The sequence below is a fragment of the Winslowiella toletana genome (genome assembly GCF_032164335.1).
Taxonomy (GTDB): Bacteria; Pseudomonadota; Gammaproteobacteria; order Enterobacterales; family Enterobacteriaceae; genus Erwinia; species Erwinia toletana_A.
Genome location: NZ_CP134152.1, coordinates 2,414,961 through 2,530,303 on the forward strand (window position 1 = coordinate 2,414,961; position 115,343 = coordinate 2,530,303).

Below are 115,343 nucleotides of genomic sequence, written 5' to 3' on the forward strand. Positions count from 1 at the left end.
CTGCCTGCTTGATTATAAGTCTTTCTGGTGCGTTGGATTTCATTTGAATTGCAATGGTTTTAATATTAAAAAAATAGAGGGTTATGTTAAGGATTGGGATTATGGTTATAATGAAGTATTGAAGCTATGTGATTGTACTACCAATAAGTGTGATTGTGTTGATAATAAAATTGGATTTGCATTAATTTGAAACCTGCGTTGCGGCCCGTCTTTTTTTCTTCAGGTACGTTTTGAGTAAGGGATGGGTAAATACTCTCATGCTAACCGCCTTTGGCGGAATCTAGGGATTTATAGTATTGAATTGTCCTGTCAGCCTGTATATCCCTGTTAAACACCACCATCCCTGTGAGCCTTGATGTACCTAAGTGCATGATATTAAAATTATTTTTCTAATTTCAATATCTAACCCCTCTTTCTTAATAAGAGCTCGAAGCATATCAATAATATGATAAAACCCTTTATGCCTATCGCCTGTCTTAGAATTATAATCAGCAGCTGGGGCGGTGTCGAAATTCATGATATTGTAGTAATGCACGCTCCACGACGATTGATGAAAATTCGTTAATCATCACAATTTTAGCTGTTAACTGATGACAAAACAGCTAAAAGCTCAATATACTCGACTGACTTTTTAACCTATTTTATCAAAGGAGGATTGCTATGCTCACCAGTGAATTGTTTCTCTATTCACTCGTTTTTAGCGATCGTTTCTGCTCAGGCGTTACCAGCTGCGTGCTGCGATAACCTGTCTGAGCGAAGCTAACTAAATGACACTCTAAGAACTTCCCTCCGGCTTACCGGTTATCGTCAGCGATTTTGACGAAGGGCACTACCATGCCTGTAAAACTGGATAAACCAATGAGCACACTGCTTTCTGCACAATCTGTTGGCTACGACAACACCTTCGGTCCACTGCTGACTGATGTCTCTTTTAGCCTAAAAAAAGGCGACCGTATCGGTCTGATTGGCCACAACGGCTGTGGTAAAAGCACCCTGCTGAAAATCCTTAGCGGCGATCTCTCCGCGACACGCGGCAGCGTCACCTCTGCCAGCCAGTGCCTGATGGCAAGGGTTGAACAGTCTCTGCCTGACACACTGCATCATCGTCTCCTGGTGGATGCAGTACTGACTAACCTTCCACACTGTACGCAGCCCGTTGAGCACTGGCAGGCAGAAGTACTGCTGGCCTCGCTTGGCTTTGATGAAATTAGTTGGCAACTGACTGCGGGCACATTAAGCGGAGGTCAACATACCCGCCTGCTACTGGCTCGCGCGCTGATCCGTCAGCCCGACTTACTGCTGCTGGATGAACCCAGTAATCATCTCGATTTACCGACACTGTTATGGCTGGAACAGTTTCTGCAAAACTGGAGCGGCAGTTTTGTGCTGGTTTCCCATGACCGAAGCCTGCTGGATAACGTCACCAACTGCAGCTGGATTCTGCGTGATAAAACGCTGCAGTTTTTTCGTTTGCCTTGTACTGCGGCGCGATCGGCACTGGTTGAGAAAGATCGGGCTGACGCGCATCGTCACCTGGCTGAGCAAACAGAAATCGACCGGATAGCGAAAAGTGCCAAACGGCTGGCTATTTGGGGAAACCAGTACGATAACGAAAAACTGGCGCGTAAAGCGAAACAGATGGAAAAACAGGTCGAACGACTGAAAGATGATCAGACTCAGCTGACAAGCGGTAACCAGTGGCAGTTGCGTCTTAGCGGTTCAGCGCTGGCAGCCGATCGGGTGCTGGCACTGTCCGATCTCAAAATACGCCCGGCTGAAGATGCACCGGTGTTGTTCAGCATCGACTCGCTACAAGTCAAAAGCGGCGATCGTATTGCTCTGACAGGGCGTAACGGCTGTGGAAAATCGTCCCTGTTGCACTATTTATGGCAGGCATTTCATCATCCAGCAGGTACAGACGCCGCAGTGGTGTTTCATCCACGCGTGCATGTGGGCTATTACGATCAGAGTCTGCAGCAGCTGCGTGACAGCGACAGCCTGACGGATGCCCTGACTCGCTTTGCACCACTGACTGAAGATCAGCGCAAAATGGCACTCATTGCGGCTGGATTTCCTTACCTGCGTCATCAGCAACGGGTCAGCACCCTGAGCGGTGGTGAGCGCTCAAGACTGCTGTTTATTGGCCTGACGCTGGCGGAGTACTCGCTGTTATTACTGGATGAACCGACCAACCATCTGGATTTGGAAGGCAAAGAACAGCTGGCGCAAACGCTGAAAAACTTCAGCGGTGCAGTAATATTGGTTTCCCACGACCGCACGCTGATTGAAAAAAGCTGTAATCGTTTCTGGCTGATCGATAATCAACGTCTGGAGCAGTGGCAGGATCTGGAGCCGGTCTGTGCCATTCTTGCCGCGAGTTCGCCGCCTGCTGCGGTGACGCAAAAGCAGCATACCGCGTCAGCGATTAGCAATGAACAGTGTGAGCAGGAGCATTTATTGAGCAACCTGCTTGAGCTGGAAAGTAAACTGGCAGACGATCTGGCGCGTAAACCTAAGCATCAGAAACCTGAGCTGCAATATCAGTGGCGGCAACAAATTGACCGGATAAACGCCCTGCTCGATTTAGCCTGAGTTTCAGGCCGCAGGGATGCGGCCTGGATAATATTAATTAAGCGGCAACTTTCGTCTGTTATGTTATGGCAGACCCTACAAGAATCAGGTTTTACAAGGCAGCTGGCCTGCCGAATTTTAAAACCCGTATCTTAACCATGCAAAAAGTACGTTACCATTATTGTAAGTTCCCGGAATATAGGTGAACTGCAAATTGACATTCTTATAACCCGCCGAGAAAAGTGGAAATATAAAGGGTAGCGGCACGTAATTGGCAAAGTCATCCCTGGCCGTAATCCCTCCCGCCAGGCCAAGGCCAACTCGCGCATCCTTGTTTTGCGTTAAATACCACCCCTTTTCCCAGCCGTAACCCACTGCCGGTTGCCACTCACGGTGAGAATCCTGAAACACCATCGCAAACAGGCCATGCCAGTTACCTTCTTCGGTATAGCGTGAAATGCCGACCCCTCCGCCCCAGGGCATTTCGTTGTAATGATCCGTTTTGTCCGAATCATACATAAAACGGTTGTGCCAGCTCAGAAAGGGAATATAGACATCAGTATATTGTGGGTTATGCCAGGTTTCTGATACATCCTCTTTAAGATTTTGCCACCAGCCCGATGCCATATTGGCAAAGGTCGCTTTTTTAGTCGTTTGCTCAGCGGAAACCGTAAAGGTCAGGCAGAACAAAATGAGGAATAAATAAGAGGTTTTATTTGCCATCATCAATCCGTCAGCGTTAGGAGTTGCTGTTATCAGCATAGCCATATTTCATCATATCTGATGCGCTGTCGACCCTGCGACCGATCAATTATTGATGGACTGATAAAAAAAACCGGGAGACAGTCTCCCGGTTGCATACTCCGTATCGCTGTCTGTCAGACCTGACGATTTTTCCATACCGTCTGGATATTACAGAACTCATACAGGCCAAACTGCGACAGTTCACGACCATAGCCGCTTTTCTTCACGCCGCCAAAGGCCACGCGCGGATCGCTGGCGCTGTAACCATTAATAAATACGCCGCCGCACTCCAGGCGAGCCGCCAGCAGCTGCGCTTTATCTTCATCGCCGCTGTAAATGGTTGCAGCCAGACCGAAGTCACTGTCATTTGCCAGTTCAATGGCGTGATCGACATCGCGTGCTACGGTAATTGCCGCTACCGGACCAAACAGCTCCTGACGGAAAGCCGTCATTTGCGGCTGAACATTTGCCAGCACGGTTGGCGCGTAGTAGTTACCTTTACCTTCAAGCTTATGTCCACCCGCCAGCAGCGTGGCACCCTCTGCCAGCGTTGCTTCAACCTGATCGTGCAACTCGTCGCGCAGATCAAAACGTGCCATCGGACCGATATAATTACCCTCTTCATCCGGCGCGCCCGTTTTCAGCTGTTTCACCGCAGCGACAAACTTGTCGGTAAACTCTTCTGCAATTGGCTGCTCAAGAATAAAGCGTTTTGATGCCGCACAGACCTGGCCGCTATTTTGATAACGCCCAGCCACCGCTGCTTTCACCGCCTGATCGATATCGGCACCCTCCAGCACGATAAACGGATCGGACCCGCCCAGCTCCAGCACCGATTTTTTCAGTGCCGCACCGGCTTGTGCGCCAATTGCCTTACCGGCCCTCACGCTGCCGGTAAAGGTCACGGCCGCAATTTGTGGATGGTTAATCGCGTGGCTGACGCCCTCAGCCGTGGCGTTAATCACCGCGAACTCACCCTGCGACAAACCGGCGGCGATAAAAATGCGTTCAATCAGCTGTGCGCTGCCCATCACATTTGGCGCATGTTTCAGGATATAGCAATTACCGGCCAGCATAATCGGCACCGCACCACGCAGTACCTGCCACAGCGGGAAGTTCCATGGCATCACCGCCAGCACCGTACCCAGCGGACGAAACTCCATCACCGCCTGATTGTTTTCCACCTGAGTGGGCAGTGTCGCCAGCATTGCCGGGCCGTGCTCCGCATACCATTCGCAAAGGTTAGCGCTTTTGTTCACTTCGCCACGCGCCTGCAAAATCGGTTTGCCCATTTCGGCGCGGATCATTTGCGCCAGCTCTTCGCCGTGATCGCGCAGCGCCACCGCCAGATCGCGCAGCTTTGTACTCCGTTGCGCCACGCTAAGCTTGCTCCACTGCTTACCGGCCTGATGAGTGCGCTCAATCGCCCGATCGATTTGCGGCTCGCTGTCATACGGATAAGCATTCAGGGTTTCACCGGTGGCCGGATTCACGGAGATCGCATGAGTCTGGTAAGAAATGGTCATATAATCCTCAGCTTTATAGTGTCAATGCAATCAGCCTAACCTTGCAGCAGTGATAAAAAAACTGAATAATTCAGCAGTTGGTTTTCACTAAATGAGAAAGAGATGAACCTGTCCCAGTTAGAAATGTTTACTGCGGTGGCTGAAACCGGCAGTATTTCCGCCGCTGCAAAGCAGGTGCACCGCGTACCATCCAATGTCACTACCCGCATTCGCCAGCTGGAAACCGATCTTGGAGTGGAACTGTTTATCCGTGAAAGCCAGCGTCTGCGGTTATCGCCAGCTGGCCACAGTCTGTTGCAGTACAGCACACAAATTTTATCGCTGGTCAGAGAAGCCCGTCAGGCGGTGAGCGGTGAAGAGCCGCAGGGTACCTTTACCCTGGGCTCGCTGGAAAGCACCGCCGCGGTGCGCATCCCTGGCCTGCTGGCCGAATACAACCGTAATTATCCGCGCATTCTGCTGGATCTCACTACCGGCCCGTCCGGCACTATGCTGGATGGCGTGCTGGAAGGTAAGATCTCGGCGGCGTTTATTGATGGACCGGTGACCCATCCGGCAATTGAAGGTATTCCGGTGTTTGACGAAGAGATGGTGATTATCGGGCCAGCCAAGCAAAAACCGTTCACCCGCGCGCGCGAAGTCAGTGGCGTCAATATTTATGCTTTTCGCGCCAATTGCTCCTACCGGCGTCATTTTGAGAACTGGTTTCATGCCGACCAGGCCACGCCGGGCAAGATTTTCGAAATGGAGTCCTATCACGGCATGCTGGCCTGCGTCATTGCCGGTGCCGGATTGGCGATGCTGCCACGTAGCATGTTAAACAGCATGCCCGGCAATGAGCAGGTCGTTGTTTGTACCCCGGAAGAGCCGTGGCGCTGGCTGTCGACCTGGTTAATCTGGCGGCGCGGAGTGAAAACTCCTCAGCTGGAAGTGATGATTGATCTGCTGCCTGAGCGCAAATAATAAAAAGCCCGGCGTCGCCGGGCAAGATGATTACGCGTGTCGCGCCACCCAGGTCGGATACCGTCGGCAGCACAGCGGATAAGCAATGGCGGTCACCACCATACTGATTACCCAGGAGATATTCGCACCCGGCACCAGCCCGGACCAGGGGCCGGAGAAGAAAGCGTTCTCTACAAAGGGGATCTGCACCACGATACCCCCGGCATATACCAGCAGCGCCCGCGAGTTCAGTAAGCCATAACGCCCGCCGTCTGCACTGAAAATCGCGTCAGTATCGTACTGCTGTTTGTTAATCAGATAGAAGTCGATCAGGTTGATCATACACCATGGGATCAGCACTGAAATCAGCGCAAAAATCAGATTCAGAAACACTTCTACAAAGTTAGCGGAAGCGGCCAGCGCGATTGCCACCGACCCCACCAGCACCGACAGTGAAAACACTATCCTGACTCTGGCGTCAGGCTGCCAGTTGGGCAGGAAAGTCTGCACTGAGGTAATCAATGCCAGCACCGATCCGTATAAATTCATCGAGTTATGACAAATGATATTGATCAGAAACAGCACCATCAGTATCGGCCCCAGCCAGCCCGTTGCCTGCCGCACGGCCACCATTGCATCATTGGTGCCGCTGACCATATTGACCGCCACCATACCAAATACAAACGCCAGAATGGTGCCGCAACACGCGCCCAGCCAGGTGTAGAGAAAGGGCCTGGCGATCCCTTCCGAGGCCGAAAGATAACGGGAGTAGTCAGAGGTATAAGGAGAAAAGCTAAGTTGCCATACCGCGCCGATACAGAAGGTGGCAAACCAGCCGGCCAGCGTAAACGAACCACGGTGCAGGAAGTCTGCCGGTAGCGGCTGCGACAGCATCATCCACAGGCCGAGGATCATCGATCCCCCCATGATCCAGGCGCCAATTTTGTTGATTTTGTGAATGAAGTTATAGCCCACTACGCCAATGATCGTTGCCGCGATCGCGCCAATAATCGTCGCCGCCGGAATGTTCAGTGCCGGAAGCACGTTGTTAATTACCCTTCCCGACAGTGAAATATTAGAAATAAAGAAGCCGAGATAAATGACCGTGGCGAAGATAATCACCAGCAGCGAGCCGTAACGACCGAACTGCGCGCGGCTTTGAACCATCTGCGGAATACCGACCTGCGGGCCCTGTGCCGATGTCAGCGCCAGAAAAATGCCGCCAAACAGATGCCCGGCAATAATCGCACTGATTGCCGAGAGGATATCCAGATGAAAAGTATGGGTAGCCACCGCGCCGGTCACTACCGCGAGTGGCGCAATATTGGTACAAAACCACAGGGTAAACAGACTACGTGCATCCCCATGGCGTTCTTCTTCCGGCACATAATCGATCGACTTATCTTCTATTATTGCCGTCTGTTGTTGCTGAGAATTCATAGTTGCTCCGGGTGGAGTGAGTTTTTATTTTTGATAACTCCAGGAGTTGGCTGATACTGCGCTGGCGTAACGTTTCGTACCGTCATTGCCGGCATTGCATCGCAAAGGGGATATTGATGGGGAATCACTGCCAGGCAGCCAGACCGTTTTCGGTAGTGGTTAGCCAATACAGCCTCCACAACCCCTTCGCGGCCAAAGCCTGATTTCCATCGCCGCTACCAGTAGCGGGTGGTATCGCATCGGATTTCCTGCAATGTCAGTACTGACATTACCGAACCCGATAGTTTCTGAGTGACGCATTCTGCCTGCGCCGATGCGCCTGAGTCAACCTCAGTCGTCCGCGAGGCCTGTTCAGGCGGGTTAATTGTACAGTTTCCGGTCATTAGCCAGGCGATATCAGCTAAAGTGATTGTATTTTCACGCCCGCAGCGCCTGCACTGGCAGAGTTGGTATATGGGCCAGCAGCTGACGGGTATAGGCCGCTGTCGGCGTGCTGAATATCGACTGCACCTCGCCCTGCTCGACCACTTTGCCCTGCTGCATAATCACCACATAATCAGAAATCTGACGAACCACCGCCAGGTCGTGGGAAATAAACAGATAGCTGAGACCCTTTTCACGCTGTAAACGCTCCAGCAGCCGCAGGATCTGCGCCTGTACCGCCACGTCCAGCGCCGAGACCGGTTCATCAAGAATCAGCAGTTCCGGCGAAATCGCTAATGCGCGGGCAATGGCCACCCGCTGGCGTTGCCCACCGGACAGCGCCGATGGCCTTGCGGTCAGCAGCGTAGTGGAAAGCTCGACCGCCTCCAGCAATTCCGCCGCGCGTTCGCGCTGGCTGTGCTTATTGCCGATGTGAAATGCGCGCAGTGGTTCGGTAATAATCGCCTCCAGCGTCATTTTCGGATTCAGCGAGGCATAGGGATTTTGATAAACCACCTGAACCCGACGGCGAAAGTCAGATTTCTGAAAGCTCGACGCTGTGCTAAAACTGACGCCGTCAAAATTTACTGCGCCCTGATCGGGTTGTTCCAGGCCAAGCAGCATTCGCACCGTGGTTGACTTACCCGATCCTGACTCGCCGACCAGGCTGGTAGTTGCACCGCGATAAACCGGAAACGAGACGTCGTCAACTGCGCTAAAGCTCTCGCCACCCGGCAGAATAAACCGTCTGGAGAGCTTTTCCGCCAGCATAAACGGCTGCTTGTGCGGTTTTGGCTGACGATAAGGCACGCTTAAAAATGCCGGAGAAGCCTCCAGCAGCTGACGAGTATAGGGATGATGCGTCTGGCGCAATAACGATGCCGGAGTGCCACTTTCAACCAGCTGGCCTTCATGCATTACCAGCACGCGATCCGCCCGCTCCAGCGCCATATTCAGATCGTGCGTAATCAGTAACAGCGCGATTCCCTGCCGTTCAACCACCGCCGCCAGCGCATCCAGCACCTGTTTCTGCACGCTGACATCCAGCGCGCTGGTCGGTTCATCGGCGATAATTAACTTTGGATGGTGGCACATCGCCATCGCCAGCAGCACACGCTGCCGCATGCCGCCAGAAAGCTGATGCGGATAGCTGGCCAGCACGCGCTGGCTGTCATTCAGGCCTACCTCAGCCAGCAGCGCAGGCAGGCGTCCGGCAGCCTGATTTTTTGGCACGCCGTGCAGGGTGAATGCTTCCAGCATCTGCTTTTCCAGAGTCTGTATCGGATTAAACGCCAGCGCCGGATCCTGCGGCACAAAACCAATCTCCAGCCCACGCAGTTGCCGCCACTGGCGCTGACTGGCATTTTCCAGCGGCTGACCGGCAAAGTGAAGGGTGCCGCCACGTCGCAACGCCTGCTGGCTCAGTAGCCCTACCAGGGCTGAAGCCGTGGTGGATTTTCCCGATCCGGAGCCTCCCACTATCGCCACCACTTCGCCAGGATACAGCGCAAAACTAAGCGACTTTACTGCCTGCAAATAGCCGCCTTGCTGACGAGGATAATCAATGCTCAGTTGTTCAACCGCTAACAGAGGTTCAGTCATAGTTTCTCCGCAGAATCCTGAATAAATCCGGCTATCCGATTAGTTGCCAGCACCGACAGCACGATAATCATTCCCGGCAGCGTGGTGTACCACCAGGCTGCCGCAATGTAGTTACGCCCTTCGGCGATTAACAATCCCCATTCGGGCTGAGGCGGTGGCGCGCCAAAACCAAGAAAACTGAGCGCCGAGACGGATAACAGCGCAAATCCCAGCTCCAGCGCCGCCAGAGACAGCACCGGTGCCAGCGCATGCGGCAGAATATGACGCTGGATAATCGCCAGATGTCCGACGCCGCTGGCTCTCGCGGCCTCAACAAACAGATTGGTGCGGCTGCGCAACACTTCTCCGCGCGTCAGGCGCGCAAAAGTGGCAACCGAGGACAATCCAACCGCTACCGCAATGTTCAGCGTGCCAAAACCAAGCACGGTGATAATCGCCATCGCCAGTAATAAATTGGGTATCGCCATTAAGATATCGATAATTCGCATAAACAGGCTGTCGATGCGCCCGCCCGCATAGCCAGCCACTACACCGATCAGCGTGCCGACAAACAACGCAATCGCCACCGAGAACAGCGTGGCCTGTAACGTCAGCGCGGTGCCAAATACGCTGCGGCTGTAGATATCGCGCCCGAGATGGTCGGTACCGAACCAGTGCGCTGCTGACGGCGGCTGCAATGCCTGTAAGGCATCACCTGCCAGCGGATCCTGATGGCTGAATCCGCCGGGAAAAATGGCCCACAGCAGCACCATCAACAGCATGGCGGCGCTTAGCCACAGCGTCACCGCCAGCGGACGACGTGGGGCTTTCTCGATTAACACCAGACTCATGCGTTTTCTCCGGCGGCAATTCTCGGGTCAAGTAACGGATAAAGCGCATCAGTGATAAAATTGATCGCCACAAAAATCACCGCGGCGGTCAGCACCACGCCCTGAACCACCGGGATATCCTGTGCCGAGACGGCCCCTTCGGCCAGCCTTCCCAGCCCCTGACGTGAAAAAATGGTTTCGGTAATCACCGAACCGGCCAGCAGATTACCGAAAATCATGCCGGTCAGCGTCAGCAGCGGGATAGCGGCATTAGGTAACACGTGACGCCACAGCAGATGCGCGGTACCTGCGCCCTTCAGGCGAAGCGCATCAATAAACGGACGACGCCACACTTCCGAAAGTGAACGGTTCATCACCTGCGCAATCATCGCTGCGGTGGGAATAGTCAGCGCCAGCGTCGGTAATACCAGCGATTGCCAGCCTGCATTACCCATTGCCGGAAACCAGGCGTGGTTAAATGAGAACAGCTGTAACAGCAGTAATCCCAGCCAGAACATCGGCAAGGCAGCACCGAGTGATGGCAACGCCAGTAGCGCCGACTTGATGCGCCCGGATGGCAATACGCTGACGCTCGCCGCCAGCCCACCGCCGACAACCAGCGCACTGACCAGCGCGCTGCTGGCCAACAGCAACGTAGACGGCAGCGACTGCGCAATCAGATAAGTGACGTTGTCACCACTGACAATCGATCGCCCCAAATCGAGATGCAGCACCTTCCACAAGGCCAGCACGTACTGCTGCCAGACCGGCAGATCGAGATGATACTGCGCTCTGAGCGCCGCCAGCTGAGCAACATCGACCGTACTCTGTTCTCCCTGATTCAGCATGATAGTGATCGGGTCAGAGGGTAAAATATACAGAATCAGAAACGTCAGGCTCCAGGTCGCCCACAATACTGCAACGCCCTGCACAGCGCGCTGTAACAGTCGGGACAGTCGCTGGCGTGAGCGCCGGGTTACCAGAATGGAGGCGTCGGCCATGGCATTACTCCTTCGCTGAAAGCCAGGTGTCATACAGCTGAAAACGGGACGAAGCATCGAAATGGAAGCCGTGCACATTCTGACCGGTGGCAATTACCGTCGCCAGTTCAACCAGCGGAATCGCATTTCCTTCAGCTATCAGCAGGTCGGCAGCCCCGGTGACATATTTTTGCCGCGCGCTGCTGTCCAGCGTCTGACTGGACTGCAACAACAATCTGTCGACCTCCGATGGCTGGCGATGATTAACATTGCGGCCGCCGGCATCAAATACCGTGCGCAACACATCCGGATCGGAACGCGTCAGATTATAAAAATCGACCGGCAGACTGCCACTGGCCTGTCGCGCAACCACCTGGCTAATGGGGGCCTTCTCCAGCTGCAAGTCGATGCCGACTTTTTTCACCTGCTGCTGTACCAGCTCTATAAACGGCGCGTTTTGCCAGTAGCTGATGCGGAAACTCAGACGCTGGCCATCTTTACTGCGAAAACCGTCGGCATCTTTCTTCCAGCCGTTATCCTCCAGCAGTTTTTCCGCCGCTTGCGGATCGTATTTCAGCTCACTGCTGCGGTCCTGATACAGCGGCGTGGTTTTAGCCAGAACTGAGGTTGCCGATGCCTGATAGCGTGACAACACGGGTTTCAGCGCCGGGCGATCGATAGCCAGATTCAGCGCCTGACGCACCGGCAGCGAGGCCATCAGCGGCGTGGACTGATTAGGGAACAGACTGTAGACCAGCCCTGGATTAGTGCGGGCCAGCAGTTTGATATTTTTTGCCAGCAGCAGCGTTTCATCCTGCGGCGTAACCCCAACATTCACATCCAGCTGACCGGAAATCAGGCTGCCAAAACGCACGCCGCTTTCCGGGATCACCCGATATTCCACCGCGTCGAGATAGCTTTCTCCCTGATGCGCCGCCAGTGACGATGGCCACTGATAGCCATCGCGGCGCGTCAGCTCGACTTTCTGGTTATGCACAAATTGTTTCAGCACAAACGGGCCGCTGCCGACCAGTGAACCCTGACAGCGCGCTTCGGCACTCGCCGATACCGTTGCCGGAGAAAAGAACCCGAGGCTCATGGTCGAGGTTGCCTGCAAAAACTGTGCATTAGGCTGCTCAAAGATCACCACCACGGTGTGATCATCCGGAGTATCGATCTGTTTCAACCCTTTCAGATAGGTTGAAGCCAGTGATGAACGCGCTCCCAGCTTAACAATCGCCTCAAAATTTTCTTTAACCGACTGCGCGTTAAAGGCGCTGCCATCGCTGAAACTGACGCCATCACGCAGGGTAAAGGTAAAACGGCGGTTATCGTCCTCAATCTGCCATTTGGTCGCCAGCCACGGGACGATTTCACCGCTTTGGCTGTCCTGATCGGTCAGTGAATCCGTTAGCTGGCGGCCAATGTTCAGCGAGTTATTATTTCCCGCCTGTTGTGGATCGAGGCAGTTGGGATCGGTGTCGATAGCGATCAGCAACTTGCCACCCTGCTGAGGCGTTGACGGCGTCTGGCTTGCCGCCGTGCTGCTGCTCGCCGCCTGGTCACATCCCACCAGCGTGGCGGCAATAACCGCCGTCAGCAGGGCTTTGCGGTATTTATTTCGCTGAAGCATAATCGATCCTGAGTGGTTTATTTGGCGTAAAGCGCTGCAGCGGGCTGCTGCTGTGCATAGCGATTCGTTTTAAAGGGAATATTCAGGCGCTCGCGCAGCGTTGCCGCAGCAGAAGGCTGCCAGTAACCGCGTTTGGCAAGGATCGGCAACACAGTGCGGGTAATATCATCCAGCGCCTCGATCAGTACCGGCCCGGTAATGATAAAACCGGTGGCACCGCCCTGTTCAACCCAGCGAATGAAGGTCTCTGCAACCTGCTCCGCAGTGCCGAAAAACTCGCCGCGTGGCAGCGTGGTTTCATAAGCCACCTGGCGCAGGCTGAGCTGATGCTCTTTTGCCCGCTGCTTAATGCTGTCGGTTGTCGATCGGAAGGTGTTTTGCCCGAGATCGCCGAGATCCGGGAACGGACCGTCGAGCGGATACTGACTGAAATCGTGGTGATCAAAGAAACGTCCCAGATAGGCCAGCGCATCGTCCACCGACAGCAGTGAAAGCAGCTGCTGATATCTGGCTTCGGCCTCTTCCGGCGTTTTGCCGACAATCGGCGTGATGCCTGGAAAAATGCCTACCGGCTCACGGCCATGGCTCGCCACTTGCGCCTGTAATTTCTCGCTATATTCCCGCGCTTCAGCCAGCGTACGGGCATTGGTAAATACCGCATCAGCGGATTTTCCGGCGAGGGCGATGCCGGTATCCGAAGCGCCGGCCTGGAAGATAACCGGCTGTCCCTGCGGTGAGCGCTGAATATTCAGCGGCCCTTCTACAGAGAAAAACTCGCCCTGATGGTTGAGCTTGTGCAGCCTGGAGGCATCAAAAAATACGCCGCTGTCGCGGTCGCGAATAAAGGCATCATCTTCCCAGGAGTCCCACAGCCCCTGCACCACGTTAATGTACTCTTCGGCAATCTGATAACGCAGGCTATGGTCCGGATGCGGCTTGCCAAAGTTACGCGATGAGCCAGCCAGCGGAGAAGTGACCACATTCCAGCCCGCACGCCCTCCACTGATATTATCCAGCGTCGCCAGCTGTCGGGCGACGGTGAAAGGATCGCTGTAAGAGGTGGAGATCGTGCCTGCCAGCCCGATACGTTCAGTCACCGCCGCCAGCGCCGACAGCAATGCCACCGGTTCAAAACGATTAAGAAAATGCGGCAGAGATTTCTCATTAATATGCAGCCCGTCGGCAACAAACAAAAAATCAAACTGTGCTTGCTCGGCGCGCTGCGCCAGCTCGGAAAAATAGCGAAAATTTACGCTGGCGTCGGCCGGTGCCCGGCGGTGGCGCCAGGAATTCATATGGCTACCTGCGCCGTGCAGCATCAGGCCAAACTTAATATTATGGGTAGGTTTACTCATCACATCTCCTTATTACTTTATAACAGGAGAATTCCACAGATAAAGCCGCGGACTAAATATGAATATCGTCTTACTATTTTCGACGCAGGCATAACTTAGCGGGATCGTTAACCATCAGCGAAAGCAACAGCCACCAACCGGCTGAGCATTGAATCAAAACAGTATTTAGGCTGTGTTGCGCCAGCGTTTTGCCTGCCTTGCTATTGCACTCTGGCTTAAGGCGTGATGTTATTCAGCTATAAGCCTTCTCAGGATTACACACCGTGTCTCTTCAGTCGTCAGAGTGGTTCAGCCATAAAGGGTTAGAATGTTCACGGGTGAAAGCCGCTAACGACGCTTTTCCTCGCCATCTGCATGATGAGTATGTTATCAGCGCCAATCTCAGCGGTAGTGAGGAGATCTGGCTGGATGGCAAAACCGCCACCGTCCGTGCTGGCGACGTCACTGTGTATAATCCGGCAGCCGTTCAGGCGTCAAAATTTGGTCACGACAGCGTCGAGTTTGTCAGTATTCATCTGCCGCAGTCGCTGCTTAGCACGATTGTCAGCCAGCAGAATCTGCGCAGCAGCAATGCTGCACCGGTACTGTATGACGGCGTATTGAATAATCCTGAGCTTCATCAGGCCATCTGTCAGTTTGCGCTGACTGCCCGCCACAGCAATCATCAGCTACAGCAGCAAGATTTGATATTGTTATGCAGTAAGCTGCTGGACGATGATGAAGGATCTGGCAAAGCGGATCAGCAGGCGGTGAATAGGGTGAAAGCCTGGATGCAGGAGAATTTAGCCATGAAACCGCAGCTGGATGAGCTGGCTCAGGTCAGTGGCCTGAGTAAATATCATCTGGTTCGGCGCTTCAGCCAGCAGGTCGGAATGCCGCCGCTACAGTATCATATGCAGCTGCGCCTGCATCGCGCACGCGATATGCTGCGTCAAAACATTGCGCCACTTGATGCCGCGCTGCTGCTTGGTTTTTACGATCAAAGCCACTTTATTAACGCTTTTCGCAAAGTGATGGGGACCACGCCCCAGCACTATGCGCATCAGGTGGCATCAAAGCTGAACAAATTCCCGATAGCCTGACACAATCACGTAATAAGCAAACCAGGTAAAGATCAGCGCCGAGGCAATATACGAATAGCGCAGCAGTCGTGCCCCCAGCAGTTTTCCGCCAAAGCTGCCCACCAGACAAAGTATGCCGGTCCAGAAAACGCCGGCGAGAAAAAAACCGCTGAGAAACCAGGATGACGTCGCAGCACCGCTCTGCCCCATTCTGGCGATCAGCGCGCCTCCAACGGTAGCAAACCACAGGATTGCACTCGGCGATGACATCGCCAGCATCACGCCGCGCCCAAACTCTCGCAGTAGTGGACGAGCCGGCTGACTGCCGGCCAGCGGCATTTCATGCGCCTGTCGCCAGGCAGACAGCAGCATCTTTGCAGCAAACAGTGACAGCATCGCGCCACCGCCGATCCACAGCACCCAGCGTACCGCTTCGTACTGCAGCAGAATGGTCATACCGGCCAACGCCAGCAGTGCATAAATCAGGTCGCCAATACAGGTGCCCATCCCCAGCCAGAAACCGTGAAAGTAACCGCGCTGCATCGCCAGCGTAATCATCGCAATATTGGCGATACCGATATCCAGGCACAGCGACAGACTGAGTAAAAAACCATTAGAAAACGGCATCATAGCGTGATACCCCGGTAAATTTTGCTTAACATCCTTCTTCCCCAAACGTTGAACAGGCGTCTACTACAGCCGTTAACGCGCTGGCGGTATTGGAAAGAATTGCGCACTAAGGGCTTTTTGCCGTTATTGATCTTAACGACCGCCAACTGTCACCTGTACAGCAGCAAATGAATAGCATAGTATTTCAGCGATAATATCATTCTGGAGAGTGCAGTTTATGAGGAAAGTAATTTTTTCGGCGTTAATCGCCACATCTGCGTTATTTTTATCCGCCTGTTCACCGGATGAAGATAATAAGCTCAAAGTTGCAATTAATACCGGACCGGATGAGGCCATCTGGCAGGAGGTTCAGAAAGTCGCGAAAGATAATTATAACTTAGATCTGGAAGTTATTTCCTTTAATGATTATGTTCTGCCTAACGAAGCATTAAGAAATAAAGACGTCGATGCCAATGCTTTCCAGAGCCTGCCTTATCTGGAAGATCAGACCAAAGAGCGCGGCTATAAATTTGCTGTCGTCGGCAAAACCTTTATCTTCCCGATTGCTGCCTATTCACATAAAATAAAAAATATCAAAGAGTTACAAGATGGTGCAACGGTCACGATTTCCAACGAAGCGACCACACTTGGCCGCAGCTTATTGCTGTTACAGGCACAGGGATTAATTAAGCTTAAAGAGGGTGTGGGTTACCTGCCTACTACGCTGGATATTATTGAGAATCCGAAGAAGCTAAAACTGGTCGAGGTCGACACCCCGCAACTGACCCGTACGCTCGACGATCCAAATGTCTCATTGTCGATTATTAATACTAACTTCTCAGCCCAGGCCGGTTTATCTGCGGCACGTGATGGCTTATTTATGGAAGATGCCGCCTCACCTTATGTTAATGCGCTGGTGGCGCGTGAAGATAATAAAGACAGCGAGAAAGTGCAGAAACTGAAAGACGCTTTCCAGTCACAACAAGTCGCCGATAAAGCGCAGGAAGTGTATAAAGGCGACGCAATTAAAGCCTGGTAATTTGAATCACGGGGGCCGTTTACGGCTCCCGTCCGCTATCCCGCAGGGCCGAGAATTAACCGCATAACCTGATTAATTTCATCAATGGCCTCGTCGCGTGTCTGAAGCGGTGTACAGAACGTTAATGTATCCGCATATCCATTGATCAAAGCGCCCAACTGACGTGAGGCGCGCGCAGCATCAACCGGTCTAAATACGCCAAGGGTAATCCCGTCAAGGATCGCATTTTCCATCAGCCGATCCCAGGCCTTAATCAGCTCGGTAGTCAATTGTGAGTACTGCTGATCCTGCACCGCAAGCCGCCAGATATCCATATACAGCACCCATTTTGCATCCACGCTGACCGGTAAATACTGCGCGATAAGCCGATCGAGCGCCTGTTGCGGTGGCAGATTTTCCACTTCTCGCGCCATCTCATTCAGCTCGGCGTACATAAAGTGTGAACAGGCGGCAAGCCGCAGAGATTGCCAGTTTTTAAAATAATGATAAATATGGCTGCGGGATATGCCCAACAAATCAGTGAGTTCGCGGGTAGTGACGTTTTCCACCCCTTTCTCGGTAAACAATTTTATCGCCCCGTCCAGCAGAGCATCTCTGAGGTTTGCGGTCGTCTCACGCTTCAAACTTTCTCTCCTGCATTTACGTCGTGCGAGCCAGTTAAACCCGTATAAAAAGGTGCGGTCACTTTTTCTGCACCGGTTTCAGGCGCTAATCCAGCACGGCAATATCCTGACTGGCGCGATTAAGAATAGCGATAATTTTCTCCAGCGTCTGTTCACTGGCGCTTTCGCGATTGACCTTCTGGTCCAGCACCGCCTTAATATTATCCAGCGCTTGCTTCATTGCCGGATTTTTTCGCAACTCATGGCCGACGATCCGCGCCTTAATCCGCTGTTTAATCTGTTCTGACTGCGCGCTTTGCTCATTGAGCCAGAAGCGGCCATTGTCGGTGATGGCGATATCATTACGCCCCTGCTCACCGTGTATGACGTCAATAAAGTTCTGCTGCTGCAGCCAGTCGAGTGTCGGATAAATTACACCGGCGCTGGGCGTGTAGTGACCAAGCGTCAGCGACTCAATCTCTTTAATCAACTCATAACCATGGCTGGCATTACGGCTGAGAATATCCAGCACCACCAGCCGTAAGTCACCATGAGCAAAAAAACGCTGGCGGGGATGATGTGACATAGCAACTGACCTCTTCTGACTCGGCATACGCGAATGGCGGCTATTGTGCACGCCAGCGCTAAGATGATGAAAGCGCGATAAATGTAACTATCTGTAACCTGGTAAGCCGCCAATTAATGCCGAATTAATAATGCGTTTCGTTCTCATTTAACTCCTGCCGCAGCGCTGCCTGACAGGCAGCATAACAGCTATTTCAGATATATCGAAAACCAACTCATTGAAATATTATGTAACCTATATTTTCAAGTTAACACTACCTTTCGATATATCGTATTGTCCATTCCCCGAGCAACTAGCGCCAGGGTCACTTTCGAGGTCAAAGCGATGACAGCAGAACTCTCCGGCAGCAGGCAAAATCTGACTGCGCCAAATTATCCGCAGCGCGTACGCAATGAACTGCGTTTCAGAAACCTGACCGTGCTTAGCAGCGAGCGCATTGCCGGTTGCTTTCAGCGGCTGGTATTTGGCGGCGACGATCTGACAGGCTTTGTTTCAGCGGGCTTTGACGATCATATCAAGTTGTTTTTTCCACAGCCCGGCAGCTCTTTTGCCCCCCCCACCATCACCGCTGACGGCATTGTCTGGGAAAATGACATCCGCCCAGCTTCCCGTGATTACACGCCAATGTTTGATGCTGAACGCAATGAACTGACGCTCGATTTCTATCTGCATCAGTCAGGGGTTGCCAGTGACTGGGCGAGCCAGGCACGTCCGGGAGATCGGTTAACCGTTGGGGGACCGCGCGGTTCACTGGTGGTGCCGGAGGATTATCGCTGGCAGCTGTATGCCTGTGATGAGACCGGCATGCCCGCCCTGCTGCGTCGGCTGGAAGCGCTGAGCAAATTAACCGTCCCGGTTGAGGTGACAGCACTGATTTCAGTCAAGGACGCCGCCTGCAAAGACTATTTTTCGCATCTTCCGGCATTCAGTCCTGAATGGTTTATTGGCGATAATCAGCAGGCCGTTGCCCAGCGCCTGGCACAGCTGACACTGCCAGAAAATGATTATTACCTGTGGCTGACCGGTGAAGGTAAAACGGTTAAAGCCTGGAGTGAGATAGTTGAAAACCAGCAGGTTGACGAGCGACTGCTGCGTGCGGTGGCTTACTGGCACAGTAAATAAGACGTTAAACCTGAGTGAATGGGGGTTTTGGTGGCAAAAAAAAGCCTGGACGCATCCAGGCTTGGTATCGGTCAACTGACCAGGTTACTTCAGGCGATAAGCGACAACCGCATCACCACCTTTGGTTCCCAGCGAGCCGTGACCGCCAGCGGCAATCACCACATACTGCTGGTTATCCGCCCCCAGATAAGTGGAAGGCGTTGCCTGACCACCGGCCGGTAGCTCGGTTTCCCACAGCAGTTTGCCGTTATTGATATCATAAGCACGGAAGAAGTTATCCGCCGTTGCGCCATGGAACACCACGTCACCGGCGGTGACCAGAGGTCCACCGTGCGCCACCATTCCCATCGGGAAACCAATCGGGAAGCGACCCGGCAGGAAAGTCGTTTTCAGATTTTTCGTGGTACCCACGCGACGCAGCCATTCGGTTTTGCCGGTGGTTAAATCCACTCCCACCATGCGACCCCACGGCGGCGCGATACAAGGAATACCTAAGCCCGATGCCAGCTGCTGAATCTGAATAGCGTAGTCACCGTCAAAGTTCTCATTCCAGTAAGGCGTGCCTTCTTTGGTGAACAGGCGCTTATCCGCATTCTCCGGCGTACGTTTAATCAGATTATACTTGTAAGCCAGGCGCACCGGCGAGGCGATCAGAATCTGACGCTGCGGATCGACAGCCACTGAACCCCAGTTAAATACCCCGATATTACCCGGGAAGATAATCGACCCTTTTTCGGTGGCCGGTGTCCATGGGTTACCGTCATAACGCAAAGATTTAAACTCAATGCGGCAGGCCATCTGATCAAATGGCGTCAGACCCCACATCGATTTTTCACTCAGCGGCTCTGGAATAAAGTTCAGTTTAGATACCGGCTGAGTCGGCGAGAATTTCTCACCCGCTACGCCACCCTTGGTGGAGACATCAACCTGATTAATCGGATAGACCGGCTGGCCGGTAAGACGATTAAGCACAAACAGGTTGCCGGTTTTGGTCGGTAAAATCACTACCGGTTGTTTACTGCCCTGATAGTCAATATCCAGCAGTGACGGCTGAGACGGATTATCACGATCCCACAGGTCATGTTTTGATGACTGGAAACGCCATTTAAACGCACCGGTATTCAAATCCAGCGCGACCAGCGTATCGCGGAATTTCTCCGTGTTGCTGTCAGCGTCACGATTAATACCCAGTTCATCCGGTGAAGCATTACCAAATGGCACATACACCAGACCGTTTTTCAGATCAGCACTGAGTGTTGCCCAGGCAACCGGCGTGTCCTGCGGATAGTTTTCGCCATTGGCGATCGGCTGAGTATTTTCCGGGTTCGCCGGATCGAAATTCCACACCAGGCGACCTGAATTAACATCATAAGCACGGATTACACCAGATGGGTTACCGCTGTTAAAACCGTTATCCATAACCGATCCACCAACGATAACCAGATTACCGGCGACTAATGGCGCGGCAGTCTGCATCAAGGCATGTGGACGAATGGTTCCCATATTCGCCGCTAGATCGATAATGCCGTTGTTGCCAAAGTCAGCGCAAAGCTTGCCGGTATCAGCGTCCAGTGCGATTAATTTCGCATCAGTGGTCGCGTTGAAAATACGTTTGCGGCAAATGGCTGGAGTGCTGTCCGCCGCATTATTTTCAGCAGCCGGTGCCTGATAATAGCTGACGCCACGACAGGTCTGATGCTGTTGCAAATAAGAGCGATCTTTCGCTGGCTGATATTTCCATTTCAGCTCACCGGTTTCAGGATTCAGCGCATGCACTTCATTGTGTGGGGTACATAAATAAACGCTGTTATTTACTTTCAGCGGCGTGGCTTCGAAAGTGTATTCGGTTGCATCTTTGTCAGCGTCGCGAATATCACCGGTGTGGTATGTCCAGGCCACTTCCAGATTGTTAACATTTTCTTTAGTAATCTGGTTAAGCGGTGAGAAACGCTGTCCGTCAGTGCTGCCGCCGTAAGCTATCCAGTCTTTGCCCGCCACGTCATCTGTTGTGGTATTGCGCTTAGTGGTGATATCCCCCGCTTGCGGATAGGGATCGTAGAACATCATGCCGATCACCATCGCAATCACCACCACTACCGTAGTGCCGAGGAAAGGATGGAATTTGCGCGGTGGCGAGACCTTCGCCGCTTTATACAATGGGCGCACTACCCACGGCATCGCCAGCCAGACACCAATCAGGCCAATAATATCGCCGCGTGGGATCCACTGCCATTTATCAAAGCCCACCTCATAGACAGTCCACAGCAGGACAACCCACATTAATATGGCGTAAATTGATAAGGCGATTTTTTTATTTCTGAACAGGGTGATGGCCGTAGCCAGCAAGCCAATAGCCATAATGACATAGAACGGTGAGCCGCCAATCAGCAGCAGCTGTCCTCCCATGTAAAGCATAGCGATACCAACAATCGCTATAACGATACTCGTTAACTTGTTTAGCATGGTGATCTCTCAACGTGAACAAATGGGTAATAATTACCCTTACGAAAACTTACATTTAAGATACACAAATTTAACGAAATAAAAGCAGGAAAGATACACGATTTAATTTATGTATTTTTAGTGATTATTACGGACGGGGAATAAGTATTTTGTCGGATCAGTCATCTGCCTGAGGTGAAATTGCCAGTCACATCATTCGTCGTCGATGCCGTGCCGGTGGCGTTTCCGGCGGCTTCACCCCCCTGCTCCTTCAATGTGATCTGACAAGGGTTCGCGGCGGCAACCCGGTACTCAATCGAATCCAGACCATCTAAAACAACAATTAATTATCGTAAAATAATAATTAATTGTTGTTTTAGATGATTTGAAGCAGTAGGATTCTCTCGTTTTCAACTTACCTGGAATCGAGATAACTATGTCACCAGAACGGATTTCTAAACTTAGCCAACGTATGGCAACAATCACACTGTTGTTTCTTATTGTCATCATGGTGCTCAATGCCGCCGGATGGATTTTCCCTACCTTGATTTCACGCGAAGGTGGATATGGCTTTAGTTTTTCGCTAACGGCTAAATTTGTTAATGATACCGCAGTAAACCTGAGCTTATTCCCCGGCTGGCAAATCGCTGGCGCGGTTGTTCTGACCAGTATCCCGCTCCTGGCGCTTGCCTTTGGTCTATACCATTTGCGGATGCTGTTTCAGACCTATGCAAAACGCGCCTGGTTCTCAGCAACGGCTGGAGTGCATTTGGGGAAAACCGGTCGATCAATCGCTATCTGGACGTTGCTGAATCTTATCTGTGGTCCATTACTCAGTATTTGGGGAACTATGCGTGAGCCAGATGGGCAAAGACTGGTCACTTTTAGTTTTACTCCACAAGATGCTGTGTCTCTGTTTATTGCCGCCAGCGTGATGATCATTGCTCATATACTGAAGCAGGCAAGCGAACTGCATGAAGAAAATCAGCAATTTGTTTGAGGCCGTTAGAAAATGTCGATAATCGTGAATCTGGATGTCGTCCTGGCGAATCGTAAAGTCAGGTCCAAAGATTTAGCCTCGGCCACGGGTATTACCGGGCAAAATCTTTCATTAATTAAACAGGGAAAAATTAAAGGATTGCGCTTCTCCACGCTGAATGAAATTTGTCGCCATCTGGAGTGTCAGCCTGGTGATATATTAGTCTACTGCGAGGATGCTTTTATTAGCGATGATTCGGCGTGATATTTTCTGTATTAATATCAAGCTCTGATAGGTTTTTTTCCTGTTCTGTATGAGCCTGTTCCCCTGTGCTGCAGGGGAACATTAATAAGAGATCTGTTTCGCGTAAAATATTGACCGCCAGGCTGGCGATATGATTGATAGCAGCATCCCTTCATCAGACGCGTACCAGACTGTTGCCGCACTCTACTCAGCGTTAGACAACGCAGCCTCTACCAGACCATCCAGCCATTCCTGATGTCCGTTCAGCATCGGATTAGGACGGGTTAGCGCCATTGCCTTAGCCGGCTCACCATTCTGGGTTTCCTGTGTCAGAATTCGCACACGATGACCGGGCAAATCCTCCAGCAGCCAGGCATGATGTACATCCAGACGTTCTGCGCTATTTTCTTCACCCGCCCAGCCGTGCCACGCTATTCGGGCGGCTTGATCGGCCATTGGCGCAACGTACTCCACAACCTGAGCTTTAACCGGAAAGCCAAACGTGCTGAAGTAAAAGCGCACATTGTTTTCCAGTTCAGGGCCTTTGTTATCGTAGAAACGAATATCGGCAGCGTTTTTATAATACTGCGGCCAGCTAAAAGGTTGGCTAAGCAAAGGCCAGACCTCGCTCACGGTCAGACCTGAAATAATGACTTCATTAGAAACAAAATTGTCGGTAAAGCCCGGTAAATAACCCTCTGGCCAGTTAATTGCGTTCATTATCATCTCCTATTCAATAGCCATCTATTCTTGATTCAGGCCAGCGACTGAGTATCGTCACAATGCAACCTGATGAAGGTTATTATCGGCAGATTGAGATATAAGACAAATTATGAATTTATATATCTAATATAATAAAAATTATATCTCAGCGCTCACTTCCGTACACAGGGCGCGAATCCATTGATGAACAGGGTCGCGATGCGCACGCTCGTGCCAGGCCATACTTTTGGTAAAACCCGGAACCGTCAGTGGCGTTTCAAAGATGACTAACTGTGGATCGTGACAAGCCAGTCGACGCGGCACAACGGCAATCATATTCGTGGTAAGCAGAAGTTCCGGTAACACCAGAAAGCTGTTAACCGACATTCCCACCCGACGGCTACGACCGACTTTCGCCAGAGCTTCATCAGTCGCCCCCCAGAATCGCCCCTCGCCCGAGACCAGGATATGTTCCTGCATGCAGAACTGCTCCAGAGTAATGGATCCCGCTGCCGCCACCGGATGGCAGGCACGCATCATGCAGACATACTCTTCCTGATACAGCGCGCGGCTGTGCAGCTCGACCGGGGTGGTTGAGGGTGTCACCAGCGCCAGATCAACATCGCCACGCTCCAGCTGCTGAAACAGACCAGCGTTATCAACCGCACGTACCGCTACGCGAATATTGGGTGCGCGCTGTTTTAACGCGGCCATTAGCGGAACAATGACGGCTTTCAGCGCGTAGTCAGTGGCAACAATGGTATAGATTAGCTCCGCGCTTAACGGATTGAAATTTGCAGGCTTTAGCAAAATAGCGATTTCTGCGAGGATTTGTTTTACCGGACCAGCCAGCTCGATTGCACGCAACGTCGGCACCATACCGCGCTGAGTACGGACAAAAAGCGGATCGTTAAAATAGTCGCGCAGGCGGGTCAGCATACCGCTGACCGCAGGCTGAGTGAGTGCGAGGCGTTGAGCAGCCCGGGTAACGCTGCCTTCATCAATCAGAGCATCAAGGGCTTTAAGCAAATTCAGATCTAACGACCTGATATCGTTATTCATGATAAAACCTCAAGAAACCAGTAACGTTCTGATACTGACGACGCGTTAATATCAGCAATCACTATTACTCAGCATCCACCAGCGCTGTTGCTGCTGCGCCAGACGCTGACAATCATCTTTAAGCCCGCCTATAGTCAGCGATGCTATTGCCTGCTGCGTCAGGGGCGGCGCAAAACTCTGCTGATTCAGCCACAGTTCAGCACACTGCTCAAGCCGGTCCGGATGCAATACATGCAGACTTTCCGTCAGCTGCGCGCATTTTTCCGCGAAGTCTGAGACATCCAGTGTCGCAATAATCTGCGGCATCTGCGCAATAAATTGCCGGATGTGCGCGGTGATCGACGCAACATCATGAGTCGGTGATTGTACGGCAAACAGCAGGCCATGCTCACCGGCCAGCGACATAAATCGGCAGCTGACTACATAGCCAAGGTTTTTCTCAACGCGCAATTGTTGGAAGAAACGCGGTTCGAACAGCAGAGCCAGCATGCGCCATGCGGCCAGACAAGCTGCGGTCTGTTCGGCCAGCGGACAAAACAGCACCACCGCCGCCTCCTGACTGTCAGTCGGCAGATGATAACTGGCGCGATCCGGTAACGGCGACGGCACCGGAAGTTGTATTGAATTTAGTTCGCCGGGAAAACGCGTCAGCAAGCGGGAAACCGCCTGCGCGAGTGCAATATCACCGCCGTACAGTGCGGCACGCCACGACAGCGATGGCAGGCCATTCGCCACGGGTTGCCGCTCTGCTTCACCGCCAATCAACTGCGGCAACTGATTCAGCAAACAGCGCACCGCAATGTCTGAGCGCCACTGCTGTTGCTGGCGGCTGAACTGGCGCTCGCCCTGCGCCCGCAGGCTGGCAGGAATCGCCTGCAACTGTTTCAGCAGCGCGTCCAGCGTGTGCAGCAGCACCCGGTGGTTGCCGCTGAGCTGCAATAACCACTGCCCCTGACGCTGGCTAAAAACAAGGCTGCCACCGGCATGGGCACACTGCGCAATGATCGCGCGCAGACTGGCCTGTATAATATGCCCCCAGCGGTGCGGCAGCGTATTGCCCACTGCCGGGCTGAGCATCAGCACGCCGTTTTCCACGTCCGGATCGATATGGGGCAAACAACACTGCTGCGCCGGTAATAGCGGTAAGTTATCGTCATTTGCACGTGGATAAAATTGCCATACTGGCAGGTTGATATCTGCTTCTGCGTCAGGCCACTGGTTGGCCTTCAGCGACAACGTAAAGCCCTGCACTCTTTGCTGCTTAGCCTCTGTCTGCGGCACAACCCGCAGTCGGGTCATATTATCGGCGGTTAGCTGTGCCAATAAAGGCTGCCACTCTGACCAATCGCCCGGCGCGATCGGCGCAAAACCAAAGGCGCGCTCACGCAGCTGATCGACCGGCGACAGTCGGCAGAACTGTTGCTGCGCTAACGCCGCGTAATGTTGACGTTGCGGCTGAGTTATCGCCGTTAGCTGGCGCAGCCAGTGGCAAAACAGCGTTTCCACTCTGGCACAAAGCGAGGCATCCACGGTGGTGAGTTGAAACTCAATACTGACCACACTGCCATTCTCGCTGCGGTAAGGCATCAACAGCTGCGCATCATCACAATATCCCCGTTCACTGAGCGCTGCCAGCAAGCTGCCTGGCGCCTTATCCGTAACCAGCTGACGCAATAGCGTCAGTGACGGCGCGCCCGCTAACGGGAACGAAAAGCGCAATCGCGGCGTATCGACAAGCTGTAAGGTAAAGTGTCGGGCCGGTTGCAGCGCCAGCGCTTCAGGCAAAGCCGACACCGTGCCGCCAGCCGGAAACGGTGCGGCGTAGCGTTCGGCCAGGGCCGCCAGTTCACTGAGCGTCTGCGGCCCCTGGAGCCAAAGCGTCAGGTTCGCGCCGTGAAAATAGTGCTGATGATGGTCGCGCAGCGCCTGCTGCAAAGCCGCAGAGTCCGTGCCAAAGTGCGCAGCATCGCCAACGTGAAAGCGCTGAAGTGCCGCCGGTGCGTTAAATGCCTGGCTTAAAGCCGCCTCGCGCAGCGTCGATGCATCAGCAGACAACAGCTGATATTCGGCATCAATCACCGCCACTTCCTGCTGAATGGCGTCACGCGCAAACAGCGGTTGCGCCAGCATATCGGTTAATCGCGCCAGCCCCTGCTCCAGTTGCGTGGCGCGAATATCAAAAAACCAGGCGGTAGTGGTCGGCAGCGTGGTGGCATTGAGTCGGGCACCCTGCGCCTGCGCCCAGCTCATCAGCCGCGCCTCGCCCTGGTATCCGGTGCTGCCGGCAAATACCACATGCTCAAGCAGATGAGCCAGCCCAGGCCACTGCGCAGGTTCATGATGGCTGCCGGCCGCCAGTTGTATCAGGGCTGCGGCGCGCGTCGCCGCCGGATCGTGAATCAGTCTGACCCGTAATCCATTACTTAGCGTCAGCAACTGCTGCATCAGGATGGCTGACCGCGATAAATCAGCTGCGAATTAGCGCGGTTACGGAACTGTAACTCGCTGACCTGCATATTGGTACAATTGGCCTGTTCACGCGCCGCAAGGATTTTGCCGTGATGCGGTGATTTATCACAGACCGGATCGGTATTATCCGCATTGCCGGTCAGCATAAATGCCTGGCAGCGGCAGCCGCCAAAATCTTTCTCTTTTTCCGAACAGGATCGGCAAGGTTCCGGCATCCAGTCAAAGCCGCGATATTTATTAAAGCCGAAGGATTCATACCAGATATGCTGTAAAGAGTGATCCAGCACCGACGGGAATTCCACCGGTAACTGACGCGCGCTGTGACACGGCAGCGCCAGCCCTTCTGGCGTCACGCTGAGGAATATCGCGCCCCAGCCGCCCATACAGCCCTTTGGCCGCTCTTCATAATAGTCAGGCGTGACAAACAGCAGATTAGCCAGATTGCCTTTGCCGGCCATTTTTTCACGGTATTGATGCACCACCTCTTCGGCGCGGGCAATCTGCTCGCGGGTCGGCAACAGCCCTTCGCGATTCAGCTGCGCCCAGCCATAAAACTGACAGGTCGCCAGCTCGACATCATCGGCTTCCAGCTCAATACTCAGCTCAATAATCCGGTCGATCTGGTCGATATTATGGCGGTGCAGCACGAAATTCAGCACCATCGGATAGCCATGGGCTTTGACGGCTTTTGCCATCGCCAGCTTTTGCTCAAACGCTTTAGCCGAACCGGCCAGCGCAGCATTCAGCGTTTCATCGCTGGCCTGGAAACTGATCTGAATATGATCGAGCCCGGCATCAGCAAAGGCATCGATTTTCTTCTCGGTCAGGCCGATTCCGGAGGTGATGAGATTGGTATAGAAGCCAAGATCGCGTGCCGCACGAATCAGTTCCGGCAGATCCTTACGCACCAGCGGTTCGCCACCGGAAAAGCCCAGTTGCACCGCCCCCATCTCTCTGGCCTGCTCAAACACCTTGATCCACTGTGCGGTGGTCAGCTCCTGATCCTGTTTAGCAAAATCCAGCGGATTTGAGCAGTACGGGCACTGCAACGGGCAGCGGTAGGTCAGTTCCGCCAGCAACCACAGCGGCGGGTTGACCTGAGGTTTAAGCAGGTTCACGGAAAATTATCCACTTCTGTTCATAAGCCTGAGCGAAGAACTCGATCACGTCATCATCGACGCCACCGGCTTCCGGAAAACGGCCATTGAGTTCAGCAATGATCGCGGATAACGCGCGTTTGCCATCAACCAGCTGCAAAATGACTGCCGCGCTCTCATTCAGTTTTGCCATGCCTTCAGGATAAAGGATGACATGACAATCCTGCGTCGGTTCCCACTGTAGTCGATAACCGCGACGGAACAGAGGAAGTTGATCTGGGTTCATCTCAATCACAGCAGTCGTCCCCGATGCCATACCGCCTGCTGCGTCACGCTGTGATACGGCTGGCGGTTAAGTTCATAGGCCATGGTCATGGCATCCAGCATGCTCCACAGAATATCCAGTTTAAACTGTAAAATTTCCAGCATTCGCTGCTGCTTCTCTGCGGTGTTACAGTATTCCAGCGCCAGTTGCAGACCGTGCTCAACGTCACGGTTAGCCTGGCTCAGGCGGCCACGAAAGTAGTCATAGCCTTCGGCTTCGATCCACTGATAGTGCTGCGGCCAGCTGTCGAGACGCGACTGGTGAATTTGCGGAGCAAACAGCTCGGTCAACGAGCTACAGGCCGCCTCCTGCCACACTGCGCGACGGGCGAAGTTTACATAGGCATCAACGGCAAAGCGCACGCCTGGCAGCACCCGCTCTTCTGACAGCAGCACCTCGCGATCCAGTCCAACGGCTTCGCCGAGACGCAGCCAGGCTTCAATGCCGCCTTCACTGTCGCCATGTCCGTCGTGGTCGAGAATGCGCTGAACCCATTTCCGTCGGGTTTGCGGGTCCGGGCAGTTGGCCATAATCGCCGCGTCTTTCAGCGGAATACTGGTCTGATAGTAGAAGCGGTTGGCAACCCAGCCCTGGATCTGCTCGCGCGTCGCCTGACCGTTGTGCATCGCTATATGGTAAGGGTGATGGATATGATAATAAGCACCCTTGTCACGCAGCGCCTGCTCGAATTGCTGCGGCGTCATCACCTGCGCGGAATTATTTGCATTCATCGTGTTTCACCTAAAGTTCGATACGCATACCATCCCAGCTGACTTCAATGCCGTTTTCAGTCAGTGCCTGCCGTTCAGCAGAAGATTCATCAAGAATCGGGTTGGTATTATTAATATGGATAAGGATTTTGCGCTCGGCGGGTAGCGACGACAGCAGCGCCATCAGCCCCTGCTTTTCGGCCAGCGCCAGATGGCCCATATCCTTGCCGGTATTGCGTCCGACGCCGGTATCAGCCAGCTCGTTGTCGCGCCACAAAGTGCCATCAATCAGCAGGCAATCGGCGCGCTTCAGCCAGCCCAGTAGCGCATCATCAGGCTCACCGAGACCCGGCGCATACATCAGCGTCTTGCCGCTGCGGGTATCTTCAATAAATAGCGCAACATTGTGACCGGGCAGCGGCTTGCCGCGATACTCAGAGTACGGCGGCGCGTTACTCAATATCGGAATCGCGGTAAATTTCAGTGCCGGGCAAACCGCGACCGAAAACGGCTCATCCGGCTGCATTTTATGGTGCACCAGACCGCCATTCCAGTGTGAAAGCATGGTAAACACCGGAAAACCGGTGGTCAGATCCTGATGCACTTCTGGCGTACACCACACCTGATGCGGGCAGCCTTCGCGCAGATTGAGTAAGCCCGCACTGTGGTCAATCTGGCTGTCGGTCAGAATGATCGAACCTATCGCCGTGCCGCGCAGTACGCCATGTTTAATCAGTGAAGGCGTGGCGGCAATCTGGTGACAAATATCCGGCGAGGCGTTGCATAACACCCAGTCAACGCCGTCATCACTGATGGCAATGGAAGACTGAGTGCGTGCTGAAGTCTTCATGGTACCGTTGCGCACGCCCTGACAATTATTGCAGTTACAGTTCCACTGAGGGAACCCACCGCCCGCTGCGGAACCAAGAACATTAATCTGCATGTGTAACACCGGGGGAAATGAAAAGAAAAATGCCCACAGCATGCTGTGGGCATAAGGGATTAGCGGTTAGAGATATACAGCGTAACTTCTAAGCCCAGACGTAAATCAACAAATTTAGGTTTAGTCCACGTAGTCATCATTCACTCCTCTTGGTGTTCACAGTTTAAAGAGACTGCCGGATACTATTGCGGCAGTCAGAATGCTTATTGTCAAGTATCGGAAATTTCGCGGCGCAGATGTTGCGCCTGAAGCAGTACGATATCAACCCTGTAAGCAGCAGGGATATCACAGGCCGTGGTTTATTCACCCCAGCTTCTGTTTAATAGCGCTAACCAGTTACGCCAGGCGATTTTTTCCGTCAGTTCGCGACTGTATCCGGCGGCGTTCATCGCTTCGATCAGTCGCGGCAAACCGCTGACGTCGCCGAGCGCAGCCGGAACCGAGATACCATCGAAGTCAGATCCAAAGCCGACGCCCTCTTCACCCAGTTTATCCAACAGATAATCCAGATGCCGGACGATTTCGCCCAGCGCAGTATTGTTGTCCCGCTTGCCATCGGCACGCAGAAACGCGTTGCCAAAATTGACGCCGACAAAACCGTTACTCTCGGCAATTACCGCCAGTTGTTTATCCGTCAGGTTACGCGGCTGCGGGCAAAGCGCATGAACATTAGAATGGGTCGCGACCAGCGGGGCATCGCTGTACTGCGCCGTTTGCCAGAACGCCTTTTCATTCATATGCGAAAGATCGATCAGAATTTTTTTCTGATTACAGGCGCGTAACAGAGCCAGCCCGGCGTCAGTTAAGCCGTCACCGCTGTCCGGGGAGCCGGGAAAATCACCGGTGACGCCAACACCAAACCGGTTGGGTAAATTCCACAGCGGCCCGATACTGCGCAAACCGGCTTGATACAGCTCATCAAGCTGGCAAAGCGAGCCGTCCAGCGCGTCTGCCCCTTCAATATGCAGCACCATCGCCAGCACGCGCTGTTCAATACAGGATTTGATTTCACTGGCACTGCGGCAGATTTTCGCCCGACCGGCAGACTGGCTTTCAATGCGCTGTAACAGCGCGATTTGAGCATGAGTAATGGCTAACGCATCGTGTGGTTGCGGCGCAGCATTCGGTTTCAACTGCGGCATATAGGATGCGGGCGGGATAAACACCGCAAACAGTCCGCCAGCAAAACCGCCCTGCCGCATTCGCTTCAGGTCGAGATGCCCGTCAAGCGTATCGTCAAGGAACAGCGCCGCCGGATCGGCGGCGTCATTTAGCCATAAACGCAACAGCAGGTCGTTATGGCCATCGAAGATCGGAGTGACAGCTGGCATATCACTCCTGGCGTTAATTCGCTGATGCTGTTGGCTTTTATTATGGCAATCATTCATAGGCAGATGATACCCCAATCCCACTGCGATGAGGCGTAAAAAAGTGCTGCATTTGCGATAGAAGGCCTGTTTATCAGCAGGGCTATGGCTTGCCATGCAGATGCAATGGAATTTCAGTTGCCATCTCGCTAATGACCCTGCGCCAACTGTGAATAGTAATCGGGTAATCAGACCGGCAAAAAACGCGTGAAAGGCAAATCCGTAAAGCGTTAAGCGCGCGACCACCACAATTTTCTCTGGTAATCCGCCTGACAGCTAATAATCCAACAAATGTTAATTCCAGCAATGTTTATCACAATAGATTAGTTCTCTCTCATCCCGTCTCACCAGATGATGAATCCATCGCACAGACACTCTGATAATAAAGGAATTCATCATGCGCAGTCGTTTTTCGCTTAATGCCGTACAGCGCACGCTGGCATTAACCGCAATTTTTGCTTCATTCGCCGGGACCCAAACCGTTTACGCCGCAGACAGTGCTGCCGTGAAAGGCGGTACGCTGATCTATCTCGAGCAGCAGGCTCATACCAATCTCTATCCGCCAGCCGGCGGTTTTTATCCTAACGGCGGCATCCTCAATCAAATCACCGATAAACTGACCTGGCAAAACCCGGAGACGCTACAGGTTGAACCGTGGATCGCCGAAAGCTGGAGCACTAATGCCGATAAAACCGAATACACCTTCAAAATTCGTCCCGGCGTCACCTTCTCCGACGGCACGCCGCTGGATGCCAGTGCGGTAGCAAAAAACTTTGATACTTATGGCCTCGGCAATAAAGCACAGCGCCTGCCGGTCTCCGAAGTGATCAACAACTACGATCGCAGCGAAGTGATTGATCCGCAGACGGTTAAGTTCTATTTCAGCAAACCGTCACCGGGCTTTTTACAGGGCACCGCCACCATTGGTTCCGGGCTGGTTTCACTCAGCACCCTCGCGCGTAACTTTGATGAGCTGGGCGATGCGCGCCATATTATCGGCTCCGGCCCGTTTGTAGTGAAAAATGAAAAACTGGGTCGCGAAGTCGATCTGGTGGCGCGTAAAGATTACAACTGGGGGCCGAAAAGTAGCCGTCAGCAGGGTGCGGCCAACCTCGACGGCATCAAAATTATCGTCACACCCGAAGACAGCGTGCGGATTGGTGCGCTATTGGCCGGTCAGGCCGATGTGATTCGTCAGGTTCAGGCTTATGATGAAAAACAGGCCAGCGATCAGAACTTCCCGATTTACGCAGCGCCGACGCGCGGCATAAATGACAGTATTAGCTTCCGCCCGGATAACCCGCTGGTAGCCGATATCAAAGTGCGTCAGGCGCTGCTGCACGCTACTCACTCCCGTCAGGTAGTCGATACTCTGTTCTCAGCCAATTATCCGCAGGCCACCTCGGTAGTGGCGAAATCGGCAGCGGGTTACGTCGATCTGAGCGACAAACTGAAATATGACCCGACGCTGGCGCAACAGTTACTTGATGAAGCGGGCTGGAAACCCGGCAGCGATGGTATCCGTCAGAAAGATGGCCAGCGGCTGGCGCTGACGATTTATGAATCGCTGCCACAACCGCAAAATAAAGAAGTGCTGCAACTGATCGCGCAACAGTGGAAACAGGTTGGCGTCAGTCTGGCGGTGCGCGCGGGCGATGCTGGCAGCCGCACGCTGGATAATCTTGATCCGCTAAAAACCCCGCTGACGGTATCGGAAGTCGGACGTGCCGATCCGGATGTGATTAAAAGCCAGTTCTATCCGTCCAATCGCGATGCCCTGCTGCAGAAAGGCGGATCCAGTGACAAAGTCGCCAACTTCCGTGACGACAAGCTGAATCAGCTGCTGGTGGATATTTCGGCCGAAATCGATCCGCAGAAACGCCTGCAGCTGACGGGAGATGCCCAGCGCTATCTGCTGGATAACGCCTATGTGATTCCGGTGTTTGAAGAACCGCAGGTGTTTGCTGCCGCTCCGTGGCTAAAAGGCATCAGCTTTGAAGCGGTTGGCCGTCCGAGTTTCTACGGCACATGGCTTGAAAAGCACTAAGCCGGGGAGATGACGATGAAAAGCTATCTTAGCCAGCGAGTGGGACAGGCGCTGTTGGTGCTATGGGCGGCGTTTACTGTCTCTTTTGTGCTGTTACAGGTACTGCCTGGTGACGCCATTCTGATTAAATTTCAGAATCCGGATCTGGGCCTCAGTCCGGAGCAGATTGCCGATATGCGCCTCGCTTACGGTGCGGACAGCCCGCTGTGGCAGCAATATCTGCATACGCTGGTGGCGATGTTGCGCGGTGACTTTGGCTTCTCAGTCCAGGCTGGCGTGCCGGTCAGCGAACTGATTGCCAGTAATTTTCCCGATACCCTGCGCCTGGCGCTGCCGGGTTTCCTGCTGGCGGTGGTGATTGCCGTACTGTTGGCGTTTATCTCCAATCTGATCGGCTTTCGTTGGCTGAAGAATGCCTTACAGAGCCTGCCATCGCTGTTTATCTCAATTCCGACCTTCTGGCTGGGCATCGCGCTGATTCAATTGTTCTCATTTCAGTTGCGCTGGATTCCGGTGATTAACCCCGGCCCGTGGCAAGGACTGATTCTGCCGATTATCACTCTGGCGCTACCGATATCCGCCCCTCTGGCACAGATCCTGATCCGCAGCATCGATCAGGTGCAGACACAACCCTTTGTGGCGGTCGCCCGCGCCAAAGGAGCCAGTTACAGCCGTGTGTTATGGCGTCATGTGGCACTGAATGCGCTGCTGCCGGTATTGACCGTCGCCGGTCTGTTGCTCGGTGAGTTAATTGCCGGTGCGCTGATCACTGAAACAGTGTTTGGCCTCAGCGGTCTGGGTCAGCTGACCCAGCAGGCGGTTAATAACCAGGATGTCACGGTGCTTCAGGCGATTGTGATGATTTCGGCGTTCGGCTTTGTCACCATCAATCTGCTGGTCGATTTGCTGACCCCGCTGCTTGACCCACGGCTGCAAACTTATCGCGGAGCGACCTTATGAGCCTGATCGATCAACTGGTACGGCCGAAAGCCAGCCGCCCCGCTCCCCGCCGCGTTAGCGGTTACAAGGTACCGGCCGGAGCGCTGCTCGCCTGGCTGGTCATGCTGCTGGCAATGGCTGCTGCGATTGCGCCGGGGCTGTTTACCGATTACAGCGCAACCGAAGGTATTGCCGGCGCGCAACGTCTGGCACCGCAGGCCGGTCACTGGCTGGGTACTGACCAGCTGGGGCGCGATCTTTACGCGCGTATTGTCTGGGGCGCGTCCCACTCACTTTCTGCCGCAGTGGTTGCAGTGTCGCTTGGGCTGTTGGCTGGCACGCTGCTCGGGGTGCTGGCGGGTGCCACCGGCGGTAAAACTGAAGCGGCGGTCATGCGCATCATTGATGTGCTGCTGTCGATTCCTGGCCTGCTGCTGTCACTGAGCGTCATTATCCTGCTTGGCTTTGGCACGTTAAATGCCGCCATCGCCGTGGGGGTCACATCCATTGCTAATTTCGCCCGCCTGGCACGTGCCGAAGTGGTTAGGGTGCGGCACAGCGATTATGTCGAAGCGGCTTACGGCAGCGGCGGCACCTTCTGGAGCGTGCTCTGGCGTCATATTCTGCCCAACTCGCTGACCTCGGTTATCGCCTTTTCCGCCTTACAGTTTGGTAATGCGATTCTGGCGCTGTCGACCCTGAGCTTTCTCGGCTACGGCACGCCACCACCAACGCCGGAGTGGGGGCTGCTGATTGCCGAAGGACGTAACTATATTTCTACCGCCTGGTGGCTGACCACTTTCCCCGGCCTGGTGGTGGTCGCCATCGTACTGGCGGCTAACCGCATCAGCCGTCAATTTTCAGGAGCTCGCCGATGAACGATAATTCGCAGGTGCCACTGCTGGAACTGGAAAATCTGACGCTCAGTTATCTCAGCGGCGGCCAGTCGCGACCGGTGGTACACAATGTCTCTTTTCAGCTCAGAGCCGGTGAGATGCTGGCGCTGGTCGGCGAATCCGGCTCGGGCAAAACCACCACCGCGCAGGCGATTATTGGCCTGATGGCTGAAAACGGCGTGCGCGACGGCGGACGTATTTTGCTTAACGGCGTCGATATCAGCGGCTGGTCGCCGCGCCGACTCGATAGTCTGCGCGGCGCAACCATCAGTCTGATCCCACAGGATCCCGGCAGTTCTCCGAATCCGGTGAAAACCATTGGCGATCAGGTGGCAGAGATCCTGACGCTGCATCAGCGTCTGAGCCGCACCGAGCGCCAACAACGGGTCATTGCCCTGCTGACGCGCGTCGGCCTCAGCCATCCCGAGCAGCGCGCACGACAGTATCCGCATCAGTTATCCGGCGGAATGAAGCAGCGTGTGCTGATTGCCATCGCCATTGCTTTACAGCCAGCGTTGATAATTGCCGATGAACCGACCAGCGCGCTGGATGTGACGGTACAGAAACGCATTCTGGATTTGATCGACGAGTTGCGCCGGGAGTCTGGCACGGCGGTGCTGTTTGTTACTCATGACCTGGCGCTGGCAGCGCAGCGAGCCGACCGACTACTGGTGTTTCGCCACGGCGAAATCCAGGAACAGGGTGAGACTGCCACGGTGATTAAATCGCCGCAACATCCCTATACCCGCCAGTTGTTTGCCGATCTGCGTAGTCTGGCTCCACCCCAACCATTGACACGCCATGCCCGCTTTTCCTCACCGGCGATTGTGGTAAATCGGGTGAACAAAACCTTTCAACTGGGTAAAAATCCCCAGATAAAACTGGCGGCGCTGCAAAATATTTCCTTCAGCGTGGCGCGCGGCACAACCCATGCGCTGGTTGGCGAGTCAGGATCCGGCAAGACCACGCTGGCGCGTATTCTGCTCGGCTTTCAGCGTGCAGACAGCGGACAGCTGCTGATTGATGATATCGATACCCGTGAATTACGCGGTGAAGCACTGCGCCAGCTGCGGCAAAAGATTCAGCTGGTATATCAGAATCCGTTCGCCTCGCTCGATCCGTCACAAACCCTGTATGACATTATTGCCGAGCCGCTGCTTAACTTTGCGCCCCTGAGTAAAAGTGAACGTCGTCAGCGCGTCGAGGATGTCACGCTACGGGTCGCACTGCCGGTCGAGCTGCTGACGCGCAAACCCCATGAGCTGTCTGGTGGTCAGCGCCAGCGCGTGGCGATTGCCCGGGCGCTGATAGTGCAGCCGGATATTCTGGTGCTCGATGAAGCCACCTCCGCGCTCGACGTCACCGTGCAGGCGCAAATTCTCGGTCTGTTGCAGCAGCTGCAACAGCAACTCGGTCTGACCTATCTGTTTATTTCTCACGACCTCGCCACCGTGCGCCGCATCGCTCATAGCGTTACCGTGCTGCGCGCTGGCCAGGTAGTCGATCAGGGTACCGTTGAGGCGCTGTTCAGCCAGCCGTCCAGTGACTACACCCGTGAGCTGATTGACGCCATTCCTTACCTTGCAGCAGAACAAAAGGATTTCGCATGAGCCAGAAACGCCTCGGTTTTTTTACCCGTTTGCTGGATAAAACCGGACCACAGCAGCGCTACCGTCTGGCGCTGGAGCAGATACAACATGCCGAACGTTTCGGCTTTGATACCGCCTGGATTGCCCAGCACCATTTTCATGAAAATGAAGGTGGACTCCCTGCACCGCTGGTGTTTCTCGCTCACGTCGCGGCTCAAACCCGGCGCATCCGTCTGGGTACCGCGATAATTACCTTGCCGCTGGAGAATCCTCTGCGGGTAGCAGAAGACGCCGCGGTGCTGGATTTGCTGGCGGACGGACGGCTGGAAATTGGCCTCGGCTCCGGCGGTACTGCCAGCTCTTTTCTGCCATTCGGTCTCAGCATTGAGCAGCGCGCCGCCGCCTTTGCTGAACATTTGCAAGTACTGCACAACGCCTGGAGCGGCGAACTGCTCGGCCACGCCGATAATCGTCTCTATCCGCCCGCACCACAGCTGACATCGCGGGTGTGGATCGCCACTTTTTCGGCTGAGGGCGCGGCGCGTGCCGGTAAAGCTGGACATGGCCTGATGCTGTCCCGCACTCAGCCGCGTCCGGCCGGGCAGCCGGGCTTAGCGCTGGATGCGATACAAAATCCGATGATCGATGCCTATCTGACCGCGTTACCGGCAGGGATACCGCCACGCATTCTGGCATCGCGCACCGCTTTTGCCAGCGACAGCCGCCAGCAGGCGCGCCAGCTGGCACTGCCGGGATTACGTGAACAGGCACAGCAGTACCGCGCCGCCGGACATCAGCTAAAAGGCGAGACGCTGGAGCACTATATCGACGCCTTTGATGTGCATCTCGGGACGCCCGACGAGGTGCAAACCTCACTGCAAAATGACAGCGTATTGCGGCGCGCTACCGACATCTCTTTCCAGGTGCACTCTATCGATCCGCCACATCAGCATATCCTGCGCTCCATCGAACTGCTGGCGACTGAAGTTGCTCCGGCATCTGGCTGGACTGCCGCCCACTCAACGCTTAATCAGGGAACTCCCGCATGACACAGACTACAGATTTACTGGCGCAACTGGCTGATATTGATCCGGCGTCACCACTTGCCGCAGCCCGACAGCAACGTGATGCCGCAACGCGGCATAGCCAGGGCAGCTACCTGGCGCTGTTCAGCAACGGCAGTACTGATTTTCCGCTGCAGCAGCGTTTGGCTGTGGCGGCACAGGTTGCCAGCTGGCATCAGGAGGATCAGCTGGCCGCACACTACGCATCCCAAACGGCGAGTATCCCGCAGAACGCCGCTTACCAGCTGGCGCTGGATCATGCCCAACGACTGACTTTCCAGCCGGTCAGTGCCACTGCTGAACATTTGGTGATATTACAACAGGCGGGCTGGACGCCGGATGCCATTGTGACACTGTCACAGATTATCGCCTTTGTCAGCTTCCAAAGCAGGTTAGTACGCGGCTATCGACTGATTTCAGGTTACAGTGTCACAGATAGCCATACTGCGTTCAGCGCCGGAGAGTGGCACCACCAGCCGCAGACGCAAACCAGTAAAGCTGCCCCAGTGCGGTTTACCACCGCAGAGCTTGGCTGGGAGCCATGGATTGCCGCTAAACCGCTGGCGGAATATGATGCCGAACAGCAACAAACGCTGGCACGCTTTGGTCATACTGATTCTGACTATTTCCGCCTGCTCGGGCGCAATCTGCCGGTGCTGGAACAGCGTACCCTGACCGATAAAGGCATCTTTTATACCTCTGCCGGCTTGCCGCGTGCCGAACGCGAACTGGCAGCCGCCGTCGCCAGCAAAGTCAACGGTTGCATATTTTGTGCCTCGGTACATGCACGTAAAGCCGCCCAGTTATCTAAGCAGCCGGAAGCGGTTCAGCGTCTGCTGGATACGCCACCGGGCGGGCAGCTCAGTGCGCAGCAGTCGTCACGCTGGCAGGCAGAAATCGATTTTGCCGCCGCCATCTCCGCGACGCCTGCCAGTGCCAGCGCGCAACAGATTCAGCAGCTGCGTGCAGAAGGATTGAATGAACTGGAATTGCTCGATTTGTTGCAGTCTGCCGCGTTCTTTGCCTGGGCCAATCGTCTGATGCTGACGTTAGGCGAACCGTTTATTCCAGCGGAGCACAACCAATGACCTCATTAACTCCGGTGGTCGATCACGTGGTGATTACTGTCGGTGACCAGCTTGACGAGGCCAGCGCACTGTTTCGCCGTCTTGGCTTCCAGCTTAGTGAGCGCGGTCATCACTCGCTTGGCTCCAGTAATCATTTAGCCATTTTTGGCGAAAACTACCTTGAACTACTGGGTTATCAGCCGGAGCGCGGTAATCTGCGCGAAGATTTATGGCAGTCGCCGCGTGGCCTCAGCGGCCTGGTATGGAAAACCGATGATGCCGATGCGGTATATCAACATCTGCAACAGCAGCAACTGGCGGGCGATCCGCCTGCGGCATTTTTCCGGCCGGTCACCCTGCCGGACGGCAGTGAACATCAAGCGCGATTTCGCACTACCCGGTTACGTCACGATACGGTCGCAAATGGCCGCAGCTTTTTCTGCCAGCACCTGACGCCAGAAGCGGTATGGCAGCCCGCCTGGCAACAGCATCGCAATGCGGTAACGACTATCAGTGGCTTTATTATTGCGGCGGATAAACCGGCCGTTGCCGCCAGGGTGTATAGCCAGTTATTTGATACTGCCCAATTTATCAGCACCCAGGACGGCAGCATTGAGTTTCAGGCCGGTGTAACCCGCGTGCGCTTCACTGGCAGCGCTCAGGCGCGCGCGACGTTGGGGCCGTTACCAGATGACTACAATGGTACGCCACGTATGGCGGCGCTGGAATTTACCACCACTTCGCTGGATCAGGTCCGGCAGAGCCTGTTGGCTGGTGATATCCGTTTTAGTGAGCGGGAAAACACCCTTCGGGTGAGTGCTGAAGATGGCTTTAATCTGGCGCTGATTTTTAGCGTAAAGCCCTGATACTAAAAATAGACTTTGCATGACAGTGGCAGACGAAGGCCATTAGGCCTTCGTCTGTAAACGGCCAAACGATAACAATCCGGACCTGGCCCATCCGTTTATGACGACGAGATGCGTTCTACCGCTTGCTGCGGATTATCGGGACGTATTTTAAACCAGATGGCATACATTGCAGGCAGAAATACCAGCGTGATAATCGTGCCGCCAAACGTTCCGCCGATCAGGGTATAAGCCAGCGTTCCCCAAAAAACGGAGTGCGTAAGTGGGATAAAGGCCAGTATAGCGGCCAGCGCCGTGAGTAACACCGGTCTCGCCCGCTGGACCGTCGCCTCCACCACTGCATCGAATGGCGAAAGCCCTTGATGTTGGTTATGGTGGATCTGCCCTATCAGAATCAGCGTGTTTCGCATCAGAATACCCGATAGCGCAATCAGGCCCACCAGCGCATTAATGCCAAACGGCTGACTGAAGAGCAGTAGCGTCGGCACCACGCCTATCAGCCCCAATGGCGCGGTCAGGAATACCATCACCATCGCCGACATTGAACGGACCTGCAGGATAATGATCAATAACGTAATGGCAATCATGATGGGAAACAACGGAGCCATCGCCCTGGTCGCTTTTGCGGACTCTTCAATTGGGCCAGCCTGCTCAATGCGGTATTCAGCCGGAAGCGTATCGATGATCGGCTGCAATTCTTTCATCACTGCTGTGGAAACATCTGGCGGTTGCAAATTTTCGGCAATATCTCCCCGCACGGTAATGGTCGGGGTGCGATCGCGACGACGCAGAACCGGATCTTCCATTCGCACCTCGACATCCCCAACCTGCGATAATGGAATACGCTGGCCGGCAGAGCCCACTAACGTAAAGCCGGCTATTTTTGCAGGATCCAGCCGGATATCCCCGGCTGAGCGCCCCACAACCTGCACCGAACGGATGTTTTCACGTACAGAGGTAATCGGCGTTCCCGAAAGCAAAAACTGCAACTGCTGTGCGACTGCATTTGACGTCAGTCCCACCGCCTGCAACCGGTTCTGATCCAGCGTGAAATGCAGCGTCGGCACTCGGGAGCCCCAGTCTGAATTCACACTCCTCATCATCGGATTCAGCTGCATAACTGCCTCAACTTCGCCTGCAATCTCGCGCAGTTTGACTGGATCTGGCCCGTTAATACGATAAGCTACCGGATAGGGTGAATAAGGACCAAATACCAGCTGAGTCACACGGACACGTGCTTCGGGCGCCAGGCCGTCGGCTGCGGCTTCACGAAGCCGCAGCTTGAGAGCTTCACGTTCCTGCTGGCTGGCTGTAAGCACGACAACTTTGGCAAACGACGGATCGGGTAGCTCTGGCGCCATAGCCAGATAAAAACGTGGCGACCCCTGCCCAATATAGGACGTGACGATTTTTGCCTCTTTCTGTTTTTTCAGCCAGTTTTCGATTTTCGCCGTGGCAGCGCTGGTCTGCTCAATAGAGCTGCCATATGGCATCTGAACTTCAACCAACACTTCCGGCCGGTCGGAGGTGGGGAAAAATTGTTTTTTGACCAACCCCATGCCAAGAATGGCGACGGTAAACACGGCCAAAACGCTACCGGCCACTATCCATTTGTGCGCAATAACACGGGTCAGTAACTGACGAAAACGATTATAATTTCGTGTGTTATAGATGGCTGCATGCCCACCTTCAACCGGCTTTATGTCTGGCAACATTTTCACGCCGAGATAAGGTGTAAAGATCACCGCCACCACCCATGAGGCAATCAAAGCAATACCCACTATCCAAAACATGTTACTGGTGTACTCACCGGCAGTGGACTGTGCAAAGCCGTTAGGCATAAAGCCAACGGCTGTCACCAGAGTACCGGCCAACATCGGGGCGGCGGTATGACTCCAGGCATAGGCAGAGGCTTTGATACGGTCGTAGCCCTCTTCCATCTTCACCACCATCATTTCAATGGCAATGATCGCATCATCCACCAACAAGCCGAGCGCCAGGATCAGCGAGCCCAGAGTAATGCGGTCAAAGTTCTTACCGGAAGCCTCCATAACCACAAACACCACAGCCAGTGTCAACGGCACGGCAGCAGCAACCACCACGCCCACCCGCCAGCCCATGCTGATAAAGCAGACCACCATCACCACAAGCAATGCGACAATAAATTTAATCATAAACTCGTTAACGGCTGAGCTGATATTGACTGATTGATCGGTGATCTTGGTTAATGTCATCCCAAGAGGCATAGCCTCGTTAATTTTTATCGTCTCTGCATCCAGCGCTCTCCCCAAATCAAGACCGTTCCAGCCCTCACGCATCACGATACCCAGTAATAATGCAGGCTCCCCCTGGTTGCGAACCAGAAAGGTCGCAGGATCTTCGTAGCCGCGTTCAACCGTCGCCACATCTGACAATTTCACCGTCCTTCCCTGGGCTACAATTGGCGTTTCGCGGATCTTTTCCAGCTTATCGAATGCGCCATCCAGACGGATAAAGAGCTGCGGGCCGCGCGTATCAATGGAACCGGCAGGCGTAAGTACATTCTGACTGTTTAGTGCGGAGAAAATATCCTGAGGAGAGATTCCTGACGTCGCCAGCCGGTCATGTGAGAATGAGACAAAGATTCTCTCAGCCCGCTCTCCGATAATATTGACCTTCTTGACGCCCGGCACGTGCAGCATGCGCTGGCGCAGTGATTCGGCATCACGTACCAACAAGCGTTGTGGCTCGCCCTTTGCCTTCAGAGCAAATAGCGCGAAAGTAACATCGGAGAATTCGTCATTGATCATTGGCCCGATTACGCCTGCCGGCAGGCTTTTTGCCTCATCGCCAAGCTTCTTGCGCGCCTGGTAAAACTCCTCCTGCACCTGTGAAGGCGGCGTGCTGTCCTGCAATGACAGCATGGTAAAAGCCAGTCAGGGGCGCGTGAAGGTCTCGGTGCGATCGTACCACTTGAGCTCCTGCATCCGCTTTTCCAGCGGCTCGGCCACCTGATCCTGCATTTCCTGTGCAGTCGCGCCCGGCCAGGCTGTGATAATCGTCATCTGCTTAACGGTAAAGGGCGGATCTTCTGCTCGCCCTAGCTCGAAGAACGACAGAATACCGGCCACGGTAATCAGGATAATAAGGAATAAGGTGATTGAGCGCTCGCGGACGGCAAACGCTGAAAGATTAAACCGCCCGCCGCTCATGGCTGGCTCCCGACGACAGGGATATCGCCCGGCTCACTTAATCGGACCTGCTCACCGTCATGCAGTAAATGCGCGCCTAAAGCGACGATCTGCTCACCGGCTTTTAGGCGACCGGTCACCGTTGCCGAATCGTCGGTGAGACCAAGCACCTGTACAGGCCGCCACGACACTTTTTCAGGTTTTCCTGAAATGCTCCAGACACCCGGCCCTTTACCCGGATCATGTATGGCGGCTAAAGGGATCCGCAACATCTGATGGGAGATTTTTTCCTGCGGGATATGGAGCGTAACGGTTGAACCAAGCGGTGCGCTGGCAAGTGCACCCGCAAGCACGTATCGTGCCTCGAAGGTACGCGTCATAGGATCGGCCGAATCGGAAAGCAATCTGAGTCTGGCGGGAACGGACTGTTTTTCGAGGCCATATAAAGTGGCCTGGGCCTCACTGTCGACAGCCGGGCGCAGCGTCTCAGGCAAATGTACGATCGCTTCACGCTGCCCCGCCCGCGCCAGCCTGATAACCGGCTGACCGGCGCTAACCACCTGCCCAGGCTCGGCGAGCGTGTCCATCACCACGCCATCGGCATCAGCCAAAAGCACGGCATAGCCGGTCGCATTACGTGCTAGATCGGCCTGAGCCTGTGCTGCACTAAGATCCGCTTTGGCGGTAGCGGCAACGGCCTTGATCTGATCCCAGTAAGAAGCCGATATAACCCCTGTAGCGACCAATCCGCGATAACGAGCTTCGTCAGCGATTGCCTGACTGGCGCGGGCGCGGGCGGCAGTGACCACCTGCTGCTGGGCTTGAGCCTGCAAGCCAAGGTCAACCGGATCAAGACGCATCAAAGGTTGACCGCTTTTGACGCTCTGGCCCGCGTTCACCAGACGTTCAAGTATTTTGCCTTGCACCCGGAAACCCAGATCGCTCTGAACACGCGCGACGACCACACCGCTAAATGCGCGCGATGAATCGATGGCGTTCATCACGGTTACAACCCTGACCAAAGGAGGCTGACTACGCGGATCGTCGACGCCAGAAGAGTCGTCACACGCCACAAGGGTCAGAGACGACAGGCAAACGGCGAATATCACTGCTTGAGGCCTGAGCATGGATTACCTAACGATTAACAGGAGAGTAATCGCAGTTATATACTAGTGACCAATAATGTCAATAGTCACAACTCAGGGTGAGAGGCTTCTCAGTATTAATGATGAAAGCAGCACAGATGCAGAAGTTGCAGTCTCAAGATTATATTGCAGCTGAACAGGACTGATATAAGGTCGCATCACCAGATAGATCGCATCTACAGCTTCATCCATTGGCGTCTTACGCTCAAACTCTCCCGATTCTCGCCCTTCCTGAAGGATCTGCTGAATGAGCAAGCGCACTCGTTCAACATGGGCCTCTGCTGAGGGCCAATTGTCTCGCGCAGCGACTGCTGCGATGTCATAAAGCTTGCGATCGTGAAAGAACAAATCGCTGCCGGCTTCAGTCAGCGCTCTGAATAAGCGCCTCAATTTTACTGAGGCTGAAGGGGCGTCAACCATTGCAGAGTTGACAATATCCATAATCATTGCAAGCCGGTTGCTGCAGATCACCTCACCGATTGCCTGCTTGGAATCGAAAAACTTATAGATATAAGCCTTTGAAAAGCCGATCGCCTTAGCAAGATCGGAGACCGTGGTTTTCTCATAGCCAAAATGACTGAAGTGCTCTGTGGCGGCTTCAACGACCTGATCCCGGACACTGTGGTCCGATGGCCCGCGCTGGGGATGTAATTGTGTGTGCTTTGTCATTTCTTCAGCTTAACGTAACGGACTTTAATTAACAACGCGTGACCATATTGGGATTTAGTCATAGGTATAATTTAGTCATTACCCGGTATCTTTCCATTCCCGGGACTTGCTTGTCATGACGAGTTTCCTGGCATCAAAAGGAGATGAAATTATTATTTGGCATCTTGTTCGGCTTCCCGGTAGCGCAGTCAGGCGCCTGTTGATACTCTGGTATCAACTAAAACTTCATTGCGAGCCGAGTTTATGGTTTTTTCACCATTTATCGAATGCGATACTTTTATGCAGTGAAATTTTCGTTGTCTCCCACCGCGTCATCTCTTCCACGTTTCAGCAACAAGCTTTGCCACTCTGTTATCAGCTGTTCCTGCCGGTTTTGCATTTGTCGTAACTGCCGCAACAGAGACTGCTGCTGTAAGGTAAGATGCTGTTGCTTAGCGTGTATACCGGAAATTTTTTGCTTCTGCCTGTCTAATTCCCGGTGGGTTAAGCTACCCGACCAGCTCAACATTTTTTGTAGCAGCAGGCTTAGTTCGTTACTGCGGTTGATACAGATCTGTAGCGATTCAAGCGTCTGCTGAAATTGCTTTTTCAGTTCATCAAGACGGTAACATACCCTTCCCTCACGTCGCGGTTTTAGCGACCTTAAGCTGTATAATGACAACCCTGTTACCGATAAAACTAATTTACCTGTCGCTGCACGTCGTCGCATGATCAATCTCCTTGCTGATAATCAAGAGAGTCAATTCGTAACGGATATCATGCTAACTAATTATCCGCTATTGAACCGCCATATTGCGCTGTTCATGATTTAAATCCATCTTTATCCGTACCAGGTTAACATTCTATTTACTAAGTCTGCAAAACCGTAGAGTGAATTAGCGCCATTTGTCACTGAACAGGCAAAAGTAAATGTAAAGCCTGAGCGCGTAGAATAAACCAATTTATTTAACTGCTTTTAAGCTTTCGCGGTAATAAATAAGCTGATTAATATGGGAAAGGGAAAGTGATTGAGGGTAAATTGCTACACATAATAATAATTCGTTAGTTATCTATATTCTCTGGCAAATGTGCCAGTCTGTCCGAGACTGGCACCGTTTTTGTTACTGTTGACTATTAGCCGCGGTTACGCGCCAGACGCTATTGCCGGCGTCATCAGCAATAATTAAACCGCCCTGCTGATCCTGTGCCAGACCAACCGGCAACCCTCTGACTTGCTTTTCATCATCGGTAAGAAAACCGGTCACTACCGGTTTGGGCTGGCCGACAGGCATACCGTCTTTAAATTCCACCCAGTCAACCCGATATCCATTCAGCGGTTTCCGGTTCCAGCTGCCATGTTCGCTGATAAATGCTCCGCCGCGATATTCAGCAGGCAGATTATTGCCAGTGTAGAATAACAGACCAAGCGGAGCGACATGGGAGCTTAGCGCGTAATCCGGCTTGATGGCTTTTTCCACCAGATCCGGGCGTGGTGGCTGCGCGCGTTGATCAACATGCTGACCAAAATAGCTGTACGGCCAGCCATAGAAGCCGCCCTCCTGTACCGAAGTCAGGTAGTCCGGTACCAGATCGGCACCAATTTCATCTCGCTCATTGACGACCGCCCATAATTTGCCGGTCTCAGGCTCCCACTGCAAACCGGTAGGATTACGGATACCGCTGGCGTAAATCCGGCTGGCCCCGCTGGCCGTATCGACCTCCAGCACTGCGGCACGGCGATATTCTGCACCGATCCCGTTCTCCGCCACGTTACTGTTGGAGCCGACACCGACATACAGCTTGCTGCCGTCGGGGCTGGCGAGCAGCGCTTTTGTCCAGTGATGGTTTATCGGGCCGCCTGGCAATTCGGTCAGTTCCACACCCGGGTCGGTAATTTCAGTCTGGCCGCTTTGATAAGGAAATTTCATAATCGCGTCTGCATTGGCCACATACAGCGTATTACCGACCAGTTGCACGCCAAAAGGCGAGTGCAGATTTTTCAGCAGGACATGTTTTTCCCAGCCTTTGCCCTCACCACCGGTGTTACGCAATAAGGTAATGCGGTTGCCACCCGTCGCCCCTTTACCAGAAGACTTCTTAATAATGCCGGTAATCAATTCTTTAGGTTTGGTGGTAGGTTTTGACGGGCCATTGGCTTCAACGACCAGGATATCGTTATTTGGCAAAACATAGACCTGGCGCGGATAGAGTAAATCTTCAGCAATTTTCTCGATTTTTAGCCCCTGGGCTACTTTTGGCGTTTCACCCTGTTTCCAGTCAATTTTGTCAGGCACCTGCATCGGCGGCAGCAGGAAATTTTTTGCTTCCGGCAGCGTAGGATCGGGGCCAGTCTGTTGTTGCGGATCTATTTTTGCGCCGTCATCACAACCTACCAGCATTAACGGCACCGATAGCGCCATCAGCGAAAGAAAACGTGAAGTTCTCATTAAAACTCCTCCTTAAGCTGTGCGCTGGCGCAGAGCAAGTTGCAAATTAGCGATAAACAGCAGCAGTACCACTATTGTCGACAGGATAACGCCCGCAGGCACCACCGCCCAGGCATCGCGACTATGAACAAAGGCATTGATGATTGACACCACGACCGCCAGCGCCCAGAACCAGAAATGCAGTTTAAGCGCAGCGGGCTGTGGCATTGATGAACGTGGCCAGACATGAGTCAGGCTGATCAAGCGCGGAACAATGGCTATCACCAGACCAAAAGCAATCAGCCAGCTGGCTGCCTGCGTCCAGAAGATTTCATAGCTGTACAGATAAATGATATCGAATAGCCAGGCCGCCACAAAAAAGCCGAGCGGAATTGGGTTAAGCCATTCGTACAGCACTACCGCAAAGGTAGAGCGGGGAGGAACGCCGTTGGACTTCATTTACAGACTCCTTAGCTACCATCAGTGTTAACGGCCAACACGCGGCCGTATCCCGGAACTCTAAAATATTAGTAAATGTAATCAATTTAGACAGAAAGATATGACAATAAGTGGTTGAAAGCGGTAGATGGATTTGATTATCAGCCCCGGATAATGCAGGCTGAGGCGGGAAATTAATCAACAGGAGCAGTGAATGTTAACTCCGCGAATTGGTGTCGGCGTGCTGATTTTTCGCGACGGTAAGCTATTGTTAGGTCGCAGAAAAGGCAGCCACGGCGCCGACAGCTGGTCTGCACCTGGTGGTCACCTTGAGTTTGGTGAATCCATCGAGCAGTGCGCCCAGCGCGAAGTACAGGAAGAGACAGGTCTGAAGCTGGATAGTATCAGCATTGGCCCCTATACCAACGATATATTTGTCGAAGACAAGAAACATTACGTTACGCTGTTTGCGATTGCGCATCAGCCAGTGGGAGAGCCGAGGTTGCGTGAGCCGGAAAAATGTCGCGGCTGGCAGTGGTTTGCTGTTCATGCCTTACCCTCGCCGCTCTTTGTTCCCCTGCAAAATCTGCTGCAACAGCAGGGTCATGATTGCTTAATCCGACTGGCGCAGCAGCTTGATTGACCAAGCTATAAGCGCCCGGCTTCCATCTGGTCGACAGCATCTGGCGCTGACTGCGCATGAGAATAAAAAAATGGCAGATATCCGGCCCCCAGTGACGCACCGATCACCATGCTGTTCAGCACGCCTGAAAACGGCACGGCGTTAGCGGCAGAAAATGTCGTGGCAAACAGCGCAGATCGTGAAGCGATGGTATTGAGCAGCTGGTCAGTGGCGGTCTTCAAATTCAGCTCTTCAGCCTTACGAGAGGTCACGTTTAACTGCAGGGAGGGATTTTGCTGTTGCAGCGAATTTATGCAGCGATAGGTCATTTCATCAACTGCCTCCCCGGTGGTATTAACAATAGCTTTCCCCACCATATTTGCGGCTGTATGGCCAAGTAAAGGTTCCAGCGCGCGGGCTAACAATTCCATTCCTTCAGACACCAGCACCTGATTAACGGCATACGCTGCAGCTGATTTGCTGCAAACGTTCAGGCATATCGAAGGTTTGTTATTATCGCCCAGCCTGACGAAATACTGAATAGCGTCTCTTAGCGGCACATAGACAAACACCGCGGCCACTAACGCATTAGCAGCAGCCACCGCGCCACCGCTGGCCACTAAAGCCGAGCCGGCTCCGGTTATCAGCGCAATATTTGCCAGCCGGGCAGCCAGGCTGGCCCGGGTCTGTGTGCCCGCATGCAGGTCTCTGGCTATCCCCATTAGCTGAAGAGCAATTGGCGTGGCAATAGCGATACCTGCCAGCGCAATATTTGCCCCTGCGGGCGCATTGCGCAATAAAAATGGCAGGACGTTTTTAGCCATATATTCTCGCATTGCGGTAGGTATGCCGACGGATAACATATTGCGACTCAGCGCTTTACCCATATTTTTAGCATGCAGCTGTAGTGCATCGAGATTTTGTTTTGAATTGATTACGCACCCATAACCTTCACCGCATTGAAGCGATTGGTACTGTGATTGCGGGAGAGTAATAGTAACATCATTATTAATACTCCGCGGCCTCTCCTGCGGCAATGTGGAATTAAATGCAGCGGTGGTATCCAGCAGAAAAACTTGCGTTACCTGACTATTGTCACTTTTATTGCTATAACTTTTACTGTCCTCATCTGGCATATCAATAATAACACTTTTTGAGCTGGTAAAGTCGGAAGTTTTTATCCTCTCAATAGACGAATGAACCTCACCCAGTAGTGATAAATGACTGATATTAATGTCTTTAATCATAAGATCGCCCCGTTGATTGCGGGTGGCAATTAACGTCCCCTGGAACGAGTAACAGCGCGGCCTGATAGTGGGAGAAGCTTGCGATAACGGCGGTAAGTTTTCAGGAAGTGACGCGACGCGGCGTAAGTTTTGGATAAAAGAATCCACCTCATGATCCTCAGGATTTAACATTGCATGATTAACTGAGTAATCCAGATAATAACCGTCTGTTTTATCTGCTTGCATAACATGCCCTCCACCCTCTCAATAAATTGAAACGGAAAATTCCAGCTGAATTAATGATTTTTAAGCATAGAGGAGCAATTGATTCACACTTATATAAAGCGCTCATTAACTATTTTGATATCTATATGAAATACTTATATTAGAAAAAATATTTTGCTGTGCACCTGGCGAATTGTGCCAGCGAGCAATATGACTGTTCAGCCGTTAATCTGACAGCGCAGTATGTGATAGTTCCGCCCGCGGTCAGATAATCAGCAAATGTGACTGTTATAACACTCACCAGCAATTTATTTTAATCTTTTCACACCCGTCGCCAGGTAATAACTGCTTAATAGTTTACCGGCTGAATATTCATCGATATCGCCACCGCTGCCGCTCTTTTGCGCGCCGGAGCGCATAAAGCGCGCGCACTCAACCTCATTGCAGCTTATGACGAGTAAAAAATGATGTAGTTATGTTAATGCATTATTAATATCTGTATGGCATTTAGTGAATAATCACGCGTGGTAAGACTTTTCAATCTACGCCAATAAGGTTTACTATACGCACCATTATCGTTCCAAATGGTTCATTTGCCCCATTATAGTTAACCGCGCCGTGCTGTCGCAGTTTTTGGTTGCCTGTGCAAAAAATATCCGATTGTCGTTAGCAAATTTTCTATAAATGGACGTTAATTCAAGTACTGGTGGTACCAGGTGGCGATAATTTTCCCAAACTGTTAAGGCACTCATGCTGCGGATCTGTCGCAGCTTCATGGTGAGATAAATCATGTTAAATCAAAGCAGTAAACGTAGTACCGGGGTCTATCTGATGTGGGCGCTTGGCGCTCTCATGGGGATCATTGGTCTTGCCATTGGTATTGGTGGCGGCTGGCTGGTTTCATTAGGCGGAAGTCTTTACTTCCTGCTGATGGGCCTGGCAATGATCATTTCTGCCGTGCTGATCATTAAACTCAAACCTGCCGGTGCATGGCTGTACGCGCTGGCATTTGTGTTATCTGTCATCTGGGCAATATGGGACGCGGGCCTGAACTTCTGGCCACTGTTTTCCCGTCTGTTTATGTTCGGCGTGCTGGCTTTCCTGGTGGCGCTGGCCTATCCGTTCCTGAAAAAGCGTGCCGGACGTGAGGGTACGAAAACCGCAAGCTACAGCCTGGCTGGCCTGATGGCCGTCGCGCTGGTTGCCGGTTTCGGTTATACCTTTGTGCCTGCGCCGATTATCAGCGCCAGCGAAGATATTCCGGTTAAGCCTGTTGCGCCGGGTACCGAGCAGAAAAACTGGGAGCATTGGGGTAACACCACCCACGGTGACCGTTTTGCCGCACTGGATCAGATTAACAAATCCAACGTTAATCAGCTGGAAGTCGCGTGGATTGCCCATACCGGTGATATCCCACTGAGCAACGGTTCCGGTGCCGAAGACCAGAACACTCCGCTGCAGATTGGCGATAAACTGTTTGTTTGTACCGCTTATGGCAAAGTGCTGGCACTGAATGCTGATGACGGTAAACAGCTGTGGGCATTTGACCCGAAAGCGAAAGCGCCAAACTGGCAGCGCTGCCGTGGTCTTGGCTACTTCGCTAACAGCGAAGCCCAGCCAGCCACTACCGCCGCTGCGCAGGCTGACGTACAGCCATCTGCTGCTGCCGCTCAGGCTGCATCACAGCCGGCTGCCGCCAGCGGTGAAACACCTGACCAGCATCCCGCGACTGCGGCTGAAGCCACAACGTCGGATACTGGCGCATCACAGCCACAGGCTCCTGCCAGCAATATCAACGCTGCTGCGCCTGCTGTCTGTGAACGTCGTCTGTTCCTGCCAACTATCGATGCACGTCTGATCGCCATTAATGCTGACACCGGTGAAGCCTGTGCTGATTTCGGTGATAACGGCGTGGTTGATCTGAAAGTTGGTATGGGTGAAGTTAAAGATGGCTACTATCAGCAGACCTCTACCCCGCTGGTTGCCGGAAATCTGGTCATTGTCGGTGGTCGCGTCGCGGATAACTTCTCTACTGGCGAGCCTCCGGGTGTGGTTCGTGCCTACGATGTTCACAGCGGTGAGCTGGTATGGGCATGGGATCCGGGCAACCCGGCTGTCACCCGTCTGCCGCCAGAAGGGATGACTTATACCCGTGGTACGCCTAACGTCTGGTCTGCGATGGCCTATGACGCCAAGCTGAACCTGGTATATCTGCCAACCGGCAACGCCACCCCAGACTTCTTTGGTGGTGAGCGTACTGCAGAAGATGACAAGTACAGTTCATCTATTGTCGCGGTTGATGCTGCAACCGGTAAAGTCCGCTGGCATTTCCAGACTACCCATCATGACTTGTGGGACTTTGACCTGCCTTCACAGCCGCTGCTGTACGACCTGCCAGACGGTAAAGGTGGTACCACTCCGGTGCTGGTTCAGACCAGCAAGCAAGGCATGATCTTTATGCTCAACCGCGAAACCGGTGAGCCTGTAGCAAAAGTTGAAAACCGTGAAGTTCCACAGGGCAACACCCCTGGTGAGCGCTACTCAAAAACTCAGCCTTTCTCCGTCGGCATGCCGAACATTGGTAACCAGACGCTGAAAGAGTCAGATATGTGGGGCGCGACTCCGCTGGATCAGCTGCTGTGCCGTATCGAGTTTAAAGGTATGCGTCATGAGGGCGTCTTTACCCCACCAGGTTTAGATCGTTCCCTGCAGTTCCCAGGTTCACTGGGCGGCATGAACTGGGGCAGCGTGTCGGTTGATCCGAACAATGCCATTATGTTTGTTAACGACATGCGTCTGGGCCTGGCTAACTACCTGGTGCCACGCAGCCAGGTTCCAAGTGGTGCCAGCGGTATCGAAATGGGTATGGTTCCAATGGATGGCACCCCTTATGGTGCAGTGCGCGAGCGCTTCCTGTCTCCACTGGGCATTCCTTGCCAGAAACCACCATTTGGCACCATGTCAGCGGTTGACCTGAAAACCGGCAAAATCGCCTGGCAGGTTCCGGTTGGTACTGTGCAGGATACCGGTCCAATGGGTATCAAAATGCATATGCCAATGGAAATCGGTATGCCAACGCTTGGTGCGAGCCTGTCTACCCAATCCGGTCTGCTGTTCTTCGCCGGTACTCAGGACTACTACCTGCGTGCTTTCGATACTGCAAACGGTAAAGAGATCTGGAAAGCACGTCTGCCGGTTGGCAGCCAGTCTGGCCCAATGACCTATGTTTCACCGAAAACCGGTAAACAGTACATCATTATCAGCGCCGGTGGCGCGCGTCAGTCGCCAGATCGCGGTGACTACGTGATTGCCTACGCACTGCCAGAGCAGAAATAATCTCTCTGCATTACTGACCAAAGCCCCGACCTGTCGGGGCTTTTTTTATGCTCTGATAACTGCAGAAAACTGACTGAGCAAATGCTAAAAAAGCATTTATCAATTGGCACTATATTATTCCAGAAAAGCCGTTTTCATTTCCTCACTCTGTCGCCAGGATAATGGGATTCCGCCGTTTCAATCTGGTGCGGAAGTCATCCTTTTTCAGTCAGAGATCAGATAATGCATAAAAAATGGTTCACTAAAGCTTTGCCGGCCGCCGCAATTCTGCTGGCCCTTTCTACCACCAGTTACGCTGCATTTGCCGGGACAAAGCCTGAGACGGTTAATATTGGCTATCAGAAAGCGAATATCTTCGCCTTATTAAAGTATCGCGGCACTCTTGATGACAGTTTTAAGCAGCAGGGAATCAACGTGCGCTGGGTCGAGTTCCCGGCGGGGCCACAAATGCTGGAAGGTCTTAACGTTGGAAGTATTGATTTGGCCGCCACTGGCGATGCGCCCCCTACTTTTGCTCAGGCAGCGCAGGCTGATTTAGTCTATCTTGGCCACTCTCCGGCCAATCCTAAAACCGAAGCGATTGTGGTCGCGGCCGATTCGCCGATCAACAGTGTTGCCGATCTGAAAGGCAAAAAAGTCGCACTGAATAAAGGTTCGGATGTTAACTATTTGCTGATTGCAGCACTGGAGAACGCTGGCCTGAGCTACAAAGATATCACTCCGGTGTATTTGCCGCCGGCCGACGCCCGCGCCGCGTTTCAGCGCGGCGCGATTGATGCCTGGGTTATCTGGGATCCGTATCTGGCAGAAGTCGAAACCCATGCTAACGCCCGCCAGATAAAAAATGCTGAAGGCCTTGTCCCGCATTACACCTTTTATCTCGCCAGCCGCAAGTTTGCTGAGGGCCATCCTGAAACCGCGCAGAAAGTACTGAGTGAGCTGGCGACGCTTAGCGAATGGGCAAACCAGCATCAGGCTGATGCAGCGCAGATCCTCGCTAAATCAACCGGTCTGGACCCGGCTATCTGGAATAAGGCGCTGGCACGTATGCCTTATGGTGCCGAGCGCATGACGCCGGAAGTGTTTAAGCAGCAACAGGCGCTGGCCGATAAATTTACAGCGACTGGCCTGCTGCCAGTGAAAGTGGACGTCAGCAGCGCCAGGTGGTCACAGGATAAATAATCATTATCGCCATTTGGGGCAGCATTCTATTGAGAAGGGAGCCAAAATCGGCTCCCTTGCATTTCTCCTGACAATAACCCGGCGAAGAGTTATGGAATCAGTTTTTCCGCCCGGAGCTTATCAAACAGTTCAATAAAGGCATCGCGGGTACACTGATAACCGTTAAAACCGGCTTTACGGCTTTTACTGATATCGGTAATCACCTCCATCGGGCGACCGAGATCGGCATCGGTATGCCACCAGGAGGCCAGCTTATTCACATCGCTCTGCTTCAGTGAATACTGGCTGGCAATCTCCTGCCACTGGGCAGCGGCATCATTCATGCGCCCTTCCAGCGGTTGCATTTCGCCACTGAAAGGCACCGCTTCAATGCCAAAGTAATCGGCGATTTGCGTCCACATCCACTGCCAGCGGAACACGTCACCGTTCACTACGTTGAAATCTTCATTGTTAGCCTGCTCACTGGTGGCTGCCCACTGAAGCTGATCGGCCAGCAAACGCGCGTCGGTCATATCCGTCACGCCGTTCCACTGCACTGCCGAACCCGGGAAAATAAATGGCTGCCCGGTGTGTTTACACAGCGTGGCATACACTGCCAGCGTTTGTCCCATGTTCATCGCATTGCCGACCGCGTAACCAATGATGGTATGCGGGCGATGTACGCTCCAGCTGAACTGGTACTTTTTGGCCGCAGCAAAAACTTCGTCTTCCTGCGCATAATAGAAATTTTCTACCGGCTGACGCCCCTGCTCTTCACGGAACGGCGTCATCGGGACTTCGCCTTTGCCGTAGGCGTCAAACGGCCCAAGATAGTGCTTCAGGCCCGTGACCAGCGCCACATGACCGCCCTGCAACCGGCTGCCCAGCGCATCCAGCACGTGACGCACCATCGCGCCATTGACGCGGATATTCTGTTGCTCATTTTCCTGACGCGCCCAGACGCTGAAGAACACCTTATCAACCTCGATACCTTGTAACGCCTGCTGTACCGCCTGTTCTGAGGTTAAATCGGCGGTCAGTGCGATGCAGCCAGCCGGAACTGCGCTGTTACCGCGTGACAAACCATAGACCTGCCAGCCATCAGCCAGTAGCCTGGTCGCCAGCGCGCTACCCACAACACCGCTGACGCCGACAATCAATGCACGTGATTTCATTTGTTCTCTCCATCAGATTAAGACCTAAAGCTTAATATGGAATTTAATTCTCATCTAAGGTATATATTCATCAATTTAACGACAAAAATTCACTAATCATGATTTCCAGCGATCGTCTTAAAGGTATAACGCCGTTTGTGGTCAGCGTAGAAACCGGCAGCTTTACCGCTGCTGCCGAAAAGTTGCACCTGAGCAACTCCGCCGTCAGTAAAAGTATCGCCCGGCTGGAGGAGCGCTTAGGTTCACGGCTGTTTGACCGTACCACCCGCAGCCTGTCACTGACTGATGCCGGTCAGGCGTTCTATCAAACCTGTAGCCGGGTGCTGGATGAACTGGCGGAGGCCGAATCGGTGCTGGTCGCTCAGCGCAACCGTCCGGCGGGCCGCTTACGCCTTGCCCTGCCGCACTCCTTTGGCCGTTTACAGGTGGTGCCGCTACTGAACCGCTTTTGCCACCACTACCCGGATTTACAGCTGAACATCACCTTTACCGACCGCTTTGTTGATCTTATTGAAGAAGGCATTGATATTGCAGTTCGTATAGGTGGCCCGGGGGATTATCCCGCATCACTCGGCTATCACTATCTTGGCAGTGAACGGCTGATTTTTTGTGCCGCACCGAATTATCTGCAACAGCATGGCACACCGTTATCTGCGCAAGCGTTAACTGATCATCGCTGCATTGCTTACGCCCGACACGACGGCAGCACCACGCCATGGACCTTTCCTGCTGCAGACGGCCGCACGCTGACGCGCGAAATTGCTCACGCCATGGCGCTGGGCGATGGAGAGGCGCTGTTATCGGCGGTGGTCGCCGGGCTGGGCGTGACGCAAATAGCGACCTGGCTGGTGCGCAAGCAACTGGACAGTGGTGAACTGGTGCCGCTGCTGGAAACGTTGTCAGTTGAGGGTTTGCCACTGACGATTCTGTGGCCGCAAAAAAAACAGCTAACGCCAAAAGTCGATGCGTTACTGCAGGCTCTAAAGACGCTGACCATCAGTTAATCTCGCTCGACAGCGCAATTAGCGAATCTGTCTATGCTGCATTGTACGGATTTTTTCAACAGCGCCCTTTTGCAAGGCAAGGACGCTTGATCGAGTTTGGCTAAAAAGTCACCCCTTACTACGGGGGCAGGCCCGACGGTGAATGTGTTACAACGCAGGCAACATCATGGTACTGCGTGATGCTCCATCGCAGCCACCTGAAATGAGATAATTCTCACAAATTTCCTGCTGGCTTGATCAAGATTAATATGGTGTTTTCTAAGAAAAATACAATATTTAGTAATATCAACCTTGTCAGGTGAATCACTATGCATATCTTCATACGAACTGCTGCGCTGTGTCTGAGTTGCGTGTTTCTGGTAAGCACTGCCCAGTCCTCGCCTCTGCCCGCAGTGAAAGTTATCACCACCGAGATAAAGCATTCCGCCAAAGCGCTGCTGTATATGGGGCGTGTTGAAGCCATTCAGACGGTTGAGGTGTTAACCCGCGTTGAAGGGTTTATTGCCAGCCGCCACTTCACCGAAGGCCAGATGGTCGAAGCCGGGCAGTTATTATTTGAAATTGAACCGGCACAACACCATGCGGCGGTCGAGCAGGCGAAAGCCCGGGTGCAAAGCGCCGAGGCGGTGTTACGTAATACACAATTGCATCTCGGCCGGTTACAGCGTTTAACCGCCAGTAAAGCCATCAGTAAATCCGACGTCGACGCCGCAGAGGCCGAGCGCGATATCGCCCGCGCTAATCTTGCTCAGATGCAGGCTGAACTGAAAACGCAGCAACTGAACCTCAGTTATACCCGCATCACCGCGCCGATTTCCGGACGCATCGGCCATACACGCTTCAATACAGGCAGCCTGATCAATCCCGCCAGTGGTTCGCTGGTGACAGTGACGCAGCTGGATCCAATCCGCGTCAGGATTTCAGTCAACGAGCACGACTATATAACCGCGATGCAGCAGCCAGAGACGGCGAAAAGTTTTCGTTCGCAGCTGACGCTGGCCAACGGCCATCCTTATCCACAACCCGGCAAATTTGAGTCCGTCGATAATCATATCGATCCACAGACCGGCAGCGTGGCGGTCAGGCTGAACTTTGCCAATCCACAGCATCTGCTGTTACCCGGTGGCGTGGTCAATGTCGCGCTGGAAGCCGGCCAGCCACAAAACGCCATAACCATCCCGGTTGCGGCCCTTTCGCAGGACAAAGAGGGTTATTTCGTTTTGTTGGTTGATGAGGATAACCATGTGGCGCTGCGACGCGTCACGCCTGGCCGCCAGGTTGAACAGCACTATCAGGTGACTGCGGGTCTTGAGCCGGGCGAGCGAGTGATTGTTTCCGGTATTCAGCAAGTCAGGCCCGGTATGGTGGTGAACGCCACTGCCGCCAGCGAATAAGGCGATCACGATGCTACATTTTTTTGTCAGACGTCCCAAGTTTGCGATGGTTATCGCACTGATTATCAGCCTTGTTGGTTTACTGGCGCTGACGATTATTCCGGTAGAAAAGTTCCCTGAGATCACCCCACCGGTGGTCAGCGTCAGTGCGGTCTATCCAGGTGCCAGCGCCCGCGATGTCGCCGAAGCAGTCGGTTCACCAATTGAAAGCCAGATCAATGGCGTCAGCAATATGCTGTATATGGAGTCCAGCAGCAGTAATAACGGCAGCTACTCATTGACCATCACCTTCGCCAGTGGAACTGATCCGGATATGGCGGCGGTCGAGGTACAAAATCGCCTGTCGCAGGTCAGCGCCCAGTTACCCGCCGAAGTCATTAACAATGGCATCTCGGTGCGCAAAAGAGCCACCAATATTCTGCTGGGGCTCAGCGTTCAGTCACCTGGCGGCACTCACAACGCGATGTTTTTGAGTAATTACAGCAGCATTCGTCTGAAGGATGCGCTGGCAAGAATCGACGGCGTCGGTGATGTGCAGATTTTTGGTTCCCGCGACTACAGTATGCGCATCTGGCTGAATCCGTTACGGATGGAAGCGCTTAATGTCACCACCGATGAGATTATTGCGGCACTGCGTCAGCAAAATGTACAGGCTGCCGCCGGTCAAATCGGTGCTGCTCCCACGCCTGCCGATCAGCAAAAAACCCTGACCATCAGCGGCAGTGGGCGTCTTTCTACGCCGGAAGAGTTTGCCCGCATTGTGATTCGCAGTAATCAACACGGTGGCATGGTACGGCTGGGCGACGTCGCCAGCACTGAACTGGGAGCAGAAAGCTATCAGGTTAATGCCGCGATGAATAATACGCCCGGCGCATTTTTGATGATCTATCCAACGCCGGGTGCTAACGCGCTAAGCGTTGCCAGCGCAGTAAAAGCAGAAATGGCGCAGCAGGCACGGGCATTTCCGGATGATATGACCTTTGATATCAATTTCGATTCAACCGATTCGATCAGGGAAACCCTGCGCGAGATTATGCATTCGCTGGTTCTGACCTTACTGGTGGTACTGGCGGTGGTGTATCTGTTTATGCAGAGCCTGCGCGCGACCTTTATCGTGGCGTTGACCATTCCGGTATCGCTGCTCGGTACCGTGGCGGTACTGCTGCTGTTTGGCTACTCGATTAATATGCTCAGTTTATTTGCCATGATTCTGGCGCTGAATATCGTGGTCGATGACGCGATTGTGGTGGTAGAAAATGTTGAGCGCATTATGGTGGAAAACCCGCAGCTTGGGCCGTTTAAAGCCACCTGCGAGGCAATCACGCAAATCGCCGGGCCGGTAATCGCTACGACCATGGTATTACTGGCGGTATTTGTGCCGGTGGCGATGCTGCCGGGGATTACCGGCGAACTGTATCGTCAGTTTGCCGTCACGCTGGCTACCGCCATGGTGCTGTCCAGCGTGAATGCCCTGACGCTGACGCCAGCGCTTACCGCCACGCTGCTCAAGTATCGTCAACCGCCAACCAGCGGTCCCTTTGGTGCCTTTAATCGCCTGTTGCAAACCACTCGTGACGGTTATTTACGTGCCGTGACGCGCATAAATCGTTACAGTGTCACAACCATCTCCGCTCTGATACTGGCCGCGGGCGCGACCTGGCTTTGTTACAGCCTGTTGCCGGTCGGGTTTTTACCAGAAGAAGATCAGGGCTATATGTTTATAAATGTGCAGCTGCCGGATGGTGCCTCACTGGCTCGGACGCAAACGGTAATGGAGCAAATGTACCAAGCCGTCGCTGCCGATCCGGCGGTAGACGATGTGATTAAGATTACCGGCTTCAGTCTGCTCGGCGGTGGCAACGCAGCGAACGGCGGTTTTGGCATCGTGCAGTTAAAACCGTGGAATGAGCGCGAACCGATCGATGAGGTTCTGCCGCGCATTCAGCAACAGCTTGCCGCCAACCCTTCGGCGATGATGATGGCTTTTGTTCCTCCGGCTATTAACGGGCTGGGTAATGCTTCGGGCTTTGATTTACGCATTCAGGCACTTGACGGACAATCACAGCAGGAGCTGGCGCGCACCAGCCATGCGCTGATTATGGCGGCCAATCAGCAGCCGGAACTCAGCAGAGTATTCACAACGTTCAGCGCCAGCGTGCCGGAAATGAGTTTAACCGTCGATCGTGAACGCGCAGCGTTACTTAATGTGCCGGTAGATCGTATTTTTACCACCCTGCAAACCGCGCTGGGCGGTATTAACGTTGGCGATTTTACCCGCAGCAATCGGCTGTTTAAGGTGCAAGTACAAAATGAGATGACCTGGCGTCAGCGCAGCGAGCAAATTAATCAGTTATCGGTGCGCAGCGACAGCGGCGCGCTGGTCAGCCTGAGCCAACTGGTTACGTTAACCCCCTCAGTTGGTTCACCGTTTATCGCGCAATATAACCAGTTCCCGTCGGTGGCGGTGAGCGGTTCGGCAGTGGAAGGCGTCAGTTCAGGTCAGGCGATGGGCGTTATGGAGCAGCTGCTGGACAGCGAACTACCCGAGGGATACGGCTACAGCTGGAGCGGCATGTCCTTACAGGAGCTGCAAAACAGTGGCAAAGCGATAATGATTTATCTGGCGGCACTGGTCTTCGCTTATCTGTTCCTGGTCGCCCAGTATGAGAGCTGGACGATACCGGCGGCGGTGTTACTGTCGGTGCTGTTTGCCCTGATGGGTGCGGTAATGGGATTAAAGCTGGCAGGTTTAGCCAACGATATTTATGCGCAAATTGGCCTGGTGTTATTGATTGGCCTCGCGGCGAAAAATGCTATTCTGATTGTTGAATTTTCCCGTGATTTGCGGGAAAAAGGATTGTCGATTCAGCAGGCTGCGCAACAAGGGGCGCAACAGCGTTTCCGGGCGGTTATCATGACAGCGATTTCGTTTATTTTCGGCGTGTTACCGCTGGTGCTGGCCAGCGGTGCAGGCGCAGAAAGTCGGCAAATCATCGGTATCACGCTGTTTAGCGGAATGCTGGCCGCCACGGCAATTGGGCTGTTCTTTGTCCCGTCGTTGTATCTGCATATACAGCGCCTGCGTGAATGGAGCAAAACTAAAGGAGAGTAGCGGCGTGTTAAATTCATCGACGGATAAACTGGTCAGGGTATTGGCGATTATCACCATGCTGCTGGTGATTTTTGCCAGCCTGAAGGCCGCGTCGGCGCTGGTGGTGCCGCTGATATTATCGCTGTTTTTTGCCATTGTGCTTAATCCGTTGATCCGGCTGGCAGAGAGGATCCGCGTGCCGCGCGTGCTGGCGATTCTGCTACTGATGAGCTGTTTTGTGGTGATTATGCTGCTGCTGGTAGCAGCACTCAGCAGCACACTCAATGAATTTGCCCGCACCCTGCCGCAGTATCGCAGCATGTTAACCCAGCCGCTGCTGGATACCCGCGCCCTGCTGTTAACTATGGGCATTAACATCTCGCTTGATGAGATGATGCACTATATCGATCCGTCAATCGCCGTTCGGCTGGTGTCCGGTGCCGTGGGGTATTTTTCTAACGCCATGACTGCAATGTTCCTGCTGATTATGACGGTGGCGTTTATGCTGCTGGAGGTGCCGAGCCTGAAGCAGAAAGGTCCCCTGCTGTTTCCGGTGCCGTCCCGCGCCATGGCGGCCATTCGTCATGGCTTAAGAAGCGTCACCCACTATCTGGTCTTAAAAACCGTGATCAGCCTGATTACCGGCCTCACGGTCTGGCTGATGCTGTGGGCGATGGATATTAAATTTGCTTTTCTCTGGGGCACGCTGGCGTTTGCGCTAAATTATATTCCCAATATCGGCTCAATTATTGCGGCTATTCCGCCGATTATTCAGGCGTTGCTGTTTAATGGCCTCTATCCGGGGCTGGGAGTTATCGCTTTCTATCTGGCGATCAACCTGCTGTTCGGTAATATCCTCGAGCCGCGTCTGATGGGCAGAAGTTTAAATTTATCGACGCTGGTGGTGTTTATTTCGTTGTTGTTCTGGGGATGGCTACTCGGGCCAGTCGGGATGATCCTGTCGGTGCCGCTAACGGTGGTGGTTAAACTGCTGCTTGAGCAGCTCGACGACGGTAAAAAACTGGCGATTCTGCTGAGTGATAATCCACAGCAGCATTAACGTCCGACGCAGGGGTAATGGATTAGATCGTGCAGCCGCACATTGTGTTGGCTGGCGTTGCGATAGCTGTGCGGGCGATCGGCCTGAAAACGCAGCGCTTCGCCAGCCGCTAGCTGATGCCATACTCCGTCAACCATTAGCTCAAGTTGCCCTTCTATGACAATCACATGCTCGATTACTCCCAGCTCATGAGCTGAAGATTCACTGAGCGCGCCCGGCGCCATGTCGATAACAAACATATCGAAACCGAGCTGCTTATCAAATGGAAAAAGTGGCACCACGCGCATATCAGCATTGTCCTGGCTGAACACCGGCAAATCGGCGTAGCGCTGCACCACTGGCGGCAGTTGCCCGGCTGCGTTGCCGATAAATGCCGAAAATGCGACGTTAAATCCGGTGGCAATTTTCCACAATGTCGCCACCGTTGGGCTGGATTCACCTCGTTCAATTTGCCCCAGCATCGCCTTACTGACACCGGTCTGTTCTGCCGCCTGAGTCAGACTCCACTGGCGCAAATGCCGCAGCTGTTTGAGCGTGTCTGCCAGGTGCTGATTAAGTTGCTGCATCGCGTTCCCTCCGAAAATCGGCCCTGATTATAGCCGCTTGTACGTTATAACGCACGATGCTATTGTTGTGCGCTATAACGCACAAGCAGGAATTGACTATGCCCGCCACACCGTCGAAATCACTCTTTATCCCCGCGATTATTGCCGGTTTTGTCGCGGTACTGGTGGGCTATACCAGCTCTGCCGCCATCATTTTTCAGGCGGCAGAAGCCGCAGGCGCTTCAGTACTGCAAATTGGCGGCTGGCTGACTACGCTGGGTCTGGCGATGGGCATCACTTCACTTGGCCTGTCACTTTACTATCGCATGCCGGTACTGACGGCCTGGTCGACGCCCGGCGCCGCGCTACTGATCACCAGCCTGCCCGGCGTGACGCTAAATGAAGCGACAGGCATCTTTATCTTTGCTTCCGGGCTGATGCTACTCTGCGGCGTCACCGGCCTGTTCGCCCGGCTGATGAACACCATTCCACTGGCAATTTCTTCCGCCATGCTGGCAGGCATTTTACTGCGTTTCGGCCTTGATGCTTTCTCCTCGCTACAGGTCAATTTCGTTCTTAGCGGCAGTATGTGCCTGATCTGGCTGCTGGGACGCCGCTTTATGCCACGCTACGCGATTATGCTGACGCTACTGGCGGGCCTGGCAGTGGCACTGATGCAGGGCAATATCAATTTCCCGCAGCAGTCGCTGCACTTTGCCTGGCCGGAATTTACTGCTCCACAGTTTACTTTATCGACATTACTGGGAATCGGCGTGCCCTATTTTATGGTGACGATGGCTTCACAAAATGCACCAGGTATCGCGACGATGAAAGCCGCAGGCTATGCAGCCCCGGTTTCACCGCTGATAAGCTGGACCTCGTTAACCTCGCTGTTACTGGCACCTTTTGGCGGCTTTTCGGTGTGTATTGCCGCAATTACCGCCGCGATTTGCATGGGTGACGATGTGCATCCCGATCCGAAACGCCGCTATCTTGCCTCGGCCGCCGCCGGTGGTTTCTATCTGTTAGCCGGGATCTTCGGCGCGGCCATCGGTATGCTGTTCAGCGCCCTGCCGGAGGCATTAATTCATACCATCGCCGGACTGGCGCTGCTCGGCACGCTTTCCGGCAGCTTGCAACAGGCATTAAGCGACAGTCAACAGCGCGACGCGGCGCTTATCACCTTCTTGATTACCGCTTCTGGCGTAACGCTGCTCGGCGTCGGCGCGGCATTCTGGGGGTTGATCGGTGGCGTGCTGGCCCATATTGTTTTATCGCGGCCAAAACGCGCCCGCAGAATCCAGGTAGCAAGACGATAGTTCAGGTCGTCAGGTAACCAGAATAAGATTTCCATCACTTTATAAAAATAAGCGTTAATGCAATCTGATATCGCTGATTAATAAATGTTGGAAACAACCATGAAGAAAAAGCTTATTGCCGCAGCTACGTTGCTGATAACCGGCAATGTTTATGCTGTCACATCATCGCCGTTTCAACTCAATACCCAAGCGGATAATATTTCGCTCTCAACCTCGCTCGGATGGCTGGGCGGTAAATCAGAGGAACGAGTTTATGATCCAGCCAGCGGCAAAAAACTCAGCCAGCTGGACTGGAAAATCAATAATGTCGCCATCCTGAAAGGCGATATTTCATGGGATGCTTTTTCGTGGCTGACGCTGAATGCCCGCGGCTGGACTTCGCTGGCATCAGGTAGCAGCACGCTGGATGACTGGGACTGGCTGAAAGAAGGCCAGTCCGATCCCAGTGAACATTCGCATCATTCCAATACCCGGCTTAACTACGCCAATGAGTTCGATGTTAACCTGAAGGGCTGGCTGTTGCAGGACGACGATTACCGGCTGGGTGCAGTCGTCGGTTATCAACAAACGCGTTTTAGCTGGACCGCCTTCGGCGGCTCATACCGCTATGATAACGGTAACGATGTCGGTGAATTGCCGCGTGGTGAGCGGGTTATTGGCTATCAACAGCGCTTCTCAATGCCCTATATCGGTCTGGCTGGACAATATCGCGTGAATAATTTGGAAGTTAATGGGCTGCTGAAATACAGCCCGTGGGTGCAGGCTAACGATAATGATGAGCACTACGCGCGTGACCTGACATTTCGTGAAAAATCGAATAACTCTACTTTTTACGGTGCTTCAATGGACGTCGGATATTACGTAACGCCTAATGCCAAAGTGTTTACAGAGGTGAGTTATAACCATTATTCCGAAGGTAAAGGCGGTTCCCAAATGATCGACCACAGTGATAATAGTTACGATGAACAAGGCGGCGATGCCGCAGGAATAGCCAATAAAAACTACTCGATCAGCGCTGGCCTGGCGTACCGGTTTTGATGCAAGAGATTTGTTACCCCATGACTCTCGGGCGTTCGATTTAGTAGTGACTTATCATTTTGTGATGCCTTTATTAATATGATTTAATTGGTTTTTTTTCTGTTTTTATCCCGATCCCTATCCGCTATTAATAAATACTCTGATTAACAAGGGGGTATTTATGAACAGGAATATTGCAGGCTTTAACGGGCAGCGTCAGGATCCCGTCAGCGGAAACTCTCTGTTGGGCAATGGTTATCGTAGTTATAGTCCGCTGCTGATGCGCTTTACTGCACCCGACAGCTGGAGCCCATTCGGCATGGGCGGCGTTAATCCTTACGGCTATTGCGCGGGAGATCCTGTCAACCGCAGCGATCCATCCGGTCATTTTAGCTGGCAGGCAGCATTGGGCATTGGGATGGGGATTTTGGGCATTGTCGGAGCACTGTTTACCGGCGGAGGCTCATTAATAGCCGCCGGAAGTTTAGAGGCTGCCCTGGTCAGCACTTCCGCCACGACTCTGCTGACTGGCACCGCGAATCTGGTGGCAGATGTCAGCGGTATCGTCAGTATCACCAGCGCAGGCACCAATCCGCGCGCTGCTGCGGCGCTGGGGTGGCTCTCCTTTGCCAGCGGATTGTTAACTCTTGGCGCAGGCTTACTGGCGGGCGGGCCCCGCCTGTTATCCAGCGGTGCCGCTGACAGCGCGATGGTTTCTGAAACGCGCCATTTCGAGTTTACCTATTCAGAATCAGCCGAGAGGCTACTGGGCGCTGATAATGCAGGCAGCAGCAAACGACAATCCTGGGAACAAGCGCGTGCCTGGATTGATGATAAAAATAACTTTTTGCATTTCGAACAGAATTACTCGATGGGATCGCGAGACCTTCTTAACAGAGGTAATACGTTCAGTAATACCTTTGAAAGAACTAAATGGACGTTTCATCATAACTACAGAGAAATAAGAGACGTGCCCTATTATGCCAGCGATGTCACTCGATATCAGTATGAAACCATATCCAGAAAAAATAACTTTTTCGGTGAGCTACCGGAAGTGATTGAAAGAAATACCATGACTAATGAAACCACATTACAAATGACCGAGGGCAAATCAGGCCAGGAATTATTTGACGCTTTTTTCAGAACACCAAATGGTAAATCAACACGGCGTATTATGGATGATTTCGGCTTAACCGCTTACGCAGTTGAACGCCGTGTAAGAGCCGAGGATGATGATTCCGTCGATTTTATCGTCCGACTCAATCGGCTGAGTTAATGATGGAAAAATACCCACTTAGTCAGTCAACATAAAACTCAAAAATGCACTTCAAAAACCTGGCACGGCTGCCCCGCAGCCGTGCTGGCCCATGGTGGAGTAAATCGCCCGATGCCGCAGACAGTTGCCACTTTTAGTGCTTATTCCGGCGTTTGATCGGGCACTGACAGAATTAAAGTAATCACATTCCGGATAACACTTTATTTTCTGCCTCAGGCAGCGTCACAAAAGGGCCGTGGTACGTGGCAAAATCATTTTTACGCAGCGGAAATCTGGATGCGTTACTTGCGCTTGGGGAAAATGGCCAGCCGGTTTACGCTTCTGCACTTCAGCTGCGCGAAACATTACGTCTGAAAAAACAGTCAGATATCGCCAGTTGCCTGGCAATTCCGCAGCCTGATGAACGGGGCGAGCGCATTGACTGGTACGCGCCATTCTGTGGCAAAGTAAAGTCGTGGGTTGCCGCCAGCGACAGCGAGCGAGCGGCCGCCATTCAGCTACTGGACAGCTATCAGACAGCCGTTGATGAGATCGGTCAACAAGCGCAACGTTCGCAGAATCCGGCGATGCGGCTGTTTGGTATTCTGTTGAGCAAAGCTTTTCAGTTTCCCGACCAGAACACCATCTATCTGGTGGATGGTAAGCCGGTGATCACCTTCTGGGGCTTTGTCGATGTCGATAAAAAGCCGCGTGCCGATGCGCTTGATTGCCTGCGTGCCACGCTACAACTCACTCCACCTCCGCAACTGCCGGTTAATGCTCCCCCACTATCCGCTGTTTCGCTGCCCGCAGCAGAACCTGAACCGCTGATTGTTACACCGCCGCTTAAGCCGCGTCGGCTGTGGCGGCTTGCTGGCTGGTTATTGCTGCCGCTGATCATTGCGGCTGCGCTGGCCGGCTTATATTTTAGCGCCTTTCAGATCGTTCAAGAGCCGGTGATCAAAACGGCTAAACCCGCTGCTGAGCCGCCAGTCACACCGGTAACTGCACCGGTAACTGCACCAGTAGCGGTGACCGCTGCGTCAGCAGAGCCGGCCAGGCTGCCTGAAGCGCCGAAAATAACGAAACCCGCGCAGCCGCAGAGTGAGAAGCCACGTGATGCCGTGGCTGAAACGCCTGCACGACTGGCGACGGATGACGATCTGGTGATGCCTGCCGATGCGGTAAAACTTGGCTCCACTGACTTTTTGAACGGCAGCTGGCGCGTGACGCTGGAGGCGAACAATTTACCAACCGGTAAGCCATCGAGTCTGAAATACCAGATTAGCAAGGGTACTGGCAGCGCTCGCCTTATTCAGGGAGACGGCATCCGCTGCAAAGCCGATATCTCAGCTGGCTTAATGAGCTCGGGCAATCTGGTGATTAACAGCCGCTATACCGCCCGTTGCAGCGATGGTAGCCGCTATAAAATGCCGGAAATTGTCTGTAAAGCGGCCAGCGGTGCCGCTAGCTGCGAAGCACGCTATGGCACCGAAACGGTGTTCCCGATGACGATGAAACGCGAGACGAAGTGACCATGCTGGCAACCCTTATCGATTTTAAGCAAAAAGTGACGCTGATTCAGGATAGCGGTATCCAGTTTCTCGATTTCGCCATCAGGGCACAGCCGGATGCGGTAAAGGCAGGAAAATTTGTCCGCAAGACTGCTAACGGTCCACTGCTGTGGCTGGATCATGACAGCAATAACGGAAAATATCAGCTGCGTATGGCGGCAGGTGCTGCGCCGGAAGTGGTGAAACCGGAGTTCAGCTTTACGCTGGACCAGTCACTGATGCTGCTGGAAGATATCTGGCTACCGCTGCCGGTGCTGCGCTATACGCCGCCGCGCAATTTTCTCGGCGGCCCGGAAAACTGGGCGCGAGTGCGGATCAGTAAACTGGACTCGCCAGACCAGCAAGGCCATACCCATCGCGCCTCTCTGGCGTTTGACACCGGCACCACGGCGGCAGACGACGGCGCGCTGGCGCTGTGTAAAAGCGATGCTCAGAACGGCGTCAGCTTCGCTCTTGCCTGGCACAATGATGAGCTGGGTGAGTTCCTTGATCTTACCTGGATCGACGGCTGGTTACGCGAAGTGTTTACTCAACAAGCCGCGCAGCGTGAACATCGTCATGCGGTTAATGTAAAAATCGGCCTGAAGGAGTTTGAGTATCAGGCGCACTACCTTAACCTGCTGAATCTGCTCGGTAGCCAGCTGCAACTGAACGAGATTAAAATTCACACCGCCACGTTACAGCAGCCGGTGGTTAACGTGGATTTGATCCTTGATGTCGGTAATTCGCACACCTGCGGCATTTTGGTCGAGGATCATGCTGATGAGAGCAACGGTCTGAAACAAACCTATGAGTTGCAGCTGCGCGATCTGGCCAGGCCACAGCAAGTTTATAACGAGATGTTTGTCAGTCGGGTTGAATTTGCTCAGGCCAACTTCGGTAAAGCCAATTTCTCGCTGGAAAGCGGGCGTGAAAATGCCTTTGTCTGGCCTTCTCTGACGCGCGTTGGCCGCGAAGCCGATCGACTGGCGTTGCAGCGCCTCGGCACCGAGGGCACCAGCGGCATCTCCAGCCCACGCCGCTACTTGTGGGATGAAGAGAGCTGGTTGCCGGGCTGGCGTTTTAACCAACCCGCTAGCGAAGCGCCGGCTATAGCCAATCCACTCATGACTCTGCTCAATGATAACGGCCAACCGCTGTATACCCTGCCAGCCGATGAGCGCCTGCCGGTATTTTCAGCGCACTACAGCCGCAGCTCGCTGATGACATTTATGCTGAGCGAGCTGCTGGCACAGGCGCTGATGCAGATTAACAGCGCCGCACAGCGCATGAAAATGCCGCACAGCACCGCCCCGCGTCAGCTGCGTAATATTATCCTGACGCTCCCTTCCGCAATGCCAAAACCGGAGCGGGAGATATTTCGCCGCCGCATGGTTGAAGCAATTGCACTGGTGTGGAAAGCGATGGCCTGGCATCCGGCCGATGAACCCTTCTCCACTCAGCACGATAAAGCCAGCAGTCTGAAGCCGGTGCCGGAAGTACAGATGGAGTGGGATGAGGCGACCTGCGGTCAGATGGTTTATCTGTTCAATGAAACCCAGGTTAATTTTGCCGGACGCGCTGAAGATTTCTTTGCCAGTATGGCGCGGCCCGACCGCCCGCTGTCGGCTGACGAGCAGCCGGGTAAAACCCTGCGTATTGCCTCTATCGATATTGGCGGCGGCACCACCGATTTGGCGATTACACATTATGCGCTGGATGACGGTAGCGGCAACAATGTGAAAATTAATCCACGCCTGCTGTTCCGCGAAGGTTTCAAAGTGGCGGGTGATGATATTCTGCTGGATGTCATTCAGCTGTATGTGCTGCCGGCGCTGCAGCAGGCGCTGAAAAGCGCCGGTCTGCTTAATACTGAAGTGCTGATGGCCAGACTGTTCGCTCATGATGGCCGCACCGATGCACATTCCACGCTACGTCAGCAGCTGACCTTGCAGATTTTTATGCCGTTAGCCCGCACCATTCTGGAAAATTACGAGCGTTTTGACCCGCTCGACAGTAGCGCAGAAATCGATGCCACCTTTGCTGAAATGCTGGATCAGCCGCCGACCAGCAGGGTACTGGAGTATATCAATGGCGAACTGCAACGCGCGTTGGGCGGCGAGCCACTGTTCGATATCTTGCAGGTTCCGCTGATCGTTCAGCTGAATAAACTGCACGGTGAATTCTTATCCCACCGTTTGTCGATAGTGCAGACGCTGCGTTCAATGGCTGAAGTGGTATCACTCTACAGTTGCGACGTACTGCTGCTGACTGGCCGCCCGTCGCGCTTCCCAGGAATACAGGCGCTGTTTCGCCATCTGCAACCGTTACCCGGCAGCCGGATTTTATCGCTGGAAGGTTATCACACCAGCGACTGGTATCCGTTTAACAAGCTCGGTCGTATTGATAACCCGAAATCTACTGCCGCGGTCGGCGCGATGCTGTGCCTGCTGGCTCTGGATCTCAGGCTGTCCAGCTTCTGGTTCCGCGCCGGCGATTTTCAGCCCTACTCCACCATTCGCTATCTGGGTATGCTGGACGCCGATAACATGCTGAGTAACCACAATATTTATTACAGCGATATCGACCTTGACCGGCCAGGCTTTAGCCTCGACAACCTCACCAGCTTCCGTATCCGCGGCGGCTTATGCCTGGGCTTCCGCCAGTTGGATAGCCCTCGCTGGCCTGCCGCGCCACTCTACAGCCTGTCGATTACCGATCCCACTCTGGCACGTAAAGTGGCCGGTGACAGCGAGTTGCGTATCAGACTGCGGGTCGTTACCGGTGAAGATCCCCATAGCCCGGAGCGTTTTGAGATTGCTGACGCCCGCCTGGCTGACGGCAGCCGGATACCGCTGGAGCATTTACGCCTCAGTCTGAATACCTTATCAGCCAGCGGCAACAGCGCGGCACAATACTGGATCGACAGTGGGAGCGTGTTTAAAAAATGAAACTTATCACGCCAGAACAGCAGTCAGATCGGCTGATGGCCGTCAGCGAAGGTCTCAGCAACGCGCTGACGTGGCTGGATAACAGCCGCAGCAGCGCAATGCGCCTGGATATCGAAGCCACAAATCTGAAAACAAAATTACGCCGCTGCCGTCGGCAGGCCGATCGGCTGCACGCCACGGTCGCTGAGCGTACTACCCTTGCTTTTTACGGTCAGTCACAGGCAGGGAAAGCCTGGCTTATTTCATCACTGGTCGGTGATTCGCAACAGCGGCTGGTCAGCGGGATGGCGGGCAAAACGCTCGACTATTTCAGCCATATTAATCCTGGCAATCAGGATTGCGGGATTGTGATCCGCTTCAAACCTCAGACCAGAAGCGAAAATTCGCAGTGGCCCTGTGAACTGACGCTGTTCAGTGAAGCCGATATCACCTGCATGGTGCTGCGCTGCGGATTAGCGCAGCCTGCTACCCCGCCTGATGAAACACAGATGATGATGCAGTTGAGCAATTTGCAACGCCACCGTCAGCCGCAAGCGAGTGCGGGCATCACCAGCGATCAAATGGTATCGATTTACGATTTTATGCTGCGTCATGATGCTTTACGCCAGAAGCCATTGAGCAACGATTTCTGGCCAGCCGCCATTGAGTTAGCGCCCTGGCTGACCGTCGACGATCGTGCCCAACTTTTTGCGCTGCTGTGGAACGGAGATCGTGTTCTTACCGACCTGTGGCGACAGCTGGCCCACCGTCTGCAAAGCCTGGGCGGCTGCCGTAAAGTACTGGCACCGCTCAGCCTGCTTTCCGACGAAATGCAGTTACCGACAGAGGCGTTACTCAATCCGGCCAGCGCCGCCGCGTTAAATATGGCCGATGACAGCAATGTGCAGATCGTGCCCTGCCCGCATGGCCGCGCAGCAACCGCGCAGAATATCTCGCTGGCGGAGCTGGTGCTGCTCACCGCAGAGCTACACATACCGCTGAGTTTATCGCCGCGTGCAGCGCTGTCGGCAGCGGTTGATGTGCTGGATATTCCAGCGGAATATGAGCCGCAGGATGTAGCAATCCATCAGGATGCGCGACAGAAAAATCCACGGCTGGCCGATCTGATACAGGCGAAACGCGGTTACCTGTTGGAATATTACAGCGATCGTCAGGCGGTTAATCTGCTGGTAGTCTGCGGTGCCGCCAGCAGCCGTAATCAGGTTAAAACCGTCAGCAAAGCGCTGGAACACTGGGTTCGAACTACACAGGGTGAAAATACTCAACAGCGTAGCCCGCACCGACCAGGGCTGATCTGGGCGATCACCCGCTGGGATCGTCGTCATTTTCAGCACAATCATGATGAAGCAGTGCAAAGACGCATCGGCCATGCAGGTGATATGTGGGGTTCGATGCTGGTGCCTGATGACGCCGGCATGCAGCGCATGGCAAGCTGGCTGGAAACGGCCCTTCATTCTGAGGTGAAGACCTCGCGCCTCAGCCAACAGCTGGCAGAACTCCAACATGAAGTGGCGGACAATCTGTTGGCAAGCTGGCAATACCGCGACAGCGAGAATCAGCAGCCAGAGAAAAAACAGCACATCGCGGAAACGCTGTTAAAAGTGCTGCAAAGCCGAACCGGTCTGCACGGTGAACTGCTTGAACGACTGCAACCCTGCCGCGATGAGCTGCGTCGCCTGTGGCTGCGCCTGCCACAGGCGCAGGCTGACGCGCACGCCGCCAGTACCTTGAGCAACTTTAGCATTGGTGTTACCTTTGATCTGTTCAGTGAACAGTCGGATGCGGCACCACAGCTGTCGTTTACTGAAGCGGATCGGGATGGCCAATTTGCGCAAAACGTGCTGCGCTATTGGGTTAATCATCTGCGTAATCTGCCAGAAAACGCGTCGCTGCTGGCGCTGCTGAATATGGATAAAGCCACCCTACAACTGCTGGTTGAAGAGCTGATTATTGCCAGCTTTCGCCTGCGGGTTGGCGAATTATTACGCCAGGCTTTAACTGAGAGCGAAACGATAGCTGGCGACCATAACGCGAAAGCCGATCGCCAGGTGTTACGGGCGATGACGGTATTAGGTGATTTTGTCGCCTGGCTCGGCTTCCTGCAACAGAGTGAAGCGCAGCGCCCACAGAGCCGGATTAATCGCGGTGAGAAGATCTTTGCTCAGCCGACGATGCCAGCGGTGAGCTTTGGTGAGACGTTGCGCCTGACACGCCTTTCGGCAGTCCCTGCCAATAGCACAGCGGTTTATATTTATGACTGGCTGGTCGGGCTGAGTGCCCTGATTGTGCAAAACAGCGATGACTGCGCGGCAAGTGAATTAAAACCGGCACAGCGGCAGCAATTGCTGGAAATTGTGCAGTTAATTAACGGCTGAGTTACAGCCGGGGCGAAAAATCGCCCCGGCCTGTTATCAGAAGGTATATTTTACGCCAACCAGCGCGGTGTAATAGGTATTAGCAAGCCCGGCAACATCACCTTTCATCTGATGGGTTTGCCCACTGCTACGATCAATAATCTCGGTGCCGCCTTTTCCCTCTTGATAACGATTATAACTCAGCTCAGTATAGAGTTTAATATTCGGCAGGAGGTAATATCCGGCATCGACCAGCAGTGAATAATAACCCGATCGCTTACTGCTATCGCGAAAGGTTAGCTTGCGTAAATAGTGTTCGTCATTATCACTGGATTTCACCCAATTGCTGTATTTCAACAGCGCAGTAAGCTCGACACTACTGGCGCGGTATTGTCCGGCCAGACCAATATAGGGCGTGGTAAATTTCTGCTGATAACCGATTACAGGCCGGTTCTGTGGAAAGCTGCCGCTAACCAGACCATTGTAGTAACGATATGTACCCCCTGACGAAGTCCAGCTGAAGCGGGATTGCTGATAACCGATAATCGGCCCAAGACGATAACTTTCGCCTTTTAACAGCCAGCTTTTCAAATTCAAATCAAACTCATTGGCATAATTCAGTGAGGTATTGGGGTGCCATGAGTAGTGCGTGGGATCGGACTGCTGGCTGTCCATCCAGTCGCGATCCACCATATGTCCTTTGCCGGAGGTCAGCGTCGTCCAGCCGCCTGCGTTTGCGGTCAGCCACGGCAAAGCATCCCAGCTGATATCCGCTTTGATGATGGCGGCATTGTGAATTTTCCAGTCCAGCTGGCTGACTTTGTCACCTCCGCTGCTGGCATAGACTGACTCTTGCGCACGACCACCCAGCCATCCCAGCGAGCTTGCCACGGATACCGAGTCAGCACGCGTATTTATCTTCCAGTTATTATCTTCGGCGCAGGCATTTCCTGCCAGCAGTAACCCTGATACTGCTATGCCCTTTACTGTCATTATTATATCCTTATTGCCTTTATCATTAATCCATTAGTTAAAATATCAGCCACTTTCAATTATCACTAAAATAATAAGCAGTGAAATGTTAAGGTGCGATTTATAAACCGCCATCACCATTCAGATAGTAGAGAGCGGAAATTAAATAGATTAATAACAAAATGTAAAAGGCATAAACCTATTACACCTAATGATAACAGGGATATAAAGGGCATCGACTTGTGGGAAATTAATTCAGCGTCAACTGCAGTGATCCGTCAAGCTCTTCCACGGCCTCTTCCAGCGTGGCAATAATCGCTGCGAATTGTGCGCTGTGAGTATGTTGATGCAGATGCAGAAGCCGAATCTCCAGCGGCAAGGCCAACTCGCCGGTCAGTACATCCCACAGCGCATCAAGATTGGCACCAAACTCCTCGCCCAGTTGGCACTTCGCTGCAAACTGGCGATAGAACTCATTACGATCGGCGATATAACGAAAATCAAAGCTGATTGTCGGCATGGTTAATTGACCTTATTAAAGCTGCGATAGTGATCTTTGGTCAAAAAAATCAGCCCATCGCTGGAATACAGCAGGCGATCGGCATTACGGTGCCCGCAGCGATAATTGACATCCGCTTCAAACCATTTTCTTCCCTGCTGCTGCGGTAAACGCCCTTCACGGTTGGCGAAACGATCGCCGCCAATCGCTCTGCCCGGCAGCGTATTGCACAGGTTGCCTTCACGCGCATCCCAGCCCTGACGGCGCGCCTGACTTTTAGTGATGTAGTAGTCCGGCAGACGCTGATGCTGTTGCAGATATCCCACGACCCGGCGCTCGGCCGTTAATTCACTAATATTATCGTGCGCCACGCCACTGTGCTGCACGGATGACGAGTGCGTTACCGAGGTCTGCTGCTTGCCGGGCTGTAATCCCGCCACGGCAGCAACCATCGCCACCACTAACGCGATCCACAATTTTTTACTCATGCCAGATCCTGAAAGATGTGATTACGGTGGATTATAACCGTTAAGGCTCTGACAATCATAATGCTTTGCGGGAGACCGCCACGCGGAATGACCGGCTGATAAAAGCAGTCGGTAGCATGAATTTGCAGTTAGCAGCAGGATGATAAGCGAAAACCAGAAGACGGAGGGTTAACCGTTTCAGGCAAAAATAGCCCGCAAGAATCTATCGAAGATTGAGTTTAAAACCCTATCGCGGGCCGGATGAGCCGGCCCTGGCGTTGGCTTAACGATGCATGCACTCGGCTTGTTGTGCATGGCTGGAGGTTCTGCGCCACGCCCCCGGTGCCTGACCAAACTGGCGTTTAAAGCTACGGTTAAACGACTGCTGAGAGTCAAAACCGAGTGAAATGGCGACGTTGAGGATTGGCTCGTTGCTGTTAGTCAAACGGTCGGCAGACTTTTTCAGTTTCTCGGCGCGGATATACTCGCCCAGCGGTAAGCCGGTGTGCTCCTTGAACATGCGCTGCAAGTGCCATTTAGAATAGCCCGCGCGCTCAGAAACGGTGTCAAGATCCAGTCGCCCTTCAATATGATTATCAATCCAGTTAAGCAGATCGTGGATGAATGCCTCACTTCTCATCTTGCCTCTCTCCCGTCGCGATGACGAATAGTAATAATATCAGTTACACTTAATGCTGAGTGATCCTGCGTTTAAATGCAAGTTTTATTATTACATTTAAATCCCTGCTGCCAATAAGGACTTTCTCACCCATCTACAGGTTCTCAGAACGCCTCGCCGCGGCGGGTTTTGATTCATTACTCAGTTCACTGATCTCTTTACGGTGCGCCAGACCATGGCTATCAGGAGATCAATTCAGACATTCGGTGCTTCACCAGCGCTCAACAGGATGATTTAATGTATGCCACAACAATTTCGGCTTATCTCTGCCAGAATATTTTGACTTCTTCAGTTGAAAGCAGCGACTGACGCTCTAAAGCGTCACCTTAATTACGTTATTTATCACCTTCCAGCGCGGTAGCTAAGGTCAGGTAATTTCAATTGTCATTCCGTTTAGTTATTTGAATAAAGTAGCCAATGGTAGAACTCCAGATTTTTCTGCATATCCAGCTTTTGCATAATTGAGCGCTTGTAAGTGCTGATTGTTTTAGGATTTAATGCCATCTGGCAGGCGATTTCTTTCAGCTGCGTATTCACCCGCATATGATCGACTAATACCTTTTCTTGTGGCGTCAGTATACTGATATTGGCAGATTTTTTATCAATAATAGTCAGTATTGTCCTGCTGCCGTTACCGGTGACCGATCCTAAAATTTTACTGATAATGGCGGAAAACTCACTTAACGTTTGCTTTCGGTGCATATGAATTAAATTATGCTGTCGTAAAGAAAACGGAATACTACTCTGTCTGGCATTACAATCATCATGAATCATCAGCACCCTGCTGCGCGCTGCCAACCGATGACTGTAACATCTGGCGGTACTGAGTGAGACGCGATCAAGCCCGACCATCAGAACATCAATCTGCTTTACCTTTCTTCCGGACAATCTGATGGTAACATCGGGATATTGACTCTCTATAAACGCCAGCACGCCGTCCAGGAAAAATCGATTGTTGTCTATTATCATCAGGGTTAATCGATTAATGTGGTTCATATCTTACCTTCTGAACTTTCAGTTAAGTTTAATGAAGACTCATAACCTGTAACACCGTTACAGTAAAAGGATCGGTAGCAATATTTATTTGTGAAACTTTAACTAAAAAACGTTGGCCGTTGCCGCCAACGTCCGGGTTATTCCATGTCGGAGATATCCCTGCATTGATAACGGCAGAGCTTTCTGCTAAACGGGCAGCGATTGACAAATTATGTCAGCTAATCTCTAAACAATGCCAAAATCAGTATTGATATACTGGCCATTAAAAACATCCCGGTTTTTTTAAGTGTGAAACGCATTAATAGGCTGACCACTTCTTTTATCATCAGATTTGAAAGCCAGTGTTTTGCCCGGTGAGAACATCACTAAAAGAGTGATCAACATTAAAAGTGACAGTAAAGTACGATGATTCATCTCTCACACCTGTTCAATTTCGCCGCCCATCAGGGTGGCATGCAACACTGAAGCAGTGGCCAGTGCATCATCCACGGCATCGACAGTGATCGATCAACAACCTCCTGACCGGCCCAATATGCCTTTCTTATCTGCAGCGTCTTACTGGCAGCTGAAACCCGGCTGGTAATGCTAAATCAGCATTAACATCCTCATCACAAGTACCCATTCGTTTAAACGTTTAGAGCTGCCGCCATAAATGACTAATAAATATCTGAACAAATTTGGTAATATTTGAATTATCTTAAAAAGTATTCAGACAGCTGTTTAAATTCTATTCATCACGATTTTTAAGTCACTGTCCATAATTGTGCCTAATTTAACGCAGCAAAAATAAATCTGTACAAACCATTGAGAATTAATAATAATTTCACTTGTGTTTAAAAATGTAAGACATACTTCAGTATTAACTTAATCGTCTGCCATTCATTTTTTAAATACACAATTTCAGATGTTTTACTATCCGAAAGTTGGTTTTAAATTCAACAAAATGTAAACGTAAGAGTTATTAACTGCCAAATGAGAATGCATTGTAGAATTGTGTAAAAACACGCCATCTTGTTGACAGGATTAATGAATATCAATAAGATAATTCCTAACCAAATAATTTACTAACATTAAAAAAAATCAAAATGCCCTTTATTAGCAAAAAAAGGCTGGAACTGGAATCCAGCATCAGAACAATGGCGGCCGCGTTTAAAAAGAAAAGGATTTTTGATGAGGCGATACAATGCCATTATGACGTTCTTCAAAAACTTTTTTTGACTAACCCGCTGTATTTTAAGACCATTTTCAAGGCAAACCGTTTTCTCATCGGCTCAGCCATTTTGGGTCTTTATTACACCCGTAAAGAAAGCACTTTCAAAGATATCAAGAAGTTCTGCATCGCGAATGACCTGCTAAGCAGTAATTCCCTGGACTCTTTTCTGTTGTATTTAAGAGTTGGCGGCAGGATTGAGGTTTATAAGGATGCATCCGACAAACGTAAGTTTAATTATAAACCTACAGCTAAAACGTTAGTAGAAACGAAAAAGATGATTAACACAATGTTACTTCCTTGTGCCATGCTTTCTACCGATTTTGATCTGGCGTTCTATCAGAACCATCAGAACTTCGTGCCAGCTTTTTTTAAGCATTACTCAGAGATCACTTTAAATCGGATCTTTATTCACTATATGGTGCCGGGCAGCGCTGACTTTCTCAGCCGCGATGGCGGGCATATGATAATGTTTAACCTCTTTCTGGAGAGCATTAAGCAGAATACGCTGGATGTACATTACAATCTGCTTAAAGCCTCTTTTTCCTGCGGCGTCTCCCGCTCTCATATCAAGCGTTGCCTGCAGGCAGCAGAGCAAAATCAGTTGTTGAGCATTGTCGATAACAAACACATCGTGTCGCTGACGCCGGAATTTATGACGATGGTAAAAGACTATTTTGCACTCTACCTGGCCAGCATAAAGCACGGGTTTAACGGAATGCGCGCGGATGAAGTGGTTTTAAACAGCCAGATAAATTGATGGGCCGCCCGGCTAACGGCCCGTTTTCTTGCCATCAGTGATGAGTTCTGGCTCGGGGCAGTCCATACAGCCGCTGGTATCGGCTTTTTTCAGTTCAGCTAAGGCATCGGCTACGGTACGACGCGCCAGCACCTCAAGCGAAGCCTGCTCGGCTTCGTCAGCAATCGCCTTAAAATACCAGCAAGCATTGGCACTGACGACACAGCGAGCCGGCACGTCCGGGCGCGATGCCCAGATGCGCTTATCTTCAATAACTGAGAGGTAAATATCGCGCAACGTGATCTGCTCTGCCGGACGGCCAAGATGAATCGAGCCGGTGCGGCCAAGCGTTGAGACGATGATGCCGTCACGGGTTAACGGAACCATCAGCTTACGGATAAAGCTAGGGTTAGCCTCAAGGCCATAAGCCAGAACGGCGCTGGTCGAGCGTTTACCCAGTTGCTCCGCCATCGCTACGCTGAGAACCATCTGCAGCGCTGTCGGGAAGCGATAATCTAACATTGTGTCATCCTGGTTACGGCGAATCTTGTTGTTATTGGCGCCGTGGCTGTGAATAAGCAATGCACAATAATATATCAAATACCGCGAGTTTTTAGAAGCAAGCCCCGGCGCGCAAGGCACATATTACCTATGTGCTGCGCCCGGGAACTCCCCAATGAGTTTAGCCATCGGCCAGTTGTGCCCTTGCGGTTTTTAACTGCTCAATGCTGACATCGGTATTAAACAAGTCGGTGGATAAATAGGTCAATCCGCTGTCGGCAAGGATCACCACGATCTTCTTGCCTTCGTTTTCCGGACGGCTGGCAACGATTTTTGCCGCATGCAGGACCGCTCCCGACGATTCTCCAATCAGAATACCGTCGGTCTGCGCCACTTCGCGTGCAGCCTGATACGCCTGCCAGGTTTCGACCGCCAGCGCCTCATGGTAAATATCGCTATTCATGGTTGGCGGAATACGCTCGGGGGCGATATCGGTAAACTGATGTACACCAGTGATTTCCAGCGGATCGGGATTTTCTGCGCTCGGGCGCGAATTAATCCCCGGCTCAACGGCAATAATCTGCACCGCCGGATTTTGCTGCCTGAAAAACTGGCCTACACCCGATACCGTGCCGCCAGTTCCCACGGCAGCGATGACAATATCCAGCTGACCAGCAGTCTGCTGCCAGATTTCCGGCCCGGTGGTAGTACGGTGAATATCAGGATTGGCGGGATTTTCTAACTGAGCGGTGAAATAATGATCGGGTAATTTGGCGATAACATTATTTTCCAGCCATTTTGTGGCCGCAACAAAGTCGCCGTCGCTGGCTTCCAGTATCTCGCTAAAGTGTTCTACCTCACTAAACTTAATTACTTCGCCGCCAAAAGCCCTGACCAGCTTTGTTCTTTCCAGACTGACATAGTCATTAATATAGACGCGGAATTTGTAGCCTTTTGCCGCAGCGATAGCCGCCAGACCAATACCGGTATTACCGCTGGTGGTTTCGACCAGCGTATCGCCGGGTTTTAATTTTCCGCTCCGCTCGGCCTGTTCCACCATTGCCAGCGCAGTGCGATCTTTAATACTGTGATTGGGATTAAAATATTCCAGCTTGGCAATCACCTCCGCTGCCAGCTGATGATGATTGATCAATCCATGCAGCGTTAATAATGGCGTTCTGCCGACCAGGTCGGCTATCGAATGATGAATTTCACTGCTCATTAATTCTGTTCCTCATTCAGTTCCGCGCCCAGTTGTGCCAGCGCACGGGTTCGCAAGGCAATCAGTTGTGGATCGTTACGCCGCCGCGGAAAAGGCACGTCGACGTGGATCACTTCCAGAATTTTCGCCGGGCGCGCACTGAATATCACCACCCGGTTGGCCATTAACAGTGCTTCTTCGACATCATGAGTCACCATCAGCGTAGTGAAACGCTGCTCCTGCCACAGGCTGACCAGTTCACGCTGCATGCGAATGCGGGTTAATGAATCGAGCTTACCCAGCGGTTCGTCAAGAATTAACAGTCGTGGCTTATTGACCAACGCCCGTGCCAGTGCGGCGCGCTGCGCCATGCCACCGGAAAGCTGTCGCGGCCAGGCATTGGCAAATTGCGTCAATCCGACGCGCTCCAGCACGCTGTCTATACGCTGGCGGACGCTGGCATCGCGCTTTCCCTGCGCCTGTAATCCCAACGCCACGTTATCGCGCACCGTACGCCACGGATAGAGCGTTGGATCCTGAAATACCACCACCCGTGAGGGATGCGGACCGGTAAGTGGAGTATCATCTTCAAAGATCTCACCTTCAGTTGGTAAGTCCAGCCCGGCAACCAGCCGCAGCAGTGTAGACTTACCGCAGCCAGAAGGCCCCAGCAACGCCACAAACTCGCCGGGTTTTATCTCCAGAGAGACCTGCTGTAACACCGGCAGACTCTCATTTTCCAACCAAAACTGATGGCTGATTTGATGAATATTTAATGCCAGTCCATTCCCCTGCTCTGTCGCGGCTGCAAACGCCATGGTGTTCTCCTGTGGTTTTTTGACAGGTTTATCACCACTGCGGGTAATTCAAAATAACAATTCTGGCAAAGCTATCCCTTCATCCGCCGCAAATATTTCCGGTCTGCTATATATGATTTCCCGCATAACCACATGCAGCATTGTTATTTCTCCCACAGCATTTTTATTTGCATGATGCTTTTCAATTAAACGGGATGTTTATGCGAGGAAATTCATGCAAGGCAATCACTATTCACTTTCAAGACGCCATTTTATGCGTAACCTGGGATTATTAGGCGCAGGTCTCAGTACCAGTTCACTGTTACCTTCCACGGTGCTGGCGCAAGATAACTCACTGACTACGGTGAAGCTGGCATGGGGACAAACTGCAGTCTGTCAGTCGCCAATTTCTGTGGCGCTCAAGCAGGGCTTCTTTAAGAAATATGGTCTGAATGTCGAGCCGGTTAATTTTAGCGGCCCTACCGATGCATTATTACAGGCGATTGCCACCGGGCAGGCCGACGGCGGTATTGGTATGGCGTTACGTTGGCTGAAACCGCTGGAACAAGGATTTGATGTCGACCTGACTGTCGGCACCCACGGTGGCTGCATGCGGCTGTTGACACCGGAAAATTCCGGCATCAATAGCGTAAAAGATTTGGTGGGAAAATCAGTGGCGGTGACCGATCAGGCCAGCCCGATTCGCAATTTCTTTGCCATTCAGTTGGCGAAACTGGGTATTGACCCGGATAAGCAGGTGAACTGGCTGCAATATCCTGCCGATCTGTTCGGCGAGGCGCTGCGCAAAGGTGAAGTCCAGGCGCTGGCAACTGACGACCCACAGGGTTGGCTGTTGAAGCAGCAGCATCAACTGGTGGAGGTCGATAATAATCTTAACGGTGAATACGCCAACCTCACCTGCTGCGTACTCGGACTGCGCGGTTCGCTGGTGCGCGATAATCCAGCAGTTGCGCAAGCCATTACTCAGGCGATTGTCGATGCCCAGCAGTGGACGGCACAACACCCGGCGGAAACGGCGAAAATTTTTGCGCCGTTTGTGCCGGGTTCAGTGCCGGTCGAGGATATCACCGCAATGCTGAGCGAACATACTCATGGTCATCACTCTACCGGCGCGCAGCTGCGTAAAGAAGTGGCAATTTACGTTAATGAGCTGAAAACCATTAATGTGATTCGCCCGGAGACCGATGCACAACGCTTTGCCGACCACTATGTGCCTGAGTTGCTGCCTGCGGGTGAGCATCAGCATCATGCTGCGTAACGATCAGGAGGGATGATGTCCAGTGAAACCGTCTCTTTAGCCAGACAGCGCGCTGAGCCACAACGCATTACGCTGGCGCTTCAGTTGGCAATTGTCGGTTGGTGGGCGCTGGCGGCGCTGATGATCTACTGGCCGGATAAGCCGGTGGGATTTGCCGCGCCGCGCTTTGTCAGTGAAACCCATCAGCTGTTTGTGCTGCTGGCGGCAGTGCTGACGCTGACGGTGCTCGCCGGGCGTTTTTTCGCCCTCTCCTCGCTGCTGCAACCGCTGCGTCGGGCGGCGCGCTGGCTTATTGCGCTCGCACTGTTACTGGCGGTCTGGGAAATCGTCACCGCAAAACTGGCACTGCTGCCTGCGCCATTCTTTGCACCGCCGCGTGCGCTGATTGAGGCCTGGGCCACCGACTGGCCAAGGCTGGGCGACAGCGTACTGCACTCGCTGCGGCTGCTGGCGCTGGGCTTTTTACTCGGCAGCATCAGCGGTTTTCTCACCGGTGTGGCAATTGGCTGGTCGAGCGGACTGGGTTACTGGGTGCATCCGGTGCTGCGCTTTCTCGGTCCGGTACCGTCAACCGCACTGTTACCGCTGTCGCTGTACTTTTTTCCGTCAAGCTTTTCAGCAGCGATCTTCCTGATTGGTCTGGCAACCTGGTTTCCGGTCACCGTGCTGACCTGGTCAGGCGTCGCCAGTGTCGATCAGCGTTATTACGATGTGGCGCGAACGCTGGGTGCCAGCACGCTGTTTTTAATTGTGCGCGTGGCGATTCCGGCGTCATTACCCCACGTATTTGTTGGGCTGTTTATGGGGCTGGGTGCATCCTTCTCGGTATTGGTGGCCGCCGAAATGATGGGGGTAAAATCGGGGCTGGGCTGGTATTTACAATGGGCGCAGGGTTGGGCGGCGTATGCCAATATGTATGCCGCTCTGATTGTGATGGCGCTACTGTTTTCATCGCTAATCACCCTGCTGTTTGCTTTGCGCGATCGACTGCTGACCTGGCAGCGCGGCGTAGTGAAATGGTGAAACGATGAATAATAATCAACTGCGGCACCGTATCCGCTTTAGTTACTGGAATGAACTGTGCGCTGTTCGCTAATGAGTCGGCCGGATATTGCGTCCTGGTAATTATTGGGCGCAGTACCGGCCGGTTTAATTATAAAGTGCTTGCAGAACCAGAGTGTTTTCGCAGCAATTACCCTTATTTTTCATCACCATCGAAAGTATTCCACGGTGTGGGATTTGGAAAAATGTCATCTAAAAAATTAAGAAATGCCCTGACATTAGGATTTCCTCGCCGACTCTCAGTCCAGAATGCCAAAATATTGTGCCTGACAGTTTGCTCACCATCAAGAATCGGAACAAGCTCTCCGCTAACAACATAGGGGTGCGATAAATACGTCGGCAACATTCCGATCCCTCCACCCTCACGTATGACTGTCAGGGCCGCATCCGTGCTGTTTAAGATAATCTGTGCCTCTGGCAAGAACTTTATTACATCGCCTTAGAGTTCCAAGAATTCTATTTTTCATTTATTAGTACCTCCCAGCCGGAATAAAATCACTGAGTGATATTTTTCGCAGTTAGATGTAGTCGCGCAGCAGCTGTTCGCTTTTGTGCCACAGCGCCTTTGCCCGTTCTGATGGTTCCAAATTGCGTCTCGAACCCGTCAGCGGTATATCCCTGTGGCGTTGCCATTACGCCTGCATTGGCAATGACAATGTCGAACGGTTTACCCTGGCTGACCAGAAGGCCGGCGCAATGGTCAACATTCTTCAAATCAGCCAGATCCAGCGCGATCATGTCAAAGTTGCCACCTGCGGTCCGGGCGGCGTCACGAACAACCGACGTCGCCGACTCTGCTTTGGCAAGATTACGTGCGGTGCCGATAACTTCCGCCCCGATGGCTACCAGCGCCCTGGCGGTTTCAATTCCAAGCCCAGCCGAAACACCGGTGATGAGTACGCGTTTACCTTTGAGCGAGTGACCGCTAAGCACTTCGTCAGTTGTTGATGTAAAACCAAATTTGCGGGTCATTATCAATCTCCTGTTTTCTGTTGAAAAAAGCACCACTGCCAGTTCCCGGAGCCGGCAAAAGCCGCAACCTGAAGTCTGCGGCGGGTATTGAGAACTGCTGAAAATTAATAAATGGCCTGCTGGTCCCAGAATAAACAATGGTGGGTTTCAGCGAAGCGTCCCGAAATCATCCTGGCTTTTGGCAGTGCAAAGGTCATGTAGTTGTCTGACTGAGGATTGAAGCGTGGCCAGTGGTGTTGACGGGCTGAGATGTTTGCCATATCGGCGAAATAGTTGACCATTTCGTCTGATAATTTCTCCTGCAAAGGGTTCAGCTTGACCTGAATGTCGCTACCGCCTCTGAATCCCGGGAACAGGTAACCCAATTCATAGGTATGTGCCGCCAGCAGTGGAAAAGAGACCGGACCGACATAAGATGGCGCAGTGCGATCGCTGAATTCATAAGCATAAACCGGTATTTTATCTGCCAGCGTTCGGTTCATTGCCCGCGCCGGACAGGAGAACATGCTGTCTGTTACCGCAGCAGCAAAGGCCTCACTCGGATTGTCATAATTTTTAAGCGGATATTCAGCCAGCACTTTCGGCGTCAGCGCCTCACCATACTGGCGTTTTATCCACTCCGGATAATCACTTTCCTTTAACGACTTGCCGCTCGCTAATTCCGGAAGCGCTACAAAAAAACGCCCCTCATCGCGGGTGGTGCCACTTACCAGCGTTACGTGATTAATCTTGCCTGCCTGGAAAGCATCTGACGGGTGAACAGGTAATACCTTTCCGTCGATGATGAATTCGTTGAGCGCATAGGCTGGCTGAACGTCAAGGATCCGTTTAGCTGGAAGCGCGCGCAGGCAGGCGGCATCACCCGCCTCACAGCCAACCGCTTTAGCAAAGGCGATACCGGCCTCTCTTGCCACGGTCAGCGGGCGTGGCGCACCAAATGCCGGATGGCGGGTCATAATGCCCGAGCCGCTCATTGCCACAACGTGCTGGAATAATCCGGCCGATTCAGGAGCGGCAATATGCGCCATAACGCTGTTACCGCCTGATGATTCACCAGAAATGGTGACATTTGACGGATCGCCGCCAAACGCCGAAATATTTTTCTGAACCCAGCGCAACGCCGCCTGCTGATCCATCAGCCCGTAATTGCCAAACTCATGTCCTTCGGCATCCAGTGCAGGATGAGACAGGAAGCCAAACAAGCCCAGGCGATAATTCAGGGTTACCACAACAGCCTTGCCCTGAAGGGCGAGTTTGGCAGGATCGTAATCTCCGCCCTGACCTACCTGTAAAACTCCGCCATGAATCCAGACGAATACCGGCAATTTCTGCGCGCGCTCGCTGGCTTCTGCCGCCCGATAAACATTCAGATACAGGCAGTCTTCACTCCCTCCCGCACGTGCGAAATCGCCGAGGTCAGCATTCTGCGCACAGCTGCTGGCCAGTACATTAGCCTTAACCGGAGTGCCGGAAGGTTTAACCGGTTGCGGAGGCTGCCAGCGAAGATCGCCGACGGGAGGCGCCGCATAAGGAAGGCCCAGCCATGAATCAACGCCATGATTAACCACTCCGATAACCGGTCCAGATGAGGTATCAATGGCGAGTGAATCTTCTGCCATGCCTGCGCCCGAGAACAACAGGCAGGCAGAGGCAACGGCCGCAGCGGCTATATTCCGTCGTGCTAATTTACGTCTCATTTTGATCCTTTTCACATGCCAATCGCACACTGCACAATAATAATGCTTAAACTCTTATATAATTAGTATCTGAATGAAGGATGCTATCATGTAGAATTTTCATATATGGGAGATTGACCTTACTGCTTAAAGGTTCTGCTTTCGTTTTTAATCGGTAATGGTATGCGCAGAGGGCAATATCCATGGTTCGTGACAATATTAATGACCTGCTGGCGTTTCTGGCGGTAGCCCGAGAACGCAGTTTTACCAAGGCAGCGTCTAAGATTGGTATTTCTCAGTCGGCCCTGAGTCATACCATTCGTAATCTCGAAAAAAGGCTTGGCGTAAGGCTGCTCACACGTACAACTCGTGCCGTATCACCGACAGAGGCGGGCGAAAAACTGCTGTTGGGTATTGGCCCCCACTTTGATGAAATTGAGATCCAGCTTGATGCGCTTAATGAACTGAAAGATACACCCTCAGGAACAATCCGGATTAATGCACCGGATTACGCCATCAGTTGTGTGCTCTGGCCAAAGTTACAGGATTTTATCTCCACTTATCCTGACATCAAGGTGGAGGTAATGCTGGATAACGGACTTTCCGATATTGTTACAGAGCGGTATGACGCCGGTGTGCGCATGGGAGAACAGCTTGCCAAAGATATGATTTCCGCGCGCATCAGTGCTGATTTTCGCTTTGCCGTCGTGGGCTCGGTTTCCTACTTTGAGAAGCATTCTCAACCGCAGGAACCCCAGGACTTAATCAGTCATACCTGCATCAATTACCGCTTCCCTACTTCCGGCGGGCTTTACACCTGGGAATTTGAGGAAGCCGGCAGAGAGATTAAAATCCGCGTTGATGGCCAGCTTACCTTCAACAATATCTTCTATGTTCTGGATGCAGCGCTTGCCGGGCACGGACTGGCTTATGTCCCGGAAGAAATCGCGCAGCCTTACTTAGAAAAAGGGGAACTGGTCAGGGTTCTGGAAAAATGGTCGCCCTACTGGGACGGTTTTTATCTTTATTACCCGAACCGGCATCACTCCTCTCCCGCTTTCCGGGCGCTGACCGAAGCATTACGTTATCGGGATTAAAGCGTTACGCTGGCTGAATAATTCGGCCAGCGCAGTCCCAACATCCTGTCAGACTATTTTTGCCATTATTCCTGAATCATGAATAGTGAAAGCATAATAAATCCACATACAAACACAATAGGCTTTTCTACACTGTCGTCATGTTGATTGATGAGGTCACAGTGATGACAAAAGTCTTAATTCTGGGTGCCGCGGGTTCCCTTGCGCGTGTCGCAACGCGTTATTTATTAGATAACAGCGACGCCCGATTGACGCTCTATTTACGCCAGGCCAACCGTCTGACTCCGCAGCACTCTTCGCGCGTCAGGATTATTGAAGGTGATGTGCTGGATACCCGCAGTCTGGAAGACGCTATGGCCGGTCAGGATATCGTGTATGCCAATCTGGCAGGCGAATTAAAGAAACAGGCGCACAGTGTGGTGCAGGCAATGCAAGCAACCGGCGTCAAACGGCTGATCTTTATCAGCTCGATGGGCATTTATGACGAAGTTCCGGGAAAAAGCCATGGCGATATTCTCAAACCTTATCGCGAATCTGCCGCCGTTATCGAAGATTCCGGCCTCGATTACACCTTGATTCGCCCGGCCTGGTTTACCAACAGCAGTGAAGTGGATTATGCACTAACCCATAAGGGCGACGTTTTTCGCGGCAGCAGCGTATCCCGGTTAAGCATTGCTGACCTGATTAATCGTCTGGTCACCAGCCCTGATCTCTATTTACGTGAAAGCCTGGGCATTGCCCGCCGCTGATAACCCTGTTGAGGACCCAAATATGAAATATCGTCAATTAGGCCGGAGTGGACTCACCGTTTCCGCCCTCGGTATGGGCGCGATGAATTTAAGTTTTGGCACCGGCCACGCAGTGGATGAGTCAACAGGTGTAAACGTGCTGCATGCGGCGAGGGATCGCGGCATTAATTTCTTCGATACCGCTGAGGCTTACGGCCCTTATACCAATGAAAAATTGGTCGGAAAAGCGTTTCAGTCAACACGCGATAAAGTAGTGATTGCGACCAAGTTTGGTTTCAAACTGGAAGATGGCGTTACCACCGGTGTTGATAGCCGCCCTGAAAATATTCGCGCAGTGGCGGAAGCCTCACTCAAGCGCCTGAAAACCGACTATATCGATCTGTTTTATCAGCATCGTGTAGACCCGAATATACCGATTGAAGATGTAGCCGGTACGCTTAAAGATCTGATCCAGGAAGGCAAAATTCGTCACTATGGTTTGTCTGAAGCCGGGGCAGCAACCCTTCGTCGTGCTCACGCGATTCACCCGGTCACTGCCGTTCAGAACCAGTATTCACTCTGGACGCGTGAACCTGAGGCCGAAGTGCTGCCGGTTTGTGAAGAGCTTGGAATTGGTTTTGTTCCGTGGGGCCCGTTGGGTACAGGATTTCTGACCGGCACCATTGACTCCAGTACGACATTCGACAATGCCACCGATCTGCGGGCGAGTTTCCCGCGATTTACTGCCGAAGCCATCAAAGCCAATATGCCTCTGATTGAGATGCTGCGTGATGTCGCGGCAAGTAAACAGGCAACGCCGGTTCAGATAGCGCTGGCCTGGCTGCTGGCCCGCAAGCCATGGATTGTTCCCATCCCCGGCATGGACAAGGTGGCCTACATTGATGACAACCTGAAAGCCATCGATTTAGATCTAAACAGCCGCGATTTGGCTGAAATGGATGTGCTGCTTGCCGGCATCCACATCCAGGGCAATCGCCTGGATGATGGCCTGCTGTCAATGTCTGAGTAAGCACTGATGCGGCGGCGGTATGCTACCCCGCGGATCACTCCGTCGCCTGGCGTATTAACATCAGGATATTTTTTCCTGAGGAAACAGATCTTTGAGGATCTGAGCCAGCAGATCGAACACCAAACGGATTCGCGCAGGAATCAGCGGCTGGTGCGGGCGGAAAAGATATAACTGCCAGGGTTGAAAGTTAAATTCTGGCAAAACATTGACCAGTTCACCACGCTGCAAATACGGGCGCACCTTAATATCCGGCAGCTGGCTGTAAGTTCTGCCCGCCAGCGCGGCGGACAGTTCGCTGGCAATATCGGCGGCAACAAATGAGGGTTGAACAGGAAAAAAGCTGCTGCCATCGGCAAACTGCCACGGCCAGAGCCGTCCGGAGTTACTGTTTTTCAGCGCGCTGAGCGGATAGTTATGCCGCAAATCTTGCAGAGTGACAGGTAACCCATGACGAACAATCAGGTCCGGTGCAGCAACGATATTTACGCCAACCGGGCGTATGGTTTTCACAATGAAACGGTTATCCGGAACGGTACCGATGCGTATTCCGATATCAATCTGATCGTCAATAATATTGAGGTGAGCGTCAGTTGGCAGCCATTCAATCGTGAGCTGAGGATAATCTTCCAGATTTCGCAGCAAGCGGCGCAGGATATCCTGGTTTTCAAACAGCGGCGGCAAAGTAATGCGTACGTTACCCGACAGATCGCGGGAATGATCGCTTTTGCCCTCGGCAAAAAGAGACTCGCTGTCCGCCAGTAGCGCTTCCGCTTTTGGCCAGAAACGCTGACCGAAAGGCGTCAGCGTCATTTGTCGGGTGTTACGGATAAATAGCATTTCGCCAAGCTGCTTTTCAAGTTCCGCAACGCCTCGCGTGACTAACTGTGGCGCGATGCCCAACCGGGTGGCGGTTTCTCTGAATTTCAGTGTCTCAGCAGCAGTACAGAAAATTTTTAGTGCTTCAAGTTTATCCAACATCGTGATTGCCCGGAGCGCATCCAAAACGTGATCCATTATACATAAAACAAGAATTCTGAAAGCAAAAACAGTTCATATACTAAACATTATCCCCGAGGGATAATTATCGCAGCAGGAAGTTAAACAGCTATCAGCCAGCAGGCTCTGAAGCTCTTATTAACCGCTGGACAAGCACCCAGGAGATAGTTATGAAAGAAGTTATTGTCGTTATTGGAAGTGGTTCAATTGCCCAGGCTATTGCCCGCCGCGTGAGTGTTGGCAAGCATATATTATTAGCTGATATTAAAGCCGAAAATGCCGAAGCGGTTAAACATACTTTATCACGCGCGGGATTCGAGGTGAGCACCACCGTAGTTGATGTCAGTTCGCGAGAGTCTGTGCAGAATTTGGTAAAGAATGCCTGTGGTATCGGCGAAGTAAAAGGTGTGATACATACCGCCGGGCTGTCACCTTCTCAGGCCAAAGCGCAGGACATCATTAACGTCGACTTATACGGTACCGCGGTCGTATTTGAAGAGTTTGGTAAGGTGATTGGCCACGGCGGATCCGGGGTTGTCATCGGCTCGCAATCCAGCCATCGCCTGGATGTCGATGCTTTTTCACAGCAACAAGCTGATGCGCTGGCAACCCTGTCACCTGAAGAGATGCTTGAGCTGCCACTGGTTCAGGCGGTAAATGACAGCCTGTATGCCTACCAGCTTTCGAAACGTGGCAATGCATTACGCGTGATGTCAGAGGCGGTAAAATGGGGTAAACGCGGTGCCAGGATAAACTGTATCAGCGCCGGTATTGTTTTTACTCCGCTGGCCTATGATGAACTGAACAGTGCCGAACGTGGCGATTTTTACCGCAATATGCTGGCTAAATCCCCCGCTGGCCGCGGCGGAACGCCGGATGAAATCGCAGCGCTAGCTGAGTTTCTTTTTGGACCTAATGGTACTTATATCAGCGGAAGCGATATCTTGATTGATGGCGGCGTCACTGCTTCGTATAAATATGGTGAGTTAAAGTCTTAACTCACCCTCTGGCAACCGCGCGAATCACACCGCCGGTTTGTCTGTTACGGGCGCGCGATGCATCGGCAACGCGCGCTTGAGCATACACACCAGCAGCAGATTAATCAGCGCCAGTGCGCATAATAACCAGATAGTCGCCTGCGCCCCCATCGCCTGATAAACATAGCCACAGACCAGCGGCGTCATCGCCTGACCAATCAATGCCGGACGCGCCATGCGGCCAACCACCCGCGCATACTCTTCCGGTTTGACCATCGCCAATGGCAAAGTCCCGCGCACAATGGCGCGCAGCCCGTTTCCCGCCCCGTAAAGCAGCATACTTAACAGCGCAAAATGCGGAAACAGCGCCAGCGTCAGTAGCCCCAGTGCGACTAATCCGGTCGAGAAAAAGGTGGTCCAGATGGGATGACCACGCTTAAAAGCGACATCAACCAGTCGTGAGGCCACCTGGCAAGGCCCAAGAATGGCACTGACCGCCAGCGCAGCGGCCAGCGAGTAGCCGCTGGCCTGTAGCAGCGTAATCAGCTGCACGGAAATTGCCGTCATAATCACCGACGCAAGAGTAAAAATGGCACAAAGCAGCCAGAACAGATACGGTTCAATCGCGTTCTGCCCGCTGGTTTTTGTCCGGTTTTGCTTGGGTAGTGATGCGCTGGCAGGCAGTGACCAGTAGTACATTGGCCATACCGTCAGCGCCAGGATCGCAGCATACGCCAGGCAGGCATCGCGCCAGCCGAGCCACTCAATCAGCAGCGCGGTGCCCGGCCACACCAGCGTGGTACAAAATCCGGAGATTAACGTGATGCCGGTAATCGCACTGCGGGCAAAGCCGCCGTACAGCGTACCCAATGTGGCAAACAGCGCGTCATATAATCCCATCGCCATGCCAACACCGACCAGCACCCAGGCCAGTAAAAATAGCCAGAGTGCATGTGATAGCCCGATAATCACCAGCCCGGCCGCCATCACCAGCCCACTGCTGGCCAGCATACTGCGGCCGCCGTAGCGCGAAATAATTCTGCCGCTGAGCGGCGCCAGCAATCCTGACACCAGAATACCCAGCGACAGTGCGCCATATACCCACTGCTGCGACCAGCCTGTCTCTTGCACGACCGGTGCAGCCAGCACCGCCATAATATAAAACGAGCCACCCCACGACAGGATTTGCACCAGCCCCAGCAGCACAATGCTGATGGGGCTCAGCTTTTCGGGGTTGTTATTCACAGGCGGTCATTCCATTTATCCAAGTTTGTCAGGGGATTAAGCTGAAAGGAACACAGATAATAAACCTCATGCGGAGGGTTTTTCCAGCGTTCCAGCGCCGGATATCTTAAATACTGCGGTCGTAAAGCGCGCCAGAAACCGACGTTCTGGCCCGGTTGACGAGTTGTTAAAGAGGATAAAAAAAATATCGGTTTTGTTGATATTTCGGTTTATCTCATCGCATAAATAAAACACAATACCGGTCTAAATGTGATGGGTGTCACTTTTTTCGCCCCTGTGGATTTCGCTGAGCCGAAATAATCTTTCCCTTACTATTCTGTTAACTCCATGCAATCAACCACAGTTTCACGTAAAACCGCCTGGCTGCGCGTCGTTCTGCTCTCTGTCGCGGCGTTTATCTTCAATACTACCGAGTTTGTGCCGGTAGGTTTACTGTCCGATATCGCCAGCAGCTTCTCAATGAAAACCCCTGACGTCGGCATTATGTTGACCATCTATGCCTGGGTGGTGGCGCTTATGTCGCTGCCGCTGATGCTGGCAACCCGCAAGGTGGAACGCCGCTTATTGCTGATGTCGATTATTGCCCTGTTTGTTATCAGTCATGTGATGTCAGTACTGGCATGGGATTTCTGGTCGCTGGTGGCTTCACGTATCGGCATCGCACTGTCACACGCCATTTTCTGGTCAATTACCGCATCGCTGGCGATCCGCGTCGCGCCTGCCGGCAAAAAAACCCAGGCGCTGAGCATGCTGGCTACCGGCACTGCGCTGGCAATGGTACTGGGGGTGCCGATCGGTCGCATTATTGGTCAGTACCTCGGCTGGCGGATGACCTTCGGCATGATTGCCGCTTCGGCGCTGGTGTTGCTGCTGATGCTGGCAAAACTGTTGCCTAAACTGCCAAGCGAACATACCGGCTCGCTGAGCAGTGTACCGGTGCTGTTTAAACGCCCGGCACTGGTTGGCCTGTATCTGCTGACCACGCTGGTGGTGACTGCGCACTACACCGCTTACAGCTATATTGAGCCGTTTATGCAGAGCGTGGCATCGATGGGTGAGAACTTTACCACCTTCTTGCTGCTGATTTTTGGTGCGGCAGGCATTTTAGGCAGCATTATTTTCAGCGTATTTGGCAATAAATTCCCTTCAAGCTTGCTGATCAGCGCCATTAGTCTGATCACGCTTTGCATGGGCTTGCTGCTGTTTGCTGCCATTCATCCGCAGGCAATTTCCGTGCTGTGCATTGTCTGGGGAATGGCGATGATGATGATTGGTCTGGCGATGCAGGTACGCGTACTTTCGCTGGCACCGGATGCCACCGATGTGGCGATGTCACTGTTTTCCGGGATTTATAATATCGGGATCGGCGCTGGCGCGCTGTTGGGTAACCAGGTCAGTACCCATCTGGAGATGGCAGATGTCGGCAACGCCGGTGCAATACTCGGTCTTATTGCCCTGCTCTGGTGTCTGTTTATCTTCCGCCGTTATCCTCAGCTGCGCAGCAACGGCTAAAGCAGAAAAGGCTTCGTCAGTCATTGTTGACTGGCGAAGCCCTCGTGCTGCGCGATAACCAATTAGTTATAAATTACCGCGGTGCCATGCAACTTGTTCTGACCAGAGGTCGAAGTGATGCGGAACGACTTTGCACCTGCGGCTTCCGCTTTCTCTGCTAACTGGCTCTCAAGTGAGCTCAGATCCGAACTGCCACTCGCACTAACCACCCCGATTTTCTGTTGATCGACCGGCGTAAAATTAATCTGGTCTGCTGCAAAACCAGCAAATGACAGTGTGGACAAGCTGACGGCAATCAGGGCAATTTTAACGTTTTTCATTATCTTCTCTCTCAATCTGGTGAAGTAGTATGGTTATCGTTATTTAGTTAACGATCGATAACTAAATGCTAAACCTTCGCCCTGCCGGTCGTCAAACTAATTTTATAATGATCGTTAATTTAATAATCATATGATTGATATTTATGACATTAAATTTTTAATGTCGCGGCATATTGCGTGCAGTAGACCGCGGTGACACGATGACACTCCGCCGCACTTGCATAATTATTTAATGATCGGTAATTTAATTGCAGGGTTAGCGAATGTTAAGTGAGGACATATGCCAGTTCATCAGGGCGTCGGTGTGAAGAAAGGTCGCGGCAGGCCGAAACTTTTTGACCGTGAAACGGCGCTGGACAAAGCGCTTGAGCTGTTCTGGGCGCACGGTTATGAAGCCACATCACTGTCCGATCTGGTGGCCGCCACCGGCGCCAAAGCGCCAACGCTGTATGCCGAATTTGAGAATAAAGAAGGATTGTTTCGTGCGGCAATGGACCGTTATATCGAGAAGTTTGCCCAACAGCGTAAAGCGGCACTCGCCTGCCCCGATCGCACGGTGGCTCAGGGTATCGAAAACTATTTCCGCTCGACTGCCGCCTGTTTTACCGATCGGGAAAAGCCGGCCGGCTGCTTTTTTATCTGCACTTCTACCGCGCTCTCTGCGGCATCTTCTGAGGTGGCAGAAATGCTGCGCACGCGCCATAACTCACAAGAGGCGACGCTATTTGAGTTCCTGCAACAGCGCCAGCAGCAAGGCGAAATAGCCCGCACCTGCGATACCGATGCGATGGCGAAATATCTCTCCTGCGTGCTGCAAGGGATGTCAGTGCGCGCCCGCGAAGGCGCCTCGCGTGAAGAACTGGAAGGGATTATCGATACCGTGATGCGGTTATGGCCAACGCTGGTAATGCCTGCATAAGATTGCAGAACGGTTGCCGTCGCTGATTAAGAGCAACTTCACACCGCTTTGCCAGCCTGATTAGTGGCGGTGTTGAGTGCCATGACGGCTGGCAGACTGCCCGTCATGGCACTCTTTACTACGCCAGATAAAACACTTCGCTTAACGCTTCGCTCACCGGGCTGTTATCCGCATTTGATGGCATCAGCTCCCGCATCGATCGCCACCAGCGCTGACAAACTTCAGTTTGCGCCACGTCATCCCAACGTGCCTGTGACTCAATTTCGACATAAGCAAACAGCAGATTACGCTCTGCATCGAGAAAAATGCTGTAATTATGCGCACCGTGCTGCTTCAGCGTCTGTTCGAGTTCAGGCCAAATCGGCGTATGCCGCTGCTGGTATGCTGCATGAGCATCCGGATACACCTGCATCACAAAGGCTTTACGCAACATTGCGCTTACCGACATTCAGTGCCGCCGCCCACGGATGCACGCCAAAACGCTCACCGAGCGCCACCAGTTCATCGGTGCTGATGGTCTGTTTCATGCCGCCCATTGAGATGACTTTTACCAATACTTCTGAGGATTTTTCAGCAGTATCAATCAGGCCGAATGTCTCATCCAGCGTCGGCCCGGCACCAAAGATACCGTGGAATGGCCATAATACCAGGCTGTGTGATTTCATCTGTTCAGCGGTTTTTGCCCCAATTCCGTCCGTTCCCGGCACCATCCACGGCACGATACCAACACCATCAGGGAACACCACCAGACACTCGGTGCTGCCTTCCCATAACTGTCGGGTAAAGCTGGCAGCATCCAGTTCCAGCACATAGCTCAACGCGATAAAGTTGGTGGCGTGACAGTGCATAATCACCCGGTCGCTACCGTTGGTCAGCTGTTTTCGCACCGAATGAGACTGAAAATGCGAAGCCAGTTCTGAGGTTGGCACCCCGCCATTAACCAGCCCCCAATGAATGCGGAACGATAATCCATCCTCGCTGACCTGCAACAGTACCAGGCTGTCGGCAGGATCAAGCTGCACATTACGAAAAAACTTACCGGAACCGGTAACGAGGAACCAGCAGTTAGCCAGCGCCGGTGCCGGCTGGCTCAGTTCAAGATGGCGCGGTTCAGCACAGAAATCGGCGGCAAACGGTTTAACCTCCTCGTCCAGCAGGCGCAGGCTGATATTACCACCGTTACGTTCGTCCCAGCCTTTCAGCCACATATCACTGGTGGCCTTCACCATTCCCTGTACAAACCATGAAGAAAGAATGCTTTGCATAATAGATCCTTAGCGTTGACTGAGTATTTGTTGTTCGTAATTGCGCACATCGCCCAGCCAGCTGGCATCCGCAGGTACATCATGGCGTAAACAGTAACTTTCCCAGACTGCTTGCCACGGCAGTGATTTTTGCTCTTCCAACAGTGCCAGGCGTGCGGTGTAATCCCCCGCCAGCTCCCGTTCACGCAGCTGTTGCACCGGCTCCAGCAAGGCGCGCAGTAAGGCTTTTTTGGCATTGCGCGTGCCAATTACCCAGGCGGCAATGCGGTTAATTGAGGCATCGAAGAAATCCAGCCCGATATGGACTTTATCGAACAGCCGCTGACGCACAATTTCACTGGCAATCGCCTGCGTTTCATCATCCAGCAGCACCACGTGGTCACTGTCCCAGCGCACCGGACGGCTGACGTGCAGCAGCAGGCGCGGCACATACAGCATGGCGGTGGAAATCTTGTCGGAAATCACTTCGGTTGGATGAAAATGCCCGGCATCCAGCGTCAGTGCCGTCTGGCGGCTGGCGGCATAACCGAGGCAGAACTCATTGGAACCCACGGTGTAGCTTTCCGCACCAATGCCAAACAGCTTGCTCTCTACCGCATCGATATGGTGCTCAGGATTGAGTTTCTCTTTGATGATCTCATCCAGCGAGTTCATCAGGCGCTGACGCGGAGCCAGACGATCTATGGTCAGATCCTTCATGCCGTCCGGCACCCAGATGTTCATGACCGATGGTGTGCCGAGCTGCTCACCAAAATACGCCGAGATCTTACGACTGGCCTTACAGTGATCAATCCAGAACTGACGAATTTCCGCATTACTGTGTGCCAGCGTAAAGCCGTCAGCACTCAGCGGATGCGAAAAACAGGTCGGGTTAAAATCCAGTCCCAACTTGTTGCGCTTCGCCCACTCCACCCAGTTAGCGAAATGCTGCGGCTCGATGGCATTGCGCTCAACCGGCCGATCGCTCTCCAGATAGATGGCGTGCAGATTCAGACGTTTTGGTCCCGGAATCAGTGCCATCGCCAGATCAAGATCGGCACGAAGTTCTGTTGCACTGCGCGCCTTGCCCGGATAATTACCGGTGGCCTGAATACCGCCGGTCAATCCACCCTGCGGGTTTTCAAAGCCGCGTACATCATCGCCCTGCCAGCAGTGCATTGAGACTGGCAGTTGATCCAGTTGCGCCATCGCGGCATCGACATCCACGCCGATGGCTGAAAAACGCTGTTTCGCCAGTTCGAAAGCCTGTTCGATTAACCGGGTCATAGGCAAAGCTCCTTCGTAGGTTGACTGAGCGCCTGAAAACGCGGCCAGCAGGCCGTGAAAGCGCTCTCGTGATAGGGTTTAAGCTTGTGCTGCGGGAAGTTTTGAGCCACCTGCTGACGGAACTGGCGGATATCCGTCACTTCGCCGAGCGCAATCAGCTGACAGCCGATATTTCCCAGCGTCGAGGCCTCGATCGGACCGGCGCTGACCGGCAGATTGCAGGCATTGGCGCACAGCTGATTTAGAAAATGGTTTTGACTGCCGCCGCCGACGATGTGCAGCTGGCTGAAGTTTTTACCGCGCAACTGCGCCAGCTCATCAATCACCTGGCGATACAGCAGCGCCAGACTGTCAAATATGCAGCGCGCCAGTTCGCAGTCGGTTTGCGGAATAGCCATCGACTGTCCGGCGCAGGCATCCTGAATTTCGCGCACCATGCTGGCGGGATTGATAAAGCGCTCATCATTAGGATTGATGACGAATTTGCAGGCAGGCAGCTGGGATGCCTCGTGAATCAGCTGGCAGAGATCGGCAATCTGCAACTCGTCACAAACCCGCTGTAACAGCCACAGTCCCATAATATTTTTCAGCACCCGATAGCGGCCTTCAGCCCCGCCCTCATTGGTGATATTGGCCCGCAACGCGCTGCCGCCGGTCAGCGGCTGATGGCTCTCAAAACCCATTAATGACCAGGTGCCGGAGCTGAGATAAGCGCTGTCATCATCCGTTAATGGCGTGGCGAGAATCGCACTGGCAGTATCGTGGCTGGCTACCGCAATCACCGGCACCTTTTTGCCCTGCGCATTTTTCCACTCACCGAGTGGTTTTCCAGGCTGTGACGGCGTGCCAAACCACTCGGGTTTCGCGCCAGCCCACTGCAGCAACGTTTCATCCCACCCGCCGCTGTTGATATTCAGTAACTGCGTGGTGGTCGCATTGGTGTACTCCCAGTTCAGCTGACCGGTCAGCCGATAATGCAGATAGTCGGGCATCAGTAACGCATGGGCGACACCTTCAGCCAGCTCCGGGTGCGCATCGCTAAAGGCACGCAGCTGATACAGCGTGTTAAACGGTAAAAACTGAATACCGGTGCGCTGATAGATTGCCTGCCGCCCCAGCTCACGTTCAGCTTTAGCCATCAGGCCGTGGGTGCGTTTGTCGCGGTAGGAGATCGGCAGGCCAACTCGCTGACCGTCGGCATCGATCAGCACCAGATCGACGCCCCAGGTATCGATCCCGATACTATCCGGTACAATACCTTCACTCTCCAGCAGTGCCAGTCCGCAGCGAATTTCTGCTTCCAGCGCATCAACATCCCAGCAATCGTAGCCTTCCACCATCAGTCGCTGATTTGCAAAACGGCTGACTTCACGCAGCGTCAGGTTGCCGTCTTCCGACTGATAACGCCCCAGCATCACTCGCCCACTTGAGGCGCCAAGATCGATGGCTACAATATTGCGAATGGTCATGGATTTAACTTCCTGGTGATTCAGTGCCACCAGTGTAAAGTTCGCCACGTTTGCCACCTTGCTGACATTGCCAGCAACCCGAACTCGCTGGCAAATGCGCAAAGGTGAACGTGAATCAGCTCACAGTTTCGTTTTTCCCCCCTGCCTGCGGCAGATGTGACGCATTACGCATTTCTGATTTTTTCCCAATGATTCTCGAAAAATTAGCGCGTTAAGCGAGTTTCCCCGTGCAAAATTCAAGGTAAGGTTAATCCGCGCTGATTTAGTATCGGTTACAGGTTTGTTAACAGAGGGCGAATCATGACGGTATTACACAGCGCTGATTTCTTTCCGAGCGGAGGATTTCCGGTTGCCATTGAACCGCGCGCGCCTCAGGGCGCTTTTCCTGAACATCATCATGACTTCCATGAAATCGTACTGGTGGAGCAAGGTTCTGGCATTCATGTATTTAACGGTCAGCCACAAACACTGTGCGGCGGATGCATCTGCTTCGTGCGCGATCACGACCGGCATCTGTATGAACAGACAGAAAATCTGCATCTGACCAATGTGTTATATCGCGGCCCTGATGCTTTTCGTTTTCTAACCGGGCTGCGCGATTTATTGCCGCAGGAGCAGGACGGACGATATCCGTCGCACTGGCGCATCGGTAATAAGCTGATGGCACAAGCTAAAGCGGTAATCAACCAGTTGAGCCACTTGCCGCCCGAGTTTTCACTGGAACAGCAGGCAGAGCAGGAGCTGCGCTTTATGCAATTGTTGATGCTGTTACGTCAGGGCTGCCGCGAACAACACAGTGACGATCAGGACGGTCGCCTGCGTCGCTTGCTGGACTGGCTTAACGATCATTACAGTGATGATGTTGACTGGGACGCGCTGGCAGACAGTTTTTCGTTATCCCTGCGCACCCTGCACCGTCAGATGAAACAGCAAACCGGCAGTACGCCGCAGCGCTATCTTAACCGGCTGCGTTTGTTGCAGGCGCGCCATCTGTTGCGTCACAGCGATCAAAGAATTACCGATATCGCATTTCAATGTGGTTTCGGCGACAGTAACCACTTTTCGACGCTATTTAAACGTGAGTTTGGTTGTGCACCGCGCGCCGAACGGCAGCAAACACTGTAAGAGGATGATGAATGAGCCTTGTGCTGGCCAGAGCGGATTATTTTCCTTCGGATGCCATGCCGGTGGCGGTTGCTGACCGCGCGCCGCAGCCGTCGTTTCCGCCGCACCGCCACGAGTTTTATGAGATCGTCATTGTCTGGCGTGGAAATGGCCTGCATATCCTCAATGATCGCCCGTGGCCGGTCACCTGTGGCGATATTTTTTATATTAAAGACAGCGATTGTCACAGCTATGAGTCGGTAAACGATCTGGTGCTCGATAATATTATTTACTGTCCGGAGCGTTTCAAGCTGGGGCTGGACTGGTCACAACTGTTGCCAATGGATGACCCTGATCATCCCGCATGCTGGCGGCTGACCACCCGTGGTATGGCAATGGCGCGCAATGTCATTACACAGCTTGAACAGGAGAGCCGTAAAAGCGATCTGCTCTCTTTACAGCTGACCGAAGCGCTGTTTTTGCAACTGGCGTTGATTCTGCGGCGCTATCGTTATGCGGTCGACCGTGCCTATGAACAACCGGAGGGTGAACAGCTGGATCTGTTAATGGCGGCAATTCAGGCCGACAGTGAGACGCCTTTCGACCTGGCGCTATTTTGCCAGCACAGCAAACTGTCTGAACGGGCACTGAAACAGCTATTTCGACAGCAAACCGGTATGACCATCAGTCACTATGTGCGCCAGTTACAGCTGTGTCGGGCAAAGTATTTGCTGCGCTGTAGCGACTGTCTGATCGGTCAGGTGGCGGCACGCTGCGGCTTTGATGACAGCAACTATTTTTCGGTAGTATTTACTCGCGAAACCGGTATGACGCCCAGCGCATGGCGTCAGCGATTTGAACAGGCGGGAAAAGCGGCGATGAAAACCGCGTGATGGGTTTAGTGAGTTTGACTGAAATACTGATACGCGTAATTCTAAAATCAGCATCTCAGCTCAAAATTATCAACCGTTGCAACTAAAAATTATTGCCCTTTCTGTTACTTCAGCGAAAGGGCAATATCAAATAATAGCTTTCTGTATTATTGCGCCATACCTAAACCAACAATATTTGCTGCCAGAATAATGACCAGGCAACCAATACTTAACACACCCACGGGTCGGCGCCCTGCCGATTTCCACTCTTTTAACACCAGCCCGACAATACCGCCGCACAGTACATAGAAACTCATATGCAGCATCCAGCTGATGTAGTCATACTGCGTCGGAATATTGGCATGGCCCCAGGCGTAGAAGAAGAATTGCAGATACCACATGGTGCCGCCGAGTAAGGCAAACAGCACGTTGGCAATTAACAACGGCTTAGCCACCGAGAAATCCGCCTTAATCGACAGATTTGGTTTCGTCGCCAGGCGAATAAAGCAGTAGGCGAGATTAACCAGCGCACCGCCGCCCATTATGACCACATAGCTTGGCAGCGCTACGTACAGTGGATCGATACCCAGAGCCGCCGCCGCTTCATGCATCGGCTTCGCTGCATCCATGGCAAAAGACATACCGGCTGAGAAAATACCGCATACTACCGCCAGTACCAGCCCTTTTCGCAGATTAAACTCTTCCGCCTGAATCCCCATCGCGCGTTCTTTCAGTAATCCTGCGCGCGCCACTACCGCGACGCCGATCAGCGCCACCAGCACGCCCAACAGTGTCAGGCGGCCACCTGATGAGCTGAACAGTTCGACAAAACGCCCCTGTAGCAGCGGCGTCATCAGTGTGCCCACCACCAGCGTAATACCGATGGCAATACCGATGCCCATCGACATGCCGAGATAGCGCATTGTCAGACCGTAATTGATATTGCCGATTCCCCACATTGCGCCGAACAGAAATACCGGCATCAGGGTCGCAAGATCGAATGAAGCATAGTATTGCCAGAACTGCGGCAGCAGGATGGCGCTGACCAGCCACGGCAGAATCAGCCATGACATAATTCCCCCCACCGACCACATTGTTTCCCATGACCAATTTTTGACTTTCTTCAGCGGCGCATAAAAGCACGCGGCGCTGGCTGCACCGACCAGGTGCCACATAATACCGAGCAGGATTGCGTTATCCATTATTATTCCTTCGTAGTCAGAGGCCATCAGCAACCGTACGGTTTACTGAGTACGGAGGAGTCTAAAGAGTTGGGGCCCTGCTCAACCTTATGCTGGCTGCCCGGCGTCAGGCAAAACTGGCAAAATTCAGTGGATGGTAATGACTGCGATCACAAAATTTCGTCGTGGCCTCCGGCTGCTGCCCAGGGATCGCTGGCGCGGTAAATGCCCGCTGAAGCGAGTTTTTTACCAATTTGTTAGCGCTGTGCGGCATAACATAACGTTATTGCCAGCGACAACGTTTTCATGGCAATCAGAGAAAGGTGCCGGGAGACAAACTGCGTCACTTTTTGCTTAATCAACAGCAGTTTTGCAACGCATTAACAAAAAACATCACTACTCGTGACGGAGATCCGGAAAATGGCAACCCCTCAGCAACGCATGTATATCAACGGACAGTTTGTTGAAAACCACAGTGACAAATGGATCGAGGTGATCAATCCCTCAACCGAGCAGGTTATTTCGCAGATCCCGGAAGGCAGCGCCGATGATGCTAAACGCGCTATCGATGCCGCCGAAGCTGCTCAGCCAGGCTGGGAAGCGCTGCCGGCGGTTGAACGCGGCGTCTGGCTGCATAAAATTGCTGACGGCATTCGCCAACGCGCGGATGAACTGACGGATGTTATCGTCGCTGAGGGAGGGAAAACCTTTGCGCTGGCGCAGACCGAAGTGCTGTTTACCGCCGACTACCTGGATTATATGGCTGAGTGGGCGCGCCGCTACGAGGGCGAGATCGTGCAGAGCGACCGTCCAAACGAAAATATCCTGATATTTAAAAAAGCTATCGGCGTCACTACCGGTATTCTGCCGTGGAACTTCCCGTTCTTTTTAATTGCACGTAAAGCCGCACCGGCGCTGATTACCGGCAATACCATTGTGATTAAACCGAGTGAGTTAACCCCTAATAATGCGGTGATCTTCGCCGAAATTGTCGACAGCATAGGTCTGCCCAAAGGCGTGCTGAATATGGTGTTTGGCTACGGCCCAACGGTCGGTCAGGAGCTGGCAGCCAACCCTAAAGTGGGTATGGTCAGTTTAACCGGCAGTGTTAACGCCGGAATTGAAACCATGAAGGCCGCCGCTCCAAACGTCACTAAAGTTTCGCTGGAGCTGGGCGGTAAAGCCCCCGCTATCGTGATGAATGATGCTGACCTTGATATCGCCGTGAAGGCGATCGTCAGTTCACGCGTGATCAATAGCGGACAGGTGTGCAACTGCGCCGAGCGCGTATATGTACAGGAAGAGATATACGATAACTTTATCACCCGCCTTACCGCCGCTTTTCAGCAGGTGACCTTTGGCGATCCGGCGCAGCAAAAAGAGCTGGATATGGGCCCGTTAATTACCGCCGCGGCATTGCAGCGCGTTGAAGAGAAAGTAGCTAAAGCCGTAGAACAAGGCGCACAGGTGATTATCGGTGGTAAACGAGCCGGGAATAAAGGCTTCTTCTTCCAGCCAACCATTCTTACCAACGTGAAGCAGCAGATGCCAATTATGCATGAAGAAATTTTCGGACCGGTGCTGCCGGTCGCCACTTTCCGCACGCTGGATGAAGCGATTGAAATGGCCAATGACAGTGAGTATGGCCTGACGTCGTCGATTTTCACCAGCAATATCAATACGGCGATGATTGCGCTGCGCAAACTGAAGTTTGGTGAAACCTATATTAACCGCGAAAACTTTGAAGCAATGCAGGGGTTCCACGCCGGATGGCGTAAATCCGGGGTTGGCGGTGCCGATGGCCGTCATGGACTGGAAGAGTATCTACAAACTCACGTGGCTTATCTGCAATTTCAGTGAGCCGAAGCTTGATGATGGGCCAGTCAAACTGGCCCGTTTTTTTTACCAGGGCGTCAATAAACTGCCGCGCAATGGCGGAAAATCTTGCTCGCTGCCGACAATCAGTTTAATGGCACGCTGAGCCAGCGTTTCCAGTGGAAAGCTAATCAGCGGCAGCAGCGGGTCAGCAAAAGCAGCCGTCGATCCATCTATACTAAACACCATTACCTGCTGCGGTACCGCCAGCTGATATTGTTTCAGCAACTCGACCACCTCCAGACCCTGGTAATAATCCGTCACCAGTACCGCATCAAAGGCCACCCGACGATTAATCAATCCCTGCAATGCCACGCTGACAGACTGCTCTTCATCCATGATTAACTGTCGGTTAAACGGCATCGCCATGCTTTCCAGCGCGCAACGATAGCCCTGCAAAACCTGCTCTGCCGCCTCACCCCGATTGAAATTCAGCAGCGCGATTTTGCGGCGCTGCTGAGTAAACAGATAGTGACTGGCGGTCTGACTGGCAAATTCATAATCAATGCCAATCTGCTGTTTACCCGAGGCGTTCAGACAGTCGATCAGTACCGCCTGTTGCGCGCTGGAAGGCAGCGGAAAACGTGCGCCAACCACCATCACCGCATCACATAATCCGGTACTGAGTTCAGAAATCGCCTGCTCAACCGACGCGGTAGTATTGGCAAAGCGTAACAACAGATGCTTTTGGTGCAAACTCAGCTGTTTCTCCAGCGCCTGCAGATAACCCGTGGCCTGCTGGATATGCTCCGTGGCGCAGATCACCCCAATACAGTGGGTGGTCTGGCTGGTAAGTGACTGCGCAATGACATTCGGTTTGTAGTTGAGAATCTCCACTGCACGGAGAACCGCATCACGGCTCTCCTCTTTGACGCCACGACTGCCACTCAGCACGCGTGAAACTGTTGCTTTGGATACCTGGGCCAGACGCGATACATCGTTAATACTCGCCATCATTGCTCTCTGTAATGTCTACTGCTGGCTGGAAAAGCCGTTTTCGCTGGCGGTGCGGGCAAACCATTCACCACTTTTTTTCACACTGCGCTGCTGTGTTTGCAGGTCAAGCTGGACAAATCCATAGCGGTTTTTATAGGCATTGCACCATGACCAGTTATCGATAAAAGTCCACATATGATACCCGAGGCAGTGACTGCCCTCACTGATACCACGATGAACCCACTGCAAATGCTCCCGAACGAAATCGATACGGTAATCATCCTGAATCTGACCATGTTGCGCAAAGCGCCCTTCATTTTCGACGCCCATACCGTTCTCCGAAATAAAGCAGCGCGGATTGGCATAATTTTGCCGCAGATTGGTCAGAATGTCATAAATCCCCGGCTCGTAAATCTCCCAGCCACGATAAGGATTCATTTTCCTGCCCGGCATCTCATAGTGGTCAAAAAACCACTCTGGCATAAACGGGCTGTCGGGATTAACCAGCGAGTCGCGAGCTTTAATTCGTCGTGGCTGATAGTAATTGATCCCCAGTAAATCGACGATGCCACTCGCCAGCAGTGCGCTGTCGCCTGGCTGACACGCCGGTAACTGACCATGCTGCGCCAGTAACTCAATCAGCTGTTGCGGATACTCTCCACGCAGCGCCGGATCGAGGAAACTGCGATTGAACATCAGGTCGGCGATATTAGCCGCCTGCCGATCTGCCGGATTCTCAGAGCGGGCGTACGACGGTGTCAGGTTGAGGATAATACCTATTTCACCGTCCTGCTGACGCTGACGATATTTTTTAACCGCCAGCGCATGGGCCAGCATCGTATGATAAGCCACCGTCGCCGCGCGTTTAAAATCCACCACATTCGGATAGTGGAAATCATACAGATAACCGCCCTCTACCGGCACAATTGGCTCGTTAAAGGTAAACCAGTGCTTCACCCGGTCGCCAAACAGCTGAAAACACTGGTCGGCATAGTCAGCATAAGCGGCGACCACCTCGCGGTTTTCCCAGCCGCCCTGCTGCTGCATTACCAGCGGCATATCAAAATGGAACAGATTGATAAACGGCGTAATCCCCTGCGCCAGCATCTCGTCAATCATCTGCTGGTAAAACTCCACCGCCTGCGGATTCAGCGCACCGCGCCCGTCCGGTATTAAACGCGCCCACGAAATCGACGTGCGAAAGGTGTTGTGATTAAGCTGCTTTAACAAGGCGATATCTTCACGCCAGTGCTGATAAAAACCTGAGGTGTCTGCCGGGCCAATCTGCTGATGAAAACGCGAAGGCTGCTGCTGAAACCAGTGATCCCAAATCGTGGCGCTTTTACCCGCGTTAAGGCTGTTACCCTCTGTTTGCGGAGCTGAACTGGCACTGCCCCACCAGAAATTGTCAGGAAACTGATATTGCATGGAAATTGCTCCTTAAGTACGGGCCGGAAGATCGTTACCCTGCGCAGCTGCGCCGTTTTGTGGGTTTTCTGCTTCTTGCTGCAGCAAGGTGCGCTCGTAAACGCGCAGGAAAGGCAGATACATCAGTGCCGACATCACCATACAAAACAGGCACATAAACACCGGGCTAAGCGCCCAGTTGGCAGCCCATGAAGCACCTATCGGTCCCGGCGTGGTCCATGGAGCCATCGACACCACCTGCGCAACCCAGCCCAGCTTAATTGCAGTCCAGGCAAATACGGCGTTAATCATTGGCACACAGATAAACGGCAGGAAAAACAGCGGATTCATAATAATCGGCATGCCGAACAGAATCGGCTCATTGATATTAAAGATGCTGGGTACTACGCCCATCTTACCAATGGTGCGCAAGTGAATGGCGCGGCTGCGTAACAGCAGGAAGGCCAGGGGTAAAGTCGAACCGACGCCGCCAATCAGCAGATAAAAATCCCAGAATCCCATCAGATAGGTATGTGGCAACAGGCTACCGGCTTCCAGCGCTGCCTGGTTCGCCGCCAGGTTGGTTAACCAGAAAGGATTCATAATTCCGGTGACGATCAGCGCGCCATGAATACCGGCAAACCACAGCACCTGACACACCAGCACCGAAATCAGCACTGCTGGCAGCGAGTCCGAGGCCGATACCAGCGGCGCCAGCAGATGCATAATCGCCTGCGGAATTATCATTCCGGTCCAGGATTCAATCAGCAAATTCAACGGATGCAGTGTCGCAACAATCACGATCACCGGGATCAGAATTTCAAAAGAGCGCGCGACGCCGGTCGGCACCTCTTTCGGCAAGCGGATGGTAATGTTGTGGCGCTTCAGCCATGCATACACTTCACTGGTATACAGTGCGGTGATAATAGCGGTGAAAATTCCCTGCCCGGAGAAGTAATCAGTGGCGATTTTGCCATCCTGGTAAGGTGCCGCCACCAGTAAAAAACCCATAAAAGCCAGCAAACCGGTCATCACCGGGTCGAGCTTGTAATGTTTACCAATACTCGCACCAATGCCAACTGAAATAAAAAAGGTCATCACTCCCATACTGAGGTTGTAAGGCAGCATCAGCTGTTGACGGTGATTGACGGAGAAATCGAGCCAGGCGCGGGCGAAGCGCCAGGTGGTATCCGGCGAGAAAGGCGGAAAGATAAACACCAGCATAAACGAGCCAATAATCATAAACGGCAGCGCGGCAACAAAGCCATCGCGAATCGCGATAACATGCCGTTGCTGGCCCACGGCTCCGGCCATCGGCGTGATTTTACGCTCGATGATATTGATCAATACCTGATAGACCGAGCTCATCAGGCGGCTCCTTTTTGAGCAATCAGCTCAAGCGCAAAATCGAGCACCTTATCGCCGCGCTGCATGCCGTAATCCATCATATTGATCGGTGCTACCGGAATGCCGGAAGCAACGGTTTTTTCCGCCAGCGTCTCCAGCATATATTTTATCTGCGGCCCCAGCAGCACCACCTGGTAATCGGCAAAACGATCGTCAAATTCTGTGGCACTGTAAGCGGCGATATCGACTGCCAACCCGCGTTTATCGGCCTCTTCCAGCATTTTGCGCACCAGTAAACTGGTAGACATCCCGGCGGAACAACAAAGCATAATCTTGTGCATAACGTTTACTCCCAGTCGGTGATATGACCGTGAGTGGAAACGATATGGAAACCGGTTTCCATACAAATTGAGTAATTATGGGAGCTGTCTCAAAAAATCGGGCAACTGACATCTGCGGGATGTGAAATACATCACGCAGCTTGATGTAACATGAGTAAATAAGCGATCCTGCGCTCCTGAACTTCAGGATCGCTCAGCGACGATAACGCCTCGTTACGGCAGAATTCCTGTGGTGCGCCAGTAATCAAGATAACGCATTAACAGCTGCCGGTTCATTGGTGAAAATAGTGGAGAAGTCATATTTTCCAGTGCCAGCCTCATATTCCTTGCGTCATAAACCGGCATATTTTCATATAATTCCCAACGGGTCTTCTGCCGCCAGACTACTTCAGAAAGCATCGGCAGCAGCGGGGTTAACGGATTATCAGCGGATTGATCCGTTTCCAGCCGCGCCAGCCATTCGGTATAACTTAGCGGCTGCAAGGGATATCCACACTGATTAATCAACTCGAAAAACGCATTAAAGTCGACAGACTGACTCGGGTCCGGCGGTACCAGATGGAAAGCCTTCGCCAGATTGATATTATCGCGTGAAATATGGATTAGCGCGGCGCTGACGTAATTGACTGGAATGAATTCATCACGTTGGTTAAACAATAGTGGTGAAGCACCCATTTTAATGCAGCCTTTAATTATCCGGGCGATAAAATCAGCTGAGTTTCCCGCACCGCTTTCGCTGTCTCCGGTAATAAATCCAGGTCGATAGACCGCCAGTGGAATGCCGCGTTCCCTTGCCTGCCAGATTAATTTTTCAGCCACCCACTGACTTTGTGAATAACCGGAAGCATATTGCATCCCTTTGAGGAACGGGGTCAGTTCATCACCCTCATAAATACGCTTTACGGGTGAAAACAAACTTGCCGGGCCGAATACAGCAATGGTTGACACATAGTGCAGCGGCTTGGTTTTACCCTTAACTGCCAAGCGTAAAATGTTAAGTGTACCAAGCACGTTAGCAGCATAATGAGCTGAATAAGGCTGAATATAATTAACATGCGCAGCCACGTGAAATATCAGGTCGCACTGTTGAGCAAGATGCTCATATGCCACTTTATCCAGTGCCAGATTCGGCTGCGCAATATCGCTGGCAAGCGCCTCAATCCGGGCATCAAATGCCTGCTGCCATAATCCATACTGTTGCAAATTATGCTTAAGCCGCAGTCGCGCCTGTGGGTTGCTGGCAGCACGCACCAGACAAATTACCCGTTCCGTATCAGGCTGAAGCAGCAGATCGCGCAGTAAAAACGCCCCAAGAAAACCGCTAGCGCCGGTCAGTAACACCACTTTGCGGCGGGTTGGCAGCTCGCTGGCATGTGGCTGAATATCAGCAGGCAAGCGGCTGTCATTGCGCATGATCGTGCAGGGATCGTCAGAGTTGCCTACCTCTTCTTGTTGCAAACTCAGCGCCATCCGGCGCGGCGAAGGTGCATCGTATAAATTTTGCACCGATACCCGCCGACCAAGCTTTTTACTGGCTTCAATTACGACTCTGGCTGCCTGCAGTGAATTACCGCCCCACTGAAAAAAATCGTCATCAAGGGTTATGTCCGGCGCATTAAGCACCTCTTGCCAGACTCGCAGAATAACTGACTGTTTATGCTGCATATCCGCATCAGCAGCCGGTGCCAGGCGATGTTTCTCCTGAATTCCAGCCAGCAGCAACTGCCGGTCGATCTTGCCGCTGACGGTCATCGGCAGGCTGCTGACCACCGTCAGGCGCGGCAGCATATACTCAGGCAGACGCTGTTTGATCCACTGCTCTATTTCACTCTTATTAAATCTGTTAGGCGATACTGGCACGATAAACCCGGTCAGCAGCGGTTCCGCGAAGCTGTTTTTAACCACACAGACTGCCGCCGCCTGTAACAGCTCACTTTCCAGTAACTGATGCTCTATCTCTTCGAGTTCAACCCGATGCCCGCGGATCTTAATTTGATTATCCCGGCGACCGGCAAACATAAACAACCCATCAGCACGCTGCCAGGCTAAGTCGCCGGTATGATAAAGGCGTTGCGGCTGGTTATCTGCTGCTGAATGGAAAGTGATAAACTGCTGCGCATTAAGCTGCGGCTGATTCCAGTAGCCACGAGCCACGCCATCACCACCAACATACAGATTACCAATGGTCCCGGCAGCCACCGGATTTTTTTGGTCATCCAGCACCCAGGCACAGGTGTTATCAATAGGCAGGCCAATCGGCACATCGTCAGTGATTGCCTCTGCCGAGTGCAGTTCGCAACTGAGCGCAAATACCGTGCACTCGGTCGGGCCATATACCGCGACTAAGCGGCGCGGCGGCGCGCTGTTTAACACTTTCATCAGCGTCGCCCGATTAGCGACCTCTCCACCAACCAACAACGTGTTGATGTAGCGAAAAGCCTCAGGACAGGTTGTTGCCACCAGATTAAATAAGGCGGTGGTGATAAACATCACGCTGACGGAATACTGCTGCAATGCCGTAGCAAATAACCACGGATCGATTACCGTCTCCTTTGCGATAATTACCACTGCGGCCCCGTTAAGCAGCGCCCCCCAGATTTCAAACAGCGAGGCATCAAATGTCGGATTTGCAATTGCAGCCACGCGGTCGCTACGGCTTAGCGTCACATATTGTGTATTAATTACCAGACGAATAATTCCTCTTGATTCAATTTCTACCGCTTTTGGTCGGCCAACAGAACCTGAGGTAAATAAAATATGGCTGCGATGATGCCGCTCTAATTTACAATACGGCATCTGCTGGATTGCGCCCTCCATCGGGGCGATATTTTCCAGCATCAACTGGCGTCCGGCTAAATCAGCACGCTGCGCAGCATTATTGGTCAGAATTAAATTGACCGCTACATTTTCCAACATGAAACTTAATCGGCTATCCGGCAGTGAGGGATCGAGCGGAACGCAGCTGCCTCCGACCCATAATATCGCCAGCTGACAGAGTATATTTTCAATACCCGGCGGCAGTAAAATAGCCACCGGCTTTTCAGAATGTATCTCCATTTCAGCCAGGCAGACGGCCAGTGAACTGGCTCGCTGCGCCAGCTCCAGATAATTAATGGTTTTTTCCGGAGTAATAATTGCGGGGTGCTGCGGAAACGCGTTGACGTGCTTGAGAAATAATTCGATTACGCTGCTTTCAGTTGGCTGGGCAGATTGATAACCAAAGTTATATTCATTACTGCGGAGAAGAAACTGTTCCATAGTCGTTCACCTTAACAATCCTGTCAGAAGCAGCAGTATAAGGTAATTTTATTTTAGCAAAAGTGTCGCCGGAAAAAATTTTACTTAATAAAAATATCAGCTTGAATAATATGAATTTCTTTATTTCCCTGTGCGATATATCGATTGATACGGCGCAAGCACTTTGCTTACGCCGTTGTTAAACCTGCCGTTATGCCAGTCGTCGCTGGCTGCGCAGTAACGCCCAGCCACTAAGCAGAGCCAACAGCATCAGATAATAACTGGGTGCAAGGCTGGTGCCGGTGGCGGTAATCAGCAAACTGCATATCAAAGGGGCAAAGCCACCAAACACCGTTACCGCGATGTTGTAACTGATCGCCATGCCACTGGCGCGGGTTTCCATTGGAAACAGATCGGCCATTAACGAGGGTACGGTAGAGAAGTAGATCGACTTTAGTAATGCCATCCAGCCAACCAGCAAAATCAGGGTAAGCGGCGTGGTATGGTTAACAACCATACTAAACGCCGGATAAATGGTGATAATAAGCAGAATTAATGCGCTCCACATCAGCGGCATCCGTCCGATTTTTTCAGCCCACAGCCCCATTAGTGGCGTAACCACCGTCAGAATCACCCCGGCAATCAGGGTGGCGGTGAAGGCGACTGACCCCGGCAGATGCAGGTTTTTAGTCGCATAAGTTGGCACATAATTGAGCATGTAATTAATGGCGGTAGAAATGACCATCAGGCCAATCGCCAGTAGCAGCAGCTCTTTCTGCCGACCGGCGAGAATTTTAAGCGGCGCACGCGATTTATCCTGCTGCGGCTTAAAGCTGGCCGGCTCATGCAGATGACGGCGAATATACAGGCCAACCGGCCCGATGATCAGCCCGAAAGCAAACGGAATTCGCCAGCCCCACTGCTGAATTTGCGCTTCACTCAGCCACCAGGTCAGGCCGAGCCCGAAAGCGGAAGCCATCAGGGTACTCGCGCCCTGGGTGGCAAACTGCCAGCTGGCGATAAAGGCTTTACGCTCGGGGAAGTGTTCAACTAAAAACGCGGTAGAGCTGCCGAACTCTCCGCCAGCGGAAAACCCCTGAATCAGGCGTGCCAGCATAATCAGCACTGGTGCTGCCAGGCCGATGGAGGCATAAGTCGGCATAAAGGTAATAATCGCCCCGCCGACCAGCATCAGCGAAATCGACACCAGCAGGGCTTTTTTCCGCCCTTCACGGTCGGCATAGGCACCGAGCACTACCGCACCGAGCGGCCGGATCAGAAACGAAAGACCAAAACTGCCCAGCGCCAGCAACAGTGAAACCGATGCGTCCTCGGTCGGGAAAAAGGCATGGGCGATATAGCTGGCAAAAAAGCCATAAACCGCAATATCAAACCACTCCAGCGCATTGCCAATGCAGGTGGCAAACAGCGTTTTATGCAGATTGGGTTTCGCCGGACTGGAAACCTGAAGCTGCTGCGCGGCTTCACTCATGATGCTGCCCCCGCGAAGTTTTATGCCTCTGATGCTGCGCAATCAGGGCGGTGCCCTGCTCACCCAGATCCCAGAACAGCGCGGTCATTATCTGCAATCCTTCACGCGCAATAGATTTCAGCATATGTTCATCCACCGCATGTTGACCACAGGCAGGATAAGAGTGCGGAATCCATAGTGTCGGTAAGCCAAGAATATCGGAGAACACCTCGTTCGGCAGTGAGCCGCCAAGATTGGGTAAAAGAGCAGATTTCTTGCCACTGGTTTTGTCCATCAGCCCCAGCGCCCAGCTCACCAGAGGATCGGTCGGATCAAGCCGCGTCGCCGGAGAGCCGCGAAGCACTTCTACCTCAATATTATTAAATCCATGCCGCTGCAGATGTTCACTGACGTGCAGCGCCAGATTCTGCCAGTCAGTTTCAACCACAAAGCGCAGCTGACATACTGCGGTGGCCTTGCCTGGAATGGCATTCATTGGCCGAGCCGGATTGCCGGTAAGAAAAGAGAGAACCTCGAGAGTATTCCAGCCGTACAGGCGTTCTGCGGATGACAACCCTTCTTCCCCCCAGAGGCTATCGATCACAGGATCGCTTTCACCGCCCGCCGGATCAATATCGCTGAGAATTTCGCGCACCGCCGCCGTCAGCGCCGGAGGTTTCAGCGCAGCGACCTGCAACTGTCCTTTTTCATTAACCAGACAAGCGATAGCGTTAGCCAGTTGCGTACCAGGATTGGTCAGCAGGCCGCCCCAGTTACCGGAATGATAATCTTTTTCCCGGGCATTAATGCTGAGGCGAAAGTTAATGCAGCCACGGGAACCGAGAAACAGCGTCGGACGCACAGCATTAAGGCGCGGTCCGTCGGAAGCAATAAACAGGTCGGCTTTCAACAGCTGCTGTTGCTGCTGACAAATTTCCGCCAGCCCCGGAGAACTGATCTCTTCTCCCATTTCAAACAGGAAAGTGCAGTTAAATCCCAGCTTGCCGCCACGCGCTTGATATACCTGTTCCAGTGCAGCAATATTAACGCTGTGCTGTCCTTTATTATCCGCACTGCCGCGTGCATACCAGCGGTCGCCCTCTTCAACCAGCTGCCATGGCGTTAGCCCACTACGCCAGTTTTCATCATCGCCAAATACCACATCACCATGCCCGTAACAGAGCACGGTCGGCAACTGCGGGTCTTCAACTCGGGTGGCGATCAGAAACGGGCGGTTTTGCGCCTGCGGGTTAGCAAAATGGTGTAACTCAAAACCCAGTGCGCTCAGCGCTGGCGCAATCTCGCTATCAAGATAGCGCAGCAGCTCTGTATCACGATCGTCGCGCTGACTTTCAGTGACCATCGCCACGCGACGTGCCAGAACCTGCCGGAATTCCCCACTGTCAAAATACGCCGTCGCCAGCGCGATTGCCTGTTCACCTGTCATAGTTTGCCTGTTGTGTTTGTCTGTTTTGTTATGCGATTCATCTAAGCTAAAAACACGCTTTGCCACAATTGTTAATTTTTGAAACAATGGTTGCTTTCAAAGCAAAGCTAAGCTGCCCGATAATAAGGCATGCACCTTTATGAGGCAGGTTAATGCACAGTAGTGAAATCCGTTATTTTCTCGCGGTGGCTAACAGCGGCTCGTTAAGTGCGGCCAGTGAACAACTGTATGTGGCGGTATCGGCCATCAGTCGCCAGATACAACGGCTGGAGGCGCGGATCGGCGTACCGCTGTTTGAACGTCATGCACGTGGAATGACCCTTAACGAGGCCGGGCAGATTTTTGAAAATCACGTGCGAAAAAGTTTGCTGGATATGGAACACGCCATCGCTGAAATCAAGGGTCTGACCGCCGTTCGTCGCACGCTGATTCGCGTCGCCTGTACTGACGGCATGGCGTTTTCTCTGCTCCCCACTCTGTTCGCCTTGTTTCGACAGCAGAATCCGGCGGTGACTTTCAGTCTGAATCCCGGCAGCGGCAAAGAAGTGGCCGAGCGGGTGCGCGACGGCGAGTGCGATGTGGCATTCCAGTTCAGTTTACATCCGGAACGCGGCGTGGATGTCGTTAGCGCTTATGCCGCGCCGGTATTGATTGTCATGCAGCATCAGCATCCACTGGCGCAGCAGCAGGTAACGCTGAACGATTTAGTGCATTATCCGGTGGTTTTGCCGGAGTCCGGCACCACGGTGCGTCAACTGTTCGATCTCGCCTGCCAAATGAGCGGTATCTTTATTGAGCCGGTACTCACCTGTAACGCCTTCTCCAGCCATTACAGTTTTATGCTCAATTCACCGCTGGCGATAACCCTGTGCAGCCACTTTACCGTAATGTACCAGCCGCAGGAGCATGGCCTGGTGCTGAAAAAGTTTGGCGTCGAACAGCTCAGCCAGCGAAGCTTACAGATTCAGACTCCTCCGGGTCGTCAGCACAGTGCCGCCCTGCGCTTGTTTTTGCAATTTGCCAGCCACGAACTAAAACAGCAAAGCGAGCTAATGCATCGCGATTTCGGCTTTTGATGGCGGCCAGCGGAGCTATATTCATTACGTAAATAATCTATCTTTTTTCTTCATTCATCAGCGCAGAAGAACGATCAATTTTTAAACTTTCACCACCGCAAAACATTAATGAAATTATAATAATCATCCATAATTAAAGCTGTTAACCATTTTCTCTCTTCTCCCTCTGCATCCCTGCCGCGGGCAGTAAATGAAAAGCGTCGCTAAGC

At 52.8% G+C, this 115,343-nt stretch carries 96 protein-coding genes and 1 pseudogene (1 of these 97 only partly in view); 41 read left to right on the forward strand and 56 right to left on the reverse strand.

The window, feature by feature from the left end; all coding sequences use genetic code 11:
* Both RIN69_RS11395 and RIN69_RS11400 read left to right on the forward strand, forming a co-directional pair.
* On the forward strand, positions 1–190 hold the end of the coding sequence (locus RIN69_RS11395; RefSeq protein ID WP_313857511.1) for a hypothetical protein. The gene continues 368 nt to the left of window position 1, outside the view; the window shows 190 of its 558 coding nt (coding positions 369–558); its start codon lies beyond the left edge, outside the window; it ends in the stop codon at positions 188–190.
* Between the two features lie 668 nt (positions 191–858).
* Complete coding sequence (locus tag RIN69_RS11400; protein ID WP_313857512.1) at positions 859–2,592, forward strand: ABC-F family ATP-binding cassette domain-containing protein; 1,734 nt, start codon at positions 859–861, stop codon at positions 2,590–2,592.
* Between the two features lie 117 nt (positions 2,593–2,709).
* Here the strand turns inward: RIN69_RS11400 and pagP are convergent, their stop codons facing one another.
* Both pagP and RIN69_RS11410 read right to left on the reverse strand, forming a co-directional pair.
* Positions 2,710–3,294: a lipid IV(A) palmitoyltransferase PagP gene (gene pagP, locus RIN69_RS11405; RefSeq protein WP_313857716.1), complete on the reverse strand. Its 585-nt coding sequence runs from the start codon at positions 3,292–3,294 to the stop codon at positions 2,710–2,712.
* A gap of 155 nt (positions 3,295–3,449) precedes the next feature.
* Positions 3,450–4,841 carry an aldehyde dehydrogenase family protein gene (locus tag RIN69_RS11410; protein ID WP_313857513.1) on the reverse strand — a complete coding sequence of 464 codons (1,392 nt, stop codon included), beginning with the start codon at positions 4,839–4,841 and terminating at the stop codon, positions 3,450–3,452.
* Between the two features lie 102 nt (positions 4,842–4,943).
* Between RIN69_RS11410 and ptrR the strand changes: the two genes are divergently transcribed.
* Entirely contained in the window at positions 4,944–5,804 is an 861-nt protein-coding gene (ptrR, locus tag RIN69_RS11415) for a putrescine utilization regulator PtrR (RefSeq protein WP_313857514.1), read from the forward strand.
* Positions 5,805–5,834: 30 nt separating this feature from the next.
* Here ptrR and RIN69_RS11420 read toward each other — a convergent pair whose 3' ends face one another.
* The 6 genes from RIN69_RS11420 to RIN69_RS11445 all read right to left on the reverse strand — a co-directional run bounded on the left by RIN69_RS11420 (position 5,835) and on the right by RIN69_RS11445 (position 14,025).
* Entirely contained in the window at positions 5,835–7,223 is a 1,389-nt protein-coding gene (locus RIN69_RS11420; protein WP_313857515.1) for a purine-cytosine permease family protein, read from the reverse strand.
* A gap of 417 nt (positions 7,224–7,640) precedes the next feature.
* On the reverse strand, positions 7,641–9,248 hold the full coding sequence (locus RIN69_RS11425; protein WP_313857517.1) for an ABC transporter ATP-binding protein: 1,608 nt from the start codon (positions 9,246–9,248) through the stop codon (positions 7,641–7,643).
* The gene (locus RIN69_RS11430; protein WP_313857519.1) at positions 9,245–10,078 is read right to left on the reverse strand and encodes an ABC transporter permease; all 834 of its coding nucleotides are present in this window, start codon (positions 10,076–10,078) and stop codon (positions 9,245–9,247) included. Before RIN69_RS11430 ends, RIN69_RS11425 begins: the two co-directional genes overlap by 4 nt.
* Complete coding sequence (locus RIN69_RS11435; RefSeq protein WP_313857522.1) at positions 10,075–11,058, reverse strand: ABC transporter permease; 984 nt, start codon at positions 11,056–11,058, stop codon at positions 10,075–10,077. Before RIN69_RS11435 ends, RIN69_RS11430 begins: the two co-directional genes overlap by 4 nt.
* 4 nt (positions 11,059–11,062) lie before the next feature.
* Positions 11,063–12,670: an ABC transporter substrate-binding protein gene (locus tag RIN69_RS11440; protein ID WP_313857524.1), complete on the reverse strand. Its 1,608-nt coding sequence runs from the start codon at positions 12,668–12,670 to the stop codon at positions 11,063–11,065.
* Between the two features lie 17 nt (positions 12,671–12,687).
* The gene (locus RIN69_RS11445) at positions 12,688–14,025 is read right to left on the reverse strand and encodes an LLM class flavin-dependent oxidoreductase (protein ID WP_313857526.1); all 1,338 of its coding nucleotides are present in this window, start codon (positions 14,023–14,025) and stop codon (positions 12,688–12,690) included.
* Positions 14,026–14,288: 263 nt separating this feature from the next.
* On the opposite strand from RIN69_RS11445, the gene RIN69_RS11450 reads away from it, so the two are divergent.
* Positions 14,289–15,107 carry an AraC family transcriptional regulator gene (locus tag RIN69_RS11450; protein ID WP_313857528.1) on the forward strand — a complete coding sequence of 273 codons (819 nt, stop codon included), beginning with the start codon at positions 14,289–14,291 and terminating at the stop codon, positions 15,105–15,107.
* Here the strand turns inward: RIN69_RS11450 and RIN69_RS11455 are convergent.
* Positions 15,078–15,716, reverse strand: coding sequence for a LysE family transporter (locus RIN69_RS11455; RefSeq protein ID WP_313857529.1), 639 nt, complete (start codon positions 15,714–15,716; stop codon positions 15,078–15,080). The genes RIN69_RS11450 and RIN69_RS11455 overlap by 30 nt on opposite strands.
* A gap of 217 nt (positions 15,717–15,933) precedes the next feature.
* Between RIN69_RS11455 and RIN69_RS11460 the strand changes: the two genes are divergently transcribed.
* Complete coding sequence (locus RIN69_RS11460; RefSeq protein WP_313857530.1) at positions 15,934–16,734, forward strand: MetQ/NlpA family ABC transporter substrate-binding protein; 801 nt, start codon at positions 15,934–15,936, stop codon at positions 16,732–16,734.
* Between the two features lie 35 nt (positions 16,735–16,769).
* Here the strand turns inward: RIN69_RS11460 and RIN69_RS11465 are convergent, their stop codons facing one another.
* Both RIN69_RS11465 and RIN69_RS11470 read right to left on the reverse strand, forming a co-directional pair.
* On the reverse strand, positions 16,770–17,357 hold the full coding sequence (locus RIN69_RS11465) for a TetR/AcrR family transcriptional regulator (RefSeq protein WP_313857531.1): 588 nt from the start codon (positions 17,355–17,357) through the stop codon (positions 16,770–16,772).
* A gap of 85 nt (positions 17,358–17,442) precedes the next feature.
* The gene (locus tag RIN69_RS11470; protein WP_313857532.1) at positions 17,443–17,949 is read right to left on the reverse strand and encodes a PadR family transcriptional regulator; all 507 of its coding nucleotides are present in this window, start codon (positions 17,947–17,949) and stop codon (positions 17,443–17,445) included.
* 297 nt (positions 17,950–18,246) lie between these two features.
* On the opposite strand from RIN69_RS11470, the gene RIN69_RS11475 reads away from it, so the two are divergent.
* A complete protein-coding gene (locus RIN69_RS11475) occupies positions 18,247–19,044 on the forward strand; it encodes a siderophore-interacting protein (protein WP_313857533.1) in 798 nt (265 codons plus the stop codon).
* A gap of 84 nt (positions 19,045–19,128) precedes the next feature.
* On the opposite strand, the gene RIN69_RS11480 is transcribed toward RIN69_RS11475, so the two are convergent.
* A complete protein-coding gene (locus tag RIN69_RS11480; protein WP_313857534.1) occupies positions 19,129–21,507 on the reverse strand; it encodes a membrane-bound PQQ-dependent dehydrogenase, glucose/quinate/shikimate family in 2,379 nt (792 codons plus the stop codon).
* Positions 21,508–21,922: 415 nt separating this feature from the next.
* Here RIN69_RS11480 and RIN69_RS11485 point away from each other — a divergent pair, with 415 nt between their 5' ends.
* Both RIN69_RS11485 and RIN69_RS11490 read left to right on the forward strand, forming a co-directional pair.
* Positions 21,923–22,486 carry a DUF2975 domain-containing protein gene (locus tag RIN69_RS11485; protein WP_313857536.1) on the forward strand — a complete coding sequence of 188 codons (564 nt, stop codon included), beginning with the start codon at positions 21,923–21,925 and terminating at the stop codon, positions 22,484–22,486.
* Between the two features lie 12 nt (positions 22,487–22,498).
* Positions 22,499–22,729, forward strand: coding sequence for a helix-turn-helix domain-containing protein (locus tag RIN69_RS11490; RefSeq protein ID WP_313857538.1), 231 nt, complete (start codon positions 22,499–22,501; stop codon positions 22,727–22,729).
* A gap of 183 nt (positions 22,730–22,912) precedes the next feature.
* On the opposite strand, the gene RIN69_RS11495 is transcribed toward RIN69_RS11490, so the two are convergent.
* The 9 genes from RIN69_RS11495 to RIN69_RS11535 form a co-directional block, all read right to left on the reverse strand.
* Positions 22,913–23,428, reverse strand: a complete 516-nt coding sequence (locus RIN69_RS11495) for an SRPBCC family protein (RefSeq protein ID WP_313857539.1) — start codon at positions 23,426–23,428, stop codon at positions 22,913–22,915.
* A 141-nt stretch (positions 23,429–23,569) separates the two neighbouring features.
* Positions 23,570–24,472: a LysR family transcriptional regulator gene (locus RIN69_RS11500; protein WP_313857540.1), complete on the reverse strand. Its 903-nt coding sequence runs from the start codon at positions 24,470–24,472 to the stop codon at positions 23,570–23,572.
* Positions 24,473–24,523: 51 nt separating this feature from the next.
* A complete protein-coding gene (pqqF, locus tag RIN69_RS11505; RefSeq protein ID WP_313857541.1) occupies positions 24,524–26,917 on the reverse strand; it encodes a pyrroloquinoline quinone biosynthesis protein PqqF in 2,394 nt (797 codons plus the stop codon).
* Positions 26,917–28,059 (reverse strand): pyrroloquinoline quinone biosynthesis protein PqqE, encoded by a 1,143-nt coding sequence (pqqE, locus tag RIN69_RS11510; protein ID WP_313857543.1) that lies wholly within the window; start codon positions 28,057–28,059, stop codon positions 26,917–26,919. Before pqqE ends, pqqF begins: the two co-directional genes overlap by 1 nt.
* A complete protein-coding gene (pqqD, locus tag RIN69_RS11515) occupies positions 28,046–28,324 on the reverse strand; it encodes a pyrroloquinoline quinone biosynthesis peptide chaperone PqqD (protein ID WP_313857717.1) in 279 nt (92 codons plus the stop codon). Before pqqD ends, pqqE begins: the two co-directional genes overlap by 14 nt.
* Before the next feature lie 5 nt (positions 28,325–28,329).
* A complete protein-coding gene (gene pqqC, locus RIN69_RS11520; RefSeq protein ID WP_313857545.1) occupies positions 28,330–29,094 on the reverse strand; it encodes a pyrroloquinoline-quinone synthase PqqC in 765 nt (254 codons plus the stop codon).
* Between the two features lie 10 nt (positions 29,095–29,104).
* On the reverse strand, positions 29,105–30,016 hold the full coding sequence (gene pqqB / locus RIN69_RS11525; protein ID WP_313857546.1) for a pyrroloquinoline quinone biosynthesis protein PqqB: 912 nt from the start codon (positions 30,014–30,016) through the stop codon (positions 29,105–29,107).
* Between the two features lie 59 nt (positions 30,017–30,075).
* Positions 30,076–30,153, reverse strand: a complete 78-nt coding sequence (pqqA, locus tag RIN69_RS11530) for a pyrroloquinoline quinone precursor peptide PqqA (protein ID WP_038328232.1) — start codon at positions 30,151–30,153, stop codon at positions 30,076–30,078.
* Between the two features lie 162 nt (positions 30,154–30,315).
* Positions 30,316–31,347: a dipeptidase gene (locus tag RIN69_RS11535; protein ID WP_313857547.1), complete on the reverse strand. Its 1,032-nt coding sequence runs from the start codon at positions 31,345–31,347 to the stop codon at positions 30,316–30,318.
* Between the two features lie 433 nt (positions 31,348–31,780).
* Here RIN69_RS11535 and RIN69_RS11540 point away from each other — a divergent pair, with 433 nt between their 5' ends.
* Genes RIN69_RS11540 through RIN69_RS11570 form a run of 7 tightly spaced genes read left to right on the forward strand, consistent with a single transcriptional unit; the run spans position 31,781 to position 39,851 of the window.
* Positions 31,781–33,430, forward strand: coding sequence for a TIGR04028 family ABC transporter substrate-binding protein (locus RIN69_RS11540; RefSeq protein ID WP_313857548.1), 1,650 nt, complete (start codon positions 31,781–31,783; stop codon positions 33,428–33,430).
* Positions 33,431–33,445: 15 nt separating this feature from the next.
* Complete coding sequence (locus RIN69_RS11545; protein ID WP_313857549.1) at positions 33,446–34,390, forward strand: ABC transporter permease; 945 nt, start codon at positions 33,446–33,448, stop codon at positions 34,388–34,390.
* Positions 34,387–35,247: an ABC transporter permease gene (locus RIN69_RS11550; RefSeq protein WP_313857550.1), complete on the forward strand. Its 861-nt coding sequence runs from the start codon at positions 34,387–34,389 to the stop codon at positions 35,245–35,247. The genes RIN69_RS11545 and RIN69_RS11550 overlap by 4 nt, the downstream gene beginning before the upstream one ends.
* Positions 35,244–36,875: an ABC transporter ATP-binding protein gene (locus RIN69_RS11555; protein ID WP_313857551.1), complete on the forward strand. Its 1,632-nt coding sequence runs from the start codon at positions 35,244–35,246 to the stop codon at positions 36,873–36,875. The genes RIN69_RS11550 and RIN69_RS11555 overlap by 4 nt, the downstream gene beginning before the upstream one ends.
* Positions 36,872–37,903, forward strand: coding sequence for a putative FMN-dependent luciferase-like monooxygenase (locus tag RIN69_RS11560; protein ID WP_313857552.1), 1,032 nt, complete (start codon positions 36,872–36,874; stop codon positions 37,901–37,903). The genes RIN69_RS11555 and RIN69_RS11560 overlap by 4 nt, the downstream gene beginning before the upstream one ends.
* Positions 37,900–39,006, forward strand: a complete 1,107-nt coding sequence (locus RIN69_RS11565; RefSeq protein WP_313857553.1) for an alkylhydroperoxidase domain protein — start codon at positions 37,900–37,902, stop codon at positions 39,004–39,006. Before RIN69_RS11560 ends, RIN69_RS11565 begins: the two co-directional genes overlap by 4 nt.
* Positions 39,003–39,851, forward strand: coding sequence for a VOC family protein (locus RIN69_RS11570; RefSeq protein WP_313857554.1), 849 nt, complete (start codon positions 39,003–39,005; stop codon positions 39,849–39,851). The genes RIN69_RS11565 and RIN69_RS11570 overlap by 4 nt, the downstream gene beginning before the upstream one ends.
* A gap of 98 nt (positions 39,852–39,949) precedes the next feature.
* On the opposite strand, the pseudogene RIN69_RS11575 reads toward RIN69_RS11570, so the two are convergent.
* From RIN69_RS11575 to RIN69_RS11600, 6 genes and pseudogenes are all read right to left on the reverse strand, one after another.
* Positions 39,950–43,042 (reverse strand): annotated as a pseudogene (locus tag RIN69_RS11575) (efflux RND transporter permease subunit).
* Positions 43,039–44,148 (reverse strand): efflux RND transporter periplasmic adaptor subunit, encoded by a 1,110-nt coding sequence (locus RIN69_RS11580; RefSeq protein ID WP_313857555.1) that lies wholly within the window; start codon positions 44,146–44,148, stop codon positions 43,039–43,041. Before RIN69_RS11580 ends, RIN69_RS11575 begins: the two are co-directional and overlap by 4 nt.
* Before the next feature lie 72 nt (positions 44,149–44,220).
* Complete coding sequence (locus RIN69_RS11585) at positions 44,221–44,835, reverse strand: TetR/AcrR family transcriptional regulator (protein WP_313857557.1); 615 nt, start codon at positions 44,833–44,835, stop codon at positions 44,221–44,223.
* Positions 44,836–45,112: 277 nt separating this feature from the next.
* Positions 45,113–45,544: a hypothetical protein gene (locus tag RIN69_RS11590; protein WP_313857558.1), complete on the reverse strand. Its 432-nt coding sequence runs from the start codon at positions 45,542–45,544 to the stop codon at positions 45,113–45,115.
* 391 nt (positions 45,545–45,935) lie between these two features.
* Entirely contained in the window at positions 45,936–47,261 is a 1,326-nt protein-coding gene (locus tag RIN69_RS11595) for a PQQ-dependent sugar dehydrogenase (protein WP_313857559.1), read from the reverse strand.
* A gap of 12 nt (positions 47,262–47,273) precedes the next feature.
* Entirely contained in the window at positions 47,274–47,699 is a 426-nt protein-coding gene (locus RIN69_RS11600) for a DUF2231 domain-containing protein (RefSeq protein WP_313851986.1), read from the reverse strand.
* Positions 47,700–47,892: 193 nt separating this feature from the next.
* On the opposite strand from RIN69_RS11600, the gene RIN69_RS11605 reads away from it, so the two are divergent.
* Positions 47,893–48,321: a nucleotide triphosphate diphosphatase NUDT15 gene (locus RIN69_RS11605; RefSeq protein ID WP_313851987.1), complete on the forward strand. Its 429-nt coding sequence runs from the start codon at positions 47,893–47,895 to the stop codon at positions 48,319–48,321.
* 5 nt (positions 48,322–48,326) lie between these two features.
* On the opposite strand, the gene RIN69_RS11610 is transcribed toward RIN69_RS11605, so the two are convergent.
* Positions 48,327–49,124, reverse strand: a complete 798-nt coding sequence (locus RIN69_RS11610; RefSeq protein ID WP_313851988.1) for a hypothetical protein — start codon at positions 49,122–49,124, stop codon at positions 48,327–48,329.
* A gap of 1,416 nt (positions 49,125–50,540) precedes the next feature.
* Here RIN69_RS11610 and RIN69_RS11615 point away from each other — a divergent pair.
* Together RIN69_RS11615 and RIN69_RS11620 are read left to right on the forward strand one after the other, a co-directional pair.
* Positions 50,541–53,087, forward strand: a complete 2,547-nt coding sequence (locus RIN69_RS11615; protein ID WP_313851989.1) for a glucose/quinate/shikimate family membrane-bound PQQ-dependent dehydrogenase — start codon at positions 50,541–50,543, stop codon at positions 53,085–53,087.
* A gap of 222 nt (positions 53,088–53,309) precedes the next feature.
* Positions 53,310–54,269 carry a sulfonate ABC transporter substrate-binding protein gene (locus RIN69_RS11620; RefSeq protein WP_313851990.1) on the forward strand — a complete coding sequence of 320 codons (960 nt, stop codon included), beginning with the start codon at positions 53,310–53,312 and terminating at the stop codon, positions 54,267–54,269.
* Positions 54,270–54,358: 89 nt separating this feature from the next.
* On the opposite strand, the gene RIN69_RS11625 is transcribed toward RIN69_RS11620, so the two are convergent.
* The gene (locus RIN69_RS11625; protein ID WP_313851991.1) at positions 54,359–55,423 is read right to left on the reverse strand and encodes an SDR family oxidoreductase; all 1,065 of its coding nucleotides are present in this window, start codon (positions 55,421–55,423) and stop codon (positions 54,359–54,361) included.
* Positions 55,424–55,518: 95 nt separating this feature from the next.
* On the opposite strand from RIN69_RS11625, the gene RIN69_RS11630 reads away from it, so the two are divergent.
* The 4 genes from RIN69_RS11630 (at position 55,519) to RIN69_RS11645 (ending at position 61,972) form a co-directional block, all read left to right on the forward strand.
* Positions 55,519–56,427 (forward strand): LysR family transcriptional regulator, encoded by a 909-nt coding sequence (locus RIN69_RS11630; RefSeq protein WP_313857718.1) that lies wholly within the window; start codon positions 55,519–55,521, stop codon positions 56,425–56,427.
* Positions 56,428–56,735: 308 nt separating this feature from the next.
* Positions 56,736–57,821, forward strand: a complete 1,086-nt coding sequence (locus RIN69_RS11635; protein WP_313851992.1) for an efflux RND transporter periplasmic adaptor subunit — start codon at positions 56,736–56,738, stop codon at positions 57,819–57,821.
* Positions 57,822–57,831: 10 nt separating this feature from the next.
* Positions 57,832–60,933: an efflux RND transporter permease subunit gene (locus tag RIN69_RS11640; protein ID WP_313851993.1), complete on the forward strand. Its 3,102-nt coding sequence runs from the start codon at positions 57,832–57,834 to the stop codon at positions 60,931–60,933.
* A gap of 4 nt (positions 60,934–60,937) precedes the next feature.
* A complete protein-coding gene (locus tag RIN69_RS11645) occupies positions 60,938–61,972 on the forward strand; it encodes an AI-2E family transporter (protein ID WP_313851994.1) in 1,035 nt (344 codons plus the stop codon).
* Here the strand turns inward: RIN69_RS11645 and RIN69_RS11650 are convergent.
* Complete coding sequence (locus RIN69_RS11650; protein WP_313851995.1) at positions 61,969–62,538, reverse strand: helix-turn-helix domain-containing protein; 570 nt, start codon at positions 62,536–62,538, stop codon at positions 61,969–61,971. The two genes, RIN69_RS11645 and RIN69_RS11650, sit on opposite strands and share 4 nt — an antisense overlap.
* 98 nt (positions 62,539–62,636) lie before the next feature.
* Between RIN69_RS11650 and RIN69_RS11655 the strand changes: the two genes are divergently transcribed.
* The 6 genes from RIN69_RS11655 to RIN69_RS11680 all read left to right on the forward strand — a co-directional run bounded on the left by RIN69_RS11655 (position 62,637) and on the right by RIN69_RS11680 (position 72,987).
* Positions 62,637–63,836, forward strand: coding sequence for a benzoate/H(+) symporter BenE family transporter (locus tag RIN69_RS11655; RefSeq protein WP_313851996.1), 1,200 nt, complete (start codon positions 62,637–62,639; stop codon positions 63,834–63,836).
* Between the two features lie 99 nt (positions 63,837–63,935).
* Positions 63,936–64,874 (forward strand): omptin family outer membrane protease, encoded by a 939-nt coding sequence (locus RIN69_RS11660; protein WP_313851997.1) that lies wholly within the window; start codon positions 63,936–63,938, stop codon positions 64,872–64,874.
* Between the two features lie 160 nt (positions 64,875–65,034).
* Positions 65,035–66,129, forward strand: a complete 1,095-nt coding sequence (locus RIN69_RS11665; protein WP_313851998.1) for an RHS repeat-associated core domain-containing protein — start codon at positions 65,035–65,037, stop codon at positions 66,127–66,129.
* Between the two features lie 242 nt (positions 66,130–66,371).
* Entirely contained in the window at positions 66,372–67,643 is a 1,272-nt protein-coding gene (locus RIN69_RS11670; RefSeq protein WP_313851999.1) for an SrfA family protein, read from the forward strand.
* Positions 67,644–67,645: 2 nt separating this feature from the next.
* Entirely contained in the window at positions 67,646–70,612 is a 2,967-nt protein-coding gene (locus RIN69_RS11675) for a virulence factor SrfB (RefSeq protein WP_313852000.1), read from the forward strand.
* Positions 70,609–72,987, forward strand: a complete 2,379-nt coding sequence (locus tag RIN69_RS11680) for a virulence factor SrfC family protein (RefSeq protein ID WP_313852001.1) — start codon at positions 70,609–70,611, stop codon at positions 72,985–72,987. The genes RIN69_RS11675 and RIN69_RS11680 overlap by 4 nt, the downstream gene beginning before the upstream one ends.
* Positions 72,988–73,023: 36 nt before the next feature.
* Here RIN69_RS11680 and RIN69_RS11685 read toward each other — a convergent pair whose 3' ends face one another.
* From RIN69_RS11685 to RIN69_RS11705, 5 genes are all read right to left on the reverse strand, one after another.
* Positions 73,024–73,959 (reverse strand): omptin family outer membrane protease, encoded by a 936-nt coding sequence (locus tag RIN69_RS11685; protein ID WP_313852002.1) that lies wholly within the window; start codon positions 73,957–73,959, stop codon positions 73,024–73,026.
* Positions 73,960–74,188: 229 nt separating this feature from the next.
* Complete coding sequence (locus tag RIN69_RS11690; protein WP_313852003.1) at positions 74,189–74,458, reverse strand: barstar family protein; 270 nt, start codon at positions 74,456–74,458, stop codon at positions 74,189–74,191.
* Positions 74,459–74,460: 2 nt separating this feature from the next.
* Positions 74,461–74,925: a ribonuclease domain-containing protein gene (locus tag RIN69_RS11695; protein WP_313852004.1), complete on the reverse strand. Its 465-nt coding sequence runs from the start codon at positions 74,923–74,925 to the stop codon at positions 74,461–74,463.
* Between the two features lie 262 nt (positions 74,926–75,187).
* Positions 75,188–75,544 carry a helix-turn-helix domain-containing protein gene (locus RIN69_RS11700; protein ID WP_313852005.1) on the reverse strand — a complete coding sequence of 119 codons (357 nt, stop codon included), beginning with the start codon at positions 75,542–75,544 and terminating at the stop codon, positions 75,188–75,190.
* A gap of 432 nt (positions 75,545–75,976) precedes the next feature.
* Complete coding sequence (locus RIN69_RS11705) at positions 75,977–76,516, reverse strand: LuxR C-terminal-related transcriptional regulator (protein ID WP_313852006.1); 540 nt, start codon at positions 76,514–76,516, stop codon at positions 75,977–75,979.
* A 1,199-nt stretch (positions 76,517–77,715) separates the two neighbouring features.
* Here RIN69_RS11705 and RIN69_RS11710 point away from each other — a divergent pair.
* Positions 77,716–78,549 carry a hypothetical protein gene (locus RIN69_RS11710; protein WP_313852007.1) on the forward strand — a complete coding sequence of 278 codons (834 nt, stop codon included), beginning with the start codon at positions 77,716–77,718 and terminating at the stop codon, positions 78,547–78,549.
* A gap of 12 nt (positions 78,550–78,561) precedes the next feature.
* Here RIN69_RS11710 and RIN69_RS11715 read toward each other — a convergent pair whose 3' ends face one another.
* From RIN69_RS11715 to RIN69_RS11725, 3 genes are all read right to left on the reverse strand, one after another.
* Positions 78,562–79,050: an RrF2 family transcriptional regulator gene (locus RIN69_RS11715; RefSeq protein WP_313852008.1), complete on the reverse strand. Its 489-nt coding sequence runs from the start codon at positions 79,048–79,050 to the stop codon at positions 78,562–78,564.
* Positions 79,051–79,210: 160 nt separating this feature from the next.
* Positions 79,211–80,251 carry a PLP-dependent cysteine synthase family protein gene (locus tag RIN69_RS11720; RefSeq protein WP_313852009.1) on the reverse strand — a complete coding sequence of 347 codons (1,041 nt, stop codon included), beginning with the start codon at positions 80,249–80,251 and terminating at the stop codon, positions 79,211–79,213.
* A complete protein-coding gene (locus tag RIN69_RS11725) occupies positions 80,251–81,048 on the reverse strand; it encodes an ABC transporter ATP-binding protein (RefSeq protein WP_313852010.1) in 798 nt (265 codons plus the stop codon). The genes RIN69_RS11720 and RIN69_RS11725 overlap by 1 nt, the downstream gene beginning before the upstream one ends.
* Before the next feature lie 214 nt (positions 81,049–81,262).
* Between RIN69_RS11725 and RIN69_RS11730 the strand changes: the two genes are divergently transcribed.
* Positions 81,263–82,306 carry an ABC transporter substrate-binding protein gene (locus RIN69_RS11730; RefSeq protein WP_313852011.1) on the forward strand — a complete coding sequence of 348 codons (1,044 nt, stop codon included), beginning with the start codon at positions 81,263–81,265 and terminating at the stop codon, positions 82,304–82,306.
* 15 nt (positions 82,307–82,321) lie between these two features.
* Positions 82,322–83,329 (forward strand): ABC transporter permease, encoded by a 1,008-nt coding sequence (locus tag RIN69_RS11735; protein ID WP_313857719.1) that lies wholly within the window; start codon positions 82,322–82,324, stop codon positions 83,327–83,329.
* A gap of 175 nt (positions 83,330–83,504) precedes the next feature.
* Here RIN69_RS11735 and RIN69_RS22915 read toward each other — a convergent pair whose 3' ends face one another.
* The 3 genes from RIN69_RS22915 to RIN69_RS11745 form a co-directional block, all read right to left on the reverse strand.
* Entirely contained in the window at positions 83,505–83,789 is a 285-nt protein-coding gene (locus RIN69_RS22915; RefSeq protein WP_390902362.1) for a LysR substrate-binding domain-containing protein, read from the reverse strand.
* A 74-nt stretch (positions 83,790–83,863) separates the two neighbouring features.
* Complete coding sequence (locus RIN69_RS11740) at positions 83,864–84,340, reverse strand: SDR family NAD(P)-dependent oxidoreductase (protein WP_313852012.1); 477 nt, start codon at positions 84,338–84,340, stop codon at positions 83,864–83,866.
* 104 nt (positions 84,341–84,444) lie between these two features.
* Entirely contained in the window at positions 84,445–86,037 is a 1,593-nt protein-coding gene (locus RIN69_RS11745) for a carboxylesterase/lipase family protein (protein WP_313852013.1), read from the reverse strand.
* A 182-nt stretch (positions 86,038–86,219) separates the two neighbouring features.
* On the opposite strand from RIN69_RS11745, the gene RIN69_RS11750 reads away from it, so the two are divergent.
* The 3 genes from RIN69_RS11750 to RIN69_RS11760 all read left to right on the forward strand — a co-directional run bounded on the left by RIN69_RS11750 (position 86,220) and on the right by RIN69_RS11760 (position 88,871).
* A complete protein-coding gene (locus tag RIN69_RS11750; protein WP_313852014.1) occupies positions 86,220–87,113 on the forward strand; it encodes a LysR family transcriptional regulator in 894 nt (297 codons plus the stop codon).
* Between the two features lie 164 nt (positions 87,114–87,277).
* Positions 87,278–87,862, forward strand: coding sequence for an NAD(P)H-binding protein (locus RIN69_RS11755; RefSeq protein ID WP_313852015.1), 585 nt, complete (start codon positions 87,278–87,280; stop codon positions 87,860–87,862).
* 22 nt (positions 87,863–87,884) lie between these two features.
* Positions 87,885–88,871 (forward strand): aldo/keto reductase, encoded by a 987-nt coding sequence (locus RIN69_RS11760; RefSeq protein WP_313852016.1) that lies wholly within the window; start codon positions 87,885–87,887, stop codon positions 88,869–88,871.
* A 60-nt stretch (positions 88,872–88,931) separates the two neighbouring features.
* Here RIN69_RS11760 and RIN69_RS11765 read toward each other — a convergent pair whose 3' ends face one another.
* Positions 88,932–89,849, reverse strand: coding sequence for a LysR family transcriptional regulator (locus RIN69_RS11765; RefSeq protein WP_313852017.1), 918 nt, complete (start codon positions 89,847–89,849; stop codon positions 88,932–88,934).
* 188 nt (positions 89,850–90,037) lie between these two features.
* On the opposite strand from RIN69_RS11765, the gene RIN69_RS11770 reads away from it, so the two are divergent.
* On the forward strand, positions 90,038–90,865 hold the full coding sequence (locus RIN69_RS11770) for an SDR family oxidoreductase (RefSeq protein ID WP_313852018.1): 828 nt from the start codon (positions 90,038–90,040) through the stop codon (positions 90,863–90,865).
* 24 nt (positions 90,866–90,889) lie between these two features.
* On the opposite strand, the gene RIN69_RS11775 is transcribed toward RIN69_RS11770, so the two are convergent.
* Positions 90,890–92,089 (reverse strand): MFS transporter, encoded by a 1,200-nt coding sequence (locus tag RIN69_RS11775; protein ID WP_313852019.1) that lies wholly within the window; start codon positions 92,087–92,089, stop codon positions 90,890–90,892.
* Positions 92,090–92,416: 327 nt separating this feature from the next.
* On the opposite strand from RIN69_RS11775, the gene RIN69_RS11780 reads away from it, so the two are divergent.
* Positions 92,417–93,601, forward strand: a complete 1,185-nt coding sequence (locus tag RIN69_RS11780) for a sugar transporter (protein WP_313852020.1) — start codon at positions 92,417–92,419, stop codon at positions 93,599–93,601.
* A 62-nt stretch (positions 93,602–93,663) separates the two neighbouring features.
* Here RIN69_RS11780 and bhsA read toward each other — a convergent pair whose 3' ends face one another.
* Positions 93,664–93,921 carry a multiple stress resistance protein BhsA gene (bhsA, locus tag RIN69_RS11785; RefSeq protein WP_313852021.1) on the reverse strand — a complete coding sequence of 86 codons (258 nt, stop codon included), beginning with the start codon at positions 93,919–93,921 and terminating at the stop codon, positions 93,664–93,666.
* 280 nt (positions 93,922–94,201) lie between these two features.
* On the opposite strand from bhsA, the gene RIN69_RS11790 reads away from it, so the two are divergent.
* Positions 94,202–94,840, forward strand: a complete 639-nt coding sequence (locus RIN69_RS11790; protein ID WP_313852022.1) for a TetR/AcrR family transcriptional regulator — start codon at positions 94,202–94,204, stop codon at positions 94,838–94,840.
* Positions 94,841–94,958: 118 nt separating this feature from the next.
* Here the strand turns inward: RIN69_RS11790 and rhaM are convergent, their stop codons facing one another.
* The 4 genes from rhaM to rhaB are packed head-to-tail and all read right to left on the reverse strand — an operon-like array spanning position 94,959 to position 98,840.
* The gene (gene rhaM / locus RIN69_RS11795; protein WP_313857720.1) at positions 94,959–95,273 is read right to left on the reverse strand and encodes an L-rhamnose mutarotase; all 315 of its coding nucleotides are present in this window, start codon (positions 95,271–95,273) and stop codon (positions 94,959–94,961) included.
* The gene (gene rhaD / locus RIN69_RS11800; protein WP_313852023.1) at positions 95,263–96,105 is read right to left on the reverse strand and encodes a rhamnulose-1-phosphate aldolase; all 843 of its coding nucleotides are present in this window, start codon (positions 96,103–96,105) and stop codon (positions 95,263–95,265) included. The genes rhaM and rhaD overlap by 11 nt, the downstream gene beginning before the upstream one ends.
* 9 nt (positions 96,106–96,114) lie before the next feature.
* Positions 96,115–97,371 (reverse strand): L-rhamnose isomerase, encoded by a 1,257-nt coding sequence (locus RIN69_RS11805; protein ID WP_313852024.1) that lies wholly within the window; start codon positions 97,369–97,371, stop codon positions 96,115–96,117.
* Positions 97,368–98,840 (reverse strand): rhamnulokinase, encoded by a 1,473-nt coding sequence (gene rhaB / locus RIN69_RS11810; RefSeq protein WP_313857721.1) that lies wholly within the window; start codon positions 98,838–98,840, stop codon positions 97,368–97,370. The genes RIN69_RS11805 and rhaB overlap by 4 nt, the downstream gene beginning before the upstream one ends.
* Positions 98,841–99,140: 300 nt before the next feature.
* On the opposite strand from rhaB, the gene rhaS reads away from it, so the two are divergent.
* A complete protein-coding gene (rhaS, locus tag RIN69_RS11815; protein WP_313852025.1) occupies positions 99,141–99,965 on the forward strand; it encodes an HTH-type transcriptional activator RhaS in 825 nt (274 codons plus the stop codon).
* Positions 99,966–99,976: 11 nt separating this feature from the next.
* Positions 99,977–100,837, forward strand: a complete 861-nt coding sequence (gene rhaR / locus RIN69_RS11820) for an HTH-type transcriptional activator RhaR (protein WP_313852026.1) — start codon at positions 99,977–99,979, stop codon at positions 100,835–100,837.
* Positions 100,838–100,983: 146 nt separating this feature from the next.
* On the opposite strand, the gene rhaT is transcribed toward rhaR, so the two are convergent.
* Positions 100,984–102,018 carry an L-rhamnose/proton symporter RhaT gene (rhaT, locus tag RIN69_RS11825; protein ID WP_313852027.1) on the reverse strand — a complete coding sequence of 345 codons (1,035 nt, stop codon included), beginning with the start codon at positions 102,016–102,018 and terminating at the stop codon, positions 100,984–100,986.
* A 399-nt stretch (positions 102,019–102,417) separates the two neighbouring features.
* Here rhaT and aldA point away from each other — a divergent pair, with 399 nt between their 5' ends.
* A complete protein-coding gene (gene aldA, locus RIN69_RS11830; RefSeq protein ID WP_313852028.1) occupies positions 102,418–103,857 on the forward strand; it encodes an aldehyde dehydrogenase in 1,440 nt (479 codons plus the stop codon).
* Positions 103,858–103,899: 42 nt separating this feature from the next.
* Here the strand turns inward: aldA and RIN69_RS11835 are convergent, their stop codons facing one another.
* The 7 genes from RIN69_RS11835 to RIN69_RS11865 form a co-directional block, all read right to left on the reverse strand.
* Positions 103,900–104,826 carry a LacI family DNA-binding transcriptional regulator gene (locus RIN69_RS11835; RefSeq protein WP_390902539.1) on the reverse strand — a complete coding sequence of 309 codons (927 nt, stop codon included), beginning with the start codon at positions 104,824–104,826 and terminating at the stop codon, positions 103,900–103,902.
* Between the two features lie 18 nt (positions 104,827–104,844).
* Entirely contained in the window at positions 104,845–106,236 is a 1,392-nt protein-coding gene (locus RIN69_RS11840; protein WP_313852030.1) for a glycoside hydrolase family 1 protein, read from the reverse strand.
* A gap of 12 nt (positions 106,237–106,248) precedes the next feature.
* On the reverse strand, positions 106,249–107,583 hold the full coding sequence (locus RIN69_RS11845) for a PTS sugar transporter subunit IIC (RefSeq protein ID WP_313852031.1): 1,335 nt from the start codon (positions 107,581–107,583) through the stop codon (positions 106,249–106,251).
* The gene (locus RIN69_RS11850; protein WP_313852032.1) at positions 107,583–107,903 is read right to left on the reverse strand and encodes a PTS sugar transporter subunit IIB; all 321 of its coding nucleotides are present in this window, start codon (positions 107,901–107,903) and stop codon (positions 107,583–107,585) included. The genes RIN69_RS11845 and RIN69_RS11850 overlap by 1 nt, the downstream gene beginning before the upstream one ends.
* Positions 107,904–108,116: 213 nt before the next feature.
* A complete protein-coding gene (locus RIN69_RS11855; protein WP_313852033.1) occupies positions 108,117–111,161 on the reverse strand; it encodes a non-ribosomal peptide synthetase in 3,045 nt (1,014 codons plus the stop codon).
* Between the two features lie 190 nt (positions 111,162–111,351).
* Positions 111,352–112,632, reverse strand: coding sequence for an MFS transporter (locus RIN69_RS11860; protein ID WP_313852034.1), 1,281 nt, complete (start codon positions 112,630–112,632; stop codon positions 111,352–111,354).
* Positions 112,625–114,058 carry a M20 family metallopeptidase gene (locus RIN69_RS11865; RefSeq protein WP_313852035.1) on the reverse strand — a complete coding sequence of 478 codons (1,434 nt, stop codon included), beginning with the start codon at positions 114,056–114,058 and terminating at the stop codon, positions 112,625–112,627. The genes RIN69_RS11860 and RIN69_RS11865 overlap by 8 nt, the downstream gene beginning before the upstream one ends.
* A 152-nt stretch (positions 114,059–114,210) precedes the next feature.
* Here RIN69_RS11865 and RIN69_RS11870 point away from each other — a divergent pair, with 152 nt between their 5' ends.
* Positions 114,211–115,134 (forward strand): LysR family transcriptional regulator, encoded by a 924-nt coding sequence (locus tag RIN69_RS11870; protein WP_313852037.1) that lies wholly within the window; start codon positions 114,211–114,213, stop codon positions 115,132–115,134.
* Positions 115,135–115,343: the final 209 nt, after the last annotated feature.

Excerpts from the sequence above, each read along its gene's own strand:
- RIN69_RS11400 (WP_313857512.1), top strand. The coding sequence starts at position 859 with ATGAGCACACTGCTTTCTGCACAATCTGTTGGCTACGACAACACCTTC.
- pagP (WP_313857716.1), bottom strand. The coding sequence starts at position 3,294 with ATGGCAAATAAAACCTCTTATTTATTCCTCATTTTGTTCTGCCTGACC.
- RIN69_RS11410 (WP_313857513.1), bottom strand. The coding sequence starts at position 4,841 with ATGACCATTTCTTACCAGACTCATGCGATCTCCGTGAATCCGGCCACC.
- ptrR (WP_313857514.1), top strand. The coding sequence starts at position 4,944 with ATGAACCTGTCCCAGTTAGAAATGTTTACTGCGGTGGCTGAAACCGGC.
- RIN69_RS11420 (WP_313857515.1), bottom strand. The coding sequence starts at position 7,223 with ATGAATTCTCAGCAACAACAGACGGCAATAATAGAAGATAAGTCGATC.
- RIN69_RS11425 (WP_313857517.1), bottom strand. The coding sequence starts at position 9,248 with ATGACTGAACCTCTGTTAGCGGTTGAACAACTGAGCATTGATTATCCT.
- RIN69_RS11430 (WP_313857519.1), bottom strand. The coding sequence starts at position 10,078 with ATGAGTCTGGTGTTAATCGAGAAAGCCCCACGTCGTCCGCTGGCGGTG.
- RIN69_RS11435 (WP_313857522.1), bottom strand. The coding sequence starts at position 11,058 with ATGGCCGACGCCTCCATTCTGGTAACCCGGCGCTCACGCCAGCGACTG.
- RIN69_RS11440 (WP_313857524.1), bottom strand. The coding sequence starts at position 12,670 with ATGCTTCAGCGAAATAAATACCGCAAAGCCCTGCTGACGGCGGTTATT.
- RIN69_RS11445 (WP_313857526.1), bottom strand. The coding sequence starts at position 14,025 with ATGAGTAAACCTACCCATAATATTAAGTTTGGCCTGATGCTGCACGGC.
- RIN69_RS11455 (WP_313857529.1), bottom strand. The coding sequence starts at position 15,716 with ATGATGCCGTTTTCTAATGGTTTTTTACTCAGTCTGTCGCTGTGCCTG.
- RIN69_RS11460 (WP_313857530.1), top strand. The coding sequence starts at position 15,934 with ATGAGGAAAGTAATTTTTTCGGCGTTAATCGCCACATCTGCGTTATTT.
- RIN69_RS11470 (WP_313857532.1), bottom strand. The coding sequence starts at position 17,949 with ATGCCGAGTCAGAAGAGGTCAGTTGCTATGTCACATCATCCCCGCCAG.
- RIN69_RS11475 (WP_313857533.1), top strand. The coding sequence starts at position 18,247 with ATGACAGCAGAACTCTCCGGCAGCAGGCAAAATCTGACTGCGCCAAAT.
- RIN69_RS11480 (WP_313857534.1), bottom strand. The coding sequence starts at position 21,507 with ATGCTAAACAAGTTAACGAGTATCGTTATAGCGATTGTTGGTATCGCT.
- RIN69_RS11485 (WP_313857536.1), top strand. The coding sequence starts at position 21,923 with ATGTCACCAGAACGGATTTCTAAACTTAGCCAACGTATGGCAACAATC.
- RIN69_RS11490 (WP_313857538.1), top strand. The coding sequence starts at position 22,499 with ATGTCGATAATCGTGAATCTGGATGTCGTCCTGGCGAATCGTAAAGTC.
- RIN69_RS11495 (WP_313857539.1), bottom strand. The coding sequence starts at position 23,428 with ATGAACGCAATTAACTGGCCAGAGGGTTATTTACCGGGCTTTACCGAC.
- RIN69_RS11500 (WP_313857540.1), bottom strand. The coding sequence starts at position 24,472 with ATGAATAACGATATCAGGTCGTTAGATCTGAATTTGCTTAAAGCCCTT.
- pqqF (WP_313857541.1), bottom strand. The coding sequence starts at position 26,917 with ATGCAGCAGTTGCTGACGCTAAGTAATGGATTACGGGTCAGACTGATT.
- pqqD (WP_313857717.1), bottom strand. The coding sequence starts at position 28,324 with ATGAACCCAGATCAACTTCCTCTGTTCCGTCGCGGTTATCGACTACAG.
- pqqC (WP_313857545.1), bottom strand. The coding sequence starts at position 29,094 with ATGAATGCAAATAATTCCGCGCAGGTGATGACGCCGCAGCAATTCGAG.
- pqqB (WP_313857546.1), bottom strand. The coding sequence starts at position 30,016 with ATGCAGATTAATGTTCTTGGTTCCGCAGCGGGCGGTGGGTTCCCTCAG.
- pqqA (WP_038328232.1), bottom strand. The coding sequence starts at position 30,153 with ATGACTACGTGGACTAAACCTAAATTTGTTGATTTACGTCTGGGCTTA.
- RIN69_RS11535 (WP_313857547.1), bottom strand. The coding sequence starts at position 31,347 with ATGCCAGCTGTCACTCCGATCTTCGATGGCCATAACGACCTGCTGTTG.
- RIN69_RS11540 (WP_313857548.1), top strand. The coding sequence starts at position 31,781 with ATGCGCAGTCGTTTTTCGCTTAATGCCGTACAGCGCACGCTGGCATTA.
- RIN69_RS11545 (WP_313857549.1), top strand. The coding sequence starts at position 33,446 with ATGAAAAGCTATCTTAGCCAGCGAGTGGGACAGGCGCTGTTGGTGCTA.
- RIN69_RS11550 (WP_313857550.1), top strand. The coding sequence starts at position 34,387 with ATGAGCCTGATCGATCAACTGGTACGGCCGAAAGCCAGCCGCCCCGCT.
- RIN69_RS11555 (WP_313857551.1), top strand. The coding sequence starts at position 35,244 with ATGAACGATAATTCGCAGGTGCCACTGCTGGAACTGGAAAATCTGACG.
- RIN69_RS11560 (WP_313857552.1), top strand. The coding sequence starts at position 36,872 with ATGAGCCAGAAACGCCTCGGTTTTTTTACCCGTTTGCTGGATAAAACC.
- RIN69_RS11565 (WP_313857553.1), top strand. The coding sequence starts at position 37,900 with ATGACACAGACTACAGATTTACTGGCGCAACTGGCTGATATTGATCCG.
- RIN69_RS11570 (WP_313857554.1), top strand. The coding sequence starts at position 39,003 with ATGACCTCATTAACTCCGGTGGTCGATCACGTGGTGATTACTGTCGGT.
- RIN69_RS11580 (WP_313857555.1), bottom strand. The coding sequence starts at position 44,148 with ATGCTCAGGCCTCAAGCAGTGATATTCGCCGTTTGCCTGTCGTCTCTG.
- RIN69_RS11585 (WP_313857557.1), bottom strand. The coding sequence starts at position 44,835 with ATGACAAAGCACACACAATTACATCCCCAGCGCGGGCCATCGGACCAC.
- RIN69_RS11590 (WP_313857558.1), bottom strand. The coding sequence starts at position 45,544 with ATGCGACGACGTGCAGCGACAGGTAAATTAGTTTTATCGGTAACAGGG.
- RIN69_RS11595 (WP_313857559.1), bottom strand. The coding sequence starts at position 47,261 with ATGAGAACTTCACGTTTTCTTTCGCTGATGGCGCTATCGGTGCCGTTA.
- RIN69_RS11600 (WP_313851986.1), bottom strand. The coding sequence starts at position 47,699 with ATGAAGTCCAACGGCGTTCCTCCCCGCTCTACCTTTGCGGTAGTGCTG.
- RIN69_RS11605 (WP_313851987.1), top strand. The coding sequence starts at position 47,893 with ATGTTAACTCCGCGAATTGGTGTCGGCGTGCTGATTTTTCGCGACGGT.
- RIN69_RS11610 (WP_313851988.1), bottom strand. The coding sequence starts at position 49,124 with ATGGCTAAAAACGTCCTGCCATTTTTATTGCGCAATGCGCCCGCAGGG.
- RIN69_RS11615 (WP_313851989.1), top strand. The coding sequence starts at position 50,541 with ATGTTAAATCAAAGCAGTAAACGTAGTACCGGGGTCTATCTGATGTGG.
- RIN69_RS11620 (WP_313851990.1), top strand. The coding sequence starts at position 53,310 with ATGCATAAAAAATGGTTCACTAAAGCTTTGCCGGCCGCCGCAATTCTG.
- RIN69_RS11625 (WP_313851991.1), bottom strand. The coding sequence starts at position 55,423 with ATGAAATCACGTGCATTGATTGTCGGCGTCAGCGGTGTTGTGGGTAGC.
- RIN69_RS11635 (WP_313851992.1), top strand. The coding sequence starts at position 56,736 with ATGCATATCTTCATACGAACTGCTGCGCTGTGTCTGAGTTGCGTGTTT.
- RIN69_RS11640 (WP_313851993.1), top strand. The coding sequence starts at position 57,832 with ATGCTACATTTTTTTGTCAGACGTCCCAAGTTTGCGATGGTTATCGCA.
- RIN69_RS11650 (WP_313851995.1), bottom strand. The coding sequence starts at position 62,538 with ATGCAGCAACTTAATCAGCACCTGGCAGACACGCTCAAACAGCTGCGG.
- RIN69_RS11655 (WP_313851996.1), top strand. The coding sequence starts at position 62,637 with ATGCCCGCCACACCGTCGAAATCACTCTTTATCCCCGCGATTATTGCC.
- RIN69_RS11660 (WP_313851997.1), top strand. The coding sequence starts at position 63,936 with ATGAAGAAAAAGCTTATTGCCGCAGCTACGTTGCTGATAACCGGCAAT.
- RIN69_RS11665 (WP_313851998.1), top strand. The coding sequence starts at position 65,035 with ATGAACAGGAATATTGCAGGCTTTAACGGGCAGCGTCAGGATCCCGTC.
- RIN69_RS11675 (WP_313852000.1), top strand. The coding sequence starts at position 67,646 with ATGCTGGCAACCCTTATCGATTTTAAGCAAAAAGTGACGCTGATTCAG.
- RIN69_RS11680 (WP_313852001.1), top strand. The coding sequence starts at position 70,609 with ATGAAACTTATCACGCCAGAACAGCAGTCAGATCGGCTGATGGCCGTC.
- RIN69_RS11685 (WP_313852002.1), bottom strand. The coding sequence starts at position 73,959 with ATGACAGTAAAGGGCATAGCAGTATCAGGGTTACTGCTGGCAGGAAAT.
- RIN69_RS11690 (WP_313852003.1), bottom strand. The coding sequence starts at position 74,458 with ATGCCGACAATCAGCTTTGATTTTCGTTATATCGCCGATCGTAATGAG.
- RIN69_RS11695 (WP_313852004.1), bottom strand. The coding sequence starts at position 74,925 with ATGAGTAAAAAATTGTGGATCGCGTTAGTGGTGGCGATGGTTGCTGCC.
- RIN69_RS11700 (WP_313852005.1), bottom strand. The coding sequence starts at position 75,544 with ATGAGAAGTGAGGCATTCATCCACGATCTGCTTAACTGGATTGATAAT.
- RIN69_RS11710 (WP_313852007.1), top strand. The coding sequence starts at position 77,716 with ATGGCGGCCGCGTTTAAAAAGAAAAGGATTTTTGATGAGGCGATACAA.
- RIN69_RS11715 (WP_313852008.1), bottom strand. The coding sequence starts at position 79,050 with ATGTTAGATTATCGCTTCCCGACAGCGCTGCAGATGGTTCTCAGCGTA.
- RIN69_RS11720 (WP_313852009.1), bottom strand. The coding sequence starts at position 80,251 with ATGAGCAGTGAAATTCATCATTCGATAGCCGACCTGGTCGGCAGAACG.
- RIN69_RS11725 (WP_313852010.1), bottom strand. The coding sequence starts at position 81,048 with ATGGCGTTTGCAGCCGCGACAGAGCAGGGGAATGGACTGGCATTAAAT.
- RIN69_RS11730 (WP_313852011.1), top strand. The coding sequence starts at position 81,263 with ATGCAAGGCAATCACTATTCACTTTCAAGACGCCATTTTATGCGTAAC.
- RIN69_RS11735 (WP_313857719.1), top strand. The coding sequence starts at position 82,322 with ATGTCCAGTGAAACCGTCTCTTTAGCCAGACAGCGCGCTGAGCCACAA.
- RIN69_RS11740 (WP_313852012.1), bottom strand. The coding sequence starts at position 84,340 with ATGACCCGCAAATTTGGTTTTACATCAACAACTGACGAAGTGCTTAGC.
- RIN69_RS11745 (WP_313852013.1), bottom strand. The coding sequence starts at position 86,037 with ATGAGACGTAAATTAGCACGACGGAATATAGCCGCTGCGGCCGTTGCC.
- RIN69_RS11750 (WP_313852014.1), top strand. The coding sequence starts at position 86,220 with ATGGTTCGTGACAATATTAATGACCTGCTGGCGTTTCTGGCGGTAGCC.
- RIN69_RS11755 (WP_313852015.1), top strand. The coding sequence starts at position 87,278 with ATGACAAAAGTCTTAATTCTGGGTGCCGCGGGTTCCCTTGCGCGTGTC.
- RIN69_RS11760 (WP_313852016.1), top strand. The coding sequence starts at position 87,885 with ATGAAATATCGTCAATTAGGCCGGAGTGGACTCACCGTTTCCGCCCTC.
- RIN69_RS11765 (WP_313852017.1), bottom strand. The coding sequence starts at position 89,849 with ATGTTGGATAAACTTGAAGCACTAAAAATTTTCTGTACTGCTGCTGAG.
- RIN69_RS11770 (WP_313852018.1), top strand. The coding sequence starts at position 90,038 with ATGAAAGAAGTTATTGTCGTTATTGGAAGTGGTTCAATTGCCCAGGCT.
- RIN69_RS11780 (WP_313852020.1), top strand. The coding sequence starts at position 92,417 with ATGCAATCAACCACAGTTTCACGTAAAACCGCCTGGCTGCGCGTCGTT.
- bhsA (WP_313852021.1), bottom strand. The coding sequence starts at position 93,921 with ATGAAAAACGTTAAAATTGCCCTGATTGCCGTCAGCTTGTCCACACTG.
- RIN69_RS11790 (WP_313852022.1), top strand. The coding sequence starts at position 94,202 with ATGCCAGTTCATCAGGGCGTCGGTGTGAAGAAAGGTCGCGGCAGGCCG.
- rhaM (WP_313857720.1), bottom strand. The coding sequence starts at position 95,273 with ATGTTGCGTAAAGCCTTTGTGATGCAGGTGTATCCGGATGCTCATGCA.
- rhaD (WP_313852023.1), bottom strand. The coding sequence starts at position 96,105 with ATGCAAAGCATTCTTTCTTCATGGTTTGTACAGGGAATGGTGAAGGCC.
- RIN69_RS11805 (WP_313852024.1), bottom strand. The coding sequence starts at position 97,371 with ATGACCCGGTTAATCGAACAGGCTTTCGAACTGGCGAAACAGCGTTTT.
- rhaB (WP_313857721.1), bottom strand. The coding sequence starts at position 98,840 with ATGACCATTCGCAATATTGTAGCCATCGATCTTGGCGCCTCAAGTGGG.
- rhaS (WP_313852025.1), top strand. The coding sequence starts at position 99,141 with ATGACGGTATTACACAGCGCTGATTTCTTTCCGAGCGGAGGATTTCCG.
- rhaR (WP_313852026.1), top strand. The coding sequence starts at position 99,977 with ATGAGCCTTGTGCTGGCCAGAGCGGATTATTTTCCTTCGGATGCCATG.
- rhaT (WP_313852027.1), bottom strand. The coding sequence starts at position 102,018 with ATGGATAACGCAATCCTGCTCGGTATTATGTGGCACCTGGTCGGTGCA.
- aldA (WP_313852028.1), top strand. The coding sequence starts at position 102,418 with ATGGCAACCCCTCAGCAACGCATGTATATCAACGGACAGTTTGTTGAA.
- RIN69_RS11835 (WP_390902539.1), bottom strand. The coding sequence starts at position 104,826 with ATGGCGAGTATTAACGATGTATCGCGTCTGGCCCAGGTATCCAAAGCA.
- RIN69_RS11840 (WP_313852030.1), bottom strand. The coding sequence starts at position 106,236 with ATGCAATATCAGTTTCCTGACAATTTCTGGTGGGGCAGTGCCAGTTCA.
- RIN69_RS11845 (WP_313852031.1), bottom strand. The coding sequence starts at position 107,583 with ATGAGCTCGGTCTATCAGGTATTGATCAATATCATCGAGCGTAAAATC.
- RIN69_RS11850 (WP_313852032.1), bottom strand. The coding sequence starts at position 107,903 with ATGCACAAGATTATGCTTTGTTGTTCCGCCGGGATGTCTACCAGTTTA.
- RIN69_RS11855 (WP_313852033.1), bottom strand. The coding sequence starts at position 111,161 with ATGGAACAGTTTCTTCTCCGCAGTAATGAATATAACTTTGGTTATCAA.
- RIN69_RS11860 (WP_313852034.1), bottom strand. The coding sequence starts at position 112,632 with ATGAGTGAAGCCGCGCAGCAGCTTCAGGTTTCCAGTCCGGCGAAACCC.
- RIN69_RS11865 (WP_313852035.1), bottom strand. The coding sequence starts at position 114,058 with ATGACAGGTGAACAGGCAATCGCGCTGGCGACGGCGTATTTTGACAGT.
- RIN69_RS11870 (WP_313852037.1), top strand. The coding sequence starts at position 114,211 with ATGCACAGTAGTGAAATCCGTTATTTTCTCGCGGTGGCTAACAGCGGC.